96 protein-coding genes, 1 tRNA gene, 1 rRNA gene and 1 pseudogene are annotated in these 103,753 nt (G+C 29.7%); 59 read left to right on the top strand and 40 right to left on the bottom strand.

Annotated elements, in window-relative coordinates; all coding sequences use genetic code 11:
* The first annotated feature begins 41 nt into the window (after window positions 1-41).
* The 4 genes from BQ5344_RS00815 to smpB all read left to right on the top strand — a co-directional run bounded on the left by BQ5344_RS00815 (window position 42) and on the right by smpB (window position 4,137).
* Window positions 42-118 (top strand) — tRNA-Asn (locus BQ5344_RS00815).
* 428 nt (window positions 119-546) lie between these two features.
* Window positions 547-1,125, top strand: a complete 579-nt coding sequence (gene yqeK, locus BQ5344_RS00810) for a bis(5'-nucleosyl)-tetraphosphatase (symmetrical) YqeK (RefSeq protein WP_235846083.1) — start codon at window positions 547-549, stop codon at window positions 1,123-1,125.
* A gap of 259 nt (window positions 1,126-1,384) precedes the next feature.
* Complete coding sequence (rnr, locus tag BQ5344_RS00805; protein WP_083378165.1) at window positions 1,385-3,661, top strand: ribonuclease R; 2,277 nt, start codon at window positions 1,385-1,387, stop codon at window positions 3,659-3,661.
* Complete coding sequence (gene smpB / locus BQ5344_RS00800; RefSeq protein ID WP_268872955.1) at window positions 3,658-4,137, top strand: SsrA-binding protein SmpB; 480 nt, start codon at window positions 3,658-3,660, stop codon at window positions 4,135-4,137. Before rnr ends, smpB begins: the two co-directional genes overlap by 4 nt.
* 144 nt (window positions 4,138-4,281) lie before the next feature.
* On the opposite strand, the gene cobK is transcribed toward smpB, so the two are convergent.
* The 5 genes from cobK to BQ5344_RS00775 form a co-directional block, all read right to left on the bottom strand.
* A complete protein-coding gene (gene cobK / locus BQ5344_RS00795; protein ID WP_021769351.1) occupies window positions 4,282-5,076 on the bottom strand; it encodes a precorrin-6A reductase in 795 nt (264 codons plus the stop codon).
* A 214-nt stretch (window positions 5,077-5,290) separates the two neighbouring features.
* On the bottom strand, window positions 5,291-5,917 hold the full coding sequence (locus tag BQ5344_RS00790) for a histidine phosphatase family protein (protein WP_021769352.1): 627 nt from the start codon (window positions 5,915-5,917) through the stop codon (window positions 5,291-5,293).
* Window positions 5,918-6,968: 1,051 nt separating this feature from the next.
* Window positions 6,969-8,804, bottom strand: coding sequence for an acyltransferase family protein (locus BQ5344_RS00785; protein WP_071123777.1), 1,836 nt, complete (start codon window positions 8,802-8,804; stop codon window positions 6,969-6,971).
* Window positions 8,805-8,936: 132 nt separating this feature from the next.
* Window positions 8,937-9,587 (bottom strand): SGNH/GDSL hydrolase family protein, encoded by a 651-nt coding sequence (locus BQ5344_RS00780; RefSeq protein ID WP_021770131.1) that lies wholly within the window; start codon window positions 9,585-9,587, stop codon window positions 8,937-8,939.
* Window positions 9,588-9,743: 156 nt separating this feature from the next.
* Window positions 9,744-10,271 carry a hypothetical protein gene (locus BQ5344_RS00775; protein WP_071123776.1) on the bottom strand — a complete coding sequence of 176 codons (528 nt, stop codon included), beginning with the start codon at window positions 10,269-10,271 and terminating at the stop codon, window positions 9,744-9,746.
* A gap of 177 nt (window positions 10,272-10,448) precedes the next feature.
* On the opposite strand from BQ5344_RS00775, the gene BQ5344_RS00770 reads away from it, so the two are divergent.
* Window positions 10,449-10,760, top strand: a complete 312-nt coding sequence (locus tag BQ5344_RS00770) for an MGMT family protein (RefSeq protein ID WP_071123775.1) — start codon at window positions 10,449-10,451, stop codon at window positions 10,758-10,760.
* Between the two features lie 138 nt (window positions 10,761-10,898).
* Here the strand turns inward: BQ5344_RS00770 and BQ5344_RS00765 are convergent, their stop codons facing one another.
* From BQ5344_RS00765 to guaA, 3 genes are all read right to left on the bottom strand, one after another.
* Window positions 10,899-11,732 (bottom strand): HNH endonuclease, encoded by an 834-nt coding sequence (locus BQ5344_RS00765; RefSeq protein ID WP_071123774.1) that lies wholly within the window; start codon window positions 11,730-11,732, stop codon window positions 10,899-10,901.
* Entirely contained in the window at window positions 11,716-13,329 is a 1,614-nt protein-coding gene (locus BQ5344_RS00760; protein ID WP_071123773.1) for an AAA family ATPase, read from the bottom strand. Before BQ5344_RS00760 ends, BQ5344_RS00765 begins: the two co-directional genes overlap by 17 nt.
* Window positions 13,330-13,431: 102 nt before the next feature.
* Window positions 13,432-14,976: a glutamine-hydrolyzing GMP synthase gene (guaA, locus tag BQ5344_RS00755; protein ID WP_071123772.1), complete on the bottom strand. Its 1,545-nt coding sequence runs from the start codon at window positions 14,974-14,976 to the stop codon at window positions 13,432-13,434.
* Window positions 14,977-15,564: 588 nt separating this feature from the next.
* Between guaA and BQ5344_RS00750 the strand changes: the two genes are divergently transcribed.
* The 6 genes from BQ5344_RS00750 to BQ5344_RS00725 all read left to right on the top strand — a co-directional run bounded on the left by BQ5344_RS00750 (window position 15,565) and on the right by BQ5344_RS00725 (window position 23,659).
* Window positions 15,565-16,947: an MATE family efflux transporter gene (locus BQ5344_RS00750; RefSeq protein ID WP_106394708.1), complete on the top strand. Its 1,383-nt coding sequence runs from the start codon at window positions 15,565-15,567 to the stop codon at window positions 16,945-16,947.
* 541 nt (window positions 16,948-17,488) lie between these two features.
* On the top strand, window positions 17,489-19,681 hold the full coding sequence (locus BQ5344_RS00745) for an anaerobic ribonucleoside triphosphate reductase (RefSeq protein WP_071123770.1): 2,193 nt from the start codon (window positions 17,489-17,491) through the stop codon (window positions 19,679-19,681).
* A gap of 37 nt (window positions 19,682-19,718) precedes the next feature.
* Complete coding sequence (gene nrdG, locus BQ5344_RS00740) at window positions 19,719-20,243, top strand: anaerobic ribonucleoside-triphosphate reductase activating protein (RefSeq protein WP_083378164.1); 525 nt, start codon at window positions 19,719-19,721, stop codon at window positions 20,241-20,243.
* 220 nt (window positions 20,244-20,463) lie between these two features.
* Window positions 20,464-21,162: a 2,3,4,5-tetrahydropyridine-2,6-dicarboxylate N-acetyltransferase gene (gene dapD / locus BQ5344_RS00735; protein ID WP_071123769.1), complete on the top strand. Its 699-nt coding sequence runs from the start codon at window positions 20,464-20,466 to the stop codon at window positions 21,160-21,162.
* A 154-nt stretch (window positions 21,163-21,316) separates the two neighbouring features.
* The gene (locus BQ5344_RS00730) at window positions 21,317-22,459 is read left to right on the top strand and encodes a tetratricopeptide repeat protein (protein WP_071123768.1); all 1,143 of its coding nucleotides are present in this window, start codon (window positions 21,317-21,319) and stop codon (window positions 22,457-22,459) included.
* 132 nt (window positions 22,460-22,591) lie between these two features.
* A complete protein-coding gene (locus BQ5344_RS00725) occupies window positions 22,592-23,659 on the top strand; it encodes a S66 peptidase family protein (RefSeq protein ID WP_083378163.1) in 1,068 nt (355 codons plus the stop codon).
* A 77-nt stretch (window positions 23,660-23,736) separates the two neighbouring features.
* Here the strand turns inward: BQ5344_RS00725 and BQ5344_RS00720 are convergent, their stop codons facing one another.
* The 8 genes from BQ5344_RS00720 to BQ5344_RS00685 form a co-directional block, all read right to left on the bottom strand.
* On the bottom strand, window positions 23,737-24,387 hold the full coding sequence (locus tag BQ5344_RS00720) for an RsiV family protein (protein ID WP_036070134.1): 651 nt from the start codon (window positions 24,385-24,387) through the stop codon (window positions 23,737-23,739).
* Window positions 24,388-24,632: 245 nt separating this feature from the next.
* Complete coding sequence (gpmA, locus tag BQ5344_RS00715) at window positions 24,633-25,319, bottom strand: 2,3-diphosphoglycerate-dependent phosphoglycerate mutase (RefSeq protein ID WP_071123767.1); 687 nt, start codon at window positions 25,317-25,319, stop codon at window positions 24,633-24,635.
* 63 nt (window positions 25,320-25,382) lie between these two features.
* A complete protein-coding gene (locus BQ5344_RS00710) occupies window positions 25,383-25,670 on the bottom strand; it encodes a hypothetical protein (protein ID WP_006805699.1) in 288 nt (95 codons plus the stop codon).
* A gap of 50 nt (window positions 25,671-25,720) precedes the next feature.
* Window positions 25,721-26,467, bottom strand: coding sequence for a hypothetical protein (locus BQ5344_RS00705; RefSeq protein ID WP_071123766.1), 747 nt, complete (start codon window positions 26,465-26,467; stop codon window positions 25,721-25,723).
* A 35-nt stretch (window positions 26,468-26,502) separates the two neighbouring features.
* A complete protein-coding gene (locus BQ5344_RS00700; protein ID WP_071123765.1) occupies window positions 26,503-28,683 on the bottom strand; it encodes a heavy metal translocating P-type ATPase in 2,181 nt (726 codons plus the stop codon).
* 33 nt (window positions 28,684-28,716) lie between these two features.
* Entirely contained in the window at window positions 28,717-29,088 is a 372-nt protein-coding gene (locus tag BQ5344_RS00695; protein ID WP_071123764.1) for an HMA2 domain-containing protein, read from the bottom strand.
* A complete protein-coding gene (locus tag BQ5344_RS00690; protein ID WP_071123763.1) occupies window positions 29,088-29,573 on the bottom strand; it encodes an HMA2 domain-containing protein in 486 nt (161 codons plus the stop codon). Before BQ5344_RS00690 ends, BQ5344_RS00695 begins: the two co-directional genes overlap by 1 nt.
* 151 nt (window positions 29,574-29,724) lie before the next feature.
* Window positions 29,725-31,434 (bottom strand): DUF262 domain-containing protein, encoded by a 1,710-nt coding sequence (locus BQ5344_RS00685; protein ID WP_071123762.1) that lies wholly within the window; start codon window positions 31,432-31,434, stop codon window positions 29,725-29,727.
* Between the two features lie 248 nt (window positions 31,435-31,682).
* On the opposite strand from BQ5344_RS00685, the gene BQ5344_RS00680 reads away from it, so the two are divergent.
* Window positions 31,683-34,127: an autotransporter outer membrane beta-barrel domain-containing protein gene (locus BQ5344_RS00680; RefSeq protein WP_071123761.1), complete on the top strand. Its 2,445-nt coding sequence runs from the start codon at window positions 31,683-31,685 to the stop codon at window positions 34,125-34,127.
* 313 nt (window positions 34,128-34,440) lie between these two features.
* Here BQ5344_RS00680 and BQ5344_RS00675 read toward each other — a convergent pair whose 3' ends face one another.
* The gene (locus BQ5344_RS00675; protein WP_071123760.1) at window positions 34,441-35,040 is read right to left on the bottom strand and encodes a histidine phosphatase family protein; all 600 of its coding nucleotides are present in this window, start codon (window positions 35,038-35,040) and stop codon (window positions 34,441-34,443) included.
* A 46-nt stretch (window positions 35,041-35,086) separates the two neighbouring features.
* Window positions 35,087-35,854, bottom strand: a complete 768-nt coding sequence (gene cobS / locus BQ5344_RS00670) for an adenosylcobinamide-GDP ribazoletransferase (protein WP_071123759.1) — start codon at window positions 35,852-35,854, stop codon at window positions 35,087-35,089.
* A 175-nt stretch (window positions 35,855-36,029) separates the two neighbouring features.
* Between cobS and BQ5344_RS00665 the strand changes: the two genes are divergently transcribed.
* The 8 genes from BQ5344_RS00665 to BQ5344_RS00630 all read left to right on the top strand — a co-directional run bounded on the left by BQ5344_RS00665 (window position 36,030) and on the right by BQ5344_RS00630 (window position 46,685).
* Window positions 36,030-36,500, top strand: coding sequence for a precorrin-2 dehydrogenase/sirohydrochlorin ferrochelatase family protein (locus BQ5344_RS00665; protein WP_071123758.1), 471 nt, complete (start codon window positions 36,030-36,032; stop codon window positions 36,498-36,500).
* 47 nt (window positions 36,501-36,547) lie between these two features.
* Entirely contained in the window at window positions 36,548-37,516 is a 969-nt protein-coding gene (hemB, locus tag BQ5344_RS00660; protein WP_071123782.1) for a porphobilinogen synthase, read from the top strand.
* A gap of 26 nt (window positions 37,517-37,542) precedes the next feature.
* The gene (gene trkA / locus BQ5344_RS00655; protein WP_071123757.1) at window positions 37,543-38,901 is read left to right on the top strand and encodes a Trk system potassium transporter TrkA; all 1,359 of its coding nucleotides are present in this window, start codon (window positions 37,543-37,545) and stop codon (window positions 38,899-38,901) included.
* Window positions 38,902-38,910: 9 nt separating this feature from the next.
* The gene (locus BQ5344_RS00650; RefSeq protein ID WP_071123756.1) at window positions 38,911-40,356 is read left to right on the top strand and encodes a TrkH family potassium uptake protein; all 1,446 of its coding nucleotides are present in this window, start codon (window positions 38,911-38,913) and stop codon (window positions 40,354-40,356) included.
* 463 nt (window positions 40,357-40,819) lie between these two features.
* On the top strand, window positions 40,820-43,447 hold the full coding sequence (gene adhE, locus BQ5344_RS00645) for a bifunctional acetaldehyde-CoA/alcohol dehydrogenase (protein WP_071123755.1): 2,628 nt from the start codon (window positions 40,820-40,822) through the stop codon (window positions 43,445-43,447).
* 240 nt (window positions 43,448-43,687) lie between these two features.
* Window positions 43,688-44,914 carry an ABC transporter substrate-binding protein gene (locus BQ5344_RS00640; RefSeq protein WP_071123754.1) on the top strand — a complete coding sequence of 409 codons (1,227 nt, stop codon included), beginning with the start codon at window positions 43,688-43,690 and terminating at the stop codon, window positions 44,912-44,914.
* A gap of 27 nt (window positions 44,915-44,941) precedes the next feature.
* Window positions 44,942-45,634, top strand: a complete 693-nt coding sequence (locus BQ5344_RS00635; protein ID WP_006805894.1) for a GTP-binding protein — start codon at window positions 44,942-44,944, stop codon at window positions 45,632-45,634.
* A gap of 34 nt (window positions 45,635-45,668) precedes the next feature.
* Window positions 45,669-46,685, top strand: a complete 1,017-nt coding sequence (locus BQ5344_RS00630) for an ATP-binding cassette domain-containing protein (protein ID WP_071123753.1) — start codon at window positions 45,669-45,671, stop codon at window positions 46,683-46,685.
* Window positions 46,686-46,928: 243 nt separating this feature from the next.
* On the opposite strand, the gene BQ5344_RS00625 is transcribed toward BQ5344_RS00630, so the two are convergent.
* From BQ5344_RS00625 to BQ5344_RS00610, 5 genes are all read right to left on the bottom strand, one after another.
* The gene (locus tag BQ5344_RS00625; RefSeq protein ID WP_235846082.1) at window positions 46,929-47,705 is read right to left on the bottom strand and encodes a helicase; all 777 of its coding nucleotides are present in this window, start codon (window positions 47,703-47,705) and stop codon (window positions 46,929-46,931) included.
* Between the two features lie 285 nt (window positions 47,706-47,990).
* The gene (locus tag BQ5344_RS00620) at window positions 47,991-49,169 is read right to left on the bottom strand and encodes an MFS transporter (protein WP_071123752.1); all 1,179 of its coding nucleotides are present in this window, start codon (window positions 49,167-49,169) and stop codon (window positions 47,991-47,993) included.
* 29 nt (window positions 49,170-49,198) lie between these two features.
* The gene (locus BQ5344_RS12570) at window positions 49,199-49,276 is read right to left on the bottom strand and encodes a Fic family protein (RefSeq protein WP_407936213.1); all 78 of its coding nucleotides are present in this window, start codon (window positions 49,274-49,276) and stop codon (window positions 49,199-49,201) included.
* Between the two features lie 20 nt (window positions 49,277-49,296).
* A complete protein-coding gene (locus BQ5344_RS00615) occupies window positions 49,297-49,986 on the bottom strand; it encodes a YoaK family protein (RefSeq protein WP_026746853.1) in 690 nt (229 codons plus the stop codon).
* A 70-nt stretch (window positions 49,987-50,056) separates the two neighbouring features.
* Entirely contained in the window at window positions 50,057-50,746 is a 690-nt protein-coding gene (locus BQ5344_RS00610) for a response regulator transcription factor (protein WP_071123751.1), read from the bottom strand.
* A gap of 170 nt (window positions 50,747-50,916) precedes the next feature.
* Here BQ5344_RS00610 and ahpC point away from each other — a divergent pair, with 170 nt between their 5' ends.
* From ahpC to BQ5344_RS00550, 13 genes are all read left to right on the top strand, one after another.
* The gene (ahpC, locus tag BQ5344_RS00605) at window positions 50,917-51,483 is read left to right on the top strand and encodes an alkyl hydroperoxide reductase subunit C (RefSeq protein WP_071123750.1); all 567 of its coding nucleotides are present in this window, start codon (window positions 50,917-50,919) and stop codon (window positions 51,481-51,483) included.
* A gap of 34 nt (window positions 51,484-51,517) precedes the next feature.
* Window positions 51,518-52,150, top strand: coding sequence for a thioredoxin family protein (locus BQ5344_RS00600; protein WP_071123749.1), 633 nt, complete (start codon window positions 51,518-51,520; stop codon window positions 52,148-52,150).
* 317 nt (window positions 52,151-52,467) lie between these two features.
* The gene (locus BQ5344_RS00595) at window positions 52,468-53,124 is read left to right on the top strand and encodes a TraX family protein (protein ID WP_071123748.1); all 657 of its coding nucleotides are present in this window, start codon (window positions 52,468-52,470) and stop codon (window positions 53,122-53,124) included.
* Between the two features lie 34 nt (window positions 53,125-53,158).
* A complete protein-coding gene (gene nth / locus BQ5344_RS00590) occupies window positions 53,159-53,818 on the top strand; it encodes an endonuclease III (RefSeq protein WP_071123747.1) in 660 nt (219 codons plus the stop codon).
* Window positions 53,819-53,897: 79 nt separating this feature from the next.
* Window positions 53,898-55,382: a D-alanyl-D-alanine carboxypeptidase family protein gene (locus BQ5344_RS00585; RefSeq protein ID WP_071123746.1), complete on the top strand. Its 1,485-nt coding sequence runs from the start codon at window positions 53,898-53,900 to the stop codon at window positions 55,380-55,382.
* Between the two features lie 235 nt (window positions 55,383-55,617).
* Window positions 55,618-56,370, top strand: a complete 753-nt coding sequence (kdsB, locus tag BQ5344_RS00580; protein WP_071123745.1) for a 3-deoxy-manno-octulosonate cytidylyltransferase — start codon at window positions 55,618-55,620, stop codon at window positions 56,368-56,370.
* Window positions 56,371-56,397: 27 nt separating this feature from the next.
* Window positions 56,398-57,840, top strand: a complete 1,443-nt coding sequence (locus BQ5344_RS00575; protein ID WP_071123744.1) for an alpha-amylase — start codon at window positions 56,398-56,400, stop codon at window positions 57,838-57,840.
* A 118-nt stretch (window positions 57,841-57,958) separates the two neighbouring features.
* Complete coding sequence (locus BQ5344_RS12250) at window positions 57,959-58,102, top strand: hypothetical protein (protein ID WP_021769549.1); 144 nt, start codon at window positions 57,959-57,961, stop codon at window positions 58,100-58,102.
* An 83-nt stretch (window positions 58,103-58,185) separates the two neighbouring features.
* Window positions 58,186-59,328: a glutamate 5-kinase gene (proB, locus tag BQ5344_RS00570; RefSeq protein ID WP_071123743.1), complete on the top strand. Its 1,143-nt coding sequence runs from the start codon at window positions 58,186-58,188 to the stop codon at window positions 59,326-59,328.
* Window positions 59,329-59,410: 82 nt separating this feature from the next.
* Window positions 59,411-60,196, top strand: coding sequence for a hypothetical protein (locus BQ5344_RS00565; protein WP_071123742.1), 786 nt, complete (start codon window positions 59,411-59,413; stop codon window positions 60,194-60,196).
* 21 nt (window positions 60,197-60,217) lie between these two features.
* The gene (locus BQ5344_RS00560) at window positions 60,218-60,805 is read left to right on the top strand and encodes a hypothetical protein (RefSeq protein WP_071123741.1); all 588 of its coding nucleotides are present in this window, start codon (window positions 60,218-60,220) and stop codon (window positions 60,803-60,805) included.
* Between the two features lie 30 nt (window positions 60,806-60,835).
* Window positions 60,836-62,092, top strand: a complete 1,257-nt coding sequence (locus BQ5344_RS00555) for a glutamate-5-semialdehyde dehydrogenase (RefSeq protein ID WP_071123740.1) — start codon at window positions 60,836-60,838, stop codon at window positions 62,090-62,092.
* A 366-nt stretch (window positions 62,093-62,458) separates the two neighbouring features.
* Window positions 62,459-62,902, top strand: a complete 444-nt coding sequence (locus tag BQ5344_RS00550; RefSeq protein ID WP_071123739.1) for a hypothetical protein — start codon at window positions 62,459-62,461, stop codon at window positions 62,900-62,902.
* A gap of 403 nt (window positions 62,903-63,305) precedes the next feature.
* Here BQ5344_RS00550 and BQ5344_RS00545 read toward each other — a convergent pair whose 3' ends face one another.
* Window positions 63,306-63,530, bottom strand: a complete 225-nt coding sequence (locus BQ5344_RS00545) for a heavy-metal-associated domain-containing protein (protein ID WP_071123738.1) — start codon at window positions 63,528-63,530, stop codon at window positions 63,306-63,308.
* 233 nt (window positions 63,531-63,763) lie between these two features.
* On the opposite strand from BQ5344_RS00545, the gene BQ5344_RS00540 reads away from it, so the two are divergent.
* From BQ5344_RS00540 to BQ5344_RS00485, 12 genes are all read left to right on the top strand, one after another.
* Window positions 63,764-64,390 (top strand): class I SAM-dependent methyltransferase, encoded by a 627-nt coding sequence (locus BQ5344_RS00540; RefSeq protein ID WP_071123780.1) that lies wholly within the window; start codon window positions 63,764-63,766, stop codon window positions 64,388-64,390.
* Between the two features lie 180 nt (window positions 64,391-64,570).
* On the top strand, window positions 64,571-64,789 hold the full coding sequence (infA, locus tag BQ5344_RS00535; protein WP_006805851.1) for a translation initiation factor IF-1: 219 nt from the start codon (window positions 64,571-64,573) through the stop codon (window positions 64,787-64,789).
* A 21-nt stretch (window positions 64,790-64,810) separates the two neighbouring features.
* Window positions 64,811-64,924: a 50S ribosomal protein L36 gene (gene rpmJ / locus BQ5344_RS00530; protein WP_015770204.1), complete on the top strand. Its 114-nt coding sequence runs from the start codon at window positions 64,811-64,813 to the stop codon at window positions 64,922-64,924.
* A gap of 195 nt (window positions 64,925-65,119) precedes the next feature.
* Window positions 65,120-65,485 carry a 30S ribosomal protein S13 gene (gene rpsM / locus BQ5344_RS00525; RefSeq protein ID WP_021768414.1) on the top strand — a complete coding sequence of 122 codons (366 nt, stop codon included), beginning with the start codon at window positions 65,120-65,122 and terminating at the stop codon, window positions 65,483-65,485.
* 31 nt (window positions 65,486-65,516) lie between these two features.
* Window positions 65,517-65,906 (top strand): 30S ribosomal protein S11, encoded by a 390-nt coding sequence (gene rpsK / locus BQ5344_RS00520; protein ID WP_015770205.1) that lies wholly within the window; start codon window positions 65,517-65,519, stop codon window positions 65,904-65,906.
* Window positions 65,907-65,934: 28 nt separating this feature from the next.
* Entirely contained in the window at window positions 65,935-66,522 is a 588-nt protein-coding gene (gene rpsD / locus BQ5344_RS00515) for a 30S ribosomal protein S4 (RefSeq protein WP_006805848.1), read from the top strand.
* 30 nt (window positions 66,523-66,552) lie between these two features.
* On the top strand, window positions 66,553-67,527 hold the full coding sequence (locus BQ5344_RS00510) for a DNA-directed RNA polymerase subunit alpha (protein WP_006805847.1): 975 nt from the start codon (window positions 66,553-66,555) through the stop codon (window positions 67,525-67,527).
* Window positions 67,528-67,579: 52 nt separating this feature from the next.
* A complete protein-coding gene (gene rplQ / locus BQ5344_RS00505; RefSeq protein WP_006805846.1) occupies window positions 67,580-67,954 on the top strand; it encodes a 50S ribosomal protein L17 in 375 nt (124 codons plus the stop codon).
* Between the two features lie 219 nt (window positions 67,955-68,173).
* Window positions 68,174-69,772, top strand: coding sequence for a subtype B tannase (locus tag BQ5344_RS00500; protein WP_071123737.1), 1,599 nt, complete (start codon window positions 68,174-68,176; stop codon window positions 69,770-69,772).
* Window position 69,773: 1 nt separating this feature from the next.
* Window positions 69,774-71,489: a sensor histidine kinase gene (locus BQ5344_RS00495; RefSeq protein ID WP_071123736.1), complete on the top strand. Its 1,716-nt coding sequence runs from the start codon at window positions 69,774-69,776 to the stop codon at window positions 71,487-71,489.
* A 206-nt stretch (window positions 71,490-71,695) separates the two neighbouring features.
* Complete coding sequence (locus BQ5344_RS00490; RefSeq protein ID WP_021768409.1) at window positions 71,696-72,112, top strand: Fur family transcriptional regulator; 417 nt, start codon at window positions 71,696-71,698, stop codon at window positions 72,110-72,112.
* A gap of 39 nt (window positions 72,113-72,151) precedes the next feature.
* Window positions 72,152-72,649, top strand: a complete 498-nt coding sequence (locus BQ5344_RS00485; protein ID WP_021768408.1) for a ferritin — start codon at window positions 72,152-72,154, stop codon at window positions 72,647-72,649.
* 203 nt (window positions 72,650-72,852) lie between these two features.
* Here BQ5344_RS00485 and nadR read toward each other — a convergent pair whose 3' ends face one another.
* The 6 genes from nadR to BQ5344_RS00455 all read right to left on the bottom strand — a co-directional run bounded on the left by nadR (window position 72,853) and on the right by BQ5344_RS00455 (window position 77,825).
* Window positions 72,853-73,965, bottom strand: a complete 1,113-nt coding sequence (gene nadR, locus BQ5344_RS00480) for a multifunctional transcriptional regulator/nicotinamide-nucleotide adenylyltransferase/ribosylnicotinamide kinase NadR (protein WP_071123735.1) — start codon at window positions 73,963-73,965, stop codon at window positions 72,853-72,855.
* 263 nt (window positions 73,966-74,228) lie between these two features.
* The gene (nusB, locus tag BQ5344_RS00475; RefSeq protein WP_021768406.1) at window positions 74,229-74,639 is read right to left on the bottom strand and encodes a transcription antitermination factor NusB; all 411 of its coding nucleotides are present in this window, start codon (window positions 74,637-74,639) and stop codon (window positions 74,229-74,231) included.
* The gene (gene amaP, locus BQ5344_RS00470) at window positions 74,639-75,289 is read right to left on the bottom strand and encodes an alkaline shock response membrane anchor protein AmaP (protein WP_071123734.1); all 651 of its coding nucleotides are present in this window, start codon (window positions 75,287-75,289) and stop codon (window positions 74,639-74,641) included. Before amaP ends, nusB begins: the two co-directional genes overlap by 1 nt.
* A gap of 163 nt (window positions 75,290-75,452) precedes the next feature.
* On the bottom strand, window positions 75,453-75,848 hold the full coding sequence (locus BQ5344_RS00465) for an Asp23/Gls24 family envelope stress response protein (protein ID WP_071123733.1): 396 nt from the start codon (window positions 75,846-75,848) through the stop codon (window positions 75,453-75,455).
* A gap of 93 nt (window positions 75,849-75,941) precedes the next feature.
* Window positions 75,942-77,297 carry an acetyl-CoA carboxylase biotin carboxylase subunit gene (gene accC / locus BQ5344_RS00460; protein WP_071123732.1) on the bottom strand — a complete coding sequence of 452 codons (1,356 nt, stop codon included), beginning with the start codon at window positions 77,295-77,297 and terminating at the stop codon, window positions 75,942-75,944.
* A 126-nt stretch (window positions 77,298-77,423) separates the two neighbouring features.
* Entirely contained in the window at window positions 77,424-77,825 is a 402-nt protein-coding gene (locus BQ5344_RS00455) for an acetyl-CoA carboxylase biotin carboxyl carrier protein (RefSeq protein WP_021768402.1), read from the bottom strand.
* A 350-nt stretch (window positions 77,826-78,175) separates the two neighbouring features.
* Here BQ5344_RS00455 and coaE point away from each other — a divergent pair, with 350 nt between their 5' ends.
* From coaE to yihA, 3 genes are all read left to right on the top strand, one after another.
* Window positions 78,176-78,784, top strand: a complete 609-nt coding sequence (gene coaE, locus BQ5344_RS00450) for a dephospho-CoA kinase (RefSeq protein WP_071123731.1) — start codon at window positions 78,176-78,178, stop codon at window positions 78,782-78,784.
* Window positions 78,785-79,106: 322 nt separating this feature from the next.
* Complete coding sequence (locus BQ5344_RS00445) at window positions 79,107-79,904, top strand: LCP family protein (RefSeq protein ID WP_071123730.1); 798 nt, start codon at window positions 79,107-79,109, stop codon at window positions 79,902-79,904.
* A 26-nt stretch (window positions 79,905-79,930) separates the two neighbouring features.
* Window positions 79,931-80,521, top strand: coding sequence for a ribosome biogenesis GTP-binding protein YihA/YsxC (yihA, locus tag BQ5344_RS00440; protein WP_071123729.1), 591 nt, complete (start codon window positions 79,931-79,933; stop codon window positions 80,519-80,521).
* Between the two features lie 117 nt (window positions 80,522-80,638).
* Here the strand turns inward: yihA and BQ5344_RS00435 are convergent, their stop codons facing one another.
* Together BQ5344_RS00435 and BQ5344_RS00430 are read right to left on the bottom strand one after the other, a co-directional pair.
* Entirely contained in the window at window positions 80,639-82,159 is a 1,521-nt protein-coding gene (locus BQ5344_RS00435) for a YifB family Mg chelatase-like AAA ATPase (RefSeq protein ID WP_071123728.1), read from the bottom strand.
* 153 nt (window positions 82,160-82,312) lie between these two features.
* Window positions 82,313-82,750 (bottom strand): Dps family protein, encoded by a 438-nt coding sequence (locus BQ5344_RS00430; RefSeq protein ID WP_071123727.1) that lies wholly within the window; start codon window positions 82,748-82,750, stop codon window positions 82,313-82,315.
* A gap of 284 nt (window positions 82,751-83,034) precedes the next feature.
* Here BQ5344_RS00430 and BQ5344_RS00425 point away from each other — a divergent pair, with 284 nt between their 5' ends.
* The 3 genes from BQ5344_RS00425 (at window position 83,035) to BQ5344_RS00415 (ending at window position 86,220) form a co-directional block, all read left to right on the top strand.
* Window positions 83,035-83,886, top strand: a complete 852-nt coding sequence (locus tag BQ5344_RS00425) for a patatin-like phospholipase family protein (RefSeq protein ID WP_071123779.1) — start codon at window positions 83,035-83,037, stop codon at window positions 83,884-83,886.
* A gap of 124 nt (window positions 83,887-84,010) precedes the next feature.
* Window positions 84,011-85,420 (top strand): alcohol acetyltransferase, encoded by a 1,410-nt coding sequence (locus BQ5344_RS00420; protein ID WP_071123726.1) that lies wholly within the window; start codon window positions 84,011-84,013, stop codon window positions 85,418-85,420.
* 116 nt (window positions 85,421-85,536) lie between these two features.
* Window positions 85,537-86,220, top strand: coding sequence for a DUF6320 domain-containing protein (locus BQ5344_RS00415; protein ID WP_071123725.1), 684 nt, complete (start codon window positions 85,537-85,539; stop codon window positions 86,218-86,220).
* Between the two features lie 211 nt (window positions 86,221-86,431).
* Here the strand turns inward: BQ5344_RS00415 and BQ5344_RS11945 are convergent, their stop codons facing one another.
* The 3 genes and pseudogenes from BQ5344_RS11945 to BQ5344_RS00405 all read right to left on the bottom strand — a co-directional run bounded on the left by BQ5344_RS11945 (window position 86,432) and on the right by BQ5344_RS00405 (window position 89,132).
* Entirely contained in the window at window positions 86,432-86,605 is a 174-nt protein-coding gene (locus BQ5344_RS11945) for a FeoB-associated Cys-rich membrane protein (RefSeq protein WP_083378162.1), read from the bottom strand.
* A gap of 119 nt (window positions 86,606-86,724) precedes the next feature.
* Window positions 86,725-88,917, bottom strand: a pseudogene (feoB, locus tag BQ5344_RS00410) (ferrous iron transport protein B).
* Window positions 88,914-89,132 (bottom strand): FeoA family protein, encoded by a 219-nt coding sequence (locus BQ5344_RS00405; RefSeq protein WP_006805216.1) that lies wholly within the window; start codon window positions 89,130-89,132, stop codon window positions 88,914-88,916. The pseudogene feoB and the gene BQ5344_RS00405 overlap by 4 nt, the downstream one beginning before the upstream one ends.
* A 592-nt stretch (window positions 89,133-89,724) precedes the next feature.
* On the opposite strand from BQ5344_RS00405, the gene BQ5344_RS00400 reads away from it, so the two are divergent.
* The 4 genes from BQ5344_RS00400 to BQ5344_RS00385 all read left to right on the top strand — a co-directional run bounded on the left by BQ5344_RS00400 (window position 89,725) and on the right by BQ5344_RS00385 (window position 93,051).
* The gene (locus BQ5344_RS00400; protein WP_071123724.1) at window positions 89,725-90,714 is read left to right on the top strand and encodes a mannose/fructose/sorbose PTS transporter subunit IIA; all 990 of its coding nucleotides are present in this window, start codon (window positions 89,725-89,727) and stop codon (window positions 90,712-90,714) included.
* Window positions 90,715-90,729: 15 nt separating this feature from the next.
* Window positions 90,730-91,536 carry a PTS mannose/fructose/sorbose transporter subunit IIC gene (locus BQ5344_RS00395; RefSeq protein ID WP_071123723.1) on the top strand — a complete coding sequence of 269 codons (807 nt, stop codon included), beginning with the start codon at window positions 90,730-90,732 and terminating at the stop codon, window positions 91,534-91,536.
* Window positions 91,537-91,554: 18 nt separating this feature from the next.
* Window positions 91,555-92,472, top strand: a complete 918-nt coding sequence (locus BQ5344_RS00390; RefSeq protein ID WP_021770086.1) for a PTS system mannose/fructose/sorbose family transporter subunit IID — start codon at window positions 91,555-91,557, stop codon at window positions 92,470-92,472.
* A 195-nt stretch (window positions 92,473-92,667) separates the two neighbouring features.
* Window positions 92,668-93,051, top strand: a complete 384-nt coding sequence (locus tag BQ5344_RS00385; protein ID WP_071123722.1) for a DUF956 family protein — start codon at window positions 92,668-92,670, stop codon at window positions 93,049-93,051.
* Between the two features lie 96 nt (window positions 93,052-93,147).
* Here the strand turns inward: BQ5344_RS00385 and cobJ are convergent, their stop codons facing one another.
* The 5 genes from cobJ to BQ5344_RS00360 form a co-directional block, all read right to left on the bottom strand.
* The gene (gene cobJ / locus BQ5344_RS00380) at window positions 93,148-93,897 is read right to left on the bottom strand and encodes a precorrin-3B C(17)-methyltransferase (RefSeq protein WP_021770084.1); all 750 of its coding nucleotides are present in this window, start codon (window positions 93,895-93,897) and stop codon (window positions 93,148-93,150) included.
* A gap of 237 nt (window positions 93,898-94,134) precedes the next feature.
* Entirely contained in the window at window positions 94,135-95,130 is a 996-nt protein-coding gene (locus BQ5344_RS00375; protein ID WP_071123721.1) for a hypothetical protein, read from the bottom strand.
* A gap of 2 nt (window positions 95,131-95,132) precedes the next feature.
* Window positions 95,133-96,164 (bottom strand): cobalt-precorrin 5A hydrolase, encoded by a 1,032-nt coding sequence (gene cbiG, locus BQ5344_RS00370; RefSeq protein ID WP_071123720.1) that lies wholly within the window; start codon window positions 96,162-96,164, stop codon window positions 95,133-95,135.
* A 15-nt stretch (window positions 96,165-96,179) separates the two neighbouring features.
* Complete coding sequence (locus tag BQ5344_RS00365) at window positions 96,180-97,850, bottom strand: DKNYY domain-containing protein (protein ID WP_071123719.1); 1,671 nt, start codon at window positions 97,848-97,850, stop codon at window positions 96,180-96,182.
* Window positions 97,810-98,577 (bottom strand): NUDIX hydrolase, encoded by a 768-nt coding sequence (locus BQ5344_RS00360; protein WP_071123718.1) that lies wholly within the window; start codon window positions 98,575-98,577, stop codon window positions 97,810-97,812. The genes BQ5344_RS00365 and BQ5344_RS00360 overlap by 41 nt, the downstream gene beginning before the upstream one ends.
* Before the next feature lie 508 nt (window positions 98,578-99,085).
* On the opposite strand from BQ5344_RS00360, the gene BQ5344_RS00355 reads away from it, so the two are divergent.
* The 4 genes from BQ5344_RS00355 to BQ5344_RS00340 all read left to right on the top strand — a co-directional run bounded on the left by BQ5344_RS00355 (window position 99,086) and on the right by BQ5344_RS00340 (window position 103,722).
* Window positions 99,086-100,327 (top strand): D-alanyl-D-alanine carboxypeptidase family protein, encoded by a 1,242-nt coding sequence (locus BQ5344_RS00355; RefSeq protein ID WP_071123717.1) that lies wholly within the window; start codon window positions 99,086-99,088, stop codon window positions 100,325-100,327.
* Between the two features lie 89 nt (window positions 100,328-100,416).
* Window positions 100,417-101,202, top strand: a complete 786-nt coding sequence (murI, locus tag BQ5344_RS00350; protein WP_021769273.1) for a glutamate racemase — start codon at window positions 100,417-100,419, stop codon at window positions 101,200-101,202.
* 41 nt (window positions 101,203-101,243) lie between these two features.
* Window positions 101,244-101,879: a Holliday junction branch migration protein RuvA gene (ruvA, locus tag BQ5344_RS00345; protein ID WP_021769274.1), complete on the top strand. Its 636-nt coding sequence runs from the start codon at window positions 101,244-101,246 to the stop codon at window positions 101,877-101,879.
* Between the two features lie 331 nt (window positions 101,880-102,210).
* Window positions 102,211-103,722, top strand: a 16S ribosomal RNA gene (locus BQ5344_RS00340).
* Window positions 103,723-103,753: the final 31 nt, after the last annotated feature.

The following is a 103,753-nucleotide window of genomic DNA, read 5'->3' as shown; positions in this document are numbered from 1 at the left end:
CCCGGGAAAATAGGTAGTTGCCAAACTTTTTTCTTTTGTGTGTCTCCGTAGCTCAGCCGGTTAGAGCATCTGACTGTTAATCAGAGGGTCGTTGGTTCGAGTCCAACCGGGGACGCCATTTTTTTTTAAAATATTCAAAAAGTAGATAAATTTTAAAATAAAAAGAAATAGAGGATGTGCAATATATTAATAAATGGTTTTGTAAAGATGAAGATAATATAGCATTATGAAAAATATAGATGACTTGGACAGGATACTTTCTGAAAAAAGTATTTTGTCTTTTTTTGTAAAAATATTTTGAAACTTTCTTAAATTTACTAATATTTTCATAATTTCAGTTAAAAGTTTTTATTGTAGTAGCATATATAAATACTATGTATAAGAGTTATACATTTATTATATTGATAAGATTTAATATTAAAAGGTTATTTTAATTCTTTGTATTTTATTCTAATATATTAGATTTGTTGTTTTTTTCTTTGTCGTGTAGTATAATAGTAATAATGAGAATATTTAGTGAAAATTATTTTAAGTGAGGCGAGAAGAATGATAGATATAAATAAAATTAGAAAAAATGTAAAAAAATATTTGGATGAAAAAAGATACAATCATGTGGAAAGAGTTGTAAAATGTGCTGTAGAGCTTGCAGAGATTTATAATGTTGATGTGGAAAAAGTTGCGGCTTCGGCTTGGCTTCATGATGTGGCAAAATTTTTTGACTTGTCAGTTATGATTGACTTAACGAAGGGGAAATATCCTGAAGTAGATGACAAGATGTCGAAATCTACCGCTGTGCTTCATGGATTTGCAGGAGCTGAGTTTGTACGGCAAAATTATGAATTGTTTGGAATTGATGATGAGGAAATTTTGGATGGGATAAAATATCATACGATTGGGAAAGAAAATATGAGTATTCTTGCTAAGATTGTTTATCTTTCAGATGCGATTGAGGAAGGGAGAAGCTGGGAAGGCGTCGAAACGGCTAGAAAACTTGCAAAAACTGATTTAGATAAAGCAATAAAATTTGAAATTGAGGAAAAATTAAAATATTTACTTTCAAAGGATTCGATTATTCATCCCAATATTATAAAATTTAGAAATTCAATAATAGCCAACCAGGCATAAAATTTAAAAAAATAGATTTAATCTAAAAAAAATACTTTAAAATATATCTGAAAACTCATTACTTTGACAGGTTTTAGGCATATTTTACTAGAATTTTATAATTTAGATTAATACTAAACTTCATTAAAAATAAAAAATTATAATAATTACAATAAGTTTCAAATACTTGTTAAATAGCATAATTCAAAATTTATGAAATATGTGTTATTTAAATGAGGAATAGTACAATTTGATACATTGAAAAAGACAGAGGGAAAATATGGGAAATAAAAAAAAGAAAGAAAAATATAAAAATATTGAAAATAACGATAAAAATTTTCATAAGGGAAAAAAAATTAGTGGAAAAAATTACAATATAAAAAAAGAAAATGAAAAAAATCAAAAGATGGAACTTAAGGAAGAGAGAGAACTAAAGTATTTAAGACAGGTTCTTGTAGAATATGAGTTTACTTTTCAGGAAATACTGCAGCTGTTGGAATGGAGCCAGAAAAAGCGGAAAATGTATAAGCAGCTTTTGAATGCCTGGGAAGAAAGTGGCGATATTTATTTGAAAAGGAATGGAAGATATACCTTGCCTGAGAAGGAAGGGTTTGTGAAAGGTGAAATTTCTATTTCGAGCGGAAATTTTGGATTTCTTGATATTAATGGGGAGGCTAGCGTCTTTATTCCCGGAACTTATTTGAATACAGCTATGAATGGAGATACAGTTTTAGTACGTATTTTGAAGGAAAGTTCAGATGGAAAGAAGCGTGAAGGAGAAGTTTACAAAGTTGTAAAAAGAAATCGAGATGTTATTGTTGGCGTTTTTGAGCATAATTTAAGTTTTGGCTTTGTGCGTCCAAGAAATTCTCCAAAGGATATTTATATTCCAAAAAAATTGATAAAAGGTGCAAAAACTGGAGATTTAGTAGCTGTAAAGGTTGATTTCTGGGGAGATGAGGAAAGAAAGCCTGAAGGAGAGATTGTAAGCGTTCTGGGGAGTCCAAAAGATACGGAAGCATTGATTTCATCATTGCTTTTGAATGAAGGAATTGAGGAGAAATTTCCAAATGAAGTTTTGCAGGAACTGGACAAAATTGATGAGGATTTTTCGGAAGAACTAAAAAATCGAAAAGATTTGCGGCACCTTGATATTATTACAATTGACGGCTCTGATGCGAAAGATCTGGATGATGCAGTGTATGTGGAAAAAACAGAAGATGGGTATAAACTTTTTGTAAGCATTGCCGATGTTTCTTACTATGTACGGGAAAATACCGAGCTTGATACAGAAGCATTGAAGCGTGGAAACTCAATTTATCTTGTAGACAGGGTAATTCCTATGTTGCCAAGAAAATTGTCAAATAATTTATGTTCGCTTAATCCAAATGAGGATAAACTGACTTTTACTGTGGAAATGGATTTGGATAAAAAAGGTAAAGTTGTAAGAAATGATTTTTACAAATCGGTTATAAAATCCAAATACAGAATGACTTATGAAAATGTAAATACAATTTTGGAAAAAAATGAAGAATCTGAAGAATATCGAAATCTATATGATAAATATAGAAAAATTGATGAAATGCTAAAAAATATGCTGGAATTATCTAAAATTATCAGAAACAACAAAAAGAGACGTGGGAGCATTGATTTTGAATTACCTGAGATAAAGGTAGTCTTAGATGAGAATAAAGCCGTAAAGGACATCGTATTGCGTTCTAGAGGGGAAGCAGAAAGAATTATTGAAGATTTTATGGTTATTGCAAATGAAACTGTGGCGGAAAAACTTTTCTGGGAAGAAATTCCAGCAATTTACAGAGTCCACGAAGATCCTGACAAGGCAAAAGTTCAGGCATTGAATGAAACTTTGATAAAATTTGGATATTCCTTAAAAGGATTGGAAGAAATGCATCCTGGCAAATTTCAGAACATAATAGAAAGGACAACAGGACTGCCAGAAGGGTATTTGATTCACAAATTAATTTTACGGGCAATGCAGCGTGCAAGATATGCCAACAAAAATCTGGGACATTTTGGTCTTGCTTCTAAATATTATTTGCACTTTACATCACCGATACGTCGTTATTCTGACTTAATTGTTCATAGAATGCTTGGACGTTCGATTGAAAAATTTATGAACGAAAAAGAAAAGGCTAAATATGGAGCTAATTTTGAAGCAATTGCCTCAAGTATTTCGAGAACTGAAAGAGTAGCGGATAAACTGGAAGAAGACAGTGTAAAAATCAAGTTGATTGAGTATATGCAGGATAAAATTGGACAAGTTTATATTGCTAGACTTAGCGGGATGAATAAAAATAAGATATTCATGGAACTGGAAAATCACATAGAAGTGGTTTACAATGTTACAACAGCACGTGATAACTTTATTTATGATGAGGAAAACTTTAAAATTGTGGATAAAAGAAATAATGAGTCCTACACTATGGGAAGTACAATGAAAGTGAGCATTGTAAGTGCAAGCTATGCAAAAATGGAAATTGAGGTTATACCTTATGTGGAAGAAAGAGTAAAAATTGACGAAACCGAAGAAGAATAAAAAACAAAGTAGCAAAAGGAGGGAAGATGCCAGTATTAGCTAGAAATAAAAAGGCTTTTCATGATTATTTCGTAGAAGATAAGCTGGAAGCAGGGATTGAGCTTGTGGGAACAGAAGTAAAATCGGTAAAAGCTGGGAAAGTGAGTATAAAAGAAAGCTTTATAAGAATCATACGTGATGAAGTTTTTGTAATGAATATGCATATTACACCTTATGAATTTGGAAATATCAACAATGTAGCAGAATCTCGTGTGAGAAAATTACTTTTGAATAGACGTGAAATAAAAAAATGGAGCGAAAAAATTAAGGAACAGGGTTATACCATTGTCCCAATTTCAGTTTATACAAAGCAAAGGCTTGTAAAAATGGAAATAGGGCTTGCAAAAGGTAAAAAGATGCACGATAAGAGAGAATCGCTTAAAAGAAAAGATATTGACAGGGATATGAAGAAAATTCAAAAGAATTTTACTAGATAAATATTTAGATAAAGAAATAATAAGTTTATAAAAATAAAAAAAGAGGGACTATCATAAGATTTGTCTTTCTTTTTTATTTTTAAATACTAAAAAGAAAAACTACTTATTCAAATTATCCCTAAATTTTTAATTCTATTAAAATTTTTAAAGCTTAACCAAGTATTCAGTTAATTCCTCAATTGTGTTAAAAACTGTACCGTAATCTAAAACAGGACGTTTAATTGCCAAAATTGTAACACCACATTCCTGACAAGCTTCTACTTTTTGCAGTTCTCCTCCAGTTTCGCCACTTTCCTTTGTAATTAAGTAATCTATTTTTAGGTCTTGCAACATTACAATGTTCATATTTTTTGAAAATGGTCCTTGCATAGCAATGATATTTTTAGGTAAATATCCAAGTTCTTCTGCACTTTTTATCGAAGAAGTTGTTGGTAAAATTCGTACAAATAAATTATTTTTATCACTAATTTCGTTTATTTCGGCTAAAGTATTGGAACCCAGTGTACTAAGCACATTTTTATTTTCAAATTGTTGTAAGTATTTGATTACTTCCTGTAAATTTTGAAATTTGAATACATTCTCGTTTCCATAATCAACCATTTTTCGCTCAAATCTTATATATTTTACTTTTTTCTCTTGATTAGCCCTTTCATTTAAGTAACTTACCATTGAGATGACTGTACGACTAATATTTTGTGCGTATGGATGACTCGCATCGACAATTAAATCAATATTTTTTTCCAAAATCATATCTTCAATTTGCAATACATTCAATCTTTCTGAAATTACTTCCACATTCTCATTTTTAGCTACATCTTCAAGCAGTTTTCCTCCATATTCAGTTGCAGTGCTAATAATAATCTTTTTATCTTTCATTTTTAAAATCTCATCTAAAATATTTCTAGAATCTTTCGTTCCACCAATTATCCAAATTCTCATTGTATTATTTTCTCTCCTTAATTTTTTTATGTATGTTTGGAATTTATTTAATACTATAAAATTATTTTACAAACTCTTTAATATCAGATTATTAAAATCAAATATTATTAGAATTTGAGGATATTTTTTATAGTATTATAAAATTTTCAAAATTTCTATTTCTTTGTATTTTTCATAAAAGTTAAAATAATCTATTTTCATAAATTTTAAAAAATTACTTCATAGTGTATTTTCCATTTTTGTAAACAAAAATTTTATATTCTCCATTACCAATTAATTTTCTTTCATCTAGAGCATGTGATTTCTTATTTTCGATATAGTTAAAAAACAATTCCAAAACAGTTCCATGTGTAATAACTAAGATATTTCCATTACTGTTTTGTTCTGTAATTTTATTCAATCCTTGTAAAAATCGTTCTAGCCCATCTGTCAACTCTTCCCCTTGGACATTCTTTGCACAATAATTTTTTACATCATAGAAATAATTATGAGCTTCTTCAGGATATTTTACAAAGATTTCTTTAAAGCTCATCCCTTGCCATTTACCAAAATAAATTTCATTTAATTCATTCAATTTTTGTAATTTCAATTTTTCATGTTGATTTTTCTTTTTCTCCACATTATTATTTTCTAAAAGAATTTTAGCTGTTTCAATTGTTCTTTCCAGTTCACTTGTATAAATGGCTTTAAAGTCAATATTTGCAAGAATCAAGGCTGTGTTTCTAATTTGATCTTTTCCCTTCTCTGTAAGAGGTGAATTTAACTGCCCTTGAAATTTCTCCAGCACATTCCACTCAGTTTGTCCATGCCTAACAATATACAAGTTCAATATTTCTTTCATTTCTCTTTTTACGACCAATTATAATAACCTTTTATTTATAAGATAAATTGTAATATTAAATGGGATATTACATTTATCTAGTTTTTATAAATTTAATTTTAAAACCATTTAAATAATTTCAATTTTTTATTTTCAAAAGTATGCTGTATTAATTTTTTTTAGTCGTATTCTCCTTTCTACACTTTTTAATTATTATAATAATATTTTGAAATTAAACTCAAAAGTTATGGATATTTACTCAAATCTCAAAAATATTTGATTTAACGATAGCTTTTATCCAAAAATTTAGTTTAATAGTTCAATAAAAAAATCGAGTATAATTTAAAATATTATTCTCTAAAAATTAACTTAATTTTTAATTTACGAATACTTTATATCATATTGAATAAACTTTTTCAACACTTTTTTATTTCTTTTTTAAACATAATATTGAAAAAAGTTTTAGAATAATTTTGTACTTAATTCTAGGTCTTTATATTTTATTATTACTTAAAAAAGAATAAAAATTTCAATGTTTATTAAATTTTAAATGATATCAAAACTATTTATACTAAACCCTATTTAAATAACGAAATTATTTCAAACTTTTACTGCAAGATAAGGTTTTGCCGCAATGAGCAATCCTACGAAAATAAGAAGAAAAAACATAAGATTATGAAAAAATATTTATTAATCAAAATATTTAAAAAATAATTTAATGATTATAAATTAGCTATTAAACAAGCCTATTATAAAAATTAATTCCTATTTTTAAACGAGAAATAATACTAATTTATTAAATAATCAAATAAAGTAAACAATAAAAATATATCAAAAATTAGAAGCAGAAAAACAATAATGAATTTAAAATAAAAATATGTATAAGAGAAGCACTTTTTAAAATTAACTTTAGATACTATATTTTTTTTAAAATCCGAGTAAAGAAAAAATTAAAAGGATTAACTTCTGCTTTATACAGAAATCAATCCTTACTGTGTAGTTAAATTGTATATCTAACTTTTTAGATTAGTTCAAAATGGATATTAGTATAAGATAACTTTTGTTAAATTATTTACTTTGTACTTGTATTTGAAGCTGAATTTAAAATATCTTTGCTTAGTACAGAGTAAAGCAGGTTAATATATCTTTTGGCTGCATGAGGTTTTGGATGTGTTCCGTCTTTGTAGAAATACTGCTGTTTACCTTTTGAGTATGAATACCAGTCAATTACCTTTATATTTGGATTCTCAGCACTTGCCTTTTTAATTTCCGCATTAACACTATCTTGCCATGGATCAGGCATAACTGTGTTTATAAAGTAAATATCATGTCCCTTTAATGTTTCCAAAACGGATTTCATATCTTTTTCGTAAATTGTACCATTTGTTCCAAGTGCAATTACTATAATTTTTTTTAATTTTCCATTCTGAGCATAATTTGTTAACATCTTTGGTAATTCATAAAATTGACGTCCAACTTTTGTTTCAATAATTGCGTTTGGATATTTTTTCTTTAAGTCAACTTTTGTCATATCCAATACAGAATCTCCGATAAACAATATTTCCCGTTCATCATTAGGATATTTTTGCAAAATTTCATCTTGAATTTTTGATTCTTCTTCAATACCTTTTGATGGAGTATTTATTGCATTAAGAAGTTCGTCCATTGTTAAATTTCCAGTTTGTGTTGCTGCTGTAGTAGTGGTAGGTTGAGAAGGTTTAGTATCTTCTACAGTTGCGTTAGCTGCCGCAGCTTGTGCTGCTTTCATTTCCTCCAAATCTTTATTTTCATAAATTGGAGAGTATATTAAAATTCCAAAAATAGAAATTAAAACAGGGTAGCTTATATATTTTATACTTTTTTTCTCAAATAAAAAGTAGCTTAATTCCGAAATTGCCACTAAAACAATAATTTGAATAAAAAATTGCTGAGTGTTGGATAGTTTTGTCCATTTAAAATATTCACGTGCAAATATCATAACTGGATATTGCCATAAATAGTATTGATATTGATGTTGTCCTAATCTTATTATTGGATTAAAGATTTTTTTATATTTTGAAAGATTGAATTTTTGTAATTCAGGTTTTGAGAATAAAACAATTGTAAATCCTATCAAAATACTTGATAAAAACATTAGTCCATAATAATTGTAAGCACTTCTGTAATCTAGTCCAAAACAAAAGAAAATTAATGAAAATAACCCTAAGATTCCTAAAACAGATATAATTTTTTTCTCGGTATTATTTTTTATTTCCCTATTTGTATAAAAACATGCTATTGCAGCAGGACAAAAGAATGCAAAGGCTCTCGTGTCAGTTCCATAATATATTCTTGAAAAATCTGCTCCTTCTGGAGATTTTGAAGTTGTATAAAATACGAAAGCCATTATTAAAGCAGAAATTATCCCAATTCCTGAAAAAATAATTCCAATTGTATTATTTTTTAATTTCATTTTTTTAAGTCCTTGTACTAAAAATGGGAAAAATATATACATTTGTATTAAAAATGATAAAGCCCAAATATGTGTTAACGGTAATATAATCCCAAAATTATCAAAATAGGACATTTTTGAAAAAATCTGATAAATATTGTTTAATCCCAATATGGAAAATATCGCACTATATTTATATTTCATTTCAAGTCCGTTGTTTACAAAATATAATGCAATGGTTGAAGCTAGAATTACAATTAGCAAACTAGGATAAACTTTTCTTAGCCTTCGGTTAATTACTGAAAAAATTGTAAAATCTCTGGAAAGAAGACCGCTTGTAACCAAATATCCGCTTAGTGCAAAAAATATAACAACACCGATGTAAGTTCCTTTATAGGAAAACCAATGATAAACACAGATAAGTATAAGTGCAATTGCCCTTAGTATATCTAAACTCTGTATTCTTTCTTTTTTCATAAATAAGAAAATTCCTTTCTTTAAAATTTGTATTTTGTAAAATAAAAACTACCTTAAAACAAACTTTTTAAAATTGTATGAAATAATACAGCTTAACTTTTTTAGTTTGAAATTAAAGTAGTTTTATAAAAATTATTTAGTCAAATTAGTTATTTTATTTAATTGAATATTTTGGGCTTTGGCTATATTTGAAGAATTATCTTTTGCAGATTCAGATTTTCTAGTTTCTCCAAGATAATGTTTTTTAATTTCGTTAGTTAGAAAGTCTGCATAATATTTTTGTCCGTTATCATTTAAATGAGTTCTGTCTTTATAGAAATATTCATTTTTACCTTTCGCATAAGAGTACCAGTCAATTAGGTAAGCATTACTATATTGTGCAACTTTTTCTTTTAATTTGTTATTTACTTCTTGTTCCCAAGGGTCTTTGTGAGCAGTATTCATAAAGAATACATCTTTCCCTTTTGCCATTTCCATAACATAATCAAAATCTTTATCTGTAAATTTTCCGTTTGTTCCAAGATGTACAACTAATACTGTTTTTAATTTGTCCTCTTCTGCTAATTTAGTAACAATCCCTGGAAGTGTTGAAAATTGACGTGATATTTTTGTATCAAAATAAGGATTTTTGAAGTTAGGACCAATATATTTTTTACTGCTATTCATTATCGAATCTCCAACAAATACAATATTTTCAGGTACTTTCCCACTAAATATTTCTTTGGCAATGATAATTCCAGAACCAAAAACTAATATTACTAAAAATAAAAATAATTTTTTCATAATCTTTCTCCCTTTTGTATTTTTTACTATAATTTTTGTTTATAAAACTTTTTTTCAAAAAAACTTTTAAACATAACATTATAAGACATTATTTTTCTTTTGTCAAATTTTTTTAAAAATGATTTTTTTAGTAAAAAATATGGAGAAAATTTCAATCTAATCAGTTGCCATTATTATTCTGTAATTATTCTCTGGGTTTAAAAATACCATTTTTTTTAATTTTGTATCATAAGCATAAGCTAAAGGCTCATTGCTTACTTCTTGAAGAATTGTGCCTCTTTCTAATTTCAATCTTACTATTTCTTCTTTTCTTGAACCAGAATTATCCTGTTCTGGAGATTCATCTACATATCTTGTTAAAAAATATCCTTGACTGTCTTTTTGAATTTTAAAGCTTTCAGATGTATCTGTGTAACCAAATATTTTATTCAAAAACTTGTCTTCATGCAAATCACCATCTGTCGTATACTCTTCATCCATCCCTTTTGCGTAATTGCCTTCTCCATCTGAACTTGAATTTTCATTACTGGATATTTCCTTATTTTCAGTTTGTTGTGATTGTTCCAGATTTTGAACATTTTGTGTATTATTTTCAGGTACAGTGGCAGAATTTTCATTGTCGTTATTTCCGCAAGATAACACCCCCATAGCCAACATTGCTATAATTAAACATATTTTTTTCATTATGATACCTCCAAATCTTATTTTTAAAGTAAATTAATTTCCGTTTATATTTCAACGTAATTATATAATATTTTTCTAAATATGTCAAGAATTTTTTAACAGTAAAATTAATACCGTTTTATAAAAAATTAAAAATATGATATAATAATCTATACAAATAAAACAAGGGATAAAAATATGAAAAAATCTAAAGAAAACAAAAACACCTTTGAAAAAATCTACGACATAGTAAGAAAAATCCTCGCCGGAAAAGTCGCAACTTACGGACAAATCGCACATCTACTAGGAAATCCCAGATTATCAAGAGTAGTCGGCTACGCAATGCATAGTTGTCTTTACGATGATGTCCCTTGCCATAGAGTAGTAAACAGATTTGGACAATTTGCTAAAAGTTTTGAGGAAGTGCAGAGAGGGATGCTGGAGAGGGAAGGGGTTGTTGTGGGGGAGGAGGATTGTGTGGATTTGAAGGAATATATATGGAATAGCTAAAGAAGTAATAATATAATATAATGTATAAATGATAAAAAAACATAATCTAACAAATTGAAGATGTTTGAAAGTTATGTTTTAAAAAGAAAGATTAAATAAAGTTGTAACTATTCTTCTAACCGAAATTTGTTGTTCTTATTATTTTTCTTTTATAGAAGAATAGTTTTTAAAAAACCATTCGTTACTTAAAAGAGAGGAAAAACCAACATAGAACCAAGGTCTGTCTTCTGATTTAGATTCCGAAATTTTATCTTTTATTCGTTTTTTTATATCAGATTCTGATGAATTTGAATCTTCCTTAATTGAATTTAAGAAAGAAAAAAATTTAGCAGTAAAGTCGGTTGTGTATGCTTCGTTAAGTCCTAATTTATTTATATGAAATTTTATTGTTTTAAAAAAAATATTATTCCGTGTTGTATCATCGAAAAAAAAATTAAAACCAAATGCTTCTTCTTCTTCAATAATCTCACATTTTAAAGATTTTATAATATCTTCAAATTTAACAATATCATAGTAAGGGTGGAGTATTCTTTCTTCGGGTTTATCATTTTTGGGATAAAAATCGTTTTTATACTTACTATTGCAGTTATAACATATTGGAACTAAATTATTTATAACAATAGAAAATGAAGGGAAAAAACTTTTTGGTAAATAATGATCTAATGCAGCAACATCTTGTCCGCGGTTACAATAAGGACATTCTTTTGTTTGTTCGCGTATTTTTTTGTAATATTTATATGAAGAAGAATCTTTCTTTGCTAAACGATTTTTATATAGATTTATAAAATCCTTATCTTTATTGTTATCCTTTAGTTCTTTTTCTTTGGAAATAATTTTTTTTATATTTTCAAGAACTTCTTCATAAAAATTATAATTATTTATAATTTTTTCAAAAATTTCAGGAGAAATGTCTTTCATCGAATTTAAGATATTTTCTTGAATATCAAAATCAGGTTTATTTAATTTCTTCATTTTCTCTCTCCTTTAATCTTATCAAATTTTGTATTAATACTTTTCCTAAAAAACCAATTTCATTATTAAATTTTTCTATGGTTTCTTCAAATGTATTTTCTAAATTTTCCTTTATAAGTTTATAAAATCCTGTTTCCATTAATTCAAATCCAAAAATATCCTTTGTTAAAGTATCAATATCAGTTGCAAATGATTCAATTAAAATTTTTTCAAAGTACATATTTTTATCAATTCTTTTTATTTTATTTACACAACTTTTAGGAACTTCTTGAAGAATTATAGGAGAATGTGTTGCAATAATAGCTACAGCATTTTTTTTAATTAATAATGCTGAAAGTGTTCTAATATATAGAGAAAGTAAAGGTGGATGTAAATGAGTTTCTGGTTCATCAATTAAAACTATTGTTTTTTCATGTATTTTTTCTGATAATAATGTCAAAGATAATATAATAATCATATGTCCAGAACTTAGTTTTTTAAAATTCTTTTTTAATATTTTTTCATTTTTTTGTTCTTCATTATCAAAAAAGTTTTTTAGAATATTTATAAATTCGTTATCACGAAAGATTGAGTCAGAATTTAAATTTCTACAAATCTCTAAATACATATTTGTCAAATTTTTATTTTTTTTTATTTTGTCAAGTGATTCGATAAATTCTTGACTCATATCATTAACTGATTTAGTTTTTGTTTTTTCGTTTTTTTGTTTTTTACTAATTGAACCAATATATTGATAAATTTTATTAAATTTTTCTGAAGCTTCAAGTTCTTTTCCTTCTTCTAAAGTAATTGCAAAAGCATCGTCAAATAAACTAAATGAAATTCCAATAACACCTGCAAAATTATCTTTTTCACACTCGATAAAAAATTCATCACTTGCTTTATATTTAGAAGGTTGATCAAAGATTTCAGAATCTAAACCACTATTTTTTAACAATTGATAAAGTATATTATGTAAAAGCCAAGTTTTGCCAACTCCATTTCTTCCTATTAAAACGTGAACATTAGTAGGTGGAAATGAATTGGGAACAACATCAATCTTTATTTCTTGTTCATTATTTAACTTGAAAGAAAAAGAATATTCTGTTAATTCTGCTTCTCCTTTTATTATTCGATTAAATTGTTCTATATTTGCAACATAGTGACTTCTCATAAGAGAATTAATTAAGGAAGGTTCATAACTTTCATATAAAGTTTTAAATCTTTCAAAATCAAAAGAAAGATCGTTTAAACTTCTATAAAAATCTTTGCTATTTTCTCCAAAAACTTTGTTAATTTTTTTATAATATTCAACATCTTCACCTAAAGAAAAGAAGTGCTCTTCTAGTTTATCAAAAATATTATGAGAAATTAATTCTTTTGTTCCATGAGAAGGCTTTCCGTTATACGAAGTTTCTCCAGAAACTTTATCTTCTAAACCTATGCATCCAATTTTTATTTTTCCTAAAAAAATCATCTCGGAATTAGAAGCTACTTGATAGTATAAATCAAAAGAAGTTCGATACGTATAATCATCCCAGTTATCAGGAACTAAATAAACAATTCCAACTTCTTTTATATCTCTTAAATTATCTATTTTTTTAAATCTAAAATTCATAGTTACATCCATCTTTCATAAAAATATTTTCTGTTATTAAGACAAAGTACAAATATTCTTATGTTTAAAAGTATTTAAAGTTAATAAAATTAATTTTAACCATTATTCCCACTCAATCGTTCCCGGCGGCTTAGAAGAAATATCATACACAATTCTATTTATTCCGTTTACTTTGTTTATAATCTTATTTGACACTTCCTCAAGAAATTCGTAAGGCAATTTTGACCATGTAGCAGTCATGAAGTCGATTGTGTTTACTGAACGAATAGCTGCTACGTATTCATAAGTTCTTTGATCGCCCATAACTCCGACAGTTTTTACAGGTAGTAATGTTACGAATGCTTGATCTACTTTGTCGTAAAGTCCTTGTGCCATTAATTCTGTGATGAAGATGTCGTCGGCTTCTTGAAGAATTTTTACTTTGTCAGGGGTTACTTCTCCGATAACTCTGATTCCAAGTCCTGGGCCTGGGAATGGGTGTCTTTTTATAATTGTGTCAGGCAGTCCAAGTTCGTGTCCTACTTTTCGTACTTCATCTTTAAATAATTCTTTTAAAGGTTCTAACAGTTCAAATTGCAAGTCTTCTGGCAATCCTCCTACGTTATGGTGAGATTTTATTGTGTGAGAAGGGCCTTTTATAGACTGTGATTCGATTACATCAGGATAGATTGTACCTTGTGCTAGGAATTTCGCACCTTCCTGTCCTTTAAGTTTTCTGATTTCTTCGTTAAATACTTCGATAAATTCGTTTCCAATGATTTTTCTCTTGGCTTCAGGCTCATCTACACCTTTTAATTTGTTTAAAAATCTGTCTTTTGCATCAACGAAAACAATGTTTAAGTCAAAGTGCTTTTTGTAATATTCAAGAACTTTTTTTCCTTCATCTTTTCTTAGAAGACCAGTATCTACAAACATACAAGTAAGCTGATGTCCTATTGCGTTGTTAATCAGAACTGCGGCGACTGATGAATCTACTCCACCAGAAAGAGCAAGCAGTACGTGTTCATCTCCGACAGTTTCTTTGATGGATTTTGTTTTTTCAGTAATAAAACTTGAAATTTTCCAGTTTTTTTCGCATTTACAGATATTAAATACAAAGTTTTCTAAAATTTGTGTTCCACATTCAGAATGGACTACTTCTGGGTGGAATTGAAGTGCATAAATTCCGTTGTTGTTTGTAATTGCGGCGATTGATGAATCTGTTTTTGCGATAATTTCAAAGCCTGTTGGCAATTCTGTGATGTGATCGTTGTGGCTCATCCAGATGTTAGAAGATTTTTTTACTCCTGTAAACAAAGGATTATTGTTATTTTCTACTTCTAATACAGCTTTTCCAAACTCCCTTGAATCAGCTTTTTCAACTTTTCCGCCATTTAAGTGTGTAATTAATTGCATTCCGTAGCAAATGCCCAAAATAGGAAGATTTAAGTTAAATACTTCAGGATTTACAGTTGGAGCGTCTTTTTCATAAACTGAAGCAGGACCTCCTGAAAAGATAATTCCTTTTACTTTTTCTTCTCCATTTTTTATTTTTTCAACATCAATTAAAGGCACAATTTCGCAATAAACTTCCATTTCCCTAATTCTTCGGGCAATTAATTGGCTATATTGTGAACCAAAATCGATAATAATAATTTTCTCTTTCACTTTCCACCTCTATCTATTAAATTTTTTTTTCATATAACATAATTTTATGTAAATATTTTAGCATTATTTTTAAGTTTTTTCTATATATTTTTATAAAATTTAATTCTCATTATTCAATTATTCAATAAGGTTATTTTGGTTAATAATGATTATTTCTTGGATTTCATTTATATTTAGTTTTTTTAATGTAACGGTATCAGACGCCATGCCCTTTTTCGCAATAGCAGTTATTTTAATTTCATAAGGTTAAATAAAATAAAAGTCAGAGTCTAGCCATAGGTATTGCGTAGCAATCTTGCTACAATTTTAATTATCAGGATAAACATTTATTGCAAGATAAGGATTTGCGGCAATGAGCAATCCTGCGAAAAATAAGGAAAAAATACAATAAAAATAGTAAAAACTGTTATTAAATAAACTAATTTAATACTAAATCTCGTTTAAAAATGAAAATATTGAATTTTGTGAATTTATAAGATATAATAAATGTAAAAACTTTTGAAATAAAAAAATTAGACTTTTATAATTAAGAGAAAACTTAAAAAAAAATTTAATGATAATGAAAAATTTTAGAAAGGAACATTTTTGATGGATATTGCAAAAAAAGTGAAATTAGAGAATAAGATGGGGACAATGCCAATTAATAAACTTATAATTAATATGTCGTTGCCACTTATTACTTCGATGTTTGTACAGGCATTTTATAATATTGTGGACAGTCTTTTTGTGGCTAGAATTAATGAAGAGGCACTTACTGCAGTTTCAATGTCGTTTCCTGCTCAGAATCTGATGATTTCGGCGGGGACTGGAGTTGGTGTAGGGATAACGGCTTTGATTGCGAGATATTTGGGAGCAAAAGATGAAAAAGGTGTAACACGGGTTGTGCATAATGGGATATTTTTAGGAATTTTGAATTCTATTTTGTTTGCTATTTTTGGGCTATTTTTTGCGAAATTTTATTTTGAGTTTCAAAAGGCTTCAGGACTTATTGAAACTTATGGAATTCAGTATTTGAGTATTTGTTCGATTTTTGCCTTTTCGATTATTTTGGAAATTACTTTTGAGAGAATGCTGATTGCGTCGGGGAAAACGATTTATACAATGATTACGCAAAGTACAGGAGCGATTATAAATATTATATTTGATCCGATTTTTATTTTTGGACTTTTAGGATTTCCAAAAATGGGGATTATTGGTGCGGCTGTGGCTACGATTGTTGGACAGACTGTTGCAATGCTAATGGCTTTGTATTTTAATATTAAGAAAAATCACGAAGTTCGTTTTGCTATCAAAAAGTTTGCGGTGCATTTTAAGACGATTGCGAATATTTATGAAATTGGTTTTCCATCAATAGTTATGCAGTCTGCGGCATCATTTATGATATTTCAGTTAAATAATCTTTTGGCTTCATTTTCAACGACAGCGACGGCTGTACTTGGAGTTTATTTTAAGTTGCAAAGTTTTGTTGTTTTACCCGTTTTTGGGCTAAACAATTCGGTTATTTCAATTGTTTCGTACAATTATGGTGCTGGGAAAATAAAAAGGCTTTTGAAAGCTGTGAAATTGGCAAATATTTATGCATTTGGTATTATGTTTGCTGGATTTGTTCTTTGTCAAACTTTGCCTGTTCCAATTCTTAAATTGTTTGATGCTTCAGATAATATGCTTTCAATTGGGATTCCTGCACTTAGAATAATTAGTTTTGCGTTTTTGATAGCACCGTTTTCGATTGTTTCAAGTGGGACATTTCAAGCTTTGGGTAAAGGTATATTTAGCCTTATTGTTTCATTAATTCGTCAATTGATTGTTATTCTTCCACTTTCATATTTACTTGCTGGAATAATGGGAATTAACGGAGTTTGGATTGCTTTTCCAATGGCAGAAATTGTAGCTGGAATTTTGACAATTTTTTATCTGAAAAAACTTTATCAAAATGAGATTATGAAAAGAAAAATTAAACGACATAAATAAAAAAGAAGCAGAATTCTAAAATTCCACTTTCACACAGATTAAATTATTCTTACAAAATTGTACATTAATAAACTATATTCCCATATTTGTCCTTGCAGCAATAATAACCATTAGCTGTTTTATAGTATTCTATACCTCTTTCATCATTATCTCTATCTCATTTAGATTATCCCAGTAACTTTTGATGAAAAATTTTAGATTGAAGAAAAATTAGATTGTATTTGAAAATGTAGAAAATTTGAGTTAAAAAATTTATAAAATATATGATTAAAGGAAAATAAATAAATTTTTTTTATCAAAAACAATGGGATAAAAAATGAAAAAATTTTGTAAAATTGGCTTTTTATGGAAGTATATATATTTTTTATAAAACTTGAAAAACACAAAATATTGTGTTATCATTATGTTATATTAACTATATATAGTGTTTTTTGTTAAAAATACGTTTGGATTATTGATAATGAAAAGGGGACTGGGAATTGATGGCTTGTAAATTTTTAGAGATAGGAAACTGGGTACAGAGAATGAGGGAGGAATAGAAATGCAACCACAATTGACAGAAAATTTGAAAAATATAATAGCAGGGATAGTGAATGTTGAGAGCAATGACACATGTAATGAGAATGCCAATATGTCTTCAATGACTCCAGCTGGACAAATGATGAAGTTTGCAAGTGAAGTGTCAAAGATTTATGCTTTGGAAAATTTGGTATCTCCAAAATTCAAGGAGGCTCATGAAAAAGGCTTTATTCATATTCACGATTTGGATTTTTATTCCAGTAAGACTACGACTTGTTTGCAGTATGACTTGGCAGATATGTTTGAAAAGGGTTTTTATACTAAGCATGGATATATTCGGGAAGCACAGAGCATTTCTACTTATGCCACTCTTGCTACAATTATTTTTCAGACAAACCAGAATGAGCAGCATGGTGGACAGGCAATACCCGCATTTGATTTTTACATGGCAAAAGGTGTGTTAAAATCATTTAGACGACATTTAAAAAGAAGAATCTTGAGTTTTGCTGAAATTAGAAATGGAGTAGAAATTACAAAAGAATTTGAAAATAATGCAAAAGAATTTTTGTTAAAAAATATTTCATCAATTAAATGCAATGAAAATGAAATAAAATTGCTTGAAGAATATTTTGAAATAAATAAAAATGATTTGATAAAATTGCTGGTGGAAGCCTATGAAGATACTAAAAATGAAACTTATCAGGCAATGGAAGGATTTTTACACAATCTGAATACAATGCACTCACGTGGAGGGAATCAAGTCGTATTTTCTTCTATAAATTATGGAACAGACACTTCAGAAGAAGGGCGAATGGTGATTCGTGAACTGTTAAAGGCGACATCTAGCGGGCTTGGAAAAAATGAAACTCCAATTTTCCCAATACAGATTTTTAAAGTGAAGGAAGGACTTAATTACACTGAAAATGATTATAATTTAGCTCAAAGTGATTTTGATGAGGCACTGAAAAGTGTAAAAAATCAAAAAATTTCTTATGAAAATGAACTGGAAGATAAAAAAATAAAGTTTGAAGCGCCAAATTTTGATTTATTGCTGTTATCTTGTGAAACTTCCAGCAGAAGACTATTTCCCAACTTTGTATTTTTAGATTCAGAATTTAATAAACATGAAAAATGGAGAATGGACGATCCTAAAAAATATAAGTATGAAATTGCAACAATGGGTTGCCGTACACGTGTCTTTGAAAACATAAATGGTGAAAAGAGCAGTCTTGGACGTGGAAATTTATCGTTTACGAGCATAAATTTTCCTAGAGTTGCCATTTTAACAAGAAAAAATGTGGAAAATGAAATTTCAGAAATGGAAAAAGCTAAAAAATTTGCAAATGAAGAAGAAAAAAATAATAAAAAAATAGAATTACTGACAAAGGAATTCCAAAAAAGAGTATTGGAACTGACTTATCTTGCAGGAGAACAGCTTTACGAGCGTTATAATTTCCAAAAAACAGCTTTGGCAAAACAATTCCCATTTATGAGAAGCAATAACTTGTGGAAGGGACTTGGTCTAAAAGACGGGAACGAGGAAGTGGCAGAAGCGATAAACTCAGGTTCACTTTCGATAGGATTTGTAGGTGGAGCAAACGCAATGTACGCTTTATTTGATGCAGAACACGGAACAAGCGAAATTGCCTATAAAGTGCTTTACGATACGATTGAAAAAATGGGAACAGTTGCAGATGAGTTTAGGGACAAATATCATTTGAACTATTCGATTTTGGCAACTCCAGCAGAAAGTCTAGCGGGAAGATTTTTACGTATTGATAAAAATGATTTTGGAGTAATCAAAAATGTCACGGACAGGGATTATTACGTAAATTCATTCCATATTGACGTAAAAAAGGAAATCAGTCTTTTTGATAAAATAAGAAAAGAGGCACCGTTTCATAAATTAACAAAAGGTGGGCATATCACTTATGTGGAACTGGACGGGGAAGCTCGTAAAAATATGGGTGTTATGCTAAAAATTGTAAAAGTAATGAAAGATACGGGAATTGGCTACGGATCGATAAACCACCCTGTTGACAGATGCAGAGATTGCGGAACCGAAGCGATAATTTATGATGAATGTCCAATTTGCAAAAGCCATAATATTTCTAGAATTAGAAGGATAACAGGCTATCTCACAGGAGATTTAGATAGCTGGAACAGTGCAAAGCAAGCTGAAGAGCACGACAGGGTAAAACACGGAATAAAATAGGATAATTTTGAGATTTGTGAGGAAGAGGTAAAATAAAGTGGGTAAAGTCAAAGTTAAGGTATCAGAAAAAAATTCAAAAAATGATTTTACATTAAGACTTTTAATGACTTATAAAGAGACAATTGTTGACGGTGAGGGACTTCGTTATTCACTTTATTTTGCTGGCTGTTCCCACGCTTGTCCTAGTTGCCATAATGAATATTCATGGAATCCGAAACACGGAAATGTGCTAACTTATGATAAATTAGAAGAAATTGCCAAAGAAATAAATGAAAATACGTTGCTTGATGGCATCACAATAAGTGGAGGAGATCCACTTTTTAATCCAGCGGATATGCTAAAAGTTCTGAAATTTTTGAAGGAAAAAACGAAAAAGAATATTTGGCTTTATACAGGGTATACGCTGGAGCAGGTGCAAGAAGATGAACTTCGGAGAAAATGCCTTGAGTATGTGGATGTTTTGGTGGATGGGCGATTTGTGAAAGAACTGTATGATCCTAATTTAAAATTTAGGGGGAGCAGTAATCAGAGAATTATTAAAAAAGAAGATTTTTTTATTTGAATTTGGAAAAAAGTTTTTTTGTTAGTGAACTTTTGTAATAAAAGTTCTTTTTTTCACGTAAAAACTAAAGTTATAGTTGTAAAAATTATAAAAAAATGATAAAATACGGGAAGTGTGTTAATTAGAAGTTATAATTTTAGTAAATATAAATGAATGAATTAATAATTGTAACTACATAGATAAATTTATTACGAAACTAAAATAAAAATGGAGGATTAAAATGACAGAATTGGAAAAATCAAAGGCGATTATTCAATATATTGCCGATGCAAAAAAAACAACACCTGTGGAACTTTATACAGATGAAGAAATAAAAAATTCTTATTCGTGTAAAGTAATTGGAAATGAAGGATTAAAAGTTGTATTCGGTGATTGGGAAGAAATTGAAAAAATTATTAATGAAAATAATTTGACAAACTATTACTTGAAAAACGATAGAAGAAATTCTGGTGTACCTATGCTTGATATTAAAAATATTAATGCTAGAATTGAACCAGGAGTATTTATACGTGATAAAGTGAATATCGGGGACAGAGCTGTTATTATGATGGGATCTGTAATAAATATTGGTGCTGAAATCGGTGAAGGAACAATGATTGATATGAATGCTGTACTTGGTGGACGTGCAAAAGTTGGTAAAAATTGTCATATTGGAGCAGGAGCAGTAATTGCAGGAGTTATTGAGCCACCTTCAGCAGATCCAGTAGTTATTGAAGATGATGTTGTTGTTGGAGCAAATGCGGTTGTGCTGGAAGGTGTAAGAGTAGGAAAAGGTTCAGTTGTTGCAGCTGGAGCGATTGTTACGGAAAATGTTCCTGAAGGTGTAGTTGTAGCTGGAACTCCAGCTAGAATTATAAAAGGGGTAGATGCAAAGACAGCATCAAAAACAGAATTAGTTGACGCATTGAGAAATATTTAGTATTTTTTTAGAAAAATAAAAATAAAAAAGGTTTTATTAAATATATTTATACTATTTTATAAGTGAAATCAAATTTGAAAATGGTAAAATGATTTATAAATAATAAATATCTATAGTTTTGAATATAGCTTATAAAAAATAATTAGGAGGAAAAATGAAAAAATTATTACTAATAGGAGCAATCTTAGTAACAGGAGCAATTTCATTTGCTGATGCAAAATCAGATTATGAAAATGCAGTAAAATTAGCAGGGCAAAAAAAAGTTGCTGAAGCTGTAAAAGTATTGGAAGGTGTGGCAAAAAGTAGTGACGCAGGATACGCACAAAAAGCAAACTTAGAATTGGGAGCATATTATTTGCAAGAAAATAATGTAACTAAAGCTAAACCTTATTTACAAGCGGCATGGGGAAATGGACAAAGCACAAGTCCTGAAGCTGTGGAAGCTGCAAGATTATTATATTTAGTAGGAATTCAACAAAAAAATAAATCTGAAGCTGAAAAATATATTCTTTGGACAGATGAAAAAACAGGTGGAAAAAATGCAGACATTACATCAAGTCTAATTATTTTCTATTTTGACAACAATGAACAATCAAAAGGTACTGCAAGATACAATAAAGCTGTACAATCTGCAAATAAAGACTTTGTAGCAGAAGTAAATTACAATATTGGACAATACTACTTAACAAAAAATAATCTAGCTCAAGCTAAATCATATTTACAAAAAGCATATACTGGAGCAAGTGACCGTGTAAATGGAGCTGGAATTTTACTAGCTGAAATTGCTATAAATGAGAAAAAACCAGCAGAAGCTGAAAAATATTTATTAGATATGAACACAGCTGCAAAAGGTAAAAATGGACAAATTTTAGGAATGTTAGGAACTTATTACTTGCAACAAAATAATCCAACAAAAGCAGAAGAATATTTAGCAAAAACAGTGGCTGCAGAACCTAAAAATGTAAGTGCAAAAATCTTATTATTAGGAATTTATGAAGTACAAAATAACACAGCAAAAATAACTTCTACTTATAACCAATTAAAATCATCAACACCAAAAGTTACTAACAAACAAATTGGAACTTATTTTGGAAGTGTAGGAGCAGCAGCATTATCTGAAAAATATTTACAAAAAGCAATAACTGAAGATAAAGATAACAGTGCAAAACTTATTTTAGGACAAGTTTATGCAGGACAAGGTAAAAAAGCTGAAGCAGTTAAAATTTTACAAGAAGCTGTAAACAATAAAGTAAATGGAGCAGCAGAAGTATTGAAACAAGTTCAAGCAATGAAATAAATAAAATAAAAATTGTAAACTACAAAATTATCTGATATAATTAGGCAAGGCATCTTAACTTTAAATGTTAGGATAAATTGCCTATTTTTTTGGAATTTTTGTAAAAAAGTTTTAAATTTATAAAAAAAGGAAGTGAGAACAATAAATAAAAAAATAATATTAATAGGCTTAATAATAAGTAGTTTAGCATTAAATGCGACAAGCTATAAAACAGTAAGAGAAGCTGTAAGAGCAAATACTCCTACAAAATCATCGAATACTCAAAATTCAAAAAATAACACAACAAATGAAGTTATTATTCCAAAAGGGTTAAAACCAGGAGATACAATTGGATTAATTGCACCTGCAAACTATACTAGTGAAAATAGTAATGCAGAAATTGAATATTTGCAAAGCCGTGGCTTCAATGTGGTTTACGGACAGTCATTTTATTCGAGATGGTATGGATTCGGAGGGACTGACAGTGTTAGGGCAAAGGATATAAATGATATGTTTGCGAATCCTAATATTAATGCAATTTTTGCTGTGCGTGGAGGATATGGTGGAATAAGAATTGTAGATAAATTAAATTATGATGTAATCAAAAAAAATCCAAAAATTATTTCAGGATTTAGTGACAATACGACATTATTATTAGCAATCAATGAAAAAACAGGACTTGTAACATTTCATGGACCTATGTCAGATAATTTAAAAAACATTCCATCAGTTACTGAAAATGCCTTTAACAAAGCATTTACAAGTAATGAATCGTATAATTTACTAGGGTTTGACGATACCTACATAATTATGAAAAGTGGACGTGGAACTGGTAAAATCACAGGAGGAAATTTGTCTCTTGTAGTTGCAACGCTTGGAACAGATCATGAGATTAATACTGATGGAAAAATATTATTTTTAGAAGAAACAAATGAGGCTAGCTATCGAGTGGATAGAATGTTAAAACAATTAAAACTAGCTGGAAAATTTGATAAATTGCAAGGAATTATCATTGGAGATTTTAAAAATCCAAAACAGTCAGATCCAACGGATATGACAATTGATGAAGTTTTTTATGATAATTTTGGACAATTAAATATTCCGATTGTAAAAAACTTTAAATCTGGACATGTAAGACCATTTATAACCGTTCCAATTGGAGCAAAAGCTACAATGGATACCTACAAACGTGAAATTATGATAGAAAAAGCAACAAAATAAAGCAAATAAAAAATACACTATTTAATAAAGTAAAATTTATTTTCTAGTGTATTTTTAATTACTCTTTTTTATCTAAATTATTTTAAGATTCCAATTAAATCAGTTAATAAGAATGGAATAAATACTTCACCATCAGCAAAGTTTGTAGCTTCACCTTTATTATAGAATATTACTAAAGAATCATTTTGTAAATAGAAGTTTTGATTTTTAGCAATAGCATCAAAGCTATCTATTTGTGGTAATCCAAATTGTTTGAATCTGTTGTTAATAACTCCTTTTAATTCTTCATTAAATCCATTTGTGAATAAGTCTTTAAGTTGTAATGATCTTCCGTTTTTTAAGTTGTACGAAATGGCATTATAAACTTTTGTTTTTTGTCCTGTGTCAGTATCTGTTATATTAATTGTAAATAAAACACTTAAATATGAGCTATTGTCAGCTGTAATCTCATAAGTAGTATTATAGCTAATATGTTTTGTAGATTTATAAGCTGAAATAAACTTATGCATAATTGCATTCATATTTTTTATAACGTCAGAATTTCTCCCTAAAAATGATGGATAAGAAATTCTTGATTTTCCTATGACTTTTATTTTTTTGGTAGTTTTTACAACACTTGGAGATGTTGGTGAAAACCCTTGAAATGTAAAAGTTGTGTCAATCTTTTCTTTTGCAAATGACAGATTAAATAAAATCAATGTCATAAAAATTAATGTTAATTTTCTCATTTTTATAATCACCTCAAAAATTTTGTTTTTAGCTAAAAAATTGGATTTAATTTCTAATCTCAATTTTGAAGTTATTTCAATATATTATATACTATATTTCATAAATAAGCAAACTTTTTTCATTATATATTTTAGTTAGAAATTGTTTTTATTTTTTTATTGTAATTAAAATTTTTTAAAAATATAAAATAAAAACGCAAGGACTTTAGTTTGCCCTTGCTTAAAAGATTTTATTTTTACTAAGATTAGAATGAATTTGGTGATGACAATACTTTTAAATCTTTATTTATTTCAAATACTAAAGGTTTTCCTGTTGTTAAATTCAGTTTTAAAATATCATCATCTGAAATATTTAGTAAATATTTTATTAAAGCACGCAAACTGTTTCCGTGAGCTGCTACAATAGCATTTTTTCCTTCCTGCAAACTTTTTGAGATATGTGAGTGCCAGTAAGGCAGAACTCTTTCGATGGTATCTTTAAGGCTTTCTCCAAGTGGCGCTTCAGAATCAGATAAATCTGCATATCTTCTATCTGATTTTGGATAATATTCGCTTGATTTGTCTATTGCAGGCGGGGCAACATCAAAGCTTCTTCTCCAGATAAGGACTTGCTCGTCTCCATATTTTTTAGCAGTTTCAGCTTTGTTTAATCCTTGTAATGCTCCGTAATGACGTTCATTCAATCTCCAAGATTTGTAAACTGGAATGTATAATTCATCCAGTTCTTCCAAAACGTAATTAAGAGTTTTAATAGCTCTTTTCAAATAAGATGTGTAAGCAATGTCAAAAACTAATCCCATTTCCTTTAAGGCTTTACCGCCAGCCTTTGCCTCTTCCACTCCTTTTGGACTCAAGTCAACATCCTTCCATCCAGTAAATTTATTTTCCAAATTCCATTGGCTTTCACCGTGTCGAATTAATACTAGTTTCATTGTTTTCCTCCTTTTGATAAAGTCGTTTTATATTTGAACTAATAAAAAAGCGACTTTATTTTATTATTTTGTTTCAGTTTCTACAACTGCTTCTGCAGTAGCTGTGTTTGTAGATAATTCTTTTTCAGCAATTAAATCTTCAAGATGTTCCTTTGTTGTCATTAATTCTTCAAGGTTCATATTATCATAAGTTGCTTCTGAAGATGTTTTTATATTTATTCCTTGTTTTCTTAAAAAACTATCAACTTTATTTTGATTTTTTTTGTACAGGTAATAACCTACTGCTACAGTTCCTACTCCGATTGCTGCTCCTACTAAATGTTCCTTTTTAATGTTTCCAAATTTTATCATTTTTATACCTCCAAATTTTTATTTGTTATTATTTTATCATTTATTAATTTTTATTGCAAAGCAATGTATTTGTCATCTGGCTCATTGCCTGCCCTGTTATTGAAAAATATGTGATCTATCAAATCACTCAGATTTTCAATAGAATTATCATTTCTTACATCTACAACATAATGAGATTTCCCATTATCAGCTTTTAAACGATAAATTCTTACTTCCTTGTTGGAAAAGTTATTTAATACAAGATGCCGTCCAAAAGTTGTAAACCACATAAGCGCTATCGCTGTAACCGATCTGTTTGCCAGATACGATTTGAGCAAATATAATGCAGGCAATATTTCAATGTCAAAAAAACCTTTACGCTGTGTTTCCCTGTAAGCATGCTCGATAATTGCTGCGGTTGTCAGCCCTGCTGTAAAGTTATTTATGCCTATTTGTAATTTTTCAACTTTACTTTTGCCAAGCCCATACAGAAACGAAAGTAATATTGCGGCTCCAGAATAAACAGACAGTAAATCTATTGATTTTTCTTCAAAATCTTCAACAAGTTTTACTGAAGTCATGCCATGTTCAACTGATAAGGCAGTTGCAGTTCGGTAAATTACTTCATCTATTGAAATTTCTTTAGGCTCAAATGTAACGAGCAAAGTATTTATAGTCTGATTATACCGTAAAGCTGTATTTTTAGTTTCAACTTTTACTGTTTCAAAAAATTTTTTTGTATTGGCAATATCGTGTGAAATTTTGAATCTGACACGATTCGGTAATTTATGCAGTATTATTAAGGTTAGTTTTTTCATATCTTATTCAAACTCCTTTAAAAACACAAAAATTTTTATTTATTAACATCGTATTTTAATAGTCGCAATGAATTTCCAACTACTAAAATTGTGATAGAGTTATGCAAAATTGAACTGTATATTGCAGGCAAAAGTCCTGTCGCACCTAATACAAGGGCAAAACTGTTTATTCCAATTGCCATTGCAAAATTCTGTTTTATTATTTTTACAGTGTTTTTTGCTAAACCAATTACACCTGGTATTAGTAATGGGTCGTCTGAAGTTATTGTAACATCAGCAGCTTCCATCGCAATGTCGGTACGTGAACTTCCTAGAGCTATTCCTACATTTGCATAGGAAAGGGCAGGAGCGTCGTTTATTCCGTCACCTATCATAATAACTTTTGAACCAATTGAACGGAATTTTAAAATATCTTTAGCTTTGTCCTCAGGCATCAGTTCAGACTCGTATCTATCCATTGACATTCTTGAAGCGATAGTTTCAGCCTGCTGTCTCAAATCTCCTGTTAACAGTACAATATCATCTATTCCTTGATTTCTTAGCCGATTCATTGCCTTTTTTATATTTTCCCTAGGCGGATCTGAAACACCGATAACACCTATTAAATCATTATTTTTAGCCACGTAAATTACAATTTCTCCACGATTTTGCATTCCCTTCACTATATCACTTGCCACTTCTAGTGAAATATCATTCTCTTCCATGTATTTCAGGCTTCCTACACGGATAATATCCTTATTTACAAAAGTTTCTATCCCTCTTGCAACTTTAATAACGGATTCCTTATGTTTTGGAATTTTTAATCCTCTATTTTTAATTTCATTCAAAATTGCACTTGCTAAAGGATGTGATGAAGTTTCTTCAGCCGCTGCGGCTAGCGCAAGCATTCGGTTGTCTTTCATATTTTTTCCAAAAGTCTTCAACGTTTGAATTTTAGGTTTTCCTTCGGTAATTGTACCTGTTTTGTCAAATATTACTGTGTCAGATTTTGAAAGTTCTTCCAGATAGTTGCTTCCTTTAATCAAAATTCCATTTTTAGCCGCTGTATTAATTGAAGCTGAAAATGCTGTTGCTGTTGACAGCCTTATTCCGCATGAATAGTCAATTACAAGCATACTAAGGGCTTTTTGCAAGTTTTTCGTTGAAACATAGACAATTCCGGCGAGCAGAAAGTTAAGCGGGATTAACTGTGCAGAAAATGTATCGGCGTAAGATTGAATATCAGCCTTGTTAAAAGCGGCATCTTCCACTAATTTTATAATTCTGGAAGCTGTCCTGTCATCTCCAACCTTCTCAGCTTTTACAGTAATATTTCCACTTTTTAAAAGCGTTCCTGCAAAAACTTCTTCTCCAGCCTTTTTCGTAACAGGCATATATTCCCCAGTAATTGCCGACTGATCAATTATCGCCTCACCTTTTTCAATCGTTCCATCCACACTTATTTTTTCCCCAGTTTTAACAAGTATAAAATCTCCCTTGCTAATTTCTTCAATTGGAACTTTTTTGGCTGTATTTTCATCATCAGACTGCTTCCAGACATAGTTTTCTCCAACACTTAACATGTCTTTAATTACGCCACGTGTCTTTTTCATTGTATAAACAGTCAGAAGTTCTGCAAATTTTTCTAAAATCATAATTGTCAAAGCTGTTCGTTCGCTTCCTAAAATAATGCTGCTGACGATAGCTGTAGAACTTAGCGTATCTGCGTTGGGACGCTTATTTTGAATAAGAGAATAAATTCCATTTTTTAAAACAGGCAGGGCTAAAGAAACTGTTGATAAAGTTTTGTAGTTAAATAGCCGCCTGATTCCTGTTAATTTTGTCTTTGGATTTGGCAGTAGCAGTAAAAGTACAGCAGCACCAATATTTTTAATAATTTCCTGTGGAGATTCTTCCTGCAGACGTCTTTCAATCACATATTTATTTGATATTTGTTTTTTTTCGTTTTTGTATATATCTACTAGATATGTATTTAATGTATTTTGAAGTAAAGATATTAAGTTTTCACCAGTTAATGAGAAATTGTCAAAATAAACAAGAATAGTTCCTGTAATACTTGAAATTTCAACACTTTGGATATAATGAACCTGCATTAGCTGCTTTGTTATCTCTTCCTTATGAATTCCAAGATATTTTAAAGCTCTTGATTTTATTCTGATTCTTCCACGAATTTCGTGTAAAATCTTGCAGTCCAGCAAATAATCTTTATTTAACATAAAAATCCCTTTCTTTTTTTATTTTGGCAATAATTAAAGTTCTTTAATTATGTTATAAAAAGTATCCAAATTATCTTCTATTTCCTTTAAGGATTTATTTTCATATAATTCAGAATGATTAATCATAGTTTTCCATACTTTGTTCAGCCAGTCCAGTATTTGTTTTTCTGAAATTAATTTTACATCATAGTAAAGTAGAATTTTATTTGTCATATACGAATACTCAATACTTTTTATGCCTTTTTTTGATAAAATAAGTTCTGTAACTCGATAATCATATTTTTTTAATTCTTCTGGAATTTTTGACAAATTTGGGACAGAAAGCCTTAATCTGCCAGGAATACTGTGTACAACCTTTATCTGGTTAAACATCAGATATGTAGCCTTAAATAAATTTTCTAACATTATTTTCTTTTCCCTTCTGATAAAAAAATAAAAGCCCACCATAATAAAGTAGTACCTGTAGGCAATTTTGGAATTTCTCTTAATTTTTTAATACCATAAAAAGCAAAAATTCCTGCAACTAATGTCTTTAAGTCAAGATAACCTCTACTTTTATTGTAAATAGCCATATCAACAGATTCAAATGCCTGTTTTAACAATTCTTTTACTTTTCCAGGCTTATTTTTCAAGGCTTCTTCTTCCAGATGGAGCAGTTTTAGTACGATTAAATATAAAAACGAACTTTCAATAATTTTTTCATCAAAATAAATTAAGATGCTTCCAATAATGGAATTAACGCTTACTGAGTGTATTCCTGATAATTGACGTATATTATTTAAAAATTCCTGTTCTAATTCTTCATTTTCCTTTAATACATCTGTTTGAAGTCTCAAACGTCCATTCTGGTAATGTTTTACTTGAATAACGCCATAAAAATTTTGTAACATAACCAACTCCTTAAATATTTTCATAAATTATTATATACCTTTTTATTTTAAATTTCAAGAATTTAATTAAATAAAATAAAACAGACTTTAAAACAATTTTATCAAAAAATAAGTGCATTTCTAACACCCTTATCCTAAAAAATTATTAAATTTAAAATTCATATTCTCCATTCCAAGTAATAAACAATTTAACAAGCTCTTCTGCTACTTTCTTGTTTCTTATATTAATGTCTTCAAAAGTCCAGTCAGTCTTATCTGCTGGGATTAGTTCACGTACATATTTAATTTTAGATTTTTCATAACTTGCTTTTTTCTTGTCAAAAAAGTTTTCTGAAGCTTTAATTGATAATTTTTTCTCGAAAGGAATCTTGTTCCCTATGTAGTTTATATATTCTTTAACTTGTTTATTTTCAATGCTTTCTGAAAAACGGTTGCTCCATTTTTGTGGTAAAATATACTCAACTTCCCATTTTTTAGGCAGTAATTCATCCTGATTGTTATACACAACCATTTTTAAAATCATACGTACTAGATTTTTGTTTGGTGTTTTTACTTTTTCCTGAAGCACAGAAATTGGAATATTTTTGAATGCAATTTTTGGTGAAATATTGTCGATTATATCTACATTTAATTTTAGAATATCAGATTTTACAGCTGAAACGCTTGGTGTTACAAGGTAATTTGCAGTCAATTCTAAAAACAGTTTTCGTAAAAATTTCAAGAAATATGTTTCGAAGTTTTCCTTATCACCGTGAGCCAAATAATACACAACAACAGGATATTTCCAAGATTCATTTGGATAGGCAGACAAAGTATCCAAAATCTTTATAATTTGTATATTTTCTGTCCAAGGTTTTTCATCAATTGATTCACGTCTGTTCATAACTACCCATAAATCCAAAATTTGATCCAAATGTTTCAATAAGTTTGATTTATAAAGCCGTGTAAATCCGCCTTTTGAATAAAAACGTCTAAGTCCAAGTGTAGTTGTTGCCATATCTTTTTCAGAAGCTCTTAGGTAAAACATATAATAATAAAACAATTGTTTTACATTTTCTTTAGCATAAATTGCCCGCTCACTCAAGTTTTTCCATTGTTTAATAAATAATTTTTTGTATTCTTTTTTTATTTTATTATACATTTTTGCCTTAAAAATATCTGCTTCAGAAAGAGGTAATCCTCTATCATTCAAAGTAGAAAATACGCTTAAAGCATCGTCTTGTGAATCTGTTTTTATTGGGAAAACAACAGCTCTGTTTAACGTGTAATAAATAAATTCCAGCATTAATGTCGGACTTAATTCACAAAGCTTATTAAATAGTTTTTGAAATAAAATGTAGTTTTTAGAATAATTATCAGTTGCTTTAGGATCAGCAATCCCGCTTTCCAAAATATTTTGTAAAATTTTATTTCCTTCATTGTCAATAACTCTGGAAGTAATCAAAACACTAGTATAATCAACTTCTCCAGTAAGTTTTGCCTGCTTCCACAAAGCTGGCTCAATTTGTCTTATAAAATTTTCCTGTTCTACAGTTTTGTTTTCATAAGAAGTTAATTTTGTGTAAATTGCTCGTAAAAGCAAAAATAATGAAGTTATTCTTTGCTGTCCATCGATAATTTCCTGTTCACCATCTTCATTTTCATAGGAAACAATACTTCCCAAAAAATATGTACCTTCTATTTCATTAGCTCTCTTAGCTTCATTTTCTGTAAATTCTAATAAATCATAAAATAACGTTTTAGTTTCATTTTCAGTCCAAGAATATGGTCTTTGATATTCAGGTATCAAAAATGTCTGATCTTTACCACTTTCTAGTAACTGCTTTATGCTTTGCTTATTAACTTGTATTGTTGCAACCATAACGCCTCCTATTTCGTTCTTTTTATAAATTATACACTATTTTTAGATTATTTTTCAACTATAATTTTTCCCATAGTAACATATAAAATGAAGTTTAAAGTTTTAGAAAGTGATTTTATCCTTGTTTAGTTTAATTTTGATTTTTAATATATTATTAAAATAAAAATTGACAGAAAAAATAAAAAATGTTAAAATACTACGAATCTTATACATATAATTAATATTTAAAAGTTGAACAAGGAGAGAGCATGCTATTTAAAGAAACAGAAAGATTTTTAAAAAGAATATTAAAGAAAAAATACAAATATACAAAAATGTTGTTAATAACATTTTTAATGACAGGTGGATTGGGAATGGCAGCGCCAATAACACCAAATGCGAATGGAGAATACATTGTAAATTCAGGTACAGGAGATGGAGAAATTTTAAATTTTTCTAATTCATACAATTCACATGGAGCATTTAGAATTAGTGAGGGTAAAAAATTTACTTTGAAAGGATACGGAGATATTGATGCGACAACGCAAGCGCCTTTATTTACACCTAGAACTGCAATAACAGTCACAAATTCAAATACAGAATTTGAGGCAACGGGTACAGGTGTAGGCGGGGATTCTGTTGAAATATCCATTCTTCCGTCAAAAGAAGCAATTTTATATACAGTAACAGATCCAATTACTGGTGTAAGTTCTAGTGCTATAAATCAAAAAGTAACTTTAAAAGATGTGTTTATATGGGCACCAAGAAATTCGACAGAATCTACTGTGAAAGTTGAAGCAAAAAATGGAAAGAGCATAAAAAATGCAGAACTTAATTTAATTGGTAGTAATGGTTTTAAATCACAAATTCATTCAAATAATAGTGGTTGGGTAGTTGAAGTTGAAGCTGATGAAACAAATGGAGTTTATTCAGAATTAACAGTTAATGGAATAGATGATGGTACTGAAGGTGATGGAGGAACGCAAATATTAGGTTTAATGACAAAACATGGAAAATCTGTTTTAAATGTAAATTTAATAGGTGGAGCATATTGGGGATTAAGTAAAAATAATTCAATTTCTGAACAAAGAGCAACACTTAACTCATTAAATATAGGTAGTAATTCCTTTATATCATTTGATGAAAATAATGTTACAGAAAGTGATGGAGTAACTTCAATTTATTATATAAAATTAACATCTGATGGAATTAATAATGATGGAACTCTAAATAACAGCGGGCTTATTCAATTAAAAAGTGATTCCAACAAAGATAGACTTACTATAGAAGGAAATTATCACGGAAATAACGGTACAATTGAAATGAATACTATTTGGAATGCTCCAGGAGATGAAAATGGAACAAATTCAGAATCAGATTTAGTTTACATTACGGGAAATGCGACAGGGACAACAAAGGTAGTACCAGTTTATATTGATGACACTCCAGAAGAAAATCAATTTGATAATTATATTCCAGGAAATGTACAACAATTATCACAACGTATAAACAGTGTACCAGTTGTAAAAGTAGCTGGAAATTCTACGCCAACTACATTTACTGGAACAGCGAGAACGGCTGGAGCTGCGGAGGCTCAACTTGCGAGCAGACAAGTTAATGGTATTTGGGAATACTACTGGACTATTGCACCTCTTGGAAGTTCTGGAGCCACTGCTGGAGTGATTGGTGGAGCTGGTACTGGTAGTTCAGGTTCGAGTCGTCCAATCTATATTATGGCACAGCCAGTGTCGGCCTATGTGTTAATGCCAAAAGTAAATATGGAAATGGGTTATTCTTCTGTTGGAACTTTATATGAAAGAAGAGGAGAAAATAAAATATTAGATTTAGAAAAGATGTCAGCTGATAAAGGACAGTTATGGACAAGAATTTACGGTAGTGGTATGAGCGAAAAAGGTAAGGAAAGATTTGAATACGAAAGTAATCTTTATGGAGTGCAGCTAGGGCATGACTTTAAAATAAATAAGGATAAAAATGGGAATAACCATTTATTAGGTGGTTATATTTCATATAATAGGGCAAGTGCAGATTTTTTTGACAGATACCGTGCTGAAAATGGAAGAATTTCTGATGATAGATATACAGGTAAAGGAAAAGCGGAAAGTATTTCATTAGGTATTACAAAAACAAAATATACAGAAAATGGCTCATATTATGATTTAGTGGGACAAATTTCATATTTACAAAATAAATATAAATCAAGAGATGACTTTAATGTAAAACAAAGAGGCTACGGATTGTTATTTTCAGGAGAAGCTGGAAAATCATTTGGAATTGGAAAAGCTGGGACATGGGCAATTGAACCACAAGCACAGTTAATATATCAATATTTGAACACAAAGTCATTTAATGATGGATTGAGAAAAGTCAGTCAGGATAATAGAAATGGATTACGTGGAAGAATAGGAATCAAACTTTCTTATAATGGAAATTCAGATGAGGGGCGAACAAATACATATTATGTTGTAGCAAATATTTGGCATGATTTTACAAAATATGAAAATAAATATACAAACATAGGTTTTGACAAAGTAACCGAAAAACTTGGTACAACTTGGGGAGAAATAGGGTTAGGAGCACAAGCACCATTAGGACAAAAAAGCAATTTATACATCGACACAAGATACGAACAGTCGTTTGGTAATTCAAGACGTTCTGGATTTAGAGGAACAATAGGATTTAAACATACTTTTTAATAAAAAAATTTAGTTGAGATTTAAAATAACTTATGTGATATGATTATTCCATAAAACTAACTAACATTTGGAGATAAAAAAAGAGAGTGTTGCACCACTCTCTTTTCTTTTTACAGAAATTTTTTAATTAAGTATCTCAATACTTCCAGTAAAATTAGTAAAAGAATTTTGATAGTTTCTTTTACTCTCATCTTTATTCACCTTTTAACATTCGGAGTTAATATATTATAACATAAATTTAATTGATTAAAATTATTTTTTAATAAATTAAGATAAACATTAAAAATAAAGATATAAAAAATTAATATTTTATTTATTTATTAATATAATTAAAATAAATAAATCCATCATTCATAACAGTCATCTTTGTAATGCTTCCGTTATCCAGCTTGAATCGCCAATAGCCGTCAAGATTATTGAATAAATAATAACTGATTAAGGATTGAATTACACCAGCATGAGCTACAACAAGTATTTTTTTATTTTTGCATTCATTCTTTATTTTATTAATTTTGGCGACACTTCGTTTTTGTAAATCAGAAAGGCTTTCCCCACCTTCTGCCTTAAAATTTCTCCAGTTATTTTTCATTTCATTAACATAATCTGGAAACTGTTCTTCGATCTCTTTGTAAGTTTTTCCTTCAAGTATTCCAAAATTTATTTCTCTTAGGTTTTCAGAAAAATGCTGTTTTATATCTTTGTCAATTTCTAAAAGTTCCAGACTTTCTCGGCATCGTTTTAAGTCGCTTGAAAATATTATGTCAATTTTTTCGTTCATTTTTTCGAGTTTCTTTTTCGTATTTTTTAACTGGTTTATTCCTGTTTGATTCAAACTAGGGTTCAAATGCCCATAATATAAATGTTTTTTGTTACAGTCTGTTTCCCCGTGCCTTATAAATAAAATTTCTGTCATTTCGCTTTTCCTTTCTTTTTTACTATTCTTACTTATCCTATTTTATTTATCGTAAAATGATTCCTAAAAATAAAACTAAAATCGAAGTCAGCTCAAGAGAAGCTCCCATTGTGTCACCAGTTATCCCTCCAATTTTTTTGCGTACGTTCAGCATAAACAGAATTATAAATAAAAGTGCAACAAATACAGTAACAGTACCTTTTGAGCCAATTATAAAAAATACTAGGATATTGGTTAAAACAAGTGAAAAAATTACTTCAAAAATTCCATTTTCAGAAATTATGGCATTGCTCATTCCAGATTTTCTGGCATAATCGGCAAGTCCAGTGTTTATAGAAGTTGAGAATCTTGCAATAATCGGGAAAATTATTAAATATTTAGGATTTATTGCTATAATTTCAGAGATAAGGGCTATTTTTGTAATGAAATATAAAATTAAAACTACAGCTCCATTTGTTCCAATTCTTGAATCTTTCATAATTTCTAGCATTCTTTCTTTCTTAGCATAACTGAAAAGACCGTCAAAAGTATCGCCAAGTCCATCAATGTGAATTATTCCAACAGTCATAATTTCCACAATTATTAAAATTACAGCGATTATTGTCTTGCCATAAAGAATGTTTTTTAAATACGTTGCAATTAAAAAGTTTGTACAATATAGAATTAATCCAATAATTAATCCAACTAGAGGGAAAAATTTGATGGACTTTCCTAGCTTTTTTTCGCTATAATCTACTTTTATCGGAATAGGAATACGAGTCATAAATTGGATTAAAATAATAAATTGTTCAAAAAAATTTTTTATGTATTTCATACAATTTTCTCCATTTTTGTTTTTAGATTTTTTATATTTTATCATTTTTATTGAAAAAAATCACGTTATTTTGATACTTTACAATGAAAAAAATATTATTCTGTAAATACCTTGTTTTTATATTTATTATGTGGTATTCTATTGTCAGAAAATAAAAAGTGAAAGGAGTATTAAAATGTGGTTTCCATTGTTTATAAATTTGGAAAATAAGAAAGTTCTAGTAATTGGAGGAGGAAAAGTTGCCGCTAAGAAAATTGAGAAAATTTTAGAATATGGAGCGGATATTACAGTCGTGACTGAAAATGTTATGGAAGAGAAATTGTTGAAGCTGGAAAATGTTAAGATTGAAAATAACCAAAAAATTGAAAATGATAAAGCCAAGATTGAAAAGCTTGTAAAAGGATATTTTTTGGTAATCGCAGCTACAGACAACGAGGAATTAAATGAAAATATAGCAAATGTTTGTGATTCGAATGGAATGCTTATTAACAATGTATCTTCAAAAATTAAGATGAATGCAATGTTTGGAGGAATTGTGAAAAATAGTGAGTTTCAAATTGCAATTTCTACAAGCGGAAAAAACTGCAAGCGTTCACGTGCCATGAAAAGTGAGATTCAAAAAGTTCTTGATAAAATAGAAAAATAAATATTTTAAATTTTAGAAATAATAAAATGAAAAAAGGTGAAGCAAAAATGTTTAAAAGACATAGAAAGTTACGAAAAAATGAAATAATAAGAAATCTTGTAAAAGATGTGTATGTTGCAAAGGAGGACTTGATTTATCCAATTTTTATTGAGGAAGGAGAAAATATCAAAAGTGAAATTCCTTCAATGCCAGGGATTTTTAGATATTCCATTGACAGACTTTCGGAAGAACTGGATGAATTAGTAAAATTAGGAATAAATTCGATTTTACTATTTGGGATTCCGAAAAATAAGGATGCTTGTGCTACAGAAGCATATAATGAGAATGGAGTTGTTCAGAATGCAGTCAGATTTATAAAGGAAAATTATCATAATTTTCTTGTAATCTGTGATATTTGCTGCTGCGAGTACACGAGTCACGGACATTGTGGAATACTTGATGAAAATGGCTACGTAAAAAATGATGAAACTTTGGAAGTTCTTGCAAAAACAGCACTTTCGTATGCAAAAGCAGGAGCAGATATTATGGCGCCTTCAGACATGATGGATGGACGTGTGGAAAAAATTGCTGAAGTTTTGGCTAAAAATAATTTTAAAAATATTCCGATAATGGCATATTCAGTAAAATATTCATCAGCATTTTATGGACCTTTTAGAGATGCTGCAGATTCAGCGCCTCAGTTTGGAGATAGAAAGTCTTATCAAATGAACTTTCAGTATTCAAAGGATTCAATAGATGAAGTCAGTGAAGACTTGCGACAGGGAGCAGACATTATAATCGTAAAGCCAGCAATGGCATATCTTGATATAATAAAAAAAGTAAATGATGCTTTTGAAGTGCCGATTGTGGCTTATAGTGTTTCTGGAGAGTATTCGATGGTAAAGGCGGCGGCTCAAAATGGATGGATTGATGAAATGAAAATAGTGATGGAGCAGATGTATGCGATGAAAAGAGCTGGAGCAAATGCCATTATTACATATTATGCGAAGGAAATTGCAAAATATTTGGAAAAATAAAAAATAAAAAAGAGAGAGTATAAAGTATGAAAATAGTTATAGCAGGAGCTGGTGTCGTTGGTGAATCACTTTGCAGCGAACTGTCAGAGGTGGGAAACGACGTAATCTTAATTGAAAAAGAGGAAAAAGTATTAAATAAACTTATGGAAAATTATGATATAACAGGAATGGTTGGAAATGGGGCTTCATACGAAACGCTGCTAGAAGCTGGTGCAGACAGTGCCGATATTTTTATTGCGGCTACAGAGTCCGATGAGTTAAATATAATTTCCTCAATTATTGCAAAAAAAATAGGAGCAAAATTTACGATAGCAAGGGTAAGAAATCCTGAGTACAGTTCAAATATGCAGTTTGTAAGAGAAAATTTGGGAATTTCACTTATGTTAAACCCTGAATTTGAATCAGCAAAAAATATTGCCAATAAACTGATGTTTCCAGTAGCATTAAGTGTGGAGAATTTTTTTGGACAGAAAGCAAATTTTATTTCAATAAGAGTCGAAAAACATAGCTTTTTGAACGGAACGCAGTTAAAATATCTGGAATTTGATTCACAAGACAAGATAATAATCTGTACTGTTAAGAGAGGTAACGAAATATTTATACCAAGTGGAGATTTTACAATTCTTGAAGGCGATATTATTTATATTGCTGGATCTATTGAGGCAGTACGTAAATTTTATGATAAAATTGAACAAAGCAATTTAAAAATAAAGTCAACAATAGTTATTGGAGGCGGGACAATTTCTCACTATTTGGTTAGAAAACTGCTGGAAAATAAAAATAAAGTTAAGGTTATTGAAAACGACAGAGAACGTGCTGAAAAATTGAGTGAAGCATATTCAAAAGCTATTGTAATACGGGGAGATGAAGCAGATCAGGAATTTTTGATTCAGGAAGGTATAAAAAATTATGATGCTGTTGTAATTATTACTGACAGCGATGAGGAAAATGCCGTTATTTCAATGTTTGTAAATTCTATAACAGATGCCAAATTGATTACAAAAATGAACAGGACTTTATTGCTTCCAATATTGGAAAGCAGCACAGGGACTTCAACAGTCGTACCTAAAAAAGTTATTTCTGATATGATAATAAGTGTTGTAAGATCAAGAACCGATATGCGAAGTTCTACAATGAGTTTATTATACAGACTTGAAAATAAAGTTGAACTTATTACTTTTGAAATTAATGAAAATAGTGCCGCTATTGATATTCCGTTAAAAGACTTGAAAATAAAAAAAGGAACATTGGTTGCAAGCATATTGAGAAATGGAAAAATGATTTTTCCAGGTGGAAATGATATGATAAAAAGTAATGACAGCGTGATGATAGTTTCGACAATTCCTTCAATAGAAGATTTTGACGATATACTTGAGCGAGTTTAAGGAGTAAAAATGAATAAAAAAATGATAGGTTACATAATCGGGAAAATACTTATACTTGAAGCTGGATTAATGGTTTTACCTCTAATTATAAGTTTTTTGTACAATGAAAGCATAAAATATAAAATTGCTTACGGCTCTGTAATACTTCTTCTTCTGGCAACTGGCTTTCTGCTTTCAGCAAAACTTCCTAAAGATCAGCGGATTCAAGGAAGAGAAGGTTATATAATTGTTTCACTTTCGTGGATTTTAATGTCTATGTTTGGAGCATTGCCGTTTGTATTCACAAAGGAAATACCGTCGTTTGTAGATGCCTTTTTTGAAATTGTGAGCGGTTTTACGACGACTGGTTCAAGTATAATAACTGATCTTAGTAAAATTAGCCAGTCCAATTTATTCTGGCGAAGTTTTACTCACTTTGTTGGAGGAATGGGAGTGTTAGTTCTGGCACTTGCAATTTTTCCCAGTTCTGCTACTTCAGTTCACGTAATGAAGGCAGAAGTTCCAGGTCCGACATTTGGAAAGTTAGTGTCCAAATTATCAACAACAGCCAGAATGCTTTATAAAATTTATATTGTAATGACAATTGCTGTAATAATTTTATTAATGTTTGGTGGGCTGGACTTGTTTGAATCTTCGCTTCTTGCATTTGGTACGGCTGGAACAGGTGGTTTCGGGGTAAGAAATGGGAGTATCTTACCATATAACAACCCTTATGTTGAAATTGTTTTAGGAATTGGAATGCTAGTTTTTGGAGTAAACTTTAATATTTATTATTTTATTTTAATTGGAAAAGTAAAAGATGTATTTAAAAATGAAGAATTAAAATATTATTTGTTAATAGTTTTTGGAGCAATCGCATTAATAGTTTTTAATATATATCAAACATATGGCTCAATCTGGAAGTGCATAAGAGATGTATTCTTCTCTGTTTCCTCGGTTATTACAACAACAGGATATTCCACAGCCGACTTCGGAAAATGGCCGTTATTTTCACAAGTTATCTTGTTGATACTAATGTTTTTTGGTGCATGTGCAGGCTCTACCGCTGGGGGACTGAAAATATCGAGAGTAGTGTTAATGGTAAAAATCTACTTTGCAGAAATAGTCCAAATGATAAGCCCAAATCGTGTAGTTACAGTAAAATATGATGATAAGGCAGTAAATGTGAAAATGCAAAAAAGCATCGCAGTATATTTTCTAGTATATGCTCTTGTTTTTGGAGGAATTTTACTAATAATTTCCTATTCAGTGGATGATTTTATGACAGCATTCAGTGCCGTTGCAGCCACATTCAACAATATCGGTCCAGGACTAGGAAAAGTAGGTCCAGCATTTAGCTTTGCTGAACTGAATAATTTTTCAAAAGTAATCCTAAGTTTTGGAATGTTGGCAGGAAGGCTGGAAATTTTTCCAATGTTAATATTATTTTCTCCAACAGCATGGAAATTAAAATAATTTATGATATAATGAAAATCATAATCAAAAAACAAAACAACGTTATTAATGTGTGTGGAAGTAGAATTTTTGGGATTCTGCTTCCTTTTTCGTTTTTTATTTTTTGCTTAACAAATATAAAAAAGAAAGTATAATTAAACATACCAAGTCCCCTATAAATCATTACTTGATTCTTGTAGGACTTTTAATTTATTTTGATAAACCTTGATTACTATGAAAACTAACTCACTAACACTCGCTTTAGAAAAAATTTATAAAATATATTTGTTATAAAGGTTTTGACGAAAGAAATACATAAATGTATTTAATCGTTTTTATTCACCAAAAATTACCTTACTTTGTTATACAAATATAAATTATAATGAGAAAGTGAAAAAAAACACTTGAGTTTTTTGATAAAATAGAGTATTATATAATTTATAAGGAATGTAACAAAATATATGCTTTATTTATAGGAGGAAAAATGGCAGTAGTTAAAGATTTGGAAAGTTTGAAGGCACTTATTCAAAGAGTTAGAAAAGCTCAGGAAGAATTTGCGACATTTGATCAGGAAAGAGTCGACAAGATTTTTAGAAAAGTGGCTCAAAAAATGAATGATGAAAGAATTACGCTGGCAAATTTGGCAGTGGCAGAAACTGGAATGGGAATTGTGGAAGATAAAGTTATAAAAAATCACTTTGCTTCTGAATATATTTACAATAAATACAAAGACGAAAAAACTTGTGGAGTGTTGGAAGACGACAGATCTTATGGAGTTAAAAAAATTGCAACTCCAATAGGAATTATCGCAGGTATTGTACCAACAACAAACCCGACTTCAACAGCAATGTTCAAAACATTAATATCATTGAAAACAAGAAATGCAATAATATTTTCACCACATCCAAGAGCGAAACAAGCAACAATTGAAACAGCTAAAATTGCATTGGAAACAGCAGTAAAATATGGAGCACCAAAGGATATAATTGGATGGATTGATGAACCAAGTGTGGAATTATCAAGAGAACTTATGGCAAGTGCTGATTTAATACTTGCGACAGGTGGACCAGGAATGGTTAAATCTGCTTATTCATCAGGAACTCCTGCGATTGGGGTTGGAGCTGGAAATACACCAGTTGTAATTGATAAATCAGCAGATATAAAAATGACTGCAAACTATATTTTAATGTCTAAAACATTTGATAATGGGGTAATTTGTGCGACAGAGCAGTCTGTAATTATAGATAAAGAAATTTATGATAAAGTTAGAAGCGAGTTTTTAAACAGAGGAGCTTATATTCTTAATGAAGAAGAATTAAACAAAGTAAGAGAAATATTGTTTATAAATGGAAACTTGAATGCTGATGTAGTTGGAAAAAGTGCATACGTTATTGCAGGTATGGCAGGATTTGAAATTCCAAAAAGTTCAAAAGTTTTAATTGGAGAAGTAGAATCTACTGCAACAGAAGAACCTTTTGCACACGAAAAATTATCTCCAGTGCTTGCAATGTATAAAGCAGAAGATTTTGAAGATGGACTTAAAAAAGCTGATGAATTAGTAAGACTTGGAGGATTAGGACATACATCTTCGTTATATATTAATTTAGCTGAAAAAGAAAAAATAGATAAATTTGGAAGATTGATGAAAACAGGACGTACACTAATCAATATGCCAGCATCACTTGGAGCAATCGGAGATGTATTTAACTTTAAATTAGAGCCATCATTAACACTTGGATGTGGTTCATGGGGAGGAAATTCTGTGTCAGAAAACGTAGGAGTAAAACATTTATTAAATGTAAAAACAATTGCAGAAAGAAGAGAAAATATGTTATGGTTCAAAGTTCCTGAAAAAATTTATTTCAAATACGGATCGCTTCCGACAGCTTTAGAAGAATTGAAAGGAAGTCACAAAAAAGCATTTATCGTAACGGATAAAGTATTGGCTGAATTAGGATATACAGAACATATTACAAAAGTACTTGATAGTATACATATCGATTATAGAATATTCTCAGAAGTAAAAGAGGATCCAACATTAAGTTCAGCTCAGGCTGGAGCAAAAGCAATGCTTGAATACAATCCTGATGTTGTTATTGCTCTTGGTGGAGGATCTGCAATGGATGCCGCTAAAATTATGTGGGTATTGTACGAACATCCAGAACTTCGATTTAGAGATTTGGCAATGAGATTTATGGATATTAGAAAGAGAATCATTGAATTTCCTGAAATGGGTAAAAAAGCGAAATTTATTGCAGTGGCAACATCAGCTGGAACTGGTTCGGAAGTAACGCCATTCTCAGTAATTACAGATGATGAAACTGGAATCAAATATCCTCTTGCAGATTATGCATTGACACCACACGTGGCAATTAATGACCCTGAACTTATGCTTACAATGCCAAAAGGGCTTACAGTAGCTTCTGGAATTGACGTATTTACACATGCTCTTGAGGCTTATGTTTCAGTTATGGCAACAGAATACACAAAACCTTATTCAAAAGAAGCAGCTAGGCTTGTATTTAAATACTTACCAGAATCAGTAGAATTAGGTTCAAAAGCAATTAAAGCAAAAGAAAAAATGGCAAATGCTTCATGTCTTGCAGGAATGGCTTTCGCAAATGCATTCTTAGGAATAAACCACTCACTTGCACACAAACTTGGAGGAAAATTCCACGTGCCACACGGTATCGCAAATGCTATGCTTCTTGAAGAAGTTATCCGTTTCAATGCAGCTGAGGCTCCAACAAAGATGGGATTATTCCCTCAATATAGATATCCTGATGCAATGCAAAGATACGCTGAAATGAACGATTATCTAGGATTTGGCGGAAATACTAAAGAAGAAAAAGTAGAAAATTTAATTAAAGGAATTAATGAATTAAATAGAAAAATAGGAATTCCAGCAAGTATTAAAGAATGGGGAGTGCCTGAAAAAGACTTCTTGGAAGCTGTAGATGAAATGTCACTAGATGCTTTCGATGACCAATGTACTCCAGCTAACCCAAGATATCCGCTAATGGAAGAATTAAGAGAAATTTACTTGAAGGCTTACTACGGAAAAGAATGGGAAAATGAAAAAGAAAGAGTAGCAAAAATTTTAGGATTCTAATTAAAACAATAATAACTTAAAAATAAAGGATTGTCTTATAAATTTGAGATAGTCTTTTTTTATAAAATTTATTTAATTCATGTAACAAACATTACACTTTTTCTTTGTTATTTTATGTTATAATTTTTCATACTGGACAATTTTACAAAACTTATTAAAAAGAGTCAGAAAATATTTTAATTTTCACATAAGACTCTTTTTAATATTTTAAATTTTATTTAATTTAAGGAGAAAATTAATATGTTTAGTTTAGACGATACACTTTATGAAATTATAAATAAATATCCTGAAGCTTTGGATTTTTTTATTGCAAATGGATTTGAACAGTTAAAAAATAAGCAGATGCTTGAGGTTATGGGGAAAAATATTACTTTGAAAATGGCTCTTATGTCAAAAAAACTTAATCAGGAACTGTTTATTGAAAAACTGGAAACATTTTTAAAAAAAGATGCAGATATTGATGTTTCGCTAGATGAGAGCAAAGCTGATGAAAATAGTGACTTAATAATTGAAGGAGTTCTGCCTTGCCCTATTAGAATACCACTTTTAGAAGGTATAAAAGACTGGGTAAACGAACAGAACGAGAAAAACGATTATACTATTTCATATACCTTAAAATCAGCAAATTTAGGGCTTGACTGGGTTGTAGAAAAAGTTAAGACAGGTAATCCTGATAAAGTTTCGGATGTGCTTCTTTCGGCTGGATTTGAACTATTTTTTGATAAGAATTTGATGGGACAGTACATGGAAAATGGTATTTTTGAAACACACCTTGAAAATATGAATAAAGATTTTTGCAACGAAACTATTGACTTGCGGGATCCTAAAAAGCGTTACGCAATAATGGGAGTCGTGCCAGCAATATTTTTAGTAAACAAGACTTCTTTAGGAGATCGAAAAGCACCGGAAACTTGGGCAGGCTTATTAAATGAAGAATTTGAAGATTCAGTTGCATTGCCAATGGCTGATTTAGACTTGTTTAATGCCCTTCTTGCAAATCTTTACAAAGATTTTGGAATGGACGGGATACATAAATTGGCACGTTCATACAAAAAGAGCTTGCACCCTGCTCAAATGGTAAAAGCCAGAACTCGAACACCAGAAGCCCCTGCTGTCAGCATTATTCCATACTTTTTTTCACAAATGATTGATGGATCAGGAGATTTGGAGGCTGTATGGCCAAAAGATGGAGCTTTGCTAAGTCCGATATTTATGATTACAAAAAAATCTAAGGCAGATAAAATCAAGCCATTTATGGACTTATTTATGTCAAATGAAATTGGAACAATTTTTTCTGCAAACGGAAAATTCCCATCAACAAATCCAAATGTGGATAACCATTTAGAAGAACATCAGAATTTCAAATGGATTGGCTGGGATTACATCTATAGCCATGATATTGGGAAAATTATTCGTGAATGTGAAGAAGAATTTAATAATGATGTACAAAAAAGTTTTACAGAATAATTTTTAAATAAAAAAAGGAGAAAAATTATGAATTTGATAATATTTTCAGGCCCACCATCATCAGGAAAAACAAGTGTTATTCTAAAAACAGTAGAAGCCTTAAAATCACAAGGAATGTCAGTTGGAGTAGTCAAATTCGACTGCCTTTACACAGATGATGACAAATTATACGCAAAAGCAGGAATCCCAGTAAAAAAAGGAATTTCAGGAGCTTTATGCCCAGACCATTTCTTCGTATCAAATATCGAGGAAGTTGTGCAATGGGGAAACAGTCTTGGACTTTCAATATTAATTACAGAATCAGCAGGACTTTGCAACAGATGTTCGCCATATATCAAGGACATCAAGGGAGTCTGTGTAATCGATAATTTATCAGGAATTAATACACCTAAAAAGATTGGACCATTATTAAAAGCCGCTGATATTGTGATTATTACAAAAGGGGACATTGTTTCACAAGCTGAACGTGAAGTTTTTGCCTCACGTGTGAACTCTGTAAATCCAAAAGCTGTAACAATGCACGTTAACGGGCTTACTGGACAGGGAGCATACGAATTAAGTACACTTCTTTATGAAAAAGAACTGGAAATAGACAGCGTTCAGGGAATGGAACTTAGATTTCCAATGCCATCAGCACTTTGCTCTTACTGCTTAGGAGAAAAGAGAATCGGTGAAAAATACCAGATGGGTAATGTCCGAAAAATGAATTTACAGCAATAAAAAAATAGATAAAAATAATAAAAAAGGAAAAAATATGAAAAATAACGATTTAATAAATAAATTGACTATTAGTGAACTTAGCAATAAATATCCCTTTGCAGAAAACTTTTTTACTGAAAACCACTTGCCTGTGGAAACTTTTCAGAATAAGACATTTCACGAGTTTATCGTAACTTTTGCAGAAGATAAAATTGAGGACTTTGCACTGGATGTGGAAAAAATTGAGGAAAGTCTTGTTGACTACATTGAGCAGATGAAACTTTTTTTGGGAATGGAAGAGGAAAATTCGATTGATATGCTTACAATTGTCGCTGGGCAAGATAAATCTGGGAATAAAGAGGGATTTGAGCGGCTTGATATTCATAAATCAGAAATTATTTCCATTGTAGGGCCTACAGGCTCTGGAAAATCAAGACTTCTTGCCGACATCGAATGGACTGCCCAGAAAGACACTCCAACACAGCGTCAAATACTTATAAACGGTGAACTTCCAGACAAAAAATGGCGTTATTCCTCAAACAACAAATTAGTCGCACAACTATCACAAAACATGAATTTTGTTATGGATTTATCAGTAAAGGAATTTCTAGAACTGCACGCTCAAAGCCGAATGATTGAAAATATTGACGAAACTGTGGAAAAAATCATTACCGCTGCAAACAATCTAGCTGGAGAGCAATTTGACTTAACTACTGCAATCACAGCCCTAAGTGGTGGACAATCCCGTGCTTTAATGATTGCCGACACAGCCATTTTAAGCTCATCTCCAATTGTCCTAATTGACGAAATTGAAAATGCAGGAATTGACAGGAAAAAAGCCTTGGAATTACTTGTTTCATCAGACAAAATCGTATTAATGGCAACACACGACCCAACATTGGCACTAATAGCAGACAAACGAATTATAATAAAAAATGGTGGAATCAGTAAAATTATTACAACAAGCCCTGAAGAAAAGAAAATTTTGAAAAAACTGGATGAAATGGATGATATTATTCAAAAAATGAGAAGTGATTTGAGAAAAGGGGAAATTTTAAAAAGTGATTTTTAATCAAGAAATTTGTTTTTAAAAATTAATAATAAAAGTAAATTAGGGAGAAATATTCAGAATTTGTTTATTTTCTCCCTTTTTAGATAGAGAGTAGAGTGAACTGGAACAACTGGAGAATTTGAAAAATTGAAACTATTTTTGCTGTTTTTTAAAAAAATTAATTTAAGAAATTAAATAAATATTTTTTGAAATTTATTGGGGTAAAAAGTTGTTTTAAAAATTCAAATTATATGTAATTATATTTTAAATTAATCCCATTAATGGCTTAAATATATTATTCATTTCTACAAATTCTTCATAAGTAATATCTGCCTTGTCATTAAAAATAATGTATATACCCTTTTCAAGTAACAGGACTCCCTTCGCTTTATTCTTAAGTTTTATCAAAAGCTCTTCCTTAGGTATTTTTATTAGCTTACTGTAACTCTCTTCATTGAAGTACATCACTGGAGATAATGTAAATAATACATCTCCCAGCATTCCTATGTTACAATTTTTCTCCTTCAGTTTTAAAAATTCAGGATTTATACTTTCTCCATAAGTTCTTGTTTCCGGAGTTCTTCCTTCCTCATAAGCACCATTATAAGCTACATATAAATCAGCAACATAAGGATCAAAAACATTTATCACCTTTGGAAGATCTTCATATATTATTTTTTTATAGTCTATCAACTTGTATGTTGTCTTAAATTCATAATGTAACTTATCCCAACATGCCGATAACATCCTTTCATCTCTCCAATCATATGAACCTTCTATTGAAACTCCTTTAGTTTTAACATTTTTAGCATCATAAAAACATATTAATTCTGTCCCAAAGTCAGGTGTTTCTGGAATTTTACTATCTTTCAATCCTAAAGGAGCTTCCAGTTTCGACAGTCCTTCCATAACTTTTTTATGCCTTTCTTCCATCGTTTCATTTACATCTACTTTTCTGTATATTCTGATAGTTCTTTCTTTATTTTCCATAAATTTAAATATCCTTTCAATTTCATTTTTCTGGTCTAACTCTGATTTCATCTATTATATTTTGATATCCTGAATTTCTATCCAGCCAGTCAGTAAATTTGGTTTTTGCCTCTTCCTTTGGAAATTCATATATTACTTTAATTTCTGGATTTTGATTTTTAGCTTCATTTAGTCTATCAAATGTTTTTATCGAATTTTTTCTTTATTTCTTCTTCAGAAACATTGAATTGAATATCAGTATTGTCTTTTTTTATATAAAAATACCCTAAACATCTTTTCTTCTTTAAGTTTTTTATTCTTTCAACATTATTTATTATTTTCATAACCAGTATTATTTTACGTCTTGATTCGAATAGATCTGTTAATTCTAAAAATTAAATACATAACCACAAAAATAACAACTGTAACATTTATCGCAAATAAATTAACAACACTAATTTTTCTTAATAATAAACTGGAAATAAATAATGTTCCGAATGAGAAAATCCTTGAAAAAAAAGACTTCATAGAAGTTATTGCACTTATTTTTTCTTTTGACAGGATTTTATTAAAGTGAAATTCAAAATAATAGTTAATTATAAAAAAAATTGTACACAATATTAAATATATTCCTGTAAATATAAGGTTATTTTTTAAAATTATTATATTTATTGTCAATAAAAATATTAAAATTAGGAGTAAATATAACTTTTTTGCAGTTATCATTAAAATATTCGTATTATATGCGATAATCACAATTATTTGAAACAGTACATACATAACAAAAAAATTCTTTTCTCCAATTCCTTTATCTAAAAAAAGTTTTTGCCATAACTGAAAATGGCTTTGGATAAAAATTTGTATAATTCCAAAGAATATAAAATAATATTTCATTACTCTTTTTTCTTTCAATTCAGAAATGCACTCGGCTATATGCCTTTTAAAAATTTGAAAGTTTATATTTTCATTTGCTTTTTTATTCTCATCGGAAAAAAATAAAGTTGTTAGAAATATATTGAGAAGTATCAAAGTAATAGAAATAAAATAAATATTTACACCTATCTTAAAATAAAGTAAAAATCCTATTCCTGAACCTAAAATAGAAGAAAAAGTCGAAATTTGCTTTTGATATTTTAAGAATTTTTGCAATCCAGTTTCATTATTTTTCAAACTATTTATTAAAACTACATCAATTGTTCCAGTTTCCAGTGCATTTGCTCCCCCATATATTACATATGCCACCGATAACCAAAATAGGCTTTTGGAAAAAATAATCAGAAAAAACGTTATAACCAAGGTAACTAATGATAAAATATAAACTTTTTTCCTTGAATATAAATCCGACATTACTCCGCTTGGAATCTCAAAAATAATCATTGAAAGGTTAAAAAAAGACTGCATTAGCACAATCTGCGACATTAACAAGCCTTTTTTCAGAAAAAGTACAGTCAGAATGGAATGTGGCATTGTGGAAGCTAAAAATAGTAAAAAGGTGCTAATATAGTAAACTTTGGTATTTTTATCTATAAGATTCATTATTTTTACCACCTTTCCAATCCCTTTTATCATTTAATAATTCTTTCCGATTTCCTGTATTTCTGATTTTTACTATTAGGTTTGTCGGGAATCGTCCTTTCAATCAATTTTGCCTCTAAGGCAGGATTTAAATAGTCTCCTTAAACATTATAATAAACACCGCAACCAGTAAAATACAGCAAGCAAGCAACGCTCCTATACCATATATTTTCACTAAAACTACACAAAGCATTGCCCCAATAAAGAAAAATCCATCTAATCCTAAATATATCCAGAAATTTTGTAAATACGACTTGTTTTCTGTATTTATATATTTAAATAAGTTCTCCATTCCGCTTCGTAAATTCCCAGTGCACATTGTTGTCGCTCCTGCCAGTCCCCTAATTTTTCTAAATCCTTGATATTGAATTGCGGCAATAAACGACATAATCATATTTACAACAATATTCCAATTTCCACTTGGAATGAATGAAATAAAAAACATTATTATAACTTGATAAAATATAACAATTTGCTGCCATCTAAAAATTCTATGTTTTTCAAATTTTACTCTAATAAATTCAGTAAATAATATTCCAAATGTGAAAACCAGAATAGGCATAAAATAATTAAAGGCTTTTCCAAAATCTCCCCTTTGTAAATTTATAGCAAGATAAACAACATTTCCTGTCTGTGCATTAGCAAGTACCTTTCCACGTGTAACAAAAGTATATGCGTCCATAAATCCTCCAACCATGCACAGCATCATTCCTAATCTAAATGTCTCTGGCGGATACTCCTCTCCATTAAAAAAAATCTTTTTTATTCTTTTACCCATTTTAAAAAACTTCACTCCTTTTTTATTTTTTTGAACCTCACATTTTTTATTCAATGATTTATTAAGAAAGTTATTTTTCTAAAATATCAAATTTATAGCCAACTCCCCAAATTGTCTTAATATTCCATTTCTCATGCTTATAATTGTCAAGCTTTGCACGAAGTCTTTTTATATGCGTATCGACAGTACGGCTTTCTCCAAAATAATCAAATCCCCATATTAAGTCCAACAAATTTTCTCTTGTAAAAACTTTGTTCTGATTTGTTGCAAGAGTCCATAAAATTTCTATTTCTTTCTTAGTCAACGAAATTATTTCATCGTTTATCTTTACCGTAAAATTATTCAAATCAATCTCAAGATTATCAAATGTAAAAATTTTTGTACTTTCATCATTTTTAGGTGTTATTCTACGTAAAATTGCATTTATTCTTGCAATTATCTCTCCAGGCGAGAAAGGTTTTACTATATAGTCATCTGCCCCTATTTCCAGTCCCATTATTTTTTCATAATCTTCTCCACGTGCTGTAATCATTATAATTGGAACATTTGAAAAAGTACGCACTTGCCTGCATACATCAAAACCATCTTTTTTTGGCATCATTACATCCAAAAGTATTATATCAAACTCATTTTCTTCAATTTCCTTTAATGCCGTTTCCCCATCAAAAACAGTACTTACAGTAAAATTATTTTTTTTACAGTATTCTGACAGTATAGAAACAATTTGTTTATTATCGTCTGCGATTAATACTTTATACATATTATCCTCACTTTTTATTTTTATTCTTATAAAATTTTATCATAATTTCTTTGAAATACAAACATTAAATTTTATTTGACAAAATAATTTTTTATGGTATAATGTAATCAAGAAATATTTGTAATCATTTCAAATTAAAAACAATAATATTATTAAATTAGGAGGAAGTTATGTCGTTAATAGGAAAAAAAATTGAAAATTTTACAGCTCAAGCTTATCAAAACGAAGAATTTAAAGAAGTGAGCTTTGAAAAGGATATGTTAGGAAAATGGAATGTTTTCGTATTTTATCCAGCTGACTTTACATTTGTGTGTCCAACTGAATTGGAAGATTTAGAAGACCATAGAGAAGAATTGGAAAAATTAGGATTTAATGTTTATTCAGTAAGTACTGATACTCACTTTACTCACAAAGCATGGCACGATCACTCAGAAGCAATCGGAAAAGTTAAATATGCAATGATTGGAGATCCTACAAAAGCTATTTCAAGAGAATTTGAAGTATTAAACGAAGAAAGTGGACTTGCATTCAGAGGAACATTTATCGTAAATCCTGAAGGGAAAATCGTTGCTTATGAAGTAAATGACGAAGGAATCGGAAGAGATGCATCAGAATTAGTAAGAAGAGCAAAAGCTGCAAAATTCGTAGCTGATAACCCAGGATTAGTTTGTCCAGCAAAATGGAAAGAAGGAGAAGCTACTTTAAAACCAGGATTAGATTTAGTAGGTAAAATTTAATAATTTTAAACTTAATAAATTAAAAGGAGGTAAAATGGCTTTATTAGATAGTAATATTGTAGAACAGTTAAAAGGTTATTTTGATAAAATTAATGGAAATATTGAATTAGTTGCATTTTTGAATGATAGTGAAAAATCAGCTGAATTAGATAGCTTCTTACAAGAAGTTGATGCAATTTCTGGAAAAGTAAACTATGTAAAAAAATCATTTGACAATGATAAGGCTGACTTAGAAAAAGCAAACCTTACTCGTCCAACATCTTTTACAATTTTAAAAGATGGGGAAAATACTGGAATTAATTTTTCAGGTATTCCTGGAGGACATGAATTTAACAGCTTTATTCTAGCAGTTTTGGGACTTGCAGGACTTGGGAAAAAACTGGAAGGAGAGCAGCTTTCAAAAGTTGAATCAGTTAATAAGCCTGTAAACATTGAAACATTTATTTCATTATCATGTACACATTGTCCAGATGTAGTTCAAGCTTTAAACCTAATTTCAACAAATAATAAAAATATTACAACAACAATGGTAGACAGTGCAGTATTTTTTGAAGAAGCAAAAGAAAAAGATATTCAGGCAGTACCAGTTGTATTTATAAATGGAGAACAAAAATCAGTTGGTGCAAAAACTATTGAAGAATTAATAACGCTTGTTGCCAACGCATAATTATGCAAAATATAAAAACAAAATAAAGAAACTTGATTTATCTAAAAATTTGGGAGAAAAAATTAAACTTGTATAAAAAGTGGCTGTCTCATAATACTAATTTTATGAAACAGTCTCTTTTTTTTGACAAAAAAATTCTTGAAATTAGATTGAAAAAATGATATGATTAAATATAATGAATTTTATAAAATTTGTTAAAATAAAGGCTTTCATAAATAATAAAAGCATAGTTTTTTAAAATTAAATTAAATTTATTATTTTTAAAAGTTAAAGAATAAAAATTTTTAAAATGTAAATAATTGGATTTAGGAGATGATTTGAGTTTATTTATATTAAAAATAATTGGATTAATCACGATGTTTGTAGATCATTATCAGGTTATGATTGGTGGAAGTGAGATTCTGAGAGTTATTGGAAGGCTTTCCTTTCCAATATTTGCTTTTACGTTGAATGAAGGGTATGTACATACTCGGAATTTGAAAAAGTATTTGCTGCGATTATTTTGCTTTGCGGTAGTTATTCAGGGTCTTTTTATTTTATGTGCAGATGGTAGGGATATAAATATATTTTTTACATTATTTTTGGGACTTTTTACAATTTGTATTTTAAATTTAAAAAAGAGCTGGATAAAAGAACCATTTATGAAAATTATAAAAGCTATTTTAATCATATTTATATTGTATTTTTCTCAGAAAATTAATCTTGATTATGGTGCGTATGGAATTCTATTAATAATGATTTTTAATATTTTTAGGAATAATAATCTTAAAATATTAATCAGTTTTCTCACTTTAAATATTTTTAATTTGGTTTTTCCAAATGTTTTTCAAATTGTTCATACACAGATTTTTTCATTAATTTCATTAATTTTTATTTTTTTGTATAATGGGGAAAAAGGAAGAAACATAAAATACTTTTTTTATTTATTTTATCCAATACATTTTTTTATTTTAGGGATAATAAAGTTTTTTTAGAAAAAATAATTTTATAAGTTTTTGGAGAGGTAAAATGACAAAAAAGGAAAGATTGAAAAAAGTATTCCCAATATTAGAAAAAAAATTTGGTGTTCCAAAAGCTGCTTTGGAATTTGAAACTCCTTATCAACTAATGGTTGCAGTAATTTTGTCAGCTCAGTGTACTGATGCACGAGTAAACATTGTTACAAAGGAACTATTTAAAGTTGTAAGAGAGCCAAAAGACATAAGAGAAATGAATTTGGGAACGCTGGAAAAATATATAAAATCAACTGGATTTTATAAAAATAAGGCAAAAAATATAAAATTAAATGCTGAAATGATGTTGGAAAAATATAACGATGTGATTCCAAAAGAACTGGAAAAATTAATAAAGTTACCAGGTGTAGGGAGAAAAACAGCAAATGTAGTTTTAGGGGAACTGTGGAATATTCGAGAAGGAATTGTTGTAGATACTCATGTTAAAAGATTGTCAAATCTCATAGGATTTGTAAAAAGTGACAATCCTGAAATTATTGAGCGGGAATTAATGAAGCTACTTCCTAAAAAACATTGGTTTGTATATTCACATTATATGATTTTACATGGACGTGATAAATGCGTTGCTAGAAGACCTAAGTGTGATATATGTGAAATTCGAGATTATTGTAAATATAATTTAGATAATTTGAAAAATAGCAAAGTTGGTAATTAAGAAATTAATCATAGAAAAAATTTTTAGATTGTTAGATAATTGAATAATTTTTAAAAAAATATAGATAGAAAGGAAAAGAATGTATAAGAAAGTAAAAAGAGTTTTGGTTTTGGGAGTATTAGCGTTATTTGCAGCTTTAGTTTATGCGGAAGGAGAGCAAGAAACAGGTACAGTGTCTCCAAAAGAAAGTAATGTTACTGTTAGAGAAGAAAAGTCTAAAAGTTCAACAAGCTCAACTGCAAAAGAAAATACAGGATCTAATGAAATTGAGCAGGCAACAAAACGGGGAAATGAAAAGCATTCTAGACATAGTAAAAAGAAAAACCATACATTACAGTCTGAAGAAATTGGTGAAAATTTTGAGAATCAAACAGGTTCAAAAAATAATAAAGAAAAAGAAAATGATAAAAATAAGACAGCTAAAAAAGATGATAAAACAGTACCAAAGAAAAAACTTGTGCAGGCAATAGAACATGAGCATGAAGGAGTTTCGCACTATTATGGTGAAGTTATAAAATTTATTGCAACGACAGATGGAAATGTTTTGAAGGAAAAAATGTCAAGACAAAAACATCCCATTGCGTCACTTACAAAAGTTATGAATATTCTTGTAGCACTTGATCAAGTTGATAGAGGTAACGCAAAATTAGATGATAAAGTATGTTTTACACCACAAATAGTAAATATGGGAGGAAGCTGGTTAAATGCTAAAGCTGGAGATTGTTATACATTAAAAGACTTGCTTCGTGCAGAAATTATCTATTCAGCAAATAATGCTGCATATTTGGTGGCACATCATATTTCAAAAGGGAATCTTGATAATTTCGTAAAATTAATGAATGATAAAGCAAGAGAGCTTGGAATGAATGATACACGTTATTATACTCCAGCAGGATTGCCGACTTCGATGACTAATAAAAATATGGATATTTCAACAGCTTATGACATGTATTTGCTTGGAAGAAGAGCTGTAAGAGATGAAAGATTAAGAGCATGGATGAAAGAATCTGAACTTGTATTGCAAAATTCAGAAGGAGAAGATGTAGTCTATAACAATAGAAATCATTTACTTGATAAATTTGGAATTTATGGATTGAAAACAGGATTTCATGCACAAGCTGGGTATAATATGATTGTTTCGAGTAAAATTGGTAATTTGGAAATTATATCAGTTACACTTGGAAACAAAACTGATGATGCAAGAACCGAAGATCAAAAGCAAGAATTTACAAAGCTAGAAGGACGTATGATACCAGTTTACAAAGAAGGACAAGAAATCGGAAGCAAATTTAAAATTAAAAATGCAGAAAAAAAAGAAATAAAAGGTATTTTATCGAGTAATGTGTATCAACTTGATAATACAAATTATAAATTTAAAATAAAAGATTTAGAAGTTACCGCTGAAAAAGAAGGGATTGCCAAAGGCGATGTAATTGGGAAGCTTGAAGTGTTATCAAATGATGATAAAGTTGTGGGAACAGTTGATATTGTAGCACAAAATGATTATAAACAATTATCATTATTTGGAAAAATATTGAGATTTATAACTTTTGGATTAGCATAAAAATTTTAAAAATAAAAGTTGAGCTGTTTAGAAAATTAAATGGCTCATTTTTTGTTTATCTGATAAATATAATGTAATTTAAATAAAAATATGGTAAAATATATTTAAACTTATTTAAAATTGAACTAATAAAAATTGAATAAATTTAATACTAAAAAAGTATAGTTTTAAGTTTAGTTTTAAAAGAGTATTACTACGATTTTATAAAATTATTGAAAAAAGGAGAAATATATTTATGAAAATATTGGGAGTGATACCAGCAAGATATGCGTCCAGCAGGTTTGAAGGGAAACCGCTTAAGGATATTTGCGGGCATACTATGATTGAATGGGTTTACAAAAGAGCAAAAAATGCGGATATTGATGAGATTGTTGTCGCTACAGATGATGAGAGGATTTTTAAGGTTGTAGAAAAGTTTGGAGGAAATGTGGTTATGACAGCTGAAAATCATCAGAATGGAACTTCCAGAATAATAGAAGTTATAAACAAAAGTGAGTATGAAAATTATGATTTTATTATAAATATTCAGGGAGATGAGCCGTTAATTGACATTGAGTCAATAAATATTTTAGCAAATAATTACAGAAATGAAAAATCAGAAATTGTTACATTAAAGCAGGAAATGAAATCTCAAAATGAAATTGAAAATCCAAATCATGTAAAAGTTATTACAGACTTTGATGATAATGCCATTTATTTTAGCCGTTCAGTAATTCCTTATGAGCGTGATAAGAATAATAGCCAAAATATTAAATATTTTAAACATGTTGGAATTTATGGATATACAGCGAAATTTTTAAATGAACTGAAAAATTTAAAGGAAGGTGTTTTGGAAAAGATAGAATCGCTTGAACAGCTTAGATTTATTGAAAATGGATATAAAATAAAAGTTTTAGAAACTAAGTCGCAGGTAATAGGAGTGGATACACAAGAGGATTTGAAAGAAGCTGTTAAATTTATAACTGAAAATGGAATAACATTAAAATAAATAAAATATTGTAAAAAGGAGGAAATTATGGAAAACGGAGTAATGATACAGTACTTTGAATGGAATTTGCCGAATGATGGGAAACATTGGCAAAGATTAAAGGATGATGCAAAACATCTAAGCGAAATTGGTGTAAGCGGAGTGTGGATTCCGCCAGCATATAAAGGAACTTCACAATTTGATGTGGGATATGGTGCCTATGATTTATGGGACTTAGGTGAATTTGACCAGAAAGGAACTGTCAGAACGAAATACGGGACAAAGCAGGAACTGATTGAAGCAATAGAAGAACTTCATAAATACAATATAAATGTATATTTGGACGCTGTTTTGAATCATAAGGGCGGAGCTGATGAAACAGAGAATTTTTTGGCGATAGAAGTTGACCCTGAAGACAGAACTGTGGAAATAACCGAGCCTTTTGAAATAGAAGGATGGACAAAGTTTACTTTTCCTGGAAGAAATGATAAATATTCTGCATTCAAGTGGAATTATAATCTTTTTGATGGTGTGGATTTTGATAACAAAACTGGTAAAACAGCAATTTATAAAATTGTTGGTGAAAATAAGGACTGGGATGAGGGAGTTGACTCTGAACTTGGAAATTATGACTATTTGATGAATGCCGATATTGACTTTTCACATCCTGAAGTGCGTGAAGAAGTAATCCGATGGGGTAAATGGGTTGTAAATGAGTTAAAAATTGATGGATTCAGAATGGATGCCGTAAAACATATAAAAGATGAGTTTATAGCTGAATTTTTGACACAAGTAAGAGCAGCTTATGGCGAAGAATTTTATTCTGTTGGAGAATACTGGCGAAATGATTTGGAAAAGTTGAAGGAATATCTGGATAATGTTGGTTATAAAACTGATTTATTCGATGTTGGGCTTCATTTTAATATGTATGATGCATCTAAAAAGAAAAAGGATTATGATTTAAGAGAAATTTTTGAACATACGATAGTGGCAACAAATCCGATGGCAGCTGTAACATTTGTAGATAATCATGATTCACAAAAGGGAAGTGCTTTAGAATCACAAGTTGACAGCTGGTTTATTCCTCATTCGCATGCTATAATATTATTATCAAAAGATGGCTATCCATGCCTGTTTTATGGCGATTACTACGGAGTGGGAGGAGAAAAAAGCCCGCATCAATGGATAATTGACAAACTTCTGGAAGTACGAAGAATCCATGCTTATGGAGAACAAATAAATCATCTGGATAATCCAAATGTAATTGCAATTCAAAGAACAGGAAGAGATGAGTGGACGGGCTGTGTAGCCGTACTTTCAAATTCTGAAGAGGAAGAAGAAATACAAATTGAGCTTGGAAAAGAGCGAGCTGGACAAGTTTGGCAGGAAGTTACAGGTAGTGGATATGAAGACATTGTAATAGATGAGGAAGGAAATGCTAACTTTAAAGTTGAAAGTGAAAAAATTTCTGTTTGGATACAGAAAAGTTAAGACTAAAATACTAAAACTATTTATTATTGTCAAAGAAATAAATAAATTTAAAAAGTTAAAATATATTAAATCTTTTTAGGTTAATTTAAATAAAAAACCAGATTGAGAGGTAAGACAAATGAGAAAAATTAAAATTATAGGAGCAATAATTGCGTTAATGATGAGTTTGAGTTCTTGTACAGCAGTAGCATTGGGAGCAGGAGCAGTTGCTGGAGGATATACTTGCTTGAATACAAATCTTTGTAATAAATTGAAAAAATAATTTAAGGTTGTAAGGGCATGTTTAATGCCCTTACGTTAAAAAATGAGCTACATAGAAATGTTTAAACAGGAGAATAGGAAAAAATGAGAAATAGTAATACAAGAGAAGAAATTTTAGACAATATACAGAGGATAGTTGTGAAAGTTGGAACTTCTACACTTACAACAGAGGATGGTCATCTAGATATTGAAAAGATAAAGAAAATTGTACTAGAACTAAGTAATTTACAAGATAAAGGGTATGATGTAATACTTGTGACTTCTGGTGCAGTTGGAGCTGGAATGGGACTTCTTAATATAAGCGAAAAGCCTAAAACTTTGGCAGAAAAGCAGATGCTGTCAGCAGTTGGGCAAGTTTCACTTATGCAAATTTATCAAACTCTTTTTAAAGAGCATAATAAGATAATCGGACAATTATTGTTGACAAAAGAGGAATTTTCCAATAGAAAAAGATACTTGAATATGAGAAATGTTTGTAATGCTTTTTTGAAAAGGAAAATTATACCAATTATAAATGAAAATGATGCAATTGTGTCTAATGCATTGAAAATAAAGGTTGGGGACAATGATACAATGTCAGCGCTTGTTTCGGGATTAATTGATGCTGATTTACTTATAATTTTGTCGGATATTGATGGGCTTTATAATAAAAATCCTAGAAAATATGAGGATGCGAACCTGATTCATATGGTTGGAGATATTAATGAAGACATAAAGCAGATGGCAGGTGCAGAAGGTTCAAAATTTGGAACTGGCGGAATGATAACAAAAATCATCGCTGCGGAAATGGTAACAAAAATTGGAACAAGCCTTGTAATTGCTAGTGGAGATGATCCTAAAAATATAACTAGAATAGTTGAAAAAGAAAATATAGGAACACTTTTTGTGAAAAAAAATAAAAAAATTAGTCTAAGAAAATACTGGCTGGCATACGGACCTAATAAGGAAGGTTCGTTAACAATTGACAATGGTGCAAAAGTAGCATTAAAGAATGGAAATAGTTTATTGTCTGTTGGGATAAAGTCTGTTGAGGGGAATTTTGACAAGGGGGCAGTTATCGAAATAGAAGATTTAGAAGGAAAAGTTATCGCAACTGGAATTTCAAATTATTCATCAGAGGAAATAAACCTTATAAAAGGCATAAAAAGTGAAAATATAGAGGAAATGCTGGGCTACAAATATGATGACGCTGTGATTCATATTGATAATGTGGTTATTAGAAAATAAAAATAAAAATAATAAATTTTATTTAAAGTATTTAGCGTACAAGAATCAAAAACTTTTAATAAAATAGAAAGCGGGACGATTTATGAGTTATGAACAACCTAAAAAAATAGTAGGAATGAAACTTTATCTTAAAATGCTTACATTGGCAAATTTTTTACTGTTTAACTTTTTTTTGATAATATTTATAAAACTTTTTGTGAAAAATCTGTCTGATGCTGCTGAAAGAGGGAAACTTCTAGGCGCTATAATAGCAATAACATTAATAGGTTTATTTTTAATAATATTTGCTTATGTTTTGCCGTATTTTATAATAAAGAAATATGAAAAAATATCTTTTTATGAAGATGGATTTGCTATTGGAAAAAATGAAAAAATTCTTTATGAAAATTTGGAATATTTTTTTATTCCGAATGTAATGAGACCAAATACATTTTTGGGAATATGGTATAAAGATAATAATGGAACTTGGAAAAATATAGCGGCGGCAGGTTATCCATCTAATGCCTTTGACTTGTTTCAGCAAGATTTTGTTAAAATTAACTATCCAAAAGCTATGAGAAATATTGAAAATGGTGAACCAGTTGAATTTTTATTTAATAATCCAAAAAAATCTATAATGGCGTTGGCTCCTAAAAAGTATATATCCAAAAAATTGGAACAAGCATTGAAAATAAAGGTTACAAGAGAAGCCTTGACTTTGGATAACGAAGTTTATAATTGGAATGACTACAATATAAGCACAATGGCTGGAAGAATAAATATAACAGATAAAGCTGGAAATAAAATATTGCATTTGTCAGACAAAGCGTTGATTCATAATACAAATTTATTAGAAACAATAATTAATACTTTCGGAGCGAATGAGTGAAAAAATGAAAGGGAGAAGTAAGTGAAGAGTGAAAATATTTTTAATAAAAATGAAAATAAATTATACACATTTCTTGGTGGATTTTTAGGCTTTATAATTGCAACTGTACTTTATTTTTTTGCGGCTCAAAATAATATAAGACATATTATAGTGATGTTTTTAGGTGTGGGAATTATAGATATTGGAGTTATATTTGGAAATTTTTTTGGTAAAAAAAGAAAAGAAAAAGCTAAAGAAATTACTGACTCGAATGAAGGAGAAAAAATAAGAAAAGTAAAAAAAAGTAAGTTTAACAATTTGTATGATGAATTAGAAATAACTATTTTTAGTGTAGTTATTATATATATTTTTTCATATTTGGCAATATATTTGTCAGAAGTGTTAAACTTAACATTAATTTTTAAAAAGCAATATCCAGATACAAAATTTTTTGATATTTTAATGGAAGTTATGACAAATATTTTTAATATTGACTGGGCTAGGCGATATTTAATAATTTACTGGATTTTTTTAACTATTTCTGCAGTTATGTTTATAATAGCTATATTTAGAACGAGAAAAATAAAAAAGATGAAGGATAGGAATAGAAAAGCTGGAGATCTTTTTTAGAAATTAGATAAATTAAGAAATGAGGGAAGTATGAATTATATAGAAGAACTTGGGAAAAAAGCAAAAGCCGCTTCAAGGGAGCTTTTGAAAATTGGAACAAAAACAAAAAATGATGTATTGTTTGCAATTGCAGATGAATTAATAAACAAAAAAGAAGAAATAAAGGCTGCGAACAAAATAGATATGGAAAATGGTAAGAAAAATGGAATGGCATTTTCCTTGCTGGATAGAATGGAGCTTACAGACAGCAGAATTGAAGGAATGGCTCAAAGTCTGCGTGAAATGGCTATGTTTCCAGATCCAATTGGAGAAGTCGTTACAGGATGGAATCATAAAAATGGAATGAATATTGCTAAAAAGAGAGTTCCCCTTGGAGTAATCGGAATGATTTACGAATCTCGTCCAAACGTTACAGTAGATGCGGCAGGACTTGCAATAAAATCTTCAAATGCGATAATTTTACGTGGGTCAGAAGATGCCCTGAATTCAAATATTTATTTGAATAATTTATTAAATAGGGTTGCAGATGCTCACGGATTGCCAAAAAATACAGTTCAACTTGTAGAAAAGCCAGAAAGGGAACTTGTGAAGGACTTAATTCGTGCAGATAAGTATATTGATGTAATTATCCCAAGAGGGGGAAAAGGATTAAAAAGATTTATCATAGAAAACGCAACAATTCCAATGATAGAAACAGGTGCAGGAATCTGTCACATCTTTGTGGACGAAACAGCCGATATAAAACAGGCATTACCAATTATCGAAAATGCCAAAGTACAACGTCCAAGCGTATGTAATGCCATTGAAACAACACTTATCCACGAGAACATTGCAAAAGCAATCTTGCCAGAATTAACAGAAATGCTTTTAAAAGATGGTGTGGAGCTAAGGTACAGCAAAGAAGCATTAGAAATTGTTGGAAACAGAAATGATGTAAAATTGGCAACAGAAGAAGATTTTGGGGCTGAATATCTAGATTTAATAATGTCACTAAAATTAGTTAAAAACATAGAAGAAGCAATTGAATACATAAATAATCATGGAACGCACCATTCTGACTCAATTTTGACAAAATCTATAGAAAATGCTGAAAAATTCCTAAACGAAGTAGATTCAGCCAACGTTTATTTAAACGCTTCAACAAGATTTTCCGACGGAGGGGAATTTGGCTTTGGTGGAGAAATTGGAATTTCCACACAAAAACTGCATGCTCGTGGGCCTATGGGAATAAGAGAGCTGACTACGACAAAGTATGTGATTAGGGGAGAAGGTCAAATAAGGGAATAGTAAGAAAAATAATATAAATTTATGAAAAAGTCTGATAGTAAGAAATATATGTTGGAAAATGTATTGAAACACAAAGGATAATAACAAATGTTGGTATGGTGTTGTTTGTATTGATTTATTAACAAGTGAATTTAAAAATAATAAAATAGTATTTTGTATAAAAAAAGATAGAAAAGTTATGAATTTATCAACAGAAAATGAACTAACTATAAAAGATAAAATAAGTCGTGTGGATGAATCTGAATGTATATTGGAGTAAGATATTCGTTACAAAGAGAAAATTGATTATGAATATATGATAGAGAACTTTTAATAAGAAATAAAAATATAATTATAAATTAAAATTTTAAAATTTAGGAGGAATTTATGAAAAAATATGATTTGAATTTAAAATTAATGCATTCAAACGAATTAAAACATATCAAAATTACATTTGAATCAGAAGACAATAATGAGTGGAGAGTTGAAACTCAAAATATTAAAGGAAAGTTTGAAAAAAAATTTAATTTGGGAGATATCTTCGATTTAAAAGATTATGAAACTAAAGAAAATTTTTTAAATGAACTTTTTGAGTATATCCATTCAGATAATTATCCTGATTTTGATTATGAATATTTATACAATACTAAAAAATTATTGATAAAGTTTTTTGAGAGAATGTATCAGATTGAAAATAAAGGATGTGAAAATTCGGATGGCTCAATAAAAGAATATAATGAAAATGAATTTAAAGAGTTAATGAAATCAATTCAAGAATATCAGCATGAATCCGTAGAAAAAATAAATGAGTTAGATAAAAAATTTATATAAAATTTAAAAGATGATAAAGAGCAGTAAAATTGTTCAATATCATCTTTTTTATTTTATAAAAATTTGTAATTTATTAAAAAAATTAAAAAATAGATATACAAACATTTCAAAAAATGATATAATTTTAGCAATCCTTGAGAAAGGAGGTGCATTACGATGAGAACGTTATTGATAAAAATCTTAATTGTAATTTTATTACAGATAGTAATAATTTTAATTCAAGAATTTTGGAAATAACGAAAAAAGAGAGCTTACTTTGGGGGTTAGCTCTCTTTTGATTTGTACATTACAATGAGAATTTTTATTCTTTTACATCATTATTATAACATTTTATAATAAAAAAATCAACTCAATTTAAAATAAATTTTTTAATTTTTTGTAAATAAATAGTTAATAAAAAAAATTAAGAAATTTCTGTAACATCCTTCACTTTATAATGTCCAGCACCATTTACCACATCTGCTATCAGCAAATCGTCAACTTCTTCGTTTAAAGTAACTTTTGCATTTTTATTAGAAAGGTTTACTTCCACATTTTCCACTTCTGGCAGTCCGTATAAAACATCTTCTACTTTTTTAGCACAGTTTTCACAATGCATTCCTTCTATTTCAACAAGTTTTTTAATCATTTCAAAACCTCCATAAAATTTTATTTTTATTTATACACAAAATTTTAAATTAATAGTTTTGTGTTAAATTTATTATATAAAAAAATTGAAAAGAATGCAAGGAATTTTGTATGTGCAATAATTTTAAGAGAGAATTGTTTTTTAATAAAATATGTGTAAGATAAAAAATGGCATATAACTGTGAAAAATATGCTATAATAATTATAAAAACAGAAAATTTAAGAGGTGAAAAAATGAGCCATTACTTTTCAGAAAAGCAGGAAGTAAAATCGGATAGAAAAATAATAAAATATGAAATAAAAAATAAAAAATTTGAGTTTGTAACAGATAATGGAGTATTTTCAAAGACAAAGGTAGATTTCGGAACTGATGTTATGTTAAAAGTTTTTTTGAGAGAAAATTTGAATAGGAAAAGTCAAAAGTTTGATGTGCTGGATATTGGTTGTGGATATGGAGTTGTATCAGTTGTTATAAAGTCTTTTTTTGAAAATGCTAGAACTGTTTCATCAGATGTGAATGAGCGGGCATTGGATCTTACTAGGGAAAATCTTTTAAAAAATGGAGTTGTAAAGGCTGAAAATGACGATTTTGAAGTGAGAAAATCTTTTGTATTTGATAATATTTCTGAAAAGTTTGATGTAATTTTGTCTAATCCACCAATTCGAGCTGGAAAGCAAACAATTTTTCAAATTTATGAACAAAGTTTCGAGCATTTAAATGAAAATGGAGAATTTTATTGTGTAATTCAGACAAAGCACGGAGCGAAAAGTACACAGAGAAAGCTGGAAGAAGTTTTTGGCAATTGTGAAACTCTCGAAATTAATGCGGGGTATAGAATTTTTAGAAGTGTTAAGAAATAGAAAAGTGTAAAATAAAAATAATTGACAAAAGAGTACAAATACTGTATTATGATAAGGTAAATAAAAAGTGTTAGTTGTTTTTTGTTTTTTATGTAAAATTAAATATCAAAAATAAATGCAAAAAAACTGGACATTTATTTATTTTTTTGTTATAATAGAAAGGATCCGAGGTGATTATTTATGGCAAAACAGGATGTTCTTGAGCTGGAAGGTGAAATAATTGAAGCATTACCAAATGCAATGTTTCAAGTAAGGCTTGAAAATGGACACGAAGTTTTAGGACATATCTCAGGGAAAATGAGAATGAACTATATAAAAATTTTGCCAGGAGATAAGGTGACGGTGGAAGTTTCTCCGTATGACTTGTCAAGAGGCAGAATTGTATATAGAAAAAAATAAAAGTTGGAAGGAGGGTTTTTAGTGAAAGTAAAAGCTTCAGTAAAACCTATTTGTGACAAATGTAAAATTGTTAAACGTCACGGAAAAGTAAGAGTAATATGCGAAAACCCTAAACACAAACAAATACAAGGATAATTTTAAAAAACAGATTAATAAACCTAAAAACATTTTTATTAAAATATATATAGATTAAATTAAGATACAAAGACACTATGGATATTTAAATAAAGATTGTAAAGGTATGTTTAGCTGTAGAGCTTATTCCTTATATTATGTATGTGAGGGCATATTGAAGAAGATTAAAAATATCAAAACGAGGAGGAAAAAAATTTGGCTAGAATAGCAGGAGTAGATATTCCAAGAAATAAAAGAGTAGAAGTTTCTTTAACTTATATTTTTGGAATTGGTAGAAGCACTTCAAACAAAATTTTAGGAGCAACTGGTATCGACAGAGATACTAAAGTAAAAGATTTGACAGAAGAACAAGTAGCACAATTGAGAAACGCTGTAGAAGAGTACAAAATTGAAGGTGAGTTAAGAAAAGAAATTAGACTTAACATCAAACGTCTACTTGATATTAAGAGTTACAGAGGATTAAGACATAGAAATGGATTACCTGTAAGAGGACAAAAAACTAAAACAAATGCAAGAACTAGAAAAGGGCCAGTTAGAATGGCAATTGCTAAGAAAAAATAATAAACTATTAAGTTAAAGGAGGAAACCATAAGTGGCAAAAAGACCAGCAACTTCAAAAAAGAAAAAACTAAAAAATATTCCTAATGGAATCGCATATATACATTCTACTTTTAACAATACTGTTGTTACTATAACAGATTCAGAAGGTAAAGTAGTAATTTGGAAATCAGGAGGAACTTCAGGGTTCAAAGGAACTAAAAAAGGAACTCCATTTGCAGCTCAAATAGCAGCTGAACAAGCAGCTCAAGTTGCAATTGAAAACGGAATGAAACAAATCGAAATCAAAATAAAAGGACCTGGATCTGGAAGAGAAGCTTCTATAAGATCAATACAGGCTACTGGATTAGAAGTAACAAGAATAGTTGATATAACTCCAGTACCTCATAATGGTGCAAGACCACCTAAAAAGAGAAGACCGTAATTTTATAAACTAAGGAGGAAAAAGATAAATGGCAAGAGATAGACAGCCTGTGTTAAAAAGATGTAGAAATCTTGGTTTAGATCCTATTGTTTTAGGGGTAAACAAAAAATCAAATAGAAATATTAGACCAAATGCAAATAGAAAATTAACTGAATACGGAACACAACAAAGAGAAAAACAAAAAGTAAAATTTGTTTATGGAGTAATGGAAAAACAATTTTATAAATTATATGAAGAAGCAACAAGAAAAGAAGGAGTAACAGGGGAACTTTTACTTCAATATCTTGAAAGAAGATTAGATAATGTAATTTACAGATTAGGATTTGGTGCTACAAGAAGACAAGCAAGACAAATCGTAAGTCACGGACATATTTTAATTAATGGAAAAAGAGTAAATATTGCATCATATAGAGTAAAACAAGGTGATGTAATTACTGTTAAAGAAGATTCTAAAGAATTAGCTTTAATTAAAGAGTCTGTTGGACAAAAAACAGTTCCAGGATGGTTATCACTTGAAGAAGGAGCTTTGACAGCTAAAGTGTTAGAAAATCCAGGAAGAGATGCAGTTGACTTTGAAGTTGACGAAGCGATGATTATCGAGTTCTACTCTAGATAATAATATTTTAATCGGAGGAGATGAATTAGCTTGTTAAATATTGAAAAAATAGCTAAAAATGTAAGATTAACTGAAGAAAAAGAAGATAATTATACAGCAAAATACACACTAGAGCCTTTATACAGAGGGTATGGAAATACTATTGGAAATGCACTTAGAAGAATATTGTTATCCTCAATTCCAGGAACTGCAATAAAAGGAATTAAAATTGAAGGTGTGTTAAATGAATTTTCTACAATAGAAGGTGTAAAAGAAGCAGTTACAGATATTATTTTAAATGTGAAAGAAATAGTAGTTGAAGCTGATGAGCCTGGTGAAAAGAAAATGACACTTTCAGTAAAAGGACCAGCTGTAATTACAGCAGCAGATATCCATGTAGAACCTGGATTAAGAATTATAAATCCTGAACAAGTTATTATGACTGTTACAACTGATAGACAAATTGACATAGAATTTCTTGTTGATTCTGGAGAAGGATTTGTAGTTTCTGATGAAATTAATACTGATGGATGGCCAATAGGATATTTGGCAGTTGATGCGATTTATACACCTATCAAGAGAGTAAATTATAGTGTTGAAGATACGATGGTTGGACGTGTTACAAATTATGACAAGTTAATTTTGGAAATTGCTACAGATGGAAGTATTGAAATTAAAGACGCTTTATCTTATGCAGTAGAGTTATTAACTTGGCATTTGGAGCCGTTTACAAATATTGGAAACAGTATGAGCAAATACAGAGATAGTGAAGATGAATTAGCAGAAGCTGATGCTGAAAATGAAAATAATATTGAAGATATGAAAATTGAAGAACTTGACTTTACAGTACGTTCTTATAACTGCTTGAAGAAAGCAGGAGTAAATACAATTTCAGACTTAACTTCAATGACATATAATGAATTATTGAAAATTAAGAATTTAGGGAAAAAATCACTAAATGAAATTATCGATAAAATGAAAGAACTTGGTTATGATTTAGGTGATAATCAAAGTAATGATGAGTAATCATATAAAATTAAACTAGAATTTAGAATAAAATCTTAAACGAGGAGGGAAAATGAATCATAATAAATCATATAGAAAACTAGGTAGAAGAACTGATCATAGATTAGCTATGCTTAAAAATATGACAATTTCTTTAGTAGAACATGAGCAACTTGAAACAACAGTAACTCGTGCTAAAGAATTAAGAAAGTTTGCTGAAAAAGCAATTACTTTAGGGAAAAAATATAATAATTCGACTGATGCGGCAAGAAGAGTGCATTTGAGAAGACAAGCTTTTGCATTTTTAAGAAATGAAGGAGCAGTTGCAAAAATCTTTAATGAAATTGCACCTAAATATGCTGAAAGAAATGGTGGTTATACAAGAATCATCAAAACTGCTGTTAGACGTGGAGATTCAGCTGAATTGGCAATTATTGAATTAGTATAATGATTATAATAGTTAAAAGGCATAGGTTTTATACTTATGTCCTTTTTTATTTTTTATTTATAGTACACTAAAAAAATTGAAAAGATATTTTATTTATTTTCTGGTAAAGAGTTAAGATACTTTATTAAATAGGATTTATAATAAATCTATATACTCTAATGGGAAATATTATAAGGTTTTTGTTAAAAAATAAAATGTAGTAAAATAAAAGGAGAATTTATGAGAAAAAAATTAATTATCTTAAGTTTATTGGTTTCCGCTTTTTCAATGGCTGCTGATAATAAAAAAGGATTAGTAGATTCTAGTAAAAATCATAAAAATGTTGAAGTAAATAAGAATGAAGATAAAAAGCCACAAATGGGAGCACCTATGAATAAAAAAGTAATAACCGAAGATATGATAACAAATAAAACAGAAAATGGTTATAATTTAAATTTTGATGTAAATAAGAATTATACGGCGAAAACAGCGACTGTTAATGGGAAAACGGTTACTTATCGTGCTTATGAAAATATAGTTTATGTTGCAAAACCAGTTGATATTGCTTATCAGACTATAAATATTTATATTCCAGAAGAATATTTTAAAAATAGGTCAGTTGGAAAATACAATGCAAAAAGTGCACCAATATTTTTCCCAAATACAGTAGGAGGATATATGCCTGGAGCGGCTGGAGTGCCTGGAAATGCAAGAGATGGAAAACCTGATGCTTCATTAGTTGCATTATTAAATGGATATGTTGTGGCAAGTCCTGGAGCTAGAGGTAGAACTTTGGAAAAAGATGGGAAGTATACTGGAAAGGCACCTGCTGTAATTGTAGATTTGAAGGCAGCTGTGAGATATTTGCGATATAATGATACTAGAATGCCAGGAAGAGCGGATAGAATTATTTCCAATGGGACAAGTGCTGGAGGAGCTGTTTCGGCTTTACTTGGTGCAGCTGGGAATAGTAGAGATTATGAACCGTATCTAAAGGAAATTGGTGCATTGAATGTAAGAGATGATATTTACGCTGTGTCAGCTTATTGTCCAATAACTAACTTGGATAATGCGAATACAGCTTACGAATGGATGTTTAACGATGTAAAAACATATAAAAAGATAGAGATTTCAATGTTAGACTACAATGTGGAAAGAACATATACTGAGGGTACGTTGACTGATGATGAAATTTTACGTTCAAATGATTTGAAGAAAATGTTTCCTACCTATTTAAACAGTCTAAAATTAAAATGTAAAAATGGGAAACTTTTAACATTGGATGAAAATGGAAATGGAAGTTTTAAGGAGCAGATTAAGCAATATTACATTGATTCTGCAAATGTCGCTTTGAAGAAAGGGACTGATTTATCGGAATTTGAATTTTTGACAATAAAAAATGGGAAAGTTGTAGATTTAGATTATGATAAATATGTGGCTTATATGGGTAGACAAAAAACACCTGGAGCGTTTGACAATGTGGATTTATCAACTGGAGAAAACAATGAGTTTGGAGACGAAACTACGAACAATAAGCATTTTACGGAATACATGTTGGAACACTCGACAGTAAATGGAACTATGGCTGATAAAAAAATCATAAAAATGATGAATCCAATGAACTACATTGCAAATTCGAAAGTAAAATACTGGAGAATAAGACATGGTGCGGTTGACAAGGATACTTCACTTGCAATACCTGCGATACTTGCTATAAAACTCGAAAATCTTGGGAAAAAAGTTGATTTTGCATCGCCTTGGGCAACTCCACATTCTGGAGATTATGATTTAGATGAGTTATTTAGCTGGATGGATAAGGTTGTAGCAGAAGGAAGATAGTGTGAAAATAAAAGGCATAAAATTTAAAAATAAAATATTCATAAAATTACTTTCATATTTTGGATTGTCGCTTTTGTTATTTTCCATTGTGATTGGGAGCATTTTTGGATATATTTATATTCAAAATACTGTTAGTTTACATAAGAAAGATTTGGTTGAAAGAGCTTATAAGATTTCAACAACTCTTTCAAAAATGTGGTTTGAAGACGGAAATGAGAATCTTGAGAATAAAGACAGGAAACCCCCATCAAAGGAAACTTCTTCTGAAAAGCCAGTTAGGAGAGAAAAACCTAAAATTGTAGGAAATATAAATGGAAAAGCATTTGAAAACAATGTTATTGAAAATATACGGAAAAATGAAACTGAAAAAAGTCCAGAAGAAAAAAATTCTAAAAAATTACTAGATGAAAAACATTTTCATAGACATAGAATTGTGGATGAGAAGGACAATAATGTCAAAATATTTAGAAGTATGCGAATGATTGAGGACATTGCGATGGGAGAAGTCTGGATAGTGGATGCAAAAACAGGAAATATTGTGCAGGGAAGAAATGAGAAGGGACAACCGTTTTCATATCTGAAATTACCTCCAAATGCAGAAGAAACTATTAAAAAAGCTATTTCTGGAGAAACAACTACGACAGAAAATTTTAATGATTACTTAAATGAAAATTCAATAACAGTAGCAGTTCCAATAAAAAATGGTGAAACAATTGAAGGAGTCGTGCTCCTTCATTCTCCAGTAAAATATATGTCTTCAGCATTAAAAAGCGGTATTTATACTCTTATTTTCAGTATCTTGGCGGCTCTAATCCTTGCAAGTATAAGTGCGGTCTGGCTTTCCATAAGCTTTACAAAGCCACTTAATAAAATTCGTGATACAACAACAGAATTGGCAAAGGGAAATTATGAAGTAACAACACAGATAAAACAGAGCGATGAAATTGGGGAACTTGCAAAAAGTATTGATAAACTGGCACTTCAACTAGATAAAAGCTCAAAAGAAAGTGAACGTTTTGAAAAAATGCGGCAAAATTTTATTGCAAATATTTCTCACGAACTGCGAACGCCGATTACAGTGATTCGTGGTTCAATAGAAGCCATTTGCGATGGAGTTATAAGTAATCCTGAGCAGCTAAAGGATTATAATGAACAGATTTTATCAGATAGTATTCATCTGCAAAGGCTGGTTAATGATTTGATAGATTTGACGAAACTTCAAAATACAGATTTTTCCATTGATAAAAGTACAATAAATTTATTTGAAATTATAAATGACGCTGTGAGAAGCATGAAACAGATTTCAACTAAAAAAGGTGTGAAAATAAATTTTTCTGCTGAAAATGCAATTGAAGAAGACAGGTATCTTTTTGTTGGTGATTATCAGCGGATTCGGCAAATGATAATAATTGTTCTGGATAACGCAATAAAATTTTCTAATGAAAATCAGAAAGTTGATATTTTGTTAAAAAAAGAGAATAAAAAGTACGAGCTTAAAATATGTGACAGTGGAAGAGGTATTGATCCTGAAAATATTGGAGAAATTTTTAACCGTTATCATAAGTCAAATACTGAGGAAAATAAAAATGGAATGGGATTGGGACTTGCAATTGCAAAAGAAATAGCTTTACGGCATAATATTGAAATTTTTGTAAAAAGTGTGCCTAATATTAAAACCGTATTCACATTTTTAATTCCACTAAATGACTCGCAGTAACTGAGATTTTTAAAATTATTGTTATTTTATTTTAATTATAAAAAAGTTTTAAGTATCTTGAAATACTGTAAAAAATAACTTTGAGAATAAAAATAAATAAATGTATTGACAAAATATAGAAAAGAGTATAAAATTATAATGGATACAAAGGAAAGGTAAATATAATTAATTAAATAAAAAATGATATAAATAATTTAGGAGGGAATATGCATATAGAAAACGTTGGCGACTATTTAAAGAAAAATGGAATAAAACCTTCAGTACAAAGAATGAAAATATTTCAATATCTGCTGGATCATCATACACATCCAACAGTCGACGATATTTTTCAGAATTTATCTCCTGAAATGCCTACTTTATCAAAAACTACAGTGTATAACACATTAAATATATTTGTCAGTAATAACATTATTCAAGAAATTATTATTGAAGAAAACGAAGTGAGATACGATGTAGTGACAGAGGATCATGGACATTTCAAATGTAAAAATTGTGGAGAAATAATAGATTTTGACGTAAATTTATCAAAATTTGATTTATCAAAATTGGGTAATGTGGAAATTGATGAAATACATTTCTACATAAAAGGTACTTGCGAAAAATGTTTAGAAAAGAAAAATTAGAAATAAATTATTAAAACAAAAAATAGAAATGGAGAAAATATGAAATTAAATAAAGAATTAGAAATTTTATTAAATAATCAAATAAATATGGAATTAGCAGCGGCTTATCAGTATCAAGCTATGGCTGCATATTTTGACGAAAGAGCATTAGAAGGTTTTGCAAACTGGATGGGAAATCAAGCAAAAGAGGAAATAGAACATTCAAAAAAATTTTATGAGTATGTATTAAAAAGAAATGGAAAAATTGAATTTTTGGGATTAGATAAACCTAAAATGGATTTTACATCAGTGAAGGAAGTTTTTGAAGCAGCACTTGCTCACGAAGAATCTGTTACAGCTGCAATTGAAAATATTCACAAACTTGCTAGAGAATTGGGAGATTACGGAGCAGAAGTATTTTTAAATGAGTTTGCTGAAGAGCAGGAAGAAGAAGAGGAACAAGCTCAAAAAATAATTGACAAGATTGTTTCACTTGATGTTGATAATAACAGTGCTACGTTATATTTATTAGACAAGGAAATGGGGACAAGAGAATAATTAGATGTATAATTTGTTAAATTATATAATTATAAAGTGGTTTTTCAAAAATGGCTAAGTATGCACGATTTAAGGAGGGCACGATAAAAGTATTTAGCTATTTTTTCAAAAATCTAAAATTCTAAATTTACAATTTAATAAATAAAAAATAAAAAAACCTATGTACTAAGAATTAAAATAAATTTTAGTAATAGGTTATTTTTTTATATAAAAGTGTCTGCTATTTCTTGAAGCTGTGAATTATCAGCACCATCTAAATATGCTTTTATAATGTGTTTACAAGCTAAATATCTTTTTTCGTAGCTGCTTGATTTTACTGTAATATATTGAATATTGTATTCTTTATACAAATCCTTCAATAAATTCTGGAATTTTTGACGTCTGTCATTATCACCAATTGAACGAAGTCCATCATTTACCCAAGCAACATTATTTTCAAGTAAAATCGTCAAGTCAAATCTGTAATTTTGGACAAATTCACGAACTATTGGATTGTCCCGTTTTTCATAAGTCAAACAAAAAGCTAGAGTAGCTATATAATCTGTATCAATTAATGCAAATTTATTCGCATTTCTAGCAGCGTACAAAACATTTGACTGATGTCCAAAAACGATTTTTTCATAGTCAGAATATTGTAATGATTCTTCGTCTCCACCTAATTTTTCAAAAACATATTCACGTCCATATTCCCAAGCGGAAGTTGTATTAAAAACGTTTGCAAGTTTGTCTATCATTACACTTTTTCCACTGCTTTCCCCTCCACAAATTGTAATAATGGGAATTAAATGCTCCCTTACTTCACGTGGTAAAAATTCCCAGTATTTACTTGGATTTTCACGTATTTGCTTTGAGTTTACGTTGTATTCAATATAATTTTTGTCAATTGATTTAGTTTCAGATCCAAAATGCTTTAGATTGTATTCCTTGTCCCCATCTCTATTGCTTATGAAAATTACATCATTTTGCCAGTCTATTTTCTCTTTATTTTGCAGCTTTTCTCTTTTCTCAATTTCATTTTTTAAAGCTGTTGCCCATTCCTGCCAGTTGTCACCTTGCTGGGAATAGTTATTTTCATCCAGTAAAAAGGATGAGACATTAGGTTGGTTTTTAAAAGTCTGCTTTACAAAACGTAATCTGTCCTTTGGTGTAATTTCCTTTACAAAACGGGAATTAGAAGTAAGTAAATCATCGGCATCATCAGAATATGAGATCACAACGTATAATCTGTCTACAATCCCACTGGCTCTTTGAATAAAGTTTACATGTCCGATGTGAAGAGGGAAAAATTTTCCTATAATTATTCCTATTTTTTTCATTGTGTTATTTCCTTTTCTAGTTTAATTTTATAGTATGTTCAAATTTTTTAAATACTAAGTTTACAAAATTTAAAATTATAGTCAATCTACTTAAAAATTGAAGTAAAATATGTAAAAAGTAATCTATTGGCTATAGTTATAGATACTGTTACCTTTTACTGTAATTTTAAACTAGAATTGCTATATACAAAAAAACTTCCATATATAAATACAGAAGTTTTTTGCTTATTATTTGTTTTGCTTGAAATATTCTTACATTATTTTTATTTTTCGTCTTTAATATTTTGTACTAATTTTGCAAGAATTCCGTTTAAAAAGTCTTTGGTATCATTGTAGGAATATTTTTTTGCAATTTCAAGAACTTCATTAATCGCTATTTCATATCCTATATCTTTTATAGTAATTTCATAAAAAGATATTTTTAACAAAACTTTTTCTATTGTTCCCAAACGCTCATAAGTCCAACCGTCTAGCACTTCCCGTATTTTTTCAATTAGAATATTCTGATTTTCAATTATTTCTGTGACATAACTTCTTAAAAAGTCAATTTCTTCATCTTTTTTAAAATTTTCTTCATTAATTACATCATTTATTCTTTTATCAATATTGTTGTCAATTAATTCATATTCAAAAAGAAGTTTAAATATTTCTTCTCTAATTCCTCTTCGTGTCATTAATTTTCCTTTCCAGATGGGGAAGTTTCATTTTGTGCCTCATTTTCGTTTTTTAAATTTGTGTTTTCGTTATTATTATTTTCTTCCTTTTGAACAGCTGGAGAATCAATGATTTTTTTCTCAATGATTGTTTCACCTAAAACTTTTTTCAATTTTACTTTACTTTTTTTCACGGTAATCCCAGTTGCTTGAAAAATATAGTCAGATAATTTATTTTGAATATCTATTAATTTTTCATTGAGATTATCGACGTTGTAAGTGTCCACAGTGGCCTCTATAATGACTGCTTTTCCACTTGGATATGATTTCACTTTTGAGTTTTTTATAATTTCCAATCCACTTAAAAAGTCTTTTGATGTTTCATTTATTGTTTTTATGGAAACTTCAAGTTCTCCATTTTTATTTTTAACTTTTCTATTCTGAGAATATTTTGTAAGTTTGTTAATGTAAGAAAGTAAAAATATGACTAAATAAATAATTGATAGTATTCCAACTAAAATTTTAAAATTTAAACTATTTAAATCAATAAAATTATCAAGCTGTCCTAAATAATCAGTCTTAAACAGCATATCTGATATACTTGAAAACGCGATTCCAATAAATCCGAGTATAACAGATAATTTTGCCAAAAATCCTAATATTGCAATCATTAATATATACTGTCAAAAATATACCATATTTTTTATTAATGTTAGAATTAATATTAAAAATAGTATGTTTTGGGCAGTCTCTCCTTTCTTTTAGAGTTTACCCAAACTCTGAATAATTTATTTTAGATAAGTTTTACAGAGTTTGAGTATATTATGATTTTTATTATTCTTCAATTTCTGCTGTTTCTGCTACAGCTGTTTGAACAACTTCTTTCTTGTCTTCTTTGACAATTTTTTGAATATAAACATTAACTTCTTGAACTTTTAGTCCTGTCATTTCAGTAATTGCTTTTACTACCTTTGTTTGGATTTCTCCAGCTAATGCAGGTAATTTGTGTCCCATTTTTGCTACAATGTATAAATCTAGTGTACATTCAGTTTCTCCAACTTCTACTTCAATACCTTTACCACCTGAAGATACATTTTGGAAAAATTTAACAATTTCATTTTTAGAAGTTCCACCAACAAGGCTGTTTACTCCCTCGATTTCTGATACTACTGATTCTGCAATTGTTGCTACTACTTCCTGTGATATATTTACATTTCCTAATTCGTTCATTTTAATTCCTCCTAATTTTTGTTTTTATCAAATATTTAATAATCTGATTTTAATTGATTTATAAAATTATTACTTGTTTACTAACAAAGTTAATTATTTGCCAAGTGCTTCCTTAAAGTGTGTTTCAATAAAATTTGTATAGATAGTTCCCTTTTTGAAGTCTTGATTATCAAGTACTTTTAAGTGAAATGGTATAGTTGTGTCAACACCTTCTATAATAAATTCCTTTAAAGCACGTTTCATTCTTGCAATAGCTTCTTCTCTGTTTTTACCTTTTACGATAAGTTTTGCTATCATTGAATCGTAGTAAGGTGGGATTTCGTAATTTTGATAAGAATGTGAGTCGACTCTTACTCCAATTCCTCCAGATGGAATATATGTTTCCAGTATTCCAGATGAAGGTAAAAATCCATTTTCAGAATCTTCCGCATTAATTCTACATTCTATTACATGTCCATTGATATTTATATCTTTTTGAGAAATACTTAATTTTTCTCCTGCAGCTACTCTTATTTGTTCTTTTATTAAGTCAACCCCAGTAATTTCTTCACTTACTGTATGTTCTACTTGAATTCTGGTATTCATTTCCATAAAATAGAAATTCATATTTTTATCAACGAGAAATTCCAATGTTCCAACACTATCGTAACCAATACCTTTAGCTAATTTTGCTGCAAATTTACCCATTTTTTCACGTGTTTTGGAATCAATTCCTGCTGATGGGGATTCTTCTATTAATTTTTGGTGTCGTCTTTGAATAGAGCAATCTCTTTCTCCTAAATGAACGACATTTCCAAATTTATCCCCAACAACTTGTATTTCAACATGTCTTGGTTCTTCCACATATTTTTCAATGTAGACATCTGGATTTCCAAATGCAGCCTTTGCTTCATTTTGTGCAGCAGTGTAATTTTCCACTAGTTCTTTTTCGTTGTGGGCGATTCTCATTCCTTTACCACCACCACCAGCAGTGGCTTTTATCATAACGGGATAAGTTATCCATTGTGCAACTTTTTTTGCCTCTTCTACATTTGGCACAATTCCATCAGAACCTTTTGTTATAGGAACTTTATGCTTGATAGCTGTTTCCCTTGCTGTTGCTTTATCTCCCATCATATTGATTAATTCAGGTTTTGGTCCAATAAAGACAATTTCGTTTTTGTCACATATTTCAGCAAATCTTTGATTTTCTGCTAAAAAACCATATCCAGGGTGAATGGCTTCACTTCCTGTTATTTGTGCTGCTGAAATAATATTAGGTATTTTTAAGTATGAATCTGCACTACTTGCAGTTCCAATACAAATAGCTTCATCAGCCAGCTTTACGTGAAGTGATTCCTTGTCAGCTTCTGAATAAACTGCAACAGTTGCTATTCCTAATTCTCTTGCTGCTCTGATTATTCTAACAGCAATTTCTCCTCTGTTTGCTATTAATATTTTTTTGAACATTAATATTCTATCCTCCTAAAAGATTTTCTGTTATATATTACAATCACTTTTCCAAAAACGGACTTCAAAAATTAAATCTGATTATTTTTAATTATAAAGTCTGTATTTTAGAAGAAAAACTATAATTTACACTTCAATTTTAAATAATTCTTTTGCAAAATCCACAGCTGAACCGTCTGCAACAAGAATTTCTGTTAAAATACCATTTACAGTTGATTTTACCTCATTATCAATTCCCATTGTATTAACTTTAGCAAGAATTTGCCCTTTTTTTACCACTGTTCCTGTTTTTGAGCTTAATAACTTTATTTTTCCAACATTACCTGATGTAATAATTTCCTCTACTGGTAATGCAGGTTTTGGAGTTTCTTTTTCTTCTTTTTTTGATGTTGATCCTTGATTGTTTACAGTATTTAATGTTTCAGAATTTGTTAATGTAAGCTTTACTTTTCCGTATCTTACTTTAATTTCTGCTAGATCTTCTTTTTTTAGAACTTGCATCAATTCTTGAATATCCTTAAGTTCCATATTTCCTCCTCGTTTTATAAATCAAATCTTTGCATTATTATAAAAACTTTGTATATGTAATTTTATCATATTGCAAGCATTTTTTCAATTTTTTCTTTTTTTAAGTCTTACCTTTATTATACCATATTTTCTTGTAAAATTTTATTATTTCTCTAAAATTTTTCAATTTTTGTCCTCAAACAAGCAAATTAATACAAGAAATAAATTTTAAACTATAAAATAAAAATTGTTGCAAATAAATGAAAAAAGGTATAAAATACATTATATTTTAAAATTTTATAATAATAAATTTGTAAAAATAAAATAGTTAAAAAAAATTTTATTGTGGAAAGGAAGCGTAAAGGAGAAAAATGGTTATTGGACTTACAGGTGGAATTGGAACTGGAAAAAGTACAGTTAGCCAGATTTTGCAAAGAAAAGGGTATAAAGTTATTGATCTGGACGTAATTTCTCATGAAGTTATTAAATTTCCTAAGGTTGTGGAAAAAATTGTGGAAAACTTTGGAAGAGAAATTTTAGAAAGTGATGATTTTGGAAAATACAATATTTCACGTGAAAAGTTAGGGAAAATTATTTTTGGAAATAAGGAAAAAAGGCTTATTTTAAATTCAATTATGCATCCAGAAATTTTACGTGCTATGCGGAAGGAAATTTTAGAATATAAAAAAGAAAGCAAGATAGTTTTTGTGGAAATTCAGCTTCTTTTTGAAGTCCAGTGGGAAAAGGAATTTGATTATATTTTGTTAGTCAGTGCAGAAAAAAGTACGCAAGTGCAACGTATTTTAGACAGGGACAGACGTAGTGAAGAAGAGGCTTTAAATATTATAAATTCACAGATGTCTTTGGATGAAAAGAAGAAACGAAGTGATTACGTTATTGAGAATGACGGAAATATTCAGGATTTAGAAAGAAAAATTGATGAATTTTTGAAAAAAGTAGTAAAAATGAACTTTGAATAACTTATACTAAACACCATTTAAAAAATAGCAATAAAATTCTATAATAATTAATTTGATAGCCTTGTTAGAAAATCAAATCTAATTTTTAAGTATCCATATAAGGGATTTTATAATTACATAGGTTATAAACAGTACAATCTTGTAAAAAAAGGCTTTAATTCCATGAATTTTCTGATTTTTACTATTTAAATGGGAAATAGTATTAAAAGATAAAATTTATTAGGTTAAAAAGTTATAAAGTCAAATATAGGCTTTAAATAATTTACTTTATGTTATTTAAAATATGTTAATTGAAAAAGTGTAAAAATTAAGAGGTGAAAAAATGAAAAAAGTATTTATAATACTAGGAATATTTTTAGTAGTACTTATAGGGTGGCTTTCTGTGCCATTTAACATTCTTATAATAGGAGTAGATGCGTATGCTAATCAGCCAACAGAAGGTTCTCGAAGCGATGGTCTGGTTGTTATAAGGGTTGTTCCTTATTTGGCACAGATAAAAATGATTTCGATTCCACGTGATACGTACGCTGAAATTCCTTGTGAAAATTATAAGCAGGATAAAATTACGCATTCGCATCATTTTGGAGGCGTGCAATGTACCATTGACGCTGTGGAAAGTTTTCTTGATACAAAAATTAATTATCATGTAAGGTTTAGATTTGAAGATGTTATGAACTTGACAAATTTAATTGATGGAGTGGATGTTGTTTCAAATCATACCTTTAATCAGGACTATTTTGGTCAGGAAGTATTTCACTTTAATCAAGGAGAAGTCTATAATTTGAGAGGGAGAATGGCACTTGCCTATACAAGACATAGAAAAAGTGACACAACTACCAAGCGAGAAGAGCGTCAAAGACAAGTTATTCAAGGAATTGCCAAAAAAATAGCTGCACCATCTGGCTGGAAATATATTCCAGAAGTTTACGGATATGCAAAAGAAAAGATGGATATTGCAGTAAATCCAATTAGAGGATTGTCAGTATTTCCAGCATTTCTGCTAAATAAAAAAATTAAGCAGTATGAAATTAATGGAGATGGAAGAATGATTAATGGAGTTTGGTATTTTATTCCAGAAGAAACTTCATTGGAAAATGCGAAGGATGAGTTTAAAAATTAGAAAATTTAAGAAAGAATAGGTGAAATATGGAAATAAACAAGTCAGAGTTTGTGAAATCAGCAGTTGTGGAAAAAGATTATCCGGAATTTAATAATACTGTGGAATTTTCTTTTATCGGAAGATCAAATGTAGGAAAATCTTCACTTATAAATTCACTCACAAAAAGAAAAAATCTGGCAAGAACAAGTAAAACGCCGGGAAGGACTCAGTTAATCAATTATTTTTTGATAAATGATAAAATTCATTTTGTGGATTTGCCAGGATATGGATTTGCTAAAGTTCCTGAGGCTGTGAAAAGGAATTGGGGAAAAACGATAGAAAGTTATCTTGTGTCAAAACGTGAAAAAGTAGTATTTTTATTGCTTGATTTGCGTAGAGTTCCGTCAAATGAGGATATGGAAATGTTAAAATGGCTGGAGCATTTTGAAATTGAATATTATATAATCTTTACAAAGGCTGATAAATTGTCAAATAATGAAAAATTTAAGCAGTTAAAGGAGATTAGGAAAAAACTTGTATTTAAAAATGAAGATGTATTTTTTTATTCTTCATTAAAAAATACTGGAAGAAAAGAATTGCTTGATTTCATAGAAGAACGGATTAACGAAAAAAAATAATAAATTAAAGAATATATAAAAATGTGTAATTACTCAGTTTTATTTGAATAGTTACACATTTTTTATTTTCATAAATTGTAAAAAAGTCAAATCTAATTTAAATAAGTTTAGTACTATTTATTTTCTGCGATAATTTAGTGCTTCTAATAAATGTTCCTTTTTTATGTTCTCCTCCCCATCCAGATCTGCTATTGTTCTGGATACTTTCAAGATTTTATCAAACATTCTGACTGACAATTTTAAATTATCAATGGCAGATTTCATAATTTCTTCGCTTTCTTCATCTATTTTGCAATATTTATTCAACTGTTTCTTATTCATGTCTTTATTCAAAGTATTTGATTTAAAACGTTCTCTTTGAATTTCACGGGCTTTTATTACCCTTGCCTGAATTTCTTTTGATTTTTCTGATAAAGTTTCATCAAAAATTTCATCTTTTTTTAACTGGTGCATTTCTACATATAAATCCATTCTGTCGAGAAGCGGTCCTGAAAACTTCTTCTGATAACGCTTTATTTCATGCAAACTGTCGTTACATAGTGGATTATCAGGGAAATATCCGCTTGGAGTAGGATTTGAGGCAGTTATTGTAATGTTTTTTACTGGATAGGTTACGCTGAAATTTGCTCTCGAAATAACTATTTTTCCATCTTCCAGAGGCTGTCTTAATGTTTCCAATGTTTTCCCTTCAAACTCTCCAATTTCATCTAAAAATAATATTCCGTTTAATGCCAAAGTGATTTCTCCGACTCTGTTTGCACCGCCTACTAGAGCCACTTGTGTAGCTGAATAATGTGGAGCTCTGAAAGGGCGTTTGCGTATTATTGGCTCATTTTGGCTCAGCATTCCTGAAATGCTGTAAATTTTTGTTGTTTCGATTATTTCTTCTTCAGGCATGTCAGGTAAAATTGTGTTAAATCTTTTTGCAAGCATTGACTTGCCTGAACCAGGATCGCCTATTAAAAATACATTGTGCCCACCAGCCGCTGCAATTTCTAAAGCCCTTTTTGCAAGTAGTTGCCCTTTCACATCTGAAAAATCGACAGTTTCATCTGAGTTTTCATCTTTTTCCAATTTTGAAGTATTCATTTCAACAGCTTTTTTGCATAATGTTTCTACATCAGTTTTTCCTTCCAGAAAGTCCAGCAATTCGGTAATTTCATCAACAGGAATAATTTCCACGCCTGAAATCAGTTTTGCTTCATTGTAATTTTCCATTGGAACGATAACGCCTTTAAAATCTGTTTCTTTTGCCAGAATTGTGGCATTTATTGCCCCATTTATTGATTTTATCTTTCCATTTAAGGAAATTTCTCCTAAAATTAGATATTTTTTTAATATTTCTATATTTGAAATATGTCCCGTATTCGCAAGTATTCCTAAAAATATGCTCAAGTCGAAATGGCTGCCTTTTTTCCTGATATTTGCAGGTGACAAATTTACCAGCACACGTCTGACAGGAAATTCAAATCCCACATTCTTAAAACAGCTTCTGATCCGCTCCTTGCTCTCGGAAATCGCCTGATCTCCCATCCCAACTATATTAAACACAGGCAGCCCTCTGGACAGGTCAACTTCCACTTCCACAACATAAGTATCCACCCCCATATAGCTGCAACTAAATAAACTTATTGCCATAACCCCACCTTTTTAATTTTTTGTTAATAATTAATTATAACATTTTTTATATATTTTGTAAATAAAAAAGAGAAAATCTGTAAAAAGATTTTCTCTAAATATATATAATAGGTAATTTTAATGACTTTGTTTGGTAATTTTCTCATAAAAATCTTATTTTAAATATGCGTTTAACATCCATAAGTTTTTTTCGTATGTATTGATATATTCGTCAACTAATGCAGATGTTCCGTAGTCATTTTCTTCATCAGCAGTTTCTTTTACTTCCTTCACTAATTTTAACATTGCTTCAAATTCTTTTTTCACATCAGCTACTGCTTCTGGAATAGAAATTTCCTTATTTTCAGCTTCCTTAATAGTTGTAACTTCCAAGTAGTCTTTTAATGTTCCTAAAGGACGACCTCCTATTGACAAAATTCTTTCAGCTACATCGTCAATTTGTTCATTTATCGCATCATAATATTCCTCTAATTTTTCATGAACAGCAAAGAATCCAGTACCAACAATGTTCCAATGATAATTTTGAACCTTTCTGTAAAGTACGTTCAAGTTAGCTAAGTAAAGATTTAATTTTTCAACTGTTTTTGACATTTTTATCACTCCTTAATTTATAATATTTATATATTTGTAATAATTACAAATTTATTATACTAAAAAATAATTAAGTTGTCAACACATTTTTTTCAATTTTAGTATAATACTTGTAAACCTACGTTTTAATTATACCTTGACAATTAATAGAAATCAATTTTTTCTAATAATTTATTTTAAAAATTTGAACAGTAAAAATTAAATTATTAAAAAAGTAGAAAAATACAATCAAAGGGTGTATAATAGGAGAAAACAAAAAATTAATATTGAAAGGGATGAAATTAATGAAAGAAAAAACTGGGTTAGTATTGGAAGGTGGAGGACTTAGGGGGATATTTACGGCAGGAGTGCTGGATTTCTTTTTAGAAAAAAATATTGAATTTGATAGTTGCATAGGTGTATCTGCTGGGGCTTGTCATGCCTGCAGTTATTTAGCAAAACAGCATAAAAGAGCGTTTAATGTGTCGGTAGATTATTTGGATGATAAAAGATATTGCAGTTTATACAGCTTAATTACTACTGGAGATTTGTTTGGAGTAGACTTTGTTTATAATGAGATTCCAAATAAATTGAATCCAATTGACAATGAGGCGTTTATGAAAAATAAGACAAAATTTCAGGTAGTGATTACAAATTGTGAGACTGGAGAAGCGGAATATCCGGAAGTCAAAGACTTTGACAAGGATACTGTTTATGTAAGGGCTTCAAGCTCTTTGCCGTTGCTTGCCAGAATGGTTAGTATTAATGAAAATGTTTATCTGGATGGCGGCGTTTCTGATTCAATACCAATTAAAAAGTCTATGGAAAATGGAAATACAAAAAATATAGTTGTCTTGACACGTGATAAAAATTATAGAAAAAAACAAAGTGCATTGGGTAAAATTACCGGGATAAGATATAAAAAGTTTCCTAAATTTGTAGAACTTATGAATACAAGATATAGCCGATATAATCAAGTGCTTGACTATATTGATGAGTTGGAGGCAAAAGGAGAGATTTTTGTGATTCGTCCAGAAGTGGAACTGACACTTGGGAGAATTGAGAAAAATAAGAAGAAACTTTTGGAAGTGTATAGTATTGGCTATGAAACAGCGAAAAAAAATTATGAAAATTTGAAAAAATATTTGGAAGAGTAATAATTTTTTGATTACTTGGTATTGAGCATTTATAAATAAGAATTTAATTTGTAAAAGGAAAATATTGAGAAAGTTTGTTTAAATAATACTTTGTTAAAAATAAATAAAATGGAAGAGGAAAAAAGTGAAAAATGAAAAAATATGGTATGAGTTGGACGCTTTTGCAAAAACATATTCTTCAATAATTAGTGAGGGAAGAACAACCTGTTTTCGGCTTTCAGCATTGTTTTCTGAAAATATTGACTTGGAAATATTGCAAAAAGTTGCGATTTCGCTTGAGAAGAAATATCCATTTTATAATTCGGAACTGAAAAAGGGGATTTTCTGGAATTACTTGCAGCAGAAAAAGGCTCATTTTATGATTGAAGAGGAGAAAACTTATCCTTGTACGGATATACAGAAGGATAATCCGCTTAGGATCATTTATTTTAATAATAAATTGTCGATAGAAATAGCACATTTTTTGACTGATGGAAAAGGTGCGGCATTATTTTTTCAGGATTTGATTGAAGAATATTTGGAGAAAAGGTATTTTTTGGAAAATTTTGAAAAAGATAAAAAGAATAATTTAATTTACAAGACTGAAAAAAAGAAGGAAATAGAAATTGAAAAAATAAATAAAATAATTAATTTTGGGAAAAAGATAAATAAAAATGAAAAAGATTTTGAAAATAAAAAATCTGAAAAAAACTTTTTTGAAAAAACAAGAGAATTGCTGGGAAATGATAGTGTGTTAAAAAATTCTCAAAAAAACGAGTATGTCGACCTTTATGAAAAATATATGAGGAAAGTGAGCAAGGAAACTACGATAAAGTCAGCATTTCACTTGCCAATGAAAATACTGGAAAAAGGGCAGTACCATATTACAACTGGAGAAATTGATGTGGAAAGCCTGAAGGAAGAAAGTAAAAAATATGGGACTACTATTGGGAAGTATCTTCTTTCAGTATATTTCAAAATTTTGCTGGATAGGTATTCTCAAGCAAAAAATCCGATTGTTATTGGAGTGCCGGTTGATTTACGAAAAATTTTTGAAGAAACTACATACAGAAATTTTTTTATAAACATAACTCCTAGCGTGGATGCAAGTCTTGGTGCGTATTCTCTCTCTGAAATCATAACCTATCTGGATAATTATTTTGCCCTAAAAATTACAAAAAAAGAATTTTACAAAAGTATATACAAGGCAATGAATCCAATGCAAAATATAATAATAAAGTCTGTTCCATATTTGATAAAACGTATGTTTTTCCCTTTTATATTTGATTATTACGGAGAACGGGGCTATACAACAGGATTTTCAAATTTAGGAATTTTTAAAGTTAATAAAAAGTATGAAAAATATCTAAAAGGACTCCGATTTTTACCACCACCAAGTAAAAGGTGCAAAATCAAGATGGGAGTTGTAAGTGATTGTAAAAAGGTTTATGTAAATTTTGGAAATTTGACTGCAAATTATGATATTGAGAGAGATTTTTTTGTTTATTTAAGAAAGAGAGGAATAAAATCCAAGATTATTACGAATTATTTTTAAATGTTTAATTGAATTTTTTCAAAATTAATATGGATGAAAATTACATTTTGAAAAAAATAGCACAATTTTTGAGTTCAGTTTTAAAGTAGAATTATTATAGAAAAAAGAGGATAAGTATGTATTGTATAAAATGTGGAGTGGAACTGGAAGACGGAGCACAAAGATGTCCGCTGTGTGAAACGCCTGTTCCTGAATTAGAGGGTCTGGAAGATAAGGAATTTGTGAAGGAATATCCGACAATTAATATAAATTTGTATGAAATGAAAATGAAGAAAGTTAAAAAGGCTGTATTTTTATCATTTTTTACAATATCAATCATTTCGATTCTGGAAGTTCTTTTTCAAAATTTGATAATGTATGGAAAATTGGAATGGGGTTATTATGCAATTCCATCTATTTTAATATTTGATTTAGGTTTATTTGTTTTTTTAGATTCGTATAGAATGAGAACAAATCTATTTTTATTGCTAAGTGGCTTTACGAGTTATTTTTTATTGCTTGATTTTGGAGATAAAAAGTTGACTTGGAGTATAAAGCGTGGAATTCCTATTGTTATCGCTCTTTATCTTATTAGTCTTGTTTTTTCATATGTCTGGGATAAGCATAAGAGTGACAGATTAAAGATACTAAATTTTTTCATTTTTTTTGTTGGAATATTTCTTTTGATTTTGGAACTGATTATAAGTAAAAAGATGACATGGAGCATATTTTCATCTATTCCATTATTTATTTTGAGTATAATGTTAAGATATGCCTATAAGTCTTATAAAGAAGAGTTTAAACGTAGATTACATAGATAATTATTCTTAAAATACTCCATTATTTGATTTCATAAAATATAATAATATAAAAAAATATGCTACCCTTGTGATAGCATATTTAAAAAGGAGTTTTGAAGAAAAAAGTTTTCACTTTTTCTATTGGTCAGATATGATTATACAGGACAACTCTTATAATAAAGTTTTTTAAAGCTTTGTTTTATCTTTGTGAGATAGTGATGCTTGAGTTGTATTATTCATTATAATCTTCCGTTTCTCTATGTGAATTGCAGGTTGAAGTGCCTGAACAGCTACAACAATCTGTTCCACAAAAATTTTTATTTTTCTTATAATCTTTATATATTTTTCTAAAGACTGCAAGCACAATTATAGCTTCAATTACAGTAACAATGATTGTTTTTACCATGTTTTGACATCCTTTCAAGATTGCATGATTAATAATAAATTTTATTTATAAATATCATTTTAAAATTATATTTTAATCTAAAAATATATTTGAATTATAATAATTCAATGATTCTGAAATTATACAAATAATCGTGCGACATTAAAAAACAGTACTGATACAGCATAAGGTAAAATTAATAGCATTGATACTTGAAATACTAATAATTTCCATCCAAACTCCTGTTTTAATGCTCCCATTGCTACAGCACATGGCACTACAAGAAGAACATACAACATAAATGAATAAGCTCTTATTGAACCATATTTGTCATTCCATAGATTTCTAATTGCTGGAACGATATTTCCTCCAGCATCTTCATCAAGATCTTCTTGACTTTTCATTTCCAATGTTGAAATTTTGAAAGTCGCAATGTGTCCCAAAGATTTTATAGAATCAAGTACAGCATTTCCTAGACCAATTCCTTGCTCTTTTAAATCATTTGCAAAATTATATTCCTGTTGCTCGTCTTCTTTCTCTGACAACAAAATTTGCCCTAAAAATCCCACAACAGTCTCCTTTGCTATAATACTTGGTACAATGGAAGCTACAGGTTCCCATCTGTCACCAAAGCCAGTTGGCTTGAAAACAGGCTGTACAACTTTTGCCGCTTGTCCTAAGTAAGAATTTTCGGCATCTCCTTTATTTGGAAAATATTGGAAAAACCAGATAACTAGAAGTATTCCTAAAATTACTGTGGTTGCTTTTTTTACATAGGCAAAAGTTTTTGATTTCATATTGTTCCATACAACTTTTGCACTTGGTAATCTATATGGAGGCAGTTCTATTAGAAGTTCTGTGTTATTTCCTTTGAAGTAATTGAATCTTTTTAGTATAAATGCTACAAAAAGAGCCATAAATACTCCAAAAAGATAAATTGAAACTACAACTAGGGCTGCCTGTTTGCTGAAAAAAGCTGCCGCAAGAAGAGAATAAACTGGAAGTCTTGCACCACAAGACATAAAAGTGGCAATAACTCCTGTCAGCCTTCTTGTTTTCTCATCTTCTAACGTTCTTGTGGAATAAATTGCTGGAACTGTACATCCAAATCCGATTAACATTGGGATAAATGCTTTTCCAGAAAGTCCAACTTTTGTCATAATTTTATTCAGAATAAACGCTACACGTGCCATATACCCACTTTCTTCAAGAATTGCCATGAAAAAATATATAAAGAACATAAGTGGAACAAATGTCAAGACTGAACCTACTCCAGCAAGAATCCCTTCTAGCACAAAGCTGCTTAGCCAGTCAGGTACTCCTTCAATAGCATGCCCTACATATTTTATTACAAAATCACTAAAAAACCCGTCAATCCAGTCAATAAAGGGAGAACTTCCATCAAATACAATAACAAACACTGCATAAATTATAGCAAGAAATGCGATTCCACCTAAAAATTTATTTAGAAGTATTTTATCAATTTTATCTGTCAAGGCAAATTTATTTCCAGTACCTCTTGTCAAATTTGCTGAGATAATTCCACGCACAATTCCGTATTTTGCCCTTGCCAATACATCTTCAGGCTCAATTCCATAATGTTCCTCAAGATTTTTCTTCTCAAGACTTCCAACATCTAATAAGTTGATTCCAAATTCATTTTTTACTCTTGCCATTACATTTGTATCATTTTCTAAAATTTTGATAACAAGCCAGTCAGCAGAGTATTTTTCTAGCATTTTTTCATAGGATCTCTCATTTTTTAGTTTATTTTTCAAAGTTTCAATATTACTCTCAATTTCTTTGTCAAACAAAAGTCTGTTCTGTTTATGTTCTGATGAAGTTTGTTTTGAAATTTCAACTACTTTTTCCATAAGCTTATCTACGCCGTTTCCAGATTTTCCACTTGTAAAGACGACTGGGATGCCAAGCTGCTTTTGAAATCTCTCTATATCCAGCTTATAACCAATCCTTTTAAATTCATCCTCAAAGTTAAGTGCTATAACGATTGGAATGCCGAGTTACTTTAATAGAGCTGTTAAATAAATATTTTTCTCAAGCGATGTGGAATCCATAACATTGATTATTACATCAACTTTTTCATTTAGTAAAAAATCTCTTGAAACACGCTCTTCAGGAGTATTTATTGATAAATTGTAAATTCCTGGCAAATCGATAAGTTTTATATCTTCATTGCCTATCTTAAAAAAAACTTCCTTTTTTTCTATTGTTACCCCTGGCCAGTTTCCTATTTTTAAACTTGCATGTGAGATTTGATTAATTAAAGCGGTTTTTCTTACGTTAGGATTTCCGACAAATGCTACATTTATCATTTTACCACCTCAATTTGAATATGATTTGCTAAATTTGTACTGATTACGATTTTTGTTTCTACTGTCTTTATTAAGATATTTCCATTTGCAATATTTTCTATTGTACATGCGTCGCCTCTACAAACTCCCAAACTTAATAATCGTGTATCCAATGTCCTCTCATCAATATCTTTTAGCAAAAATTTCTCTCCAATCTTTCCTTCCACTAGAGTCATTTTAGTCCATCTCCTCTCATTATTATTTTTTGATTTCTGAAATTTTTTTATTTAAAATAATTTTAAAATAAGTTTTTTGATAAACTTTTAAGGATTCACTTTAAAATTATTTCAAAAGTGTAATAAATACTATGATAATCGGATATTTTCGTTATCAAATCATTTTATAATTTTTTAAAAAATAATGCAAGTATTTTTCTAATAAAAAAATAAATTATAATAAATAAAAAAAGTATGGAAGTTTTACTATATTTTATATAGCTAAGTTATATTTAATTGAATACTTAATAAGGAGAATAAATAGGTAAGTTTTTTAAATTGTTATTTTTTATAGTAAAAATGTTTTTGACATTAAGTTATATTGATTTCGATATTATAAATTATAAAAAAACTACTAAAAATCAATATCCATTAATTTTATTATATAAATTTCTTATAAAATGCTTGCAAATTTAAAAAAATGTGGTACACTCATATTATGAGGTTATTCACTTTTAATTTTAGTAAAACAATTACTAGAAATAATTAGGAACATTAAAATTTCATAAAGTGAAAACATAAAAAATATATTTTATCTAAAAGGAGGTTCAAAATGGTAGGAATTATCGTTGCAAGTCATGGTGAATTTGCAGCTGGTATAAAGCAGTCAGCTTCAATGATTCTAGGTGAGGCGGAATTGCTAGAATCAGTTGTATTTATGCCAAGTGAAGGACCAGAAGACTTATATAAAAAAATTCAAGATGCCATTGCCAAACTAGGAACTGAAGAAGTTCTGTTTTTAGTTGACTTATGGGGAGGAAGCCCTTTCAACCAATCAAATCGTTTCTTTGAAGAAGCACCTGAAAAAAGAGCAATTGTAGCAGGACTTAATTTGCCAATGCTATTAGCAGCTTTATCAGAAAGGGAAGATTTAGATACAGCTCATGAAGTAGCAAAAGCTATTGTTCCAGAAGGAAAAGATCAAGTTAAGGTTCGTCCTGAAGAATTACAGCCTAAAGAAGCAGTAGCAAAAGCAGCAACTCAAGATGACACACCAAAAGGAGCAATTCCAGAAGGAACAGTTATCGGAGATGGAAAAATAAAATTTGTTCTAGCTCGTATTGATACACGTCTGTTACATGGACAAGTTGCAACAAGCTGGACAAAAGCAACAAATCCAAATAGAATAATTGTTGTTTCAGACACAGTTTCAAAAGATGAATTACGTAAAAAATTAATTGAACAGGCGGCACCTCCAGGTGTACGTGCACACGTTATTCCACTTGACAAATTAGTGGAAGTTTCAAAAGATCCAAGATTTGGAAATACAAAAGCATTATTGCTATTTGAAAATCCTCAGGATGCACTGTATGTAATCGAAAAAGGTGTAGATATTAAAGAGTTAAATGTAGGATCAATGGCACATAGTGTTGGAAAAGTTATGGTAAACAATGTACTTTCAATGGATCAGAATGATGTTGATACTTATAAGAAGCTTAGAGATTTAGGTGTTCAATTTGATGTAAGAAAAGTTGCTGCTGACAAGAAAGCAGATTTATTTAAACTAATTTCAGAAAAACAAAATGAAGGATTAAAACTTTAATTTTAGGAGGTTATTATGGATTTTAATATTTTATCAATTATTTTAATATTAATCGTCGCATTTCTAGCAGGAATGGAAGGTATCCTTGACCAGTTCCAGTTCCATCAGCCAATTATTGCATGTTCGTTAATTGGAGTTGCGACAGGACACATAAAAGAATGTGTTATGCTAGGTGGAGTTTTACAATTAATGGCTTTAGGTTGGGCAAATGTAGGAGCAGCTGTTGCACCTGATGCAGCTCTTGCTTCTGTAGCTTCAGCTATAATTTTTGCAAAAAATAATTTTAAAGATCAAGGTACCGTAATTGGAACAGCTGTCGCTCTTGCAACTGCGGGACTGGTTTTAACTATGGTTGTTCGTACTTTATCAGTAGTTATTGTTCACCAAGCTGATAGAGAAGCAGAAAAAGGTAACTTTAAAGGTGTTGAATTATGGCATATGATAGCACTTGTATGTCAAGGTTTACGTATTGCTATTCCTGCTTTGTTATTGTTATTTGTTCCTTCAGATGTTATTCAAGGAGCATTGAGTTCATTGCCACAATGGTTTACTGAAGGAATGGCTATTGGTGGTGGATTTGTTGTAGCAGTAGGGTACGCAATGGTTATTAACTTAATGGCAAATAAAGAAGTATGGCCATTCTTCTTCCTAGGTTTTGCATTAGCACCAGTAAAAGAGCTTACATTAATTGCTACAGGAATTATTGGTGTAGCTGCGGCTATTATCTACTTAAATGTTACAAACAACAAAGGTAACGGTGGAGGAGACGGAGGAGCATCTTCTTCTGGAGATCCACTAGGTGACATTTTAAATGACTATTAATTAAAGGAGGAATACGAAATGGCAGAAAATAAGAAAGTAAAATTAGAAAAATCAGATCGTTTTAATATAATGTTACGTTCACAATTTCTTCAAGGTTCTTGGAACTATGAACGTATGCAAAATGGAGGATGGGCTTACGCTATAATTCCTGCATTAAAAAAACTATATCCAAATAAAGATGATGCTTCAGCAGCGTTAAAAAGACATTTGGAGTTTTTTAACACTCACCCATATATTGCTGCACCTATTTTAGGAGTAACTCTAGCTCTGGAAGAAGAGAGAGCTAATGGGGCTCCAGTTGATGATGCGGCTATCCAAGGGGTGAAAGTTGGAATGATGGGACCACTTGCAGGAATTGGAGATCCTGTATTCTGGTTTACAGTACGTCCTATTTTAGGAGCAATTGCTGCTTCATTGGCGGCAGGTGGATCACTTATAGCTCCTTTATTTTTCTTCATTGTATGGAATGTAATTCGTGTGGCTTTCTTATGGTATACTCAAGAATTTGGTTACCAAAAAGGTGCTGAAATTACAAAAGACTTGTCAGGTGGTTTATTACAAACAATTACTAAAGGAGCATCTATTTTAGGAATGTTTGTTATGGGAATACTGGTTCAACGTTGGACAACAATTAATTTCCCAATGGTTGTATCAAAAGTTCCTTTAGCAAAAGGAGCTTACGTAGAATTTCCAAAAGGCTCTGTAGATGGTACTCAGTTACAAAAAATTCTTGGAGATATAGCAGGTGGACTATCACTTTCTCCTGAAAAAGTAACAACTTTACAAGATAACTTAAATCAATTAGTACCAGGATTAGCAGCTTTACTATTGACTTTCCTATGTATGTGGCTGCTTAAGAGAAAAGTAAGTCCAATTGTAATTATATTTGGATTATTTGCAGTGGGAATTTTAGGACACTTAGTTGGAATATTCTAAAAATAAGGAATGACTACTAAAAATTCAATTTTAAATAAATAGAAAATCTATTTAGAAGAAATAAGTTGGAACTAAAAAGCCAACTTTTTTCTAATTTTACACTTAAAATTTTTTTAAAACAGATTGTTTATTTATAGTTATTGTTTGATTGCAGAAGTTTTAATAATAAATAAGTTATAGAAATGAGGAATAAAAGTGGCTATTTCAATGAATACAAAAGTCTTATTCACAACAAAGGCAAATTCTTTATCAGGAATGATCGGAAATAAAAATGGAAACATACTCGTAGGCGATAAAGCTTTTGAATTTTATAATAACCGTAATCCTGAAGACTATATTCAGATTCCTTGGGAAGAAATTATAAGAGTAAGGGCACAGATTTTTTTTAAAGACAAATATATTCGTGGTTTTTTCATAGATACTAAAAGTGCTGGCTCATATAATTTCGTTGTAAAAAATGCTGGAAAAACATTAAAGACAATGCGTGATTTTTTAGGAAATGAAAAAATTGTAAGAAATAAACCTGTCTTATCACTAAAAAGGGTATTTGAATGGTTAAAAAAAAATAAAGGAAAATAGAATAGAAAATAAAAATGGACTAACTTAATATATGGTAGTCCAATTTTTTTGTTTTATAAATATTATCAAATTTTGTTACTAACTTTCTAAAAAGTATTAATATTCATATTTTTTCTCATACCCTCTAGGTGTAATCATTTTCCCTTTTTTCACAAAAGTATTTGAATTTCCAATTAATACAATTGTAAGCATATTTATTTCAGAATCAAGCATTTTCTCAAGCGTTGTAATTTCATACTCTTCAGTTTCCCGTCCAGCATTTCTTACAATTGCAACAGGAGTATCTTTTGATTTGTGTTTTAGCATAATTTCTTGTGCTTCAACAATTTGTGTTGTTCTTCCTTTACTTTTTGGATTGTATAAGCTTATGATAAAATCACCCTGTGCTGCCAGTTCCAGACGTTTTTTTATTAATTCCCAGTCTGTTAAAAGATTACTTAAGCTAATTGTTACATAATCGTGCATAATTGGTGCTCCAACGATTGCGGCTGCAGCATTTGTTGCTGTAACTCCTGAGATTACTTCAATTTCCACATCATCCTTTTCATCAATAACTTCATACATTATTCCAGCCATACCGTATACTCCAGCATCTCCGCTACTAATTAAAGCAACATTTTTACCAGATTTCGCAAGTTCTAGAACTTCGATACATCTGTCAACTTCCTTCATCATACTTGAACTTTTTATTTCTGTATTTGGAAAATATTCCTTAATCAAGTCAGTATAAGTTTTATATCCAACGATTATATCGCTTTTCTCCATTGCTTCGTAAGCCTTAAAAGTCATATCTGCCTTTTTTCCTGGCCCAATTCCTACTACATAAATTTTTCCTTTTTTGTTCATTTTTTCTCTCCTCCTAAATTTTATTATCTAATTAATTAAAAAATTAATTTACAATTTTATTATATATGTCTAATGCTTCAAGATTCTTTATTTTTTACTAAAAAAATAAGTTCACAATTTAATCCACTACATCCAGATGTTCAGTCAAAAATCTTTTTCTCCTTGTATATTCTTGTTTCGATATAGTCAAATTTTTTAATTAACAATTTTTTTTATTTGTTCATCATCTGAAAGTAATTAAAATTTTTTTCTTTTATCTTCTAAATGAATATCGCTTTCAATAGTTTCCTCTTTTTCAGAATTTTCCATAATTCTTTTAAACATTTCAGTATCTTCAAGTTTTTTTGTCAATTTTTCAAGTTGTGTAATTTCTTTTTCTGACATTTCTCCAAAAAATCCTTTCAAAGCCATTGTCATCTGAATTGTCATAACAGTCATCATTTCTTTATTTTTATTATATTCTGCCACTTCCTTAGAAATCTGTTTATTCGCAATTTTATTTATAAAATCATTGACCATTCCTTCTGTATCACCTGCTACTGCTTTTAAAATACCGCCAGCTATAAAAAAAATTAGTTGATCAGAATATGCCTCTTCATCAGAAATTCTATATTTTTCCCTCAAATCTTTATTATTAAGTATTTTATCAATTTCCTGCATTTTTTGCATTATTTCATTTATTTTTGGCTTAACTGTTTTTAAATTATTGTCTTGATTTATATTTTTTGATTCCTTTGATAAATACTCAAAAAAATCTATTACTTTCAAATAATACTGATTATTGCTAATACTTTTAACTTTTTCAAAATATTTATTTTTTTCAGTTTTTTCTTTTGAACTGATCCAAAAATTCTTTCCCAAAAAGAAATTTTTTCTATCTTCAGAAATATTTGTTTTCAAATATTCTGAAATATACTTCTCTTTTTTAGGATCATTCTCTGTTCTAGTCAAAAAATAGAATTCTATCAATCTTTCCAAAGCAACGTAATTTCTTTTATCCTTTAAATAAATTTTTTCCCATTTATCCCTATCTTCTGTTGATACTTCCCCATCTTCGTTTTTCGTTGTAAATCCCTCTCCAGTTTCTTTATCCAATTTCACAGTTTCATCTATAATTTCCTGCTTCACCCCAACTTTTGACAAATCCTGCTGAATTTTTTCCTTTATTGTTAAAGCATCTAAATTTAGGGTTAAGATGCAAAATAATGTTAATGATAAAAATATTTTTTTCATGCCTATTTCCCTTCTTGATTTTCAATTACCTCTTCAAAAATCGACAATGTCATACCATCCAGTTTTATTTTTTTTGCTAAAAATGCTCCTTTCCTGCTGGAAGCAAGAAATGCACAAGGCTCGGAAACACCGTATACTCCGATTTGATTTTTTACAAATTCTGAACGTTCTTCAACTAAATCTTCTACTTTTAATATTTCTTCCTTATCAAAAAATTTAATTGGAATTCCAAGTTCTTCCATTGCCTCAATAAGTCCAATTTCATCAGATTTTACCCAGGCAGATGCTGCCATTTTTATAGCCGAAAGCTCTAAATTCTGTTTATCCATTGCATATTTTAGTTTTTCGATAATGTGTTCCTTGCTAACTCCTCTTTTACATCCAATACCAATAAAAATATTCTGCGGAATAATTTTTGAGATTTCAATATTTTTTCTATTTGATACAATTATTGCTCCAGCACTATTTTCATCGTGATTTACAATATTTTTTGGTAAATGAAGGCTTACATTTTCTCCATTTACAATTAACGAAGTTACTCTCTTTGCTCCATCCAAATCATTCAATTTGGCTTTGATTTTTTGTGATAATGTATCAACTGCTATTTTTCCGCCAACATCGGATGCCGTTGTAATTACTGGAATTGCTCCTATTTCACTAGCAATCTTTTTACATTCTTCATTTGCCCCTCCAAGATGTCCCGAAAGTAATGAAATCACAAAATTAGCGTGATCATCAATCGTTATAACTGCAGGATCAGTATCTTTGCTTTTAAATTTTCCTTCAATAATTCTCACAACTGCCCCAGTCGCCGCAACAAATATGTGTAAATCATATTTATTAAATGTCTTTTCCAGTAAAATTGGCACTCTTTCATTTATTATAATTAAATTTTCGTTATTTTCATTTTCAAGATTTAGCAAGTTAGCTACTCTTCCTGATACGTAAATATGCAAATTATTGTACACATTTTCTTTTACTTTTAAACAAGTTTCATATCCGTTTTTGCTTACGCAATATACTGCTGTTCTCATTTTTTCTCCTTTTTTCTATTTCTTTATAAATTTAATTTCTATTTTATCTTCATCAATTACGCTGCCATTCACAATATATTTTCCATTTTTATCTTCCAGTTCTCTTGCTGATTTCCACTTGAGTGTTTTAAAATCTATATTTTCAATTTTTTTAGTCTTTACAAAATTAAATCCTGAAAAATAATCATAAAAAATTACAAATAAATTATTTTCATCTCGAACATATATAATTTTTTCTGTTATTGGCTCTTTCATAACTTGAAATTTTTCAGGTTTTACATCTTTTAATTCAAGACCAAACAAATAAACTTTATTTTTATCTTTTCCAAAATCATCTTTATTTTCTATATTTTCAAAATATAATACTTCAAATGATTTTACATCTACATTTTGAACTTCTTGTATATCCGCATATTCTTTACTAAAATAAACTTTTTTATCGTCTTTTGTATAATAAGGATTTAGCACTTTAAAATTTTTAGGATTTAATCCTTTCAGCTCTTTTACCATTTCATCTTTTCCATCTATAAAATTTATGTAATATGCTTTATTTTTATCTTTTGCATACATAAAATAATCTTTTTCATAATCTTTTACTATTTGAAAATTTTTTCCATCCACATTTAAAACTGTTCCGTCATTAGAATAAAATTGATTTTTATCTCTTACTAAATGTTCATTTACTCTTTCAAAAGTATACGGATCGGAATTTTTTATTCTTTCATTTGAATGATACAAATAATTTTTGTCTCTCGCAAATCCTGCATAAGCATCAATTACTTCAAAAGTTTTTGCATCTGCTCCATCTATTTTTTCATTTCCTGCATAAACATTATTTTTATCTTTTGAAAAATTTGATTCCATTATTTTAAAACTTTTAAAATCAGCATTTTCCAGTTTATCTCCTTGAAAATAGATATTATTTTTGTCAAAAAAATAACTGGAGTTATCATCAAAAAATTTTAATGTCTGTAAATCTATTTCTTCTTTTTTTTCTCCATAAAGATACACATTTTTTCCATCTGTAAAAATATAATCTTTTAAAACTTTAAAGTTTTTGGGATTCACTCCATCTATTTTTTTACCAATATAATAAACACTATTTTTATCTTTTGAATACCCTCCACCAATTAGTTGAAAAGTTTGTTTGTCAACATTTTTTAAAATTTTTGGAGATATTATCCTATTATCTAAATCGTCAGGAAATCCTCCACCAGTTGGCAATAAAATATATAATCCATTTTTGTCCTTTAAATAAATCAAAAATTCATCTGCCATTATTTCAAGAGTTTTTATATCTATATTATTTACTTTGTTCTCAAAAAAATAAAGATTATCTTTTCCCAATCCATAACTAATTTTTGATAACGATTTAAAACTTTTAGGATCTGCTTCATTAAGAACATATTCACTGTAATAAACATTATTTTTATCTTTTGCATATTCATTATCTTCAAATATTTCAAAAGTCTTTGCATCAGCTCCCTCAATTTTTCTATTTATGTAATAAACTTCTCCGTCTTCTATTCCATAATTTTCATTTAATTTTTTATTTTCTGAAAAAATCAGATTACTAATTAAAAATATCAGTAAAAATATTTTAATAAAAATTTTTTTAATATCTTGCACCCCTTCCTTAAATTTTCTAAACTTCCATCCTGAATACATTAATAACTGCAGTTTCATAAGGATGAGCCTCTTTTACCAGATAATATGCCAGTTCCTCAAATTCTCTTTTTACCCTGAACTTCATTATTTTTTCATCTGCAACACTTGATTTTCCCACTTCTCCATCAAAAGGACTTCCACCTTCCAGAGTTTTCCAATGCCCAATTGTATCAGATGTAGAGTAGACATCAGCATAAAACCCTTCTGTCAGTAAGGAATATCTCTGCAGATTTTCCACAATTTTCTCTACATATTTTTCCGGTACAAAAACCTCAAAAGAACTGTATTCTTGCTTAAATTCCAATTTTGACCCTATTAGGTCATCATTTTCATAATCTAAAGTCAGATAAAAGAATGGAGAGTTTTCAAATAGCAGTTTCAGGAAAATCTTATCTCCTTCCCATAACCTAAGATTAAGAATTTCATCTTTTGAAATCCATTTTAAATCCCCTTCATCACATTCTTTCTCTACTCCATTAAAATCGGAACTCGTATAAAGGTACATAAATAAAGGCTCATCAGCATTATAGTTGAAAATCACAAGTCCCCTGTACTCAAAACTGTTAAGCTCATAGCCTGTTTCTTCCCTGACTTCCCTTCTCAGACATTCTTCAGGAGTTTCCCCATTTTCCAGCTTTCCTCCTACACCAAGCCATTTTCCCTTATTTATATCTATTTCCTTTTTATTTCTATGTAACATCAGATATTTATTATCCTTTTCAAGATAACACAATGTTGTAATCATATTTTCTCCTGTTCATAAATTCTTTTTCAATTAAAATCTATTTATTTTATAATTTTTCTCTTTTCTGAATTTATATCTTTTGTAATTATAACATATTTTTTGAAAAAATACTTTTAATTTTTGTAATGATTTCAAATTACTTTATAAAAAAATAATATTATATTGTTCAAAATAATCTGAAAATGCGAATTAAATCTGTATAATTTAATAATAAAATTTTCTAAATTATAACTTAAATTTTATACTAATATAAAAAATATATAATAACATCATTTTAAAACTGAATTCAATATATATAGAAATTTAACGAATATATATTTAATAATATTAAAACACTTTGAATCACTATTAAACAAGGAATATTTAGTTTTTATAGTTAAATATTTGTAAGGTATAATTAGTTTAAACAAGTTTTATTCAAAAATTTACAAATGAAAAACTAATATGAAAATGTTATAATACGATTTAGTAAAATTATTTAGAAATGAAAAGAGGAAAGAAAAGTAAAATGGGAAAAAAAGTAAAAATTGGGAGAAAAAGTAAAAAGTTATTATTTTCTATGGTATTTTTGGCTATATCAGCATTTTCTTTTGCTGATGGTGAAGATTATCAGGACTATAAAGCGCTGTTAATCGGAGATGTAAATGGGAATATTATAAAGGAGGACAATAGTTCTGATGTTCGTCCATTAGCTTCAGTAACAAAAATTATGACATCAATATTAACATTGGATAAAATAAAAAACGGACAAATTTCATATGATGATAAAGTAACAGTTTCAGCAAAAGCTGCTTCAGTTCCATATGGAATAAAATTAACTGCTGGAAAGCAATATACAGTAAGAGATTTGTTAAAGGCAACAATTATAAAATCATCAAATAATGCTGCATACGCTCTTGCAGAGTATGTTGGAGGGGATGTTTCGAATTTTGTACATTCCATGAATGAAAAAGCTAGAAGTTATGGATTAAATTCTCTTAGATATTGTTCTCCACATGGATTGCCACCTAGTTATACAGGTTCATGCATGGATCAAGGAAATGCAAAAGATTTGTATAAACTTGCTCAAATAACACTAAAAGATTATAGTGAATACTTGAACTTCTCAAAAAATAAGACAGATTATGTAGACAACGGAAATACAAAGGTAACTTCAACAAATGCACTTTTAGGAAATGTACTAGGAGTGGATGGAATAAAAACAGGATACCACAACGCAGCAGGATCAAACATTGTTCTAACCGCAAATAGAGGAAACGATAGAATGATAGCTGTTATTTTAGGATCAAACAGAGCAAAAGATAGAAACGCCATAGGAGCAAGAGAAATAAATAATTATTATACAAATGGTTATGCACGAAAAACAAGTGTAGCAACTAACACTTATGCCAATAATAATCAAACAAACGATAATAATAACAATACAGAAAACCATTCTCAAACAAAAGGAAATAAAATAGAACAATTTTTCAATATGATTTTTAAAAAGAATAACAATAATGAAAATTCAGCTAAGAAAATGAAAATCATAAGTAAAAATGATGTAGTAGCAATAGCAACAATAGGAGATAGTAAATATAACTTGTATCCAACAAAGGATGTTGAAATAACTGCTACACAACGTCCAAATCTAAATTATACAATAAATTTAAATTCAGGAGTTAATAAAAAAAGTGTAGGAAAAGTAGTAGGGACATATGTTGCAACTGATGGAACATTAACTTACAGCGGAGAATTAATTATGAAATAAACTAAAATAAAAATAGAGCTGTTTTTTAACGGCTCAATTTTATTGTTTTATAGATAAACAATTTTGAATATACAAAGAAAGGAAGTACAATGTCAATTGGTGTATTTGATTCTGGAATTGGGGGGTTAACAGTATTAAAAGAAATTAGAAAAGTCCTCCCAAATGAAAAAATATATTATTTTGGAGATACTGCAAGAGTTCCGTATGGAGAAAAAACAAAAGAATTAATTATTCGATATTCAAAAGAAATAGTTGAATTTTTGCTAGAAAAAGATGTGAGTGCAATCGTAGTAGCCTGCAATACAGCAACGGCACTAGCTTTAAAGGAGTTGAAGGAAATATTTAAAATTCCTATTATAGGAGTAATTGAAGCAGGTGCAAGAACGGCGATAAACACTACAAAAAGTAACGAAATTGGAGTGATAGGAACAAAAGCGACAATAAAATCAGAAAAATACATAGAAGAAATAAAGCTTTTCAATCCAAAAGTAAAAGTTTTTCAGAAAGCTTGTCCACTTTTTGTACCAGCAGTAGAAGAAGGGATTTTAAGTGGGAAATTAGTAAACCAAATAATAAAAACATATCTTGATGATTTTGAAGAAAAAATCGACACATTAATATTAGGTTGTACTCATTATCCTTTGTTAAAAGATGCAATTAGTAAAATTTATCCTGATATAAAAATAGTAGATCCAGCAAAAGAAACAGCTTTAGATTTAAAAAGTATTTTACAAAAAAATAAATTTTTAAAAAACGATGCTCTTAAAAATGAAGAAGTAAATTATTATGTAACTGATGGACAGGAAAAATTTAAAGAAATCGGTATTATGTTTTTAGAAGAAAATATTAAAAAAGTAGAGCTCGTTAAATTATAATAATAGAAATAGTTATAACATATTATAAAGAAAGGAAATAAATGTTTGAATATATTTCTGGAAAATTAACAATCAAAAAAATTGATTATGTAGCCTTAGATATAAATGGTTTGGCGTATAAAGTATATGTATCCTTAAAAACGTTTGAAAAATTAGATAACATTGGAAATGATGAAAAATTATACATTTATACAAATGTAAAGGAAGATGATATTTCATTATATGGTTTCAAAACACAAAATGAAAGAGAACTTTTCAAGGCACTAATAAGTATAAGCGGTGTAGGACCTAAACTTGGAATTGCAATATTATCGACATTTAATACACGAGAAATTATAGACATTGTAAATGAAAATGAGTCAAAGATTTTTACAAGAGTTCCAGGGCTAGGAATAAAAAAAGCCCAAAAAATAATTTTAGACTTAAAAGATAAAGTAAAAAAACTAGATTTAACAGAAACAATAGAAGAAATCAGTGATATATCATCAGGTAAATTAATAACATCAAACACATCAAATCCAAAATTACTACTAATGAAAGAAGATTTAAAGTTAGCTTTAGAATCTTTAGGATACATAAATAGTGATGTTTCTAAATGGATAACAGATAAGGAATTAGCACAAGTGAAAGATATAAGTGAAGCTATAAAAATGATTTTACAAAAAATTCAAAAATAAAAAGTACTTGGAAAGAAGGTAAAACTTCAAAGTACAAAATATTTCACAGAATACAAATTAAAATTAGATTTTAAAGCACTTTCTAAGAAATAAAAAATAGACTACGAATAAAAATATTCAAAAACACAAATTTTTTGAAAAAAAGTAGTTGACAAATAAATTCAGTTATGATAATATATATCTTGTCGATACGAAATCGTGTCGCAGGACAATTGAGATAAGAATAGAAGAAGCAATAATGTGTAAAAGATAAATAATAGTCAAGAGCTCTTGTTGTAAAACAAGATTCTCGTCAAGATAAAGGTGAAATTTAAATATATGTAAAATATATTGAATGAAGAGTTTGATCCTGGCTCAGGATGAACGCTGACAGAATGCTTAACACATGCAAGTCTTTGGCAAATCTGTGCTTGCACAGCCTAGCCAAGGCGGACGGGTGAGTAACGCGTAAAGAACTTGCCCTGCAGATAGGGATAACAGACGGAAACGACTGATAACACTTGATACAATTGCCGGCACGCATGTGCCTGGCAATGAAAAGAGATGCTGCAGGAGAGCTTTGCGTCCTATTAGCTTGTTGGTGAGGTAACGGCTCACCAAGGCGATGATAGGTAGCCGGCCTGAGAGGGTGAACGGCCACAAGGGGACTGAGATACGGCCCTTACTCCTACGGGAGGCAGCAGTGGGGAATATTGGACAATGGGGGCAACCCTGATCCAGCAATTCTGTGTGCACGAAGAAGGTTTTCGGATTGTAAAGTGCTTTCAGCAGGGAAGAAGAAAGTGACGGTACCTGCAGAAGAAGCGACGGCTAAATACGTGCCAGCAGCCGCGGTAATACGTATGTCGCAAGCGTTATCCGGAATTATTGGGCATAAAGGGCATCTAGGCGGCCAGACAAGTCTGGGGTGAAAACTTGCGGCTCAACCGCAAGCCTGCCCTGGAAACTGTTTGGCTAGAGTGCTGGAGAGGTGGACGGAACTGCACGAGTAGAGGTGAAATTCGTAGATATGTGCAGGAATGCCGATGATGAAGATAGTTCACTGGACGGCAACTGACGCTGAAGTGCGAAAGCTAGGGGAGCGAACAGGATTAGATACCCTGGTAGTCCTAGCTGTAAACGATGATTACTGGGTGTGGGCATGAAGAGTGTCCGTGCCGAAGCAAATGCGATAAGTAATCCGCCTGGGGAGTACGGCCGCAAGGCTGAAACTCAAAGGAATTGACGGGGACCCGCACAAGCGGTGGAGCATGTGGTTTAATTCGACGCAACGCGAGGAACCTTACCAGATCTTGACATCCTACGAATGCCTGTGAGAACAGGCAGTGCCTTCGGGAACGTAGAGACAGGTGGTGCATGGCTGTCGACAGCTCGTGTCGTGAGATGTTGGGTTAAGTCCCGCAACGAGCGCAACCCCTATCGTTAGTTACCATCATTAAGTTGGGGACTCTAGCGAGACTGCCTGCGAAGAGCAGGAGGAAGGTGGGGATGACGTCAAGTCATCATGCCCCTTATGATCTGGGCTACACACGTGCTACAATGGCCGGTACAGAGAGCTGCAAAGCGGCAACGCCAAGCGAATCTTTAAAGCCGGTCCAAGTTCGGATTGAAGTCTGCAACTCGACTTCATGAAGCTGGAATCGCTAGTAATCGCAGATCAGCAATGCTGCGGTGAATACGTTCTCGGGTCTTGTACACACCGCCCGTCACACCACGAGAGTTGTTTGCACCTGAAGCTGCCGGTCTAACCGCAAGGAGGAAGGCATCTAAGGTGTGGATAGTGATTGGGGTGAAGTCGTAACAAGGTATCCGTACCGGAAGGTGCGGATGGATCACCTCCTTTCTAAGGAGTTAATTCATTACACTGCTTCTTC

This window comes from Leptotrichia massiliensis, assembly GCF_900104625.1.
In the GTDB taxonomy this organism is placed as follows: domain Bacteria; phylum Fusobacteriota; class Fusobacteriia; order Fusobacteriales; family Leptotrichiaceae; genus Leptotrichia; species Leptotrichia massiliensis.
Note: the sequence above shows the minus strand (reverse complement) of the source record. Positions and strands in the feature narration are given on the sequence as shown.

Coding starts and splice junctions, on each gene's coding strand:
- yqeK (WP_235846083.1), top strand. CDS start 547: ATGATAGATATAAATAAAATTAGAAAAAATGTAAAAAAATATTTGGAT.
- rnr (WP_083378165.1), top strand. CDS start 1,385: ATGGGAAATAAAAAAAAGAAAGAAAAATATAAAAATATTGAAAATAAC.
- cobK (WP_021769351.1), bottom strand. CDS start 5,076: ATGAGAATTTGGATAATTGGTGGAACGAAAGATTCTAGAAATATTTTA.
- BQ5344_RS00790 (WP_021769352.1), bottom strand. CDS start 5,917: ATGAAAGAAATATTGAACTTGTATATTGTTAGGCATGGACAAACTGAG.
- BQ5344_RS00785 (WP_071123777.1), bottom strand. CDS start 8,804: ATGAAAAAAGAAAGAATACAGAGTTTAGATATACTAAGGGCAATTGCA.
- BQ5344_RS00780 (WP_021770131.1), bottom strand. CDS start 9,587: ATGAAAAAATTATTTTTATTTTTAGTAATATTAGTTTTTGGTTCTGGA.
- BQ5344_RS00775 (WP_071123776.1), bottom strand. CDS start 10,271: ATGAAAAAAATATGTTTAATTATAGCAATGTTGGCTATGGGGGTGTTA.
- BQ5344_RS00770 (WP_071123775.1), top strand. CDS start 10,449: ATGAAAAAATCTAAAGAAAACAAAAACACCTTTGAAAAAATCTACGAC.
- BQ5344_RS00765 (WP_071123774.1), bottom strand. CDS start 11,732: ATGAAGAAATTAAATAAACCTGATTTTGATATTCAAGAAAATATCTTA.
- BQ5344_RS00760 (WP_071123773.1), bottom strand. CDS start 13,329: ATGAATTTTAGATTTAAAAAAATAGATAATTTAAGAGATATAAAAGAA.
- BQ5344_RS00750 (WP_106394708.1), top strand. CDS start 15,565: ATGGATATTGCAAAAAAAGTGAAATTAGAGAATAAGATGGGGACAATG.
- BQ5344_RS00745 (WP_071123770.1), top strand. CDS start 17,489: ATGCAACCACAATTGACAGAAAATTTGAAAAATATAATAGCAGGGATA.
- dapD (WP_071123769.1), top strand. CDS start 20,464: ATGACAGAATTGGAAAAATCAAAGGCGATTATTCAATATATTGCCGAT.
- BQ5344_RS00730 (WP_071123768.1), top strand. CDS start 21,317: ATGAAAAAATTATTACTAATAGGAGCAATCTTAGTAACAGGAGCAATT.
- BQ5344_RS00720 (WP_036070134.1), bottom strand. CDS start 24,387: ATGAGAAAATTAACATTAATTTTTATGACATTGATTTTATTTAATCTG.
- gpmA (WP_071123767.1), bottom strand. CDS start 25,319: ATGAAACTAGTATTAATTCGACACGGTGAAAGCCAATGGAATTTGGAA.
- BQ5344_RS00710 (WP_006805699.1), bottom strand. CDS start 25,670: ATGATAAAATTTGGAAACATTAAAAAGGAACATTTAGTAGGAGCAGCA.
- BQ5344_RS00705 (WP_071123766.1), bottom strand. CDS start 26,467: ATGAAAAAACTAACCTTAATAATACTGCATAAATTACCGAATCGTGTC.
- BQ5344_RS00700 (WP_071123765.1), bottom strand. CDS start 28,683: ATGTTAAATAAAGATTATTTGCTGGACTGCAAGATTTTACACGAAATT.
- BQ5344_RS00695 (WP_071123764.1), bottom strand. CDS start 29,088: ATGTTAGAAAATTTATTTAAGGCTACATATCTGATGTTTAACCAGATA.
- BQ5344_RS00690 (WP_071123763.1), bottom strand. CDS start 29,573: ATGTTACAAAATTTTTATGGCGTTATTCAAGTAAAACATTACCAGAAT.
- BQ5344_RS00685 (WP_071123762.1), bottom strand. CDS start 31,434: ATGGTTGCAACAATACAAGTTAATAAGCAAAGCATAAAGCAGTTACTA.
- BQ5344_RS00680 (WP_071123761.1), top strand. CDS start 31,683: ATGCTATTTAAAGAAACAGAAAGATTTTTAAAAAGAATATTAAAGAAA.
- BQ5344_RS00675 (WP_071123760.1), bottom strand. CDS start 35,040: ATGACAGAAATTTTATTTATAAGGCACGGGGAAACAGACTGTAACAAA.
- cobS (WP_071123759.1), bottom strand. CDS start 35,854: ATGAAATACATAAAAAATTTTTTTGAACAATTTATTATTTTAATCCAA.
- BQ5344_RS00665 (WP_071123758.1), top strand. CDS start 36,030: ATGTGGTTTCCATTGTTTATAAATTTGGAAAATAAGAAAGTTCTAGTA.
- hemB (WP_071123782.1), top strand. CDS start 36,548: ATGTTTAAAAGACATAGAAAGTTACGAAAAAATGAAATAATAAGAAAT.
- trkA (WP_071123757.1), top strand. CDS start 37,543: ATGAAAATAGTTATAGCAGGAGCTGGTGTCGTTGGTGAATCACTTTGC.
- BQ5344_RS00650 (WP_071123756.1), top strand. CDS start 38,911: ATGAATAAAAAAATGATAGGTTACATAATCGGGAAAATACTTATACTT.
- adhE (WP_071123755.1), top strand. CDS start 40,820: ATGGCAGTAGTTAAAGATTTGGAAAGTTTGAAGGCACTTATTCAAAGA.
- BQ5344_RS00640 (WP_071123754.1), top strand. CDS start 43,688: ATGTTTAGTTTAGACGATACACTTTATGAAATTATAAATAAATATCCT.
- BQ5344_RS00635 (WP_006805894.1), top strand. CDS start 44,942: ATGAATTTGATAATATTTTCAGGCCCACCATCATCAGGAAAAACAAGT.
- BQ5344_RS00630 (WP_071123753.1), top strand. CDS start 45,669: ATGAAAAATAACGATTTAATAAATAAATTGACTATTAGTGAACTTAGC.
- BQ5344_RS00625 (WP_235846082.1), bottom strand. CDS start 47,705: ATGAAATCAGAGTTAGACCAGAAAAATGAAATTGAAAGGATATTTAAA.
- BQ5344_RS00620 (WP_071123752.1), bottom strand. CDS start 49,169: ATGAATCTTATAGATAAAAATACCAAAGTTTACTATATTAGCACCTTT.
- BQ5344_RS00615 (WP_026746853.1), bottom strand. CDS start 49,986: ATGGGTAAAAGAATAAAAAAGATTTTTTTTAATGGAGAGGAGTATCCG.
- BQ5344_RS00610 (WP_071123751.1), bottom strand. CDS start 50,746: ATGTATAAAGTATTAATCGCAGACGATAATAAACAAATTGTTTCTATA.
- ahpC (WP_071123750.1), top strand. CDS start 50,917: ATGTCGTTAATAGGAAAAAAAATTGAAAATTTTACAGCTCAAGCTTAT.
- BQ5344_RS00600 (WP_071123749.1), top strand. CDS start 51,518: ATGGCTTTATTAGATAGTAATATTGTAGAACAGTTAAAAGGTTATTTT.
- nth (WP_071123747.1), top strand. CDS start 53,159: ATGACAAAAAAGGAAAGATTGAAAAAAGTATTCCCAATATTAGAAAAA.
- BQ5344_RS00585 (WP_071123746.1), top strand. CDS start 53,898: ATGTATAAGAAAGTAAAAAGAGTTTTGGTTTTGGGAGTATTAGCGTTA.
- kdsB (WP_071123745.1), top strand. CDS start 55,618: ATGAAAATATTGGGAGTGATACCAGCAAGATATGCGTCCAGCAGGTTT.
- BQ5344_RS00575 (WP_071123744.1), top strand. CDS start 56,398: ATGGAAAACGGAGTAATGATACAGTACTTTGAATGGAATTTGCCGAAT.
- BQ5344_RS12250 (WP_021769549.1), top strand. CDS start 57,959: ATGAGAAAAATTAAAATTATAGGAGCAATAATTGCGTTAATGATGAGT.
- proB (WP_071123743.1), top strand. CDS start 58,186: ATGAGAAATAGTAATACAAGAGAAGAAATTTTAGACAATATACAGAGG.
- BQ5344_RS00565 (WP_071123742.1), top strand. CDS start 59,411: ATGAGTTATGAACAACCTAAAAAAATAGTAGGAATGAAACTTTATCTT.
- BQ5344_RS00555 (WP_071123740.1), top strand. CDS start 60,836: ATGAATTATATAGAAGAACTTGGGAAAAAAGCAAAAGCCGCTTCAAGG.
- BQ5344_RS00550 (WP_071123739.1), top strand. CDS start 62,459: ATGAAAAAATATGATTTGAATTTAAAATTAATGCATTCAAACGAATTA.
- BQ5344_RS00545 (WP_071123738.1), bottom strand. CDS start 63,530: ATGATTAAAAAACTTGTTGAAATAGAAGGAATGCATTGTGAAAACTGT.
- BQ5344_RS00540 (WP_071123780.1), top strand. CDS start 63,764: ATGAGCCATTACTTTTCAGAAAAGCAGGAAGTAAAATCGGATAGAAAA.
- infA (WP_006805851.1), top strand. CDS start 64,571: ATGGCAAAACAGGATGTTCTTGAGCTGGAAGGTGAAATAATTGAAGCA.
- rpsD (WP_006805848.1), top strand. CDS start 65,935: ATGGCAAGAGATAGACAGCCTGTGTTAAAAAGATGTAGAAATCTTGGT.
- rplQ (WP_006805846.1), top strand. CDS start 67,580: ATGAATCATAATAAATCATATAGAAAACTAGGTAGAAGAACTGATCAT.
- BQ5344_RS00500 (WP_071123737.1), top strand. CDS start 68,174: ATGAGAAAAAAATTAATTATCTTAAGTTTATTGGTTTCCGCTTTTTCA.
- BQ5344_RS00490 (WP_021768409.1), top strand. CDS start 71,696: ATGCATATAGAAAACGTTGGCGACTATTTAAAGAAAAATGGAATAAAA.
- BQ5344_RS00485 (WP_021768408.1), top strand. CDS start 72,152: ATGAAATTAAATAAAGAATTAGAAATTTTATTAAATAATCAAATAAAT.
- nadR (WP_071123735.1), bottom strand. CDS start 73,965: ATGAAAAAAATAGGAATAATTATAGGAAAATTTTTCCCTCTTCACATC.
- nusB (WP_021768406.1), bottom strand. CDS start 74,639: ATGACACGAAGAGGAATTAGAGAAGAAATATTTAAACTTCTTTTTGAA.
- amaP (WP_071123734.1), bottom strand. CDS start 75,289: ATGATTGCAATATTAGGATTTTTGGCAAAATTATCTGTTATACTCGGA.
- BQ5344_RS00465 (WP_071123733.1), bottom strand. CDS start 75,848: ATGAACGAATTAGGAAATGTAAATATATCACAGGAAGTAGTAGCAACA.
- accC (WP_071123732.1), bottom strand. CDS start 77,297: ATGTTCAAAAAAATATTAATAGCAAACAGAGGAGAAATTGCTGTTAGA.
- BQ5344_RS00455 (WP_021768402.1), bottom strand. CDS start 77,825: ATGGAACTTAAGGATATTCAAGAATTGATGCAAGTTCTAAAAAAAGAA.
- coaE (WP_071123731.1), top strand. CDS start 78,176: ATGGTTATTGGACTTACAGGTGGAATTGGAACTGGAAAAAGTACAGTT.
- BQ5344_RS00445 (WP_071123730.1), top strand. CDS start 79,107: ATGAAAAAAGTATTTATAATACTAGGAATATTTTTAGTAGTACTTATA.
- yihA (WP_071123729.1), top strand. CDS start 79,931: ATGGAAATAAACAAGTCAGAGTTTGTGAAATCAGCAGTTGTGGAAAAA.
- BQ5344_RS00435 (WP_071123728.1), bottom strand. CDS start 82,159: ATGGCAATAAGTTTATTTAGTTGCAGCTATATGGGGGTGGATACTTAT.
- BQ5344_RS00430 (WP_071123727.1), bottom strand. CDS start 82,750: ATGTCAAAAACAGTTGAAAAATTAAATCTTTACTTAGCTAACTTGAAC.
- BQ5344_RS00425 (WP_071123779.1), top strand. CDS start 83,035: ATGAAAGAAAAAACTGGGTTAGTATTGGAAGGTGGAGGACTTAGGGGG.
- BQ5344_RS00415 (WP_071123725.1), top strand. CDS start 85,537: ATGTATTGTATAAAATGTGGAGTGGAACTGGAAGACGGAGCACAAAGA.
- BQ5344_RS11945 (WP_083378162.1), bottom strand. CDS start 86,605: ATGGTAAAAACAATCATTGTTACTGTAATTGAAGCTATAATTGTGCTT.
- BQ5344_RS00405 (WP_006805216.1), bottom strand. CDS start 89,132: ATGACTCTAGTGGAAGGAAAGATTGGAGAGAAATTTTTGCTAAAAGAT.
- BQ5344_RS00400 (WP_071123724.1), top strand. CDS start 89,725: ATGGTAGGAATTATCGTTGCAAGTCATGGTGAATTTGCAGCTGGTATA.
- BQ5344_RS00395 (WP_071123723.1), top strand. CDS start 90,730: ATGGATTTTAATATTTTATCAATTATTTTAATATTAATCGTCGCATTT.
- BQ5344_RS00390 (WP_021770086.1), top strand. CDS start 91,555: ATGGCAGAAAATAAGAAAGTAAAATTAGAAAAATCAGATCGTTTTAAT.
- cobJ (WP_021770084.1), bottom strand. CDS start 93,897: ATGAACAAAAAAGGAAAAATTTATGTAGTAGGAATTGGGCCAGGAAAA.
- BQ5344_RS00375 (WP_071123721.1), bottom strand. CDS start 95,130: ATGAAAAAAATATTTTTATCATTAACATTATTTTGCATCTTAACCCTA.
- cbiG (WP_071123720.1), bottom strand. CDS start 96,164: ATGAGAACAGCAGTATATTGCGTAAGCAAAAACGGATATGAAACTTGT.
- BQ5344_RS00365 (WP_071123719.1), bottom strand. CDS start 97,850: ATGAAACTGCAGTTATTAATGTATTCAGGATGGAAGTTTAGAAAATTT.
- BQ5344_RS00360 (WP_071123718.1), bottom strand. CDS start 98,577: ATGATTACAACATTGTGTTATCTTGAAAAGGATAATAAATATCTGATG.
- BQ5344_RS00355 (WP_071123717.1), top strand. CDS start 99,086: ATGGGAAAAAAAGTAAAAATTGGGAGAAAAAGTAAAAAGTTATTATTT.
- murI (WP_021769273.1), top strand. CDS start 100,417: ATGTCAATTGGTGTATTTGATTCTGGAATTGGGGGGTTAACAGTATTA.
- ruvA (WP_021769274.1), top strand. CDS start 101,244: ATGTTTGAATATATTTCTGGAAAATTAACAATCAAAAAAATTGATTAT.